At 63.2% G+C, this 101753-nt stretch carries 88 protein-coding genes, 2 pseudogenes and 1 riboswitch (1 of these 91 only partly in view); of the genes and pseudogenes, 33 read left to right on the top strand and 57 right to left on the bottom strand.

All coding sequences use genetic code 11. From position 1 onward, the window contains the following. From IB262_RS25240 to IB262_RS25215, 6 genes and pseudogenes are all read right to left on the bottom strand, one after another. Positions 1-159: pseudogene (locus IB262_RS25240) on the bottom strand (glycine C-acetyltransferase); the annotation flags it as partial. Continuing rightward, a complete protein-coding gene (locus IB262_RS25235) occupies positions 160-1269 on the bottom strand; it encodes an NAD/NADP octopine/nopaline dehydrogenase family protein (protein WP_176960305.1) in 1110 nt (369 codons plus the stop codon). A gap of 69 nt (positions 1270-1338) precedes the next feature. After that, positions 1339-2421 (bottom strand): ABC transporter ATP-binding protein, encoded by a 1083-nt coding sequence (locus IB262_RS25230; RefSeq protein WP_060580985.1) that lies wholly within the window; start codon positions 2419-2421, stop codon positions 1339-1341. After that, entirely contained in the window at positions 2421-3215 is a 795-nt protein-coding gene (locus IB262_RS25225) for an ABC transporter permease (protein WP_192493947.1), read from the bottom strand. The genes IB262_RS25230 and IB262_RS25225 overlap by 1 nt, the downstream gene beginning before the upstream one ends. Then, positions 3215-4201: an ABC transporter permease gene (locus IB262_RS25220; RefSeq protein ID WP_051659715.1), complete on the bottom strand. Its 987-nt coding sequence runs from the start codon at positions 4199-4201 to the stop codon at positions 3215-3217. Before IB262_RS25220 ends, IB262_RS25225 begins: the two co-directional genes overlap by 1 nt. Before the next feature lie 109 nt (positions 4202-4310). Next, positions 4311-5417: an extracellular solute-binding protein gene (locus IB262_RS25215; protein ID WP_060644721.1), complete on the bottom strand. Its 1107-nt coding sequence runs from the start codon at positions 5415-5417 to the stop codon at positions 4311-4313. A gap of 300 nt (positions 5418-5717) precedes the next feature. On the opposite strand from IB262_RS25215, the gene IB262_RS25210 reads away from it, so the two are divergent. Together IB262_RS25210 and IB262_RS25205 are read left to right on the top strand one after the other, a co-directional pair. Further along, a complete protein-coding gene (locus IB262_RS25210; RefSeq protein ID WP_034805874.1) occupies positions 5718-6632 on the top strand; it encodes a LysR substrate-binding domain-containing protein in 915 nt (304 codons plus the stop codon). A gap of 85 nt (positions 6633-6717) precedes the next feature. Continuing rightward, positions 6718-7260: a GNAT family protein gene (locus tag IB262_RS25205; protein WP_112771416.1), complete on the top strand. Its 543-nt coding sequence runs from the start codon at positions 6718-6720 to the stop codon at positions 7258-7260. On the opposite strand, the gene pobA is transcribed toward IB262_RS25205, so the two are convergent. Then, a complete protein-coding gene (gene pobA, locus IB262_RS25200; protein WP_060580988.1) occupies positions 7254-8426 on the bottom strand; it encodes a 4-hydroxybenzoate 3-monooxygenase in 1173 nt (390 codons plus the stop codon). The genes IB262_RS25205 and pobA overlap by 7 nt on opposite strands. Before the next feature lie 128 nt (positions 8427-8554). Between pobA and IB262_RS25195 the strand changes: the two genes are divergently transcribed. After that, positions 8555-9442 (top strand): helix-turn-helix domain-containing protein, encoded by an 888-nt coding sequence (locus IB262_RS25195; RefSeq protein ID WP_060580989.1) that lies wholly within the window; start codon positions 8555-8557, stop codon positions 9440-9442. Between the two features lie 10 nt (positions 9443-9452). On the opposite strand, the gene vapC is transcribed toward IB262_RS25195, so the two are convergent. Then, complete coding sequence (gene vapC / locus IB262_RS25190; RefSeq protein ID WP_060530470.1) at positions 9453-9860, bottom strand: tRNA(fMet)-specific endonuclease VapC; 408 nt, start codon at positions 9858-9860, stop codon at positions 9453-9455. Further along, a complete protein-coding gene (gene vapB / locus IB262_RS25185) occupies positions 9860-10093 on the bottom strand; it encodes a type II toxin-antitoxin system VapB family antitoxin (protein ID WP_034805861.1) in 234 nt (77 codons plus the stop codon). Before vapB ends, vapC begins: the two co-directional genes overlap by 1 nt. Before the next feature lie 237 nt (positions 10094-10330). On the opposite strand from vapB, the gene IB262_RS25180 reads away from it, so the two are divergent. Beyond that, entirely contained in the window at positions 10331-11779 is a 1449-nt protein-coding gene (locus IB262_RS25180) for an NCS1 family nucleobase:cation symporter-1 (RefSeq protein WP_060530469.1), read from the top strand. 47 nt (positions 11780-11826) lie between these two features. Here IB262_RS25180 and IB262_RS25175 read toward each other — a convergent pair whose 3' ends face one another. Together IB262_RS25175 and IB262_RS25170 are read right to left on the bottom strand one after the other, a co-directional pair. Then, entirely contained in the window at positions 11827-12765 is a 939-nt protein-coding gene (locus IB262_RS25175) for a sterol desaturase family protein (RefSeq protein WP_060530468.1), read from the bottom strand. After that, complete coding sequence (locus IB262_RS25170; protein ID WP_192493946.1) at positions 12765-13208, bottom strand: hypothetical protein; 444 nt, start codon at positions 13206-13208, stop codon at positions 12765-12767. The genes IB262_RS25175 and IB262_RS25170 overlap by 1 nt, the downstream gene beginning before the upstream one ends. 31 nt (positions 13209-13239) lie before the next feature. Between IB262_RS25170 and IB262_RS25165 the strand changes: the two genes are divergently transcribed. Continuing rightward, entirely contained in the window at positions 13240-14709 is a 1470-nt protein-coding gene (locus IB262_RS25165) for an amidase family protein (RefSeq protein ID WP_113079295.1), read from the top strand. Continuing rightward, entirely contained in the window at positions 14694-15359 is a 666-nt protein-coding gene (locus tag IB262_RS25160) for a TetR/AcrR family transcriptional regulator (protein WP_060530466.1), read from the top strand. The genes IB262_RS25165 and IB262_RS25160 overlap by 16 nt, the downstream gene beginning before the upstream one ends. On the opposite strand, the gene IB262_RS25155 is transcribed toward IB262_RS25160, so the two are convergent. Together IB262_RS25155 and IB262_RS25150 are read right to left on the bottom strand one after the other, a co-directional pair. Then, on the bottom strand, positions 15344-16006 hold the full coding sequence (locus IB262_RS25155) for a sulfite oxidase-like oxidoreductase (protein WP_192493945.1): 663 nt from the start codon (positions 16004-16006) through the stop codon (positions 15344-15346). The genes IB262_RS25160 and IB262_RS25155 overlap by 16 nt on opposite strands. Positions 16007-16095: 89 nt before the next feature. Beyond that, the gene (locus IB262_RS25150) at positions 16096-16851 is read right to left on the bottom strand and encodes an IclR family transcriptional regulator (RefSeq protein ID WP_060530464.1); all 756 of its coding nucleotides are present in this window, start codon (positions 16849-16851) and stop codon (positions 16096-16098) included. Positions 16852-17031: 180 nt separating this feature from the next. On the opposite strand from IB262_RS25150, the gene IB262_RS25145 reads away from it, so the two are divergent. The 3 genes from IB262_RS25145 to pcaF are packed head-to-tail and all read left to right on the top strand — an operon-like array spanning position 17032 to position 19891. Further along, complete coding sequence (locus IB262_RS25145) at positions 17032-17892, top strand: CoA transferase subunit A (RefSeq protein ID WP_112771411.1); 861 nt, start codon at positions 17032-17034, stop codon at positions 17890-17892. 11 nt (positions 17893-17903) lie between these two features. Beyond that, on the top strand, positions 17904-18686 hold the full coding sequence (locus IB262_RS25140) for a CoA-transferase subunit beta (RefSeq protein ID WP_060522042.1): 783 nt from the start codon (positions 17904-17906) through the stop codon (positions 18684-18686). Further along, positions 18686-19891, top strand: coding sequence for a 3-oxoadipyl-CoA thiolase (gene pcaF / locus IB262_RS25135; protein WP_060580998.1), 1206 nt, complete (start codon positions 18686-18688; stop codon positions 19889-19891). The genes IB262_RS25140 and pcaF overlap by 1 nt, the downstream gene beginning before the upstream one ends. A 105-nt stretch (positions 19892-19996) precedes the next feature. Here the strand turns inward: pcaF and IB262_RS25130 are convergent, their stop codons facing one another. From IB262_RS25130 to IB262_RS25070, 13 genes and pseudogenes are all read right to left on the bottom strand, one after another. Further along, positions 19997-22009 (bottom strand): beta-galactosidase, encoded by a 2013-nt coding sequence (locus IB262_RS25130; RefSeq protein WP_192493944.1) that lies wholly within the window; start codon positions 22007-22009, stop codon positions 19997-19999. Between the two features lie 127 nt (positions 22010-22136). Further along, a complete protein-coding gene (locus tag IB262_RS25125) occupies positions 22137-23171 on the bottom strand; it encodes a LacI family DNA-binding transcriptional regulator (RefSeq protein WP_034805837.1) in 1035 nt (344 codons plus the stop codon). 14 nt (positions 23172-23185) lie between these two features. After that, entirely contained in the window at positions 23186-24889 is a 1704-nt protein-coding gene (locus tag IB262_RS25120) for a glycoside hydrolase family 37 (RefSeq protein ID WP_192493943.1), read from the bottom strand. A gap of 4 nt (positions 24890-24893) precedes the next feature. Next, positions 24894-25706: a carbohydrate ABC transporter permease gene (locus IB262_RS25115; protein ID WP_034805833.1), complete on the bottom strand. Its 813-nt coding sequence runs from the start codon at positions 25704-25706 to the stop codon at positions 24894-24896. Then, a complete protein-coding gene (locus IB262_RS25110) occupies positions 25699-26652 on the bottom strand; it encodes a sugar ABC transporter permease (protein ID WP_234798784.1) in 954 nt (317 codons plus the stop codon). Before IB262_RS25110 ends, IB262_RS25115 begins: the two co-directional genes overlap by 8 nt. A 25-nt stretch (positions 26653-26677) precedes the next feature. Beyond that, a complete protein-coding gene (locus IB262_RS25105) occupies positions 26678-27907 on the bottom strand; it encodes a sugar ABC transporter substrate-binding protein (protein ID WP_112985487.1) in 1230 nt (409 codons plus the stop codon). Then, a pseudogene (gene ugpC / locus IB262_RS25100) lies at positions 27903-29076 on the bottom strand (sn-glycerol-3-phosphate ABC transporter ATP-binding protein UgpC); the annotation flags it as partial. The pseudogene ugpC and the gene IB262_RS25105, both read right to left, overlap by 5 nt. A 194-nt stretch (positions 29077-29270) precedes the next feature. After that, the gene (locus IB262_RS25095; RefSeq protein WP_192493942.1) at positions 29271-32303 is read right to left on the bottom strand and encodes an aminotransferase class III-fold pyridoxal phosphate-dependent enzyme; all 3033 of its coding nucleotides are present in this window, start codon (positions 32301-32303) and stop codon (positions 29271-29273) included. Between the two features lie 12 nt (positions 32304-32315). Then, the gene (locus IB262_RS25090; RefSeq protein ID WP_112985489.1) at positions 32316-33008 is read right to left on the bottom strand and encodes an SDR family oxidoreductase; all 693 of its coding nucleotides are present in this window, start codon (positions 33006-33008) and stop codon (positions 32316-32318) included. Then, positions 32989-34644, bottom strand: a complete 1656-nt coding sequence (locus IB262_RS25085) for an amino acid ABC transporter permease (RefSeq protein ID WP_060530453.1) — start codon at positions 34642-34644, stop codon at positions 32989-32991. The genes IB262_RS25090 and IB262_RS25085 overlap by 20 nt, the downstream gene beginning before the upstream one ends. Before the next feature lie 74 nt (positions 34645-34718). Beyond that, positions 34719-35465, bottom strand: a complete 747-nt coding sequence (locus tag IB262_RS25080) for a transporter substrate-binding domain-containing protein (protein ID WP_034805816.1) — start codon at positions 35463-35465, stop codon at positions 34719-34721. A 19-nt stretch (positions 35466-35484) separates the two neighbouring features. Next, positions 35485-36558, bottom strand: a complete 1074-nt coding sequence (locus tag IB262_RS25075; protein WP_234824450.1) for a LacI family DNA-binding transcriptional regulator — start codon at positions 36556-36558, stop codon at positions 35485-35487. Positions 36559-36738: 180 nt separating this feature from the next. Further along, complete coding sequence (locus tag IB262_RS25070; RefSeq protein ID WP_034805810.1) at positions 36739-37494, bottom strand: SDR family oxidoreductase; 756 nt, start codon at positions 37492-37494, stop codon at positions 36739-36741. A 330-nt stretch (positions 37495-37824) separates the two neighbouring features. On the opposite strand from IB262_RS25070, the gene IB262_RS25065 reads away from it, so the two are divergent. The 6 genes from IB262_RS25065 to IB262_RS25045 all read left to right on the top strand — a co-directional run bounded on the left by IB262_RS25065 (position 37825) and on the right by IB262_RS25045 (position 41926). Further along, on the top strand, positions 37825-38412 hold the full coding sequence (locus IB262_RS25065; RefSeq protein WP_060530487.1) for a L,D-transpeptidase: 588 nt from the start codon (positions 37825-37827) through the stop codon (positions 38410-38412). Positions 38413-38602: 190 nt separating this feature from the next. Then, a complete protein-coding gene (locus tag IB262_RS36035; protein ID WP_077963089.1) occupies positions 38603-38734 on the top strand; it encodes an ABC transporter in 132 nt (43 codons plus the stop codon). 145 nt (positions 38735-38879) lie between these two features. After that, positions 38880-39452, top strand: a complete 573-nt coding sequence (locus tag IB262_RS25060) for a hypothetical protein (protein WP_060581005.1) — start codon at positions 38880-38882, stop codon at positions 39450-39452. A 218-nt stretch (positions 39453-39670) separates the two neighbouring features. Continuing rightward, positions 39671-40258, top strand: coding sequence for a protein-S-isoprenylcysteine O-methyltransferase (locus tag IB262_RS25055; RefSeq protein ID WP_034805804.1), 588 nt, complete (start codon positions 39671-39673; stop codon positions 40256-40258). 10 nt (positions 40259-40268) lie between these two features. Next, positions 40269-41051: a hypothetical protein gene (locus IB262_RS25050; RefSeq protein WP_051659711.1), complete on the top strand. Its 783-nt coding sequence runs from the start codon at positions 40269-40271 to the stop codon at positions 41049-41051. After that, positions 41048-41926 carry an SDR family NAD(P)-dependent oxidoreductase gene (locus IB262_RS25045; protein ID WP_113136210.1) on the top strand — a complete coding sequence of 293 codons (879 nt, stop codon included), beginning with the start codon at positions 41048-41050 and terminating at the stop codon, positions 41924-41926. The genes IB262_RS25050 and IB262_RS25045 overlap by 4 nt, the downstream gene beginning before the upstream one ends. A 76-nt stretch (positions 41927-42002) precedes the next feature. Here the strand turns inward: IB262_RS25045 and IB262_RS36725 are convergent, their stop codons facing one another. From IB262_RS36725 to IB262_RS24975, 14 genes are all read right to left on the bottom strand, one after another. Further along, positions 42003-42686 carry a DUF930 domain-containing protein gene (locus IB262_RS36725; RefSeq protein ID WP_250806467.1) on the bottom strand — a complete coding sequence of 228 codons (684 nt, stop codon included), beginning with the start codon at positions 42684-42686 and terminating at the stop codon, positions 42003-42005. A 154-nt stretch (positions 42687-42840) separates the two neighbouring features. Beyond that, a complete protein-coding gene (locus IB262_RS25035; protein ID WP_112985491.1) occupies positions 42841-45708 on the bottom strand; it encodes a DNA translocase FtsK in 2868 nt (955 codons plus the stop codon). 341 nt (positions 45709-46049) lie between these two features. After that, positions 46050-47126: a plasmid partitioning protein RepB gene (repB, locus tag IB262_RS25030; RefSeq protein WP_112985492.1), complete on the bottom strand. Its 1077-nt coding sequence runs from the start codon at positions 47124-47126 to the stop codon at positions 46050-46052. Positions 47127-47131: 5 nt separating this feature from the next. Then, on the bottom strand, positions 47132-48391 hold the full coding sequence (gene repA / locus IB262_RS25025; RefSeq protein ID WP_034805794.1) for a plasmid partitioning protein RepA: 1260 nt from the start codon (positions 48389-48391) through the stop codon (positions 47132-47134). 250 nt (positions 48392-48641) lie between these two features. Beyond that, on the bottom strand, positions 48642-50081 hold the full coding sequence (locus IB262_RS25020) for a M20 family metallopeptidase (RefSeq protein WP_060581010.1): 1440 nt from the start codon (positions 50079-50081) through the stop codon (positions 48642-48644). A 113-nt stretch (positions 50082-50194) separates the two neighbouring features. After that, complete coding sequence (locus tag IB262_RS25015; RefSeq protein WP_060522021.1) at positions 50195-51739, bottom strand: ABC transporter substrate-binding protein; 1545 nt, start codon at positions 51737-51739, stop codon at positions 50195-50197. A gap of 37 nt (positions 51740-51776) precedes the next feature. Further along, the gene (locus IB262_RS25010) at positions 51777-52634 is read right to left on the bottom strand and encodes a serine hydrolase (RefSeq protein WP_034805783.1); all 858 of its coding nucleotides are present in this window, start codon (positions 52632-52634) and stop codon (positions 51777-51779) included. 1 nt (position 52635) lies between these two features. Then, positions 52636-54264: an ABC transporter ATP-binding protein gene (locus tag IB262_RS25005; RefSeq protein ID WP_034805780.1), complete on the bottom strand. Its 1629-nt coding sequence runs from the start codon at positions 54262-54264 to the stop codon at positions 52636-52638. Further along, the gene (locus tag IB262_RS25000; protein WP_034805777.1) at positions 54261-55079 is read right to left on the bottom strand and encodes an ABC transporter permease; all 819 of its coding nucleotides are present in this window, start codon (positions 55077-55079) and stop codon (positions 54261-54263) included. Before IB262_RS25000 ends, IB262_RS25005 begins: the two co-directional genes overlap by 4 nt. After that, positions 55076-56020 (bottom strand): ABC transporter permease, encoded by a 945-nt coding sequence (locus tag IB262_RS24995; RefSeq protein ID WP_034805773.1) that lies wholly within the window; start codon positions 56018-56020, stop codon positions 55076-55078. Before IB262_RS24995 ends, IB262_RS25000 begins: the two co-directional genes overlap by 4 nt. Before the next feature lie 216 nt (positions 56021-56236). Beyond that, on the bottom strand, positions 56237-57355 hold the full coding sequence (locus IB262_RS24990; protein ID WP_112985493.1) for an NAD(P)-binding domain-containing protein: 1119 nt from the start codon (positions 57353-57355) through the stop codon (positions 56237-56239). A gap of 57 nt (positions 57356-57412) precedes the next feature. Beyond that, a complete protein-coding gene (locus IB262_RS24985; protein WP_034805770.1) occupies positions 57413-57901 on the bottom strand; it encodes a GAF domain-containing protein in 489 nt (162 codons plus the stop codon). 89 nt (positions 57902-57990) lie between these two features. Continuing rightward, on the bottom strand, positions 57991-58893 hold the full coding sequence (locus IB262_RS24980) for a LysR family transcriptional regulator (RefSeq protein ID WP_034805970.1): 903 nt from the start codon (positions 58891-58893) through the stop codon (positions 57991-57993). 157 nt (positions 58894-59050) lie between these two features. Continuing rightward, positions 59051-59437 (bottom strand): hypothetical protein, encoded by a 387-nt coding sequence (locus IB262_RS24975; protein ID WP_034805768.1) that lies wholly within the window; start codon positions 59435-59437, stop codon positions 59051-59053. Between the two features lie 395 nt (positions 59438-59832). On the opposite strand from IB262_RS24975, the gene IB262_RS24970 reads away from it, so the two are divergent. Both IB262_RS24970 and IB262_RS24965 read left to right on the top strand, forming a co-directional pair. Then, a complete protein-coding gene (locus IB262_RS24970) occupies positions 59833-61050 on the top strand; it encodes an SfnB family sulfur acquisition oxidoreductase (RefSeq protein ID WP_060522015.1) in 1218 nt (405 codons plus the stop codon). 79 nt (positions 61051-61129) lie between these two features. Then, positions 61130-62527: an LLM class flavin-dependent oxidoreductase gene (locus IB262_RS24965; protein WP_192493941.1), complete on the top strand. Its 1398-nt coding sequence runs from the start codon at positions 61130-61132 to the stop codon at positions 62525-62527. 79 nt (positions 62528-62606) lie between these two features. Here the strand turns inward: IB262_RS24965 and IB262_RS24960 are convergent, their stop codons facing one another. From IB262_RS24960 to IB262_RS24950, 3 genes are all read right to left on the bottom strand, one after another. Beyond that, positions 62607-63833: an acyl-CoA dehydrogenase family protein gene (locus IB262_RS24960; RefSeq protein ID WP_051659709.1), complete on the bottom strand. Its 1227-nt coding sequence runs from the start codon at positions 63831-63833 to the stop codon at positions 62607-62609. Between the two features lie 145 nt (positions 63834-63978). Beyond that, positions 63979-64554, bottom strand: a complete 576-nt coding sequence (locus IB262_RS24955) for a methyltransferase domain-containing protein (RefSeq protein ID WP_113136205.1) — start codon at positions 64552-64554, stop codon at positions 63979-63981. A 57-nt stretch (positions 64555-64611) separates the two neighbouring features. Then, the gene (locus tag IB262_RS24950; RefSeq protein WP_112985495.1) at positions 64612-65238 is read right to left on the bottom strand and encodes a Crp/Fnr family transcriptional regulator; all 627 of its coding nucleotides are present in this window, start codon (positions 65236-65238) and stop codon (positions 64612-64614) included. A gap of 51 nt (positions 65239-65289) precedes the next feature. Here IB262_RS24950 and IB262_RS24945 point away from each other — a divergent pair, with 51 nt between their 5' ends. Together IB262_RS24945 and IB262_RS36030 are read left to right on the top strand one after the other, a co-directional pair. After that, positions 65290-65412, top strand: coding sequence for an SDR family NAD(P)-dependent oxidoreductase (locus tag IB262_RS24945; protein ID WP_210337677.1), 123 nt, complete (start codon positions 65290-65292; stop codon positions 65410-65412). After that, positions 65381-66001, top strand: a complete 621-nt coding sequence (locus IB262_RS36030) for an SDR family NAD(P)-dependent oxidoreductase (RefSeq protein ID WP_281435738.1) — start codon at positions 65381-65383, stop codon at positions 65999-66001. Before IB262_RS24945 ends, IB262_RS36030 begins: the two co-directional genes overlap by 32 nt. A gap of 72 nt (positions 66002-66073) precedes the next feature. Here IB262_RS36030 and IB262_RS24930 read toward each other — a convergent pair whose 3' ends face one another. From IB262_RS24930 to urtA, 6 genes are all read right to left on the bottom strand, one after another. Continuing rightward, on the bottom strand, positions 66074-66532 hold the full coding sequence (locus tag IB262_RS24930; protein WP_060522010.1) for an Rrf2 family transcriptional regulator: 459 nt from the start codon (positions 66530-66532) through the stop codon (positions 66074-66076). A gap of 307 nt (positions 66533-66839) precedes the next feature. After that, complete coding sequence (gene urtE, locus IB262_RS24925; RefSeq protein ID WP_029742910.1) at positions 66840-67535, bottom strand: urea ABC transporter ATP-binding subunit UrtE; 696 nt, start codon at positions 67533-67535, stop codon at positions 66840-66842. A gap of 35 nt (positions 67536-67570) precedes the next feature. Continuing rightward, a complete protein-coding gene (urtD, locus tag IB262_RS24920; protein WP_029742911.1) occupies positions 67571-68335 on the bottom strand; it encodes an urea ABC transporter ATP-binding protein UrtD in 765 nt (254 codons plus the stop codon). A gap of 4 nt (positions 68336-68339) precedes the next feature. Then, positions 68340-69500: an urea ABC transporter permease subunit UrtC gene (gene urtC / locus IB262_RS24915; RefSeq protein WP_034805744.1), complete on the bottom strand. Its 1161-nt coding sequence runs from the start codon at positions 69498-69500 to the stop codon at positions 68340-68342. Then, positions 69497-71113: an urea ABC transporter permease subunit UrtB gene (urtB, locus tag IB262_RS24910; protein WP_112985496.1), complete on the bottom strand. Its 1617-nt coding sequence runs from the start codon at positions 71111-71113 to the stop codon at positions 69497-69499. The genes urtC and urtB overlap by 4 nt, the downstream gene beginning before the upstream one ends. Before the next feature lie 171 nt (positions 71114-71284). After that, positions 71285-72577, bottom strand: coding sequence for an urea ABC transporter substrate-binding protein (gene urtA, locus IB262_RS24905; protein ID WP_029742795.1), 1293 nt, complete (start codon positions 72575-72577; stop codon positions 71285-71287). 326 nt (positions 72578-72903) lie between these two features. On the opposite strand from urtA, the gene IB262_RS24900 reads away from it, so the two are divergent. After that, positions 72904-74199, top strand: a complete 1296-nt coding sequence (locus tag IB262_RS24900) for an adenylate/guanylate cyclase domain-containing protein (RefSeq protein WP_112985528.1) — start codon at positions 72904-72906, stop codon at positions 74197-74199. Here the strand turns inward: IB262_RS24900 and IB262_RS24895 are convergent. Further along, positions 74186-76120 carry a DUF5054 domain-containing protein gene (locus IB262_RS24895; RefSeq protein ID WP_029742797.1) on the bottom strand — a complete coding sequence of 645 codons (1935 nt, stop codon included), beginning with the start codon at positions 76118-76120 and terminating at the stop codon, positions 74186-74188. The genes IB262_RS24900 and IB262_RS24895 overlap by 14 nt on opposite strands. Before the next feature lie 11 nt (positions 76121-76131). After that, entirely contained in the window at positions 76132-77172 is a 1041-nt protein-coding gene (locus IB262_RS24890) for a LacI family DNA-binding transcriptional regulator (protein ID WP_029742798.1), read from the bottom strand. Positions 77173-77404: 232 nt separating this feature from the next. On the opposite strand from IB262_RS24890, the gene IB262_RS24885 reads away from it, so the two are divergent. The 7 genes from IB262_RS24885 to IB262_RS24855 all read left to right on the top strand — a co-directional run bounded on the left by IB262_RS24885 (position 77405) and on the right by IB262_RS24855 (position 87624). After that, on the top strand, positions 77405-78766 hold the full coding sequence (locus IB262_RS24885; protein WP_029742799.1) for an extracellular solute-binding protein: 1362 nt from the start codon (positions 77405-77407) through the stop codon (positions 78764-78766). Between the two features lie 116 nt (positions 78767-78882). Continuing rightward, the gene (locus IB262_RS24880; RefSeq protein WP_029742800.1) at positions 78883-79791 is read left to right on the top strand and encodes a sugar ABC transporter permease; all 909 of its coding nucleotides are present in this window, start codon (positions 78883-78885) and stop codon (positions 79789-79791) included. Then, positions 79791-80621, top strand: a complete 831-nt coding sequence (locus tag IB262_RS24875) for a carbohydrate ABC transporter permease (protein ID WP_029742802.1) — start codon at positions 79791-79793, stop codon at positions 80619-80621. Before IB262_RS24880 ends, IB262_RS24875 begins: the two co-directional genes overlap by 1 nt. A 13-nt stretch (positions 80622-80634) precedes the next feature. Continuing rightward, positions 80635-81738, top strand: a complete 1104-nt coding sequence (locus IB262_RS24870; protein ID WP_029742803.1) for an ABC transporter ATP-binding protein — start codon at positions 80635-80637, stop codon at positions 81736-81738. Between the two features lie 7 nt (positions 81739-81745). Further along, positions 81746-83149, top strand: coding sequence for a CehA/McbA family metallohydrolase (locus tag IB262_RS24865; RefSeq protein ID WP_029742804.1), 1404 nt, complete (start codon positions 81746-81748; stop codon positions 83147-83149). Between the two features lie 172 nt (positions 83150-83321). Continuing rightward, positions 83322-86708 carry an ATP-binding protein gene (locus tag IB262_RS24860; RefSeq protein ID WP_192493939.1) on the top strand — a complete coding sequence of 1129 codons (3387 nt, stop codon included), beginning with the start codon at positions 83322-83324 and terminating at the stop codon, positions 86706-86708. Continuing rightward, complete coding sequence (locus IB262_RS24855; protein ID WP_112985497.1) at positions 86695-87624, top strand: response regulator transcription factor; 930 nt, start codon at positions 86695-86697, stop codon at positions 87622-87624. Before IB262_RS24860 ends, IB262_RS24855 begins: the two co-directional genes overlap by 14 nt. A gap of 141 nt (positions 87625-87765) precedes the next feature. On the opposite strand, the gene IB262_RS24850 is transcribed toward IB262_RS24855, so the two are convergent. Further along, positions 87766-88626 (bottom strand): hypothetical protein, encoded by an 861-nt coding sequence (locus IB262_RS24850; protein ID WP_112985498.1) that lies wholly within the window; start codon positions 88624-88626, stop codon positions 87766-87768. A 306-nt stretch (positions 88627-88932) separates the two neighbouring features. Continuing rightward, positions 88933-89103: a hypothetical protein gene (locus IB262_RS24845; protein WP_156623705.1), complete on the bottom strand. Its 171-nt coding sequence runs from the start codon at positions 89101-89103 to the stop codon at positions 88933-88935. Positions 89104-89171: 68 nt separating this feature from the next. Here IB262_RS24845 and IB262_RS24840 point away from each other — a divergent pair, with 68 nt between their 5' ends. Continuing rightward, the gene (locus IB262_RS24840) at positions 89172-89672 is read left to right on the top strand and encodes a hypothetical protein (RefSeq protein WP_034805724.1); all 501 of its coding nucleotides are present in this window, start codon (positions 89172-89174) and stop codon (positions 89670-89672) included. Between the two features lie 63 nt (positions 89673-89735). Here IB262_RS24840 and IB262_RS24835 read toward each other — a convergent pair whose 3' ends face one another. Then, on the bottom strand, positions 89736-90347 hold the full coding sequence (locus tag IB262_RS24835; protein WP_060644662.1) for a glutathione S-transferase family protein: 612 nt from the start codon (positions 90345-90347) through the stop codon (positions 89736-89738). Positions 90348-90439: 92 nt separating this feature from the next. On the opposite strand from IB262_RS24835, the gene IB262_RS24830 reads away from it, so the two are divergent. Further along, positions 90440-91159: a YafY family protein gene (locus IB262_RS24830; protein WP_060644660.1), complete on the top strand. Its 720-nt coding sequence runs from the start codon at positions 90440-90442 to the stop codon at positions 91157-91159. A gap of 79 nt (positions 91160-91238) precedes the next feature. Here the strand turns inward: IB262_RS24830 and IB262_RS24825 are convergent, their stop codons facing one another. Beyond that, a complete protein-coding gene (locus tag IB262_RS24825) occupies positions 91239-92564 on the bottom strand; it encodes a dicarboxylate/amino acid:cation symporter (protein ID WP_034805703.1) in 1326 nt (441 codons plus the stop codon). 243 nt (positions 92565-92807) lie between these two features. Here IB262_RS24825 and IB262_RS24820 point away from each other — a divergent pair, with 243 nt between their 5' ends. The 4 genes from IB262_RS24820 to IB262_RS36505 all read left to right on the top strand — a co-directional run bounded on the left by IB262_RS24820 (position 92808) and on the right by IB262_RS36505 (position 99158). Then, on the top strand, positions 92808-94661 hold the full coding sequence (locus IB262_RS24820) for an ATP-binding protein (protein ID WP_162727389.1): 1854 nt from the start codon (positions 92808-92810) through the stop codon (positions 94659-94661). 3 nt (positions 94662-94664) lie between these two features. After that, positions 94665-96029, top strand: a complete 1365-nt coding sequence (locus IB262_RS24815; RefSeq protein WP_060530426.1) for a sigma-54 dependent transcriptional regulator — start codon at positions 94665-94667, stop codon at positions 96027-96029. 97 nt (positions 96030-96126) lie between these two features. Then, positions 96127-96255: riboswitch (TPP riboswitch) on the top strand. Between the two features lie 90 nt (positions 96256-96345). After that, positions 96346-98169, top strand: a complete 1824-nt coding sequence (gene thiC, locus IB262_RS24810) for a phosphomethylpyrimidine synthase ThiC (RefSeq protein ID WP_034805694.1) — start codon at positions 96346-96348, stop codon at positions 98167-98169. A 455-nt stretch (positions 98170-98624) separates the two neighbouring features. Beyond that, positions 98625-99158, top strand: a complete 534-nt coding sequence (locus IB262_RS36505; RefSeq protein ID WP_162731772.1) for a hypothetical protein — start codon at positions 98625-98627, stop codon at positions 99156-99158. Positions 99159-99330: 172 nt separating this feature from the next. Here IB262_RS36505 and IB262_RS24800 read toward each other — a convergent pair whose 3' ends face one another. Next, on the bottom strand, positions 99331-100569 hold the full coding sequence (locus IB262_RS24800) for a Zn-dependent hydrolase (protein ID WP_034805688.1): 1239 nt from the start codon (positions 100567-100569) through the stop codon (positions 99331-99333). A 29-nt stretch (positions 100570-100598) separates the two neighbouring features. After that, positions 100599-101753: the 3' portion of a M20 aminoacylase family protein gene (locus IB262_RS24795; protein ID WP_113136201.1), read on the bottom strand. 21 nt of this gene lie beyond the right edge of the window; the window shows 1155 of its 1176 coding nt (coding positions 22-1176); the start codon falls outside the window, past its right edge — the gene reads right to left on this strand; it ends in the stop codon at positions 100599-100601.

The raw sequence follows: 101753 nt of genomic DNA, 5'->3' as shown, positions 1-101753 counted from the left end.
GAGATAGTTGTTGGCGCAGAAGTTGAGCACCCGCTCGCCCGAGGCGACTTCGATCTCACCCGCCTGCTTCGAGGTGATCACACGCTCCGACTTGTACAACCCGGCCGTCTTCAGGCCCTCGAGTTCTGAACGGAGATGGGTGAGGTAGCGGTCGCTCATTCAGGCACGTCCCTCGGCTCGATCGGCGGCAGCAACAGGCGGAAACCCGGTGCGGCACAGGGCATCGAGACCTTCGAGATCCAGTCGCTCGAGGCCCAGTTCCGGAAGGAGGTCGTTCTCGCCTTCGAAGTCCCGGCCGTACATGGCCGAGAAGATGCGGATACCGGCCTCGTGCAGGTCTGCCGGGCATCCGGCAAGGCGCGCGAGCTGCGCCGTCACGACCAGACCGAAGGGAACATCCTCCGTCACGTAGCGGCTGTCGGCCGTCGCAGGACCCGTGCCGTTATGTCCGGCCTCATGCATTTCCTGGTTCATCTGCGAGATCGTGCTGACCGGCACATGGAACGACAGGTGGAAATGCTGAAAAATGTCGCGCACCTTCAGCTGCAGCTTCTCGGCGACAGCCAGGCGTTCGAGGTCGAGTGTCTCCAGGAGACGACCGATATTGGGGGTGACGTTCTGGGCCTGAACCCAGGTCTCGCCGCGCTCCATGCGCGACATGTTGCCGAGCGCGATCCCGAGGTGGTTTTGCGGATTGAGGTTTGAAAGCGCGATCGCCAGAAGGCTGCCGCGATCGACAAAATGTTCGCCGAAGAGTGCCGTGCAGACCGCATGGCCGCGCGCACTTTCCGATGCCGGAACGGTCGCGAGATCGACCTGCTTGCGGATGGTGTTCACCTGCACCAGCGCAGGGCCGAGCTTCCGGCCGCTGACGATCGTCGTGCCCCAGGCAACGATCGGCAAGGTGATGCCGCGTGCTGCCAGAAGCGACGAGAGATAAAGCGCTCCGAACGAGGTATGCGAGCTGAAGATCACCACTTGACCGGCAGTCAGATGCGGCGCGATTGCGTCCAGCACGAAGCGGTGACCATAGGCCGGCAGCGCGATGAGGATCGCATCGGTATCGTGGACGAGATCTTCCGCACGCTTGGCAACGGCCGGAAGGAAGGTGCCTTCGATGGCGCCCTCGGCCGTGAGGCGCCCTCCCTCTGCGAGTGCCACAGTGCCGGTGCCGGACGGCGACCAGAGCGTTGCCTTGTGTCCCAGTTTTTCAAGAAGTGCAGCGGTGCCAAAGGCAATAGAGCCAGCACCTGCGATACCTACGCGCATGTCGTTTTCCACTTTCATTGATATCGGGTGACGGGCGCAGCCGGGGCGCCCGCTGTCGAGGTGTTGCGGCTAAGCCGCGTTTCGGGCGGGGATGAGCGTGGTCGCTTCGGACGACCAGCCGACCCAGATGTCGTCGCGGCTTAGGCCTTCCACCTCGCTCGGATGAACGAGCGCGTTGAGCAGATGCCCCTCGCCGATCTCGACCTTGAGCGATGTGTGGTTGCCCTTGAAAACCCGCTGGCGGATCCGTCCACGGATCCGGTTGGCGACACCCGGTTCCTGCGCCGAGCATTGGATCGCTTCCGGCCGCAGGACGACGTAGATCGCGTCGCCGGCCTTGGGCGAGAGCGCGCCGGCGGACGCCTTGATCGTCATGCCGTTCCACCGCACCGCCGCTTCGCCGGCGTCAGTACCGACGACGTCGGAATGCAACAGATTGGTTTCGCCGAGGAAGGTCGCCACGAAGGCGGAGCCGGGGCGCTTGTAGAGGGTCGCCGGATCGCCCATCTGCTCGATCCGGCCATTGTTCATGACCACGATCGTATCCGACATGGTGAGCGCCTCTTCCTGGTCGTGGGTCACGAACATGAAGGTCTTGCCGGTCTGTTCCTGGATCGCCTTGAGCTCGATCTGCATCGTCTGGCGAAGCTTGGCGTCGAGGGCGGAAAGCGGCTCGTCCAGAAGCAGAACGTCGGGATCGGGCGCCAAGGCGCGCATCAGCGCGACGCGCTGACGCTGGCCGCCCGACAGCTCGGACGGAAGACGTCCGGCAAAATCCTGCAGCTGCACGAGTTCCAGAAGCTCCGATACGCGCCGCTGGATCTGGCGGTTGTCGACACCCTTCAACTCCAGGCCGAAGGCGATGTTCTTCGCGACCGACATGTGCGGGAACAGCGCGTAATCCTGGAACACGATGTTGACGTTGCGCCGGTTCGGCGGAACCATTGTCACGTCGCGGCCGGAGAGCAGGATGCGGCCCTCCGTCGGCGTTTCGAACCCGCCCAGCATGCGTAGCGTTGTCGACTTGCCGCAGCCGGAGGGGCCGAGCAGGGTGACGAACTTGCCGCGCTCGATGTTGAGATTGAGATTATCGACGGCGACAAAGCTGCCGAAGCTCTTGCGGATATTTTCGAACTGAACAACCGGTTGCATCAGCGGATCCTCGAACGACGTGTGAGATATTCTGCGTAGAGCCCGACCACGGCGGTCACGACCAGGACGAGCGTCGCCATGACGTTGATCTCCGGAGACATGCCGGACTGCACCCGAGCGAAGATCAGCATCGGCAGCGTCGGGCGATAGCCGCCGAGGAAGAAGGTGCGGACGAAGTCGTCGCTCGACAGCAGCAGGCAGAAGATCATGCCGCCGAAGATGGCCGGTCCCAGATAGGGAAGCGTGACGCGGAAGAAGGTTACGATACTGTCGGCACCGAGATCGCGCGCGGCATCGACCAGATTGCCCGGCATCGAGCGCAGCCGCGTCAGCACCATGACCACCACGAAAGGCACGGCGTGGACGACGTGGCCGAGGATGATGGCGACCGTGCCCGTCGGCAGATCGATGGTGGTGATGAAGATGCGCAGCGAAATCGCCGAGATCATGCCCGGCACCACGGCCGGCAGGCAGGCCACCGCAAAGGCCACGTATTGAGCGGCCCCGCGCAGCGACCCGATCAGCATCGCGATCCAGACACCGATCACCGTTGCAATGGCCGTCGTCGCCGCGGCGATCATGATTGTATAGAGGCAGGCGTCCAGGAACTGCTTGTCCTTTATGACCTTGGCGTACCAGTCGATCGTCAGGTTTCCGAGCGGAAACGAAATGAAGCTCGCATCCTTGAAGCTGACCGCCACCATCAGCGACAACGGCAGAAACAGGTACAGGACAAACAGCCAGTAGAAGGACTTGAGGGCCAGCCCGGGCCAATCGTGAAACAGGGCGTGCATCAGAATGTCCTTTGCTTCGAGCCGCCGACGACCCGCATGAACAGACCGACGGTGACGAGGGATGCGGCAAGCATGATCATCGCGAAGGCGGCACCGGCCGGCCAACGGCTGCTGGCGCCGTGGAAGAAACTGCTGATCGTCTCGGAGAACATGCTGGTGGTCGGCCCGCCGAGCAGAATGGGAGCGGCAAACACGCCCATGCAGGTGAGGAAGACCAGCGAGCATCCGGACACGATGCCGTCGCGCGAAAGCGGCAGGATGATGCGGCGGAAGCGCGTGAACGGCCCTGCCCCGAGATCGGCTGAGGCATCGAGCAGCGACTTCGGGATCTTCTCGATCGCCGAATAGAGCGGCAGCAGCATGTAAAGGCAGACCATGTAGACGAGGCCGAAGCTGATCGAAAACGAGGTGTAGAGCATCTGGATCGGACGCTCGGTCAGCCCGATTTCCCTGAGCAGCACGTTAACGGCACCGCGATTGGCGAGAAGCATGATGACCGAGAAGATACGGATGATTTCACCGGCCCAGAACGGGGCCAAGAGCAGGAGCAGCGCCCGTGACCTGTTGCCGGTCGCAACCACCTTCGCCACGTAATAGGCAACCGGATAGACCACGACCAGGGTGACGGCGGTTGCGATGGAGGCATAGATGAAGCTGCGCAGCAGCGGCATCCAGTAGAGCTTTTCACTGAAGAAGAGCGCGTAGTTGTCGAACGTGAATTCGGCCTCGACGCCCGGCTGCGGCGGATAGCTGGACAGGAGGCTGATGCGCAGCATCTCGTAGATGGGGCCGATATGCATCATCAGCATCCAGACGACCGGCACGCCGGCCAAAAGCAGGATGCGTCCGTATCGCCACTCGGCAACGGCGCCCAAGGTGTAGCGATAGAGCAGTGAGTTGATCACCCTTGCGACACCGGTCGAGTATTTCATGTGCGCAGCACGGACGGGGAGACCGCCACCTGCCGTATGTGTTCCCACGGCCATTGAATTATCCCAAAGCTTGTCCGCGACCCGACGGGCGTTGGCAGAACATGCGTCACCGTTCTGACCCCGCCGCCACGGCGAGGTCAGTCAGTCATCGCAATGCGATTGATTAGGCCGCTTTCAGTTCGGCGACGGCGCGATCGATGATCTCGTTCTTCATCGAGCGGTTGAGCGAGCTGAAGAAGGTGACGCGCTCGAGCTCGTCCTGTGGCAGGGTCGATGCCAGCCGCTCCCTCTCGTCGAGCAGCTTGTCGACACCCGATATCGTCGAGCTGAAGCCGGAGGTGCGCGTCATCGCCGCCCCGACCTCGGGATTGGCGAGGATCGCGTCGAACAGCTTGTAGGCATTCTCGGCGTTCGGCGCATTGTTGACGATGTTCAGCGTGTAGCAGAAGCCGTAGGTGCCTTCCTTCGGCACGGAGAGCTTGACCGGCACGCCGTCCATGATCAGCTTGGCGGCCGGGCCCGACCAGGCCTGCGCCAGGTGGATGTCCTCGTTGATGAACATCTGCTGCACTTCGCTGGCCGCATCGTAGTATTTGCGAACCATGTGCTTGTGCTTGATCAGGTGGTCGCGCGCTTGGCTGGCGGCCTTCTGGGCCTCCTCGACCTTGTCGGTGTAGGTGACGAAGTCGCCGTCATGGCCCAGATACTTCATGGTGATCGACATGAAGTCGCCCGCCATATAGGCGGTCAGGCCTTCGTACTTCTCGTCGAACATGATGCCCCAGCTGTCGGCCTCCGACACGTAGTCGGTGTTGCGCACGAGGCCTTCGTAGCCGGCAAGGATCGGCAATCCCCACAGGTTGCCCTCGAAGCGCGCCCAGGCAGCGTCCTGATAGGCGGGGTTGAGGTTCGACCAGTTACGCAGCTTTGCCGTATCCAGCGCCTGCACCAGCTTGGAGCCGATGAACTGGCCGTAGCGGTGGCCGGCGACCGTCACGATGTCCGTGGTCGGGTTTGCGCCTTCCGCCGTCAAGAGATTGTACTGCTTGCCCTGGTCGTCGGTCAGGCGGATGCGAACCTCGATGCCTGTGTCCTTCTGGAACTGCTCGATGAAATCCTGCGGCAGGAACTTGTCATAGGTGGTGATGTTGAGAACCGAGCTCTCAGCACGCGCCGACCGGATGAGGTAAGGCGCGGTGAGCACCGTTGCACCGCCTGCCCCCAACAGCTTGAGCGCGTTCCTGCGATTGATCTTCTGCCCGATAATCATTTGTTCCTCCTCTCGCCTCCCAGCGTGACTTGATGGCGCCAGAGCGCGCATACGCGCTTCTGATCCCGTCGCCGATCGCGCAGCCGGATCGATCCAGTTGCAGCCTGCATAAAGATTGGCGCAGCAAATTTGGTCCGTCTAATTGTTTTTGAGCCTGCATCCATTCCAAAAGGTTATAGCCTAGAATTTAAGCCGGCACGGCAAACGGCGATATTTTGCGGGGGTCTTGGTCGGCCGGATTGTCAACCTCCGCGCGCAAAGCTAGGGTATGGGTAAGTTTGCCCCGAATGAAGTTATGAAATGAAGCGCGCACCGAACCTGCGACAAATCGAGGCTCTTAAAGCCGTGATCGAATGCGGCACGGTCAGCCGTGCCGCGGAAGTGCTGCATATCTCGCAACCTGCCGTGAGCAAGCTCCTGGCGCATCTGGAAGAAGATACGGAGCTTGAACTCTTCGACCGCATCAAGGGGCGGCTCATTCCTTCGGAGCATGGCATGCGGCTCTACAAGGAGATCGATCGTGTCTTCGCCGGCATCAAGCAGATCGAGCGCGCCGTCGACCTGATCCGGCGCGAGGAACTGGGGCAGATCTCGGTCGGTGTGATGCCGGCGCTTTCCGGCCTCTTCATCAGCGACACCAACAAGCGCTTTCTTGCCGGGCACGGCGACGCCTACATCTCGGTGGTGATCCGCAGTTCGCAGTTCATCGTCGAGTGGCTGCTTTCCAAGCAGGTCGATATCGGCCTCATCAACCGCAATACGGACAACCCCTACATCGAGTGCGTTCCCTTGCGCGGCGGAGACCTCGTCTGCATTGCGCCGCGCGACCATCGCTTCGCTGCGAAACAGGAGATCGTGCCCGCCGACATCCACGGCGAGCCCTATATCGGCTTTGCCGCGGACAACCGCATCCGGCAAAAGATCGAAAGCACGCTCGATGTCTATGGCACGCGGTTGAACTACATCATGGATGCGACCCTTGCGCCGGCGGTATGCGAAATGGTCGCCAACGGACTGGGGATCGCCATCGTCGATCCGGTGTTCGCCTTTGGCCAGCGCGACCGGCTGACAATCAAGCCGTTTCTCCCCAGCATTGCGTCGGATCTCAGCCTCTGCTGGCTCCGCGAAACGAGAAACCGCCATCTGGTCGACGCCTATGTCGAGGCGACCCGCGCCACGGTCCAGGATATGCGGCTGGCGATGGAGGCGAACTGAGGCCGTGTCGGCGGTGTGTCGGAATTCGCGGCTTTACAAGCCCCGCTCCACAGCCAAGACTGCGGCCCCGACAGAATGGTGAACCATGCCGACCGCTCCCCTCCTTGTTGACGCATTTTCCGAAGCGCACATCCCCGAGATGCTCGACTGGTTTTCGAGCCTGGAGGCGCTGGTGCAATGGGGCGGCCCCGGCCTCTCCTTTCCGCTGGAAGCGGCACAGCTCGAAGCGATGCTCGCCGGAACCAAAGGTGCCGAACCTGAGCGCTTGATGTTTGCAGGCGTCGTCGACGGCAAGCTCGCCGGCCATGCGCAGGTAGCGCTCGACTGGGCAAACGGCGTCGGGCGCCTCGCCCGGGTTGCCATCAATCCACGCATGCGCGGCCAGGGTCTCGCCCAGCCTTTCGTCAGCGAAGTGACCCGCCGCTTTTTCGCCGACCCCGCCTTCGAGCGGCTGGAGCTCAACGTCTACACGTTCAACGAGGCGGCGATCCGCACCTACCGAAGCCTCGGCTTTTACGAGGAAGGCGTCAGACGCTCCTCCGCCAAGGTCGGAGATGCCAGGTGGGACACAGCGATTTATGGCATGCTTAGAGGCGAATGGGCCGACCGCACCGCCGCCGCTCAGTAAGGCAAGCCGACATAGTTCTCCGCCAGCGCCGTTTCTGCCGCCACCGAATGGGTGAGGTAGTCGAGTTCGGCTTCCTGGATGCGCTGGTCGAAATCGCCGGTATCCGGAAAACGGTGCAGCATCGTCGTCATCCACCAGGAGAAGCGCACGGCCTTCCAGACACGCGCCAGCGCCCGCGCCGAATAGGCGTCGATGCCGGCATTCGAGCGATCCTGGTAGTGTTCGCGCAGCCCCTCGAAGAGATAATGCACGTCGCTGGCGGCAAGGTTCAGACCCTTCGCGCCGGTTGGCGGCACGATATGGGCGGCATCGCCGACCAGGAACAGCCGGCCGAAACGCATCGGCTCGGCAACGAAAGAGCGCAGCGGCGCGATTGATTTTTCAAAGGACGGTCCCGTTACCATTGCTTCGGCATGATGCGACGGCAGCCGCCGGCGAAGTTCGTCCCAGAAGCGCGTGTCGGACCAATCCTCGATCTTTTCGCTCACCGCGCACTGGATGTAGTAGCGGCTGCGCGTCGTCGAACGCATCGAGCAAAGCGCGAAACCGCGCGGATGGTTGGCATAGATCAGTTCGTGGTCGACCGGCGGCACGTCGGCGAGAATGCCGAGCCAACCGAAGGGATAGACCTTCTCGAAGGTCTTGAGCGCCTTTTCCGGTACCGACTTGCGGCTGATCCCGTGAAAGCCGTCGCAGCCGGCGATGAAGTCGCAGTCGATGCGCTGCGCCGTGCCATCCTTCTCGAAGGTCACATAGGGCAGATGACCGTCGAAATCATGCGGTTGGACATTGGCCGCCTCGTAGATCGTGACAGCCCCTGAGCGCTCGCGATGCTCCATCAAGTCGCGCGTCAGCTCCGTCTGGCCATAAACCATGACGCGCTTGCCCCCGGTCAGTTGCCTGAGATCGATGCGGTGATCGCGGCCATCGAAGGCGAGCGAGAAGCCGTCATGCGGCAGGCCCTCCTGATGCATGCGCGCCCCGGCTTGAGCGCGATCCATCAGGCCGACCGTGCCTTCCTCCAGCACGCCGGCGCGCACGCGCCCGAGGATGTAGTCCTTGCTGACACGGTCGACAATGACATTGTCGATGCCCGCTTCCGTCAGCAACTGCCCGAGCAAAAGCCCTGACGGGCCCGACCCGATGATGACGACCTTGGTGCGCATGCTCTCCTCCGGAATTGCTCTTTGTCAGAATTGTCTTTTGGCAAAATCTGCGCCGGGCCGGCTTCGCTCTCAATGGACAAATCCGCCATGAAATTGCACAAATCGAACATGGCTTCAGGATGTGCGGTATGAAGAAGACGGTTCCGACCTACGAACTCTACGGCGAAAAGACCGGAGAACGGCCGGATTTCTGGCTGCATTGCGAGACTATTCCGTCACGAAGCAGCCTCTACCACTGGGAGATCGGGCTGCACCGGCACGAGAGCTTCTTTCAGATCTTGTACATTGCCGGCGGCTCCGGCGATGCGGTCTTTGGCAATGCGGTCAACATGATCGAACCGCCGATGGTCATTACCGTTCCGCCGGCGCTCAGCCACGGCTTCCGCTTCTCGCGCGACACTGACGGCTTCGTCTTCACCATCCTTGCTTCGCACTTGAAGACAACGCCCGGCGAGCGCAGCCGCCTTGGCGCCTGGCTCGCCGTCCCGCACCTGATCCGGCTCGACGGCCGCGAAGATGCTGCCTACATCGCAGCAACCCTCACACGTCTTGCCAGGGAATGGGAAACCAGCCGCGGCAACCGCGCCGATCTTCTGGACGCCTACCTGACCGCCGCGCTGACGCTGACGGCCCGTCTCGACGAGACGAGCGACGACCGGGATGATAGCAGCCAGAGTGAAAACGAGCGGCGGGTCCAGCGCTTCCAGGCGCTTTTGCAGCAGCACCTCCGCTCGCATTGGCCGGCCGCCGCCTATGCCCGCGAACTCGGCCTGTCGCAAACCCATCTCAACCGGATCACGCGCGCCGTTGCCGGCCTCAGCGCGCACGAGATGATTTCGCGAAAGCTCGTCGGCGAAGCAAAGCGCGAGCTCGTTTTCACCCGCGCCAACGTCCAGGAAATCAGCTTCCGCCTCGGCTTCGCAGACCCCGCGTATTTCTCCCGCTTTTTCCTGCGCCAGACGGGCGTGACGCCCCGCGCCTGGCGGCTTGCGGAACGAGACAGGCTCGGTGCGTAGGAAGGCGGGGTCAGGGCGCCGCGGTCCAGTCCTCGACTCGCAAGCCGGGCACACGATCGAACTCCCGCCGGTTGTTGGTCACGAGGATCAAGCCTTGAGACCGTGCATGACCCGCGATCAACTGATCGTAAGGCCCTATCGGCGTGCCACTGCGGGCGAGTTCGGCGCGCAACTGTCCGGTATGGCTGGCTGCCGCCTGATCGTAGTTGAGAACCTCAAGACGCGCGGCAAACCCCTCTATGACCGATAGGTTACGCTCGGGCATTGCGGATCTTTCCGCGCCGTAGATCAACTCCATCAGGCTGACCGAGCTGATGCACAGTTGGCCGTGATGCCTGTTGAACGCCTCACGAACCTGCTGCGGCCGGTTCTTGACCGTGTAGATGCAGATATTGGTGTCGAGCATGTATTTCAACATCAGAGTGGCTCGCGTTCCTGGGCCTCCGGCTGCTCTCTCTGCACCATGAAATCGGCTGTGACGAGCTCGCCGTCGAACCAACTGTCCCAGGCCTCGCCTGCGGGTGTAATGATGCGCGTTCGCCCCACCGCGACGATATCGACGCGTTTGACGTCCTCCGGAAGCGCTACGGCCCTCGGCAGCCGGATCGCCTGACTACGATTGGTGAGAAAAACTGCGCCCTGTTCCGACATTGTCGCCTCCGGGATATACCTTGAATATATCCAAGATGGTTTCAGCCACAGGATATGTCAATGGGATATACGCGACCTTTCGCGGCTGCCGATCGCAGTTCTGCGAGGCCGCTTTGTCACGTTCGGTGCCACTGCATCCCCACCTCGACGATCCAAAAAGCTTTTTGCAACGACTCAAAACGGGAGCAGAATCAAGATCGGGTCCGAGGGGGATCCGGAGGAAATACGGAGGAAGACATGGCAGTACGCGATCCGTCGCCCTCGTTGTACAACGAGGATCTGGCACCGGCCGAGGAGCGCCGGTGGGGCGCTTTCAGCATCTTCAATGTGTGGACATCCGACGTGCATAGCCTGTGGGGATACTACCTCGCAGCAAGCCTGTTCCTGCTCTGCGGCAGCTTCATAAACTTCGTCATCGCGATCGGCATCGGCTCGCTGGTGATCTTCTTCCTGATGAGCCTTGTCGGCAATGCGGGCGTACGCACCGGCGTGCCCTTCCCCGTTCTCGCCCGCGCCTCCTTCGGTACCTTCGGCGCCAACGTTCCGGCGCTGGTGCGCGCCGTCGTCGCCTGTTTCTGGTACGGCGCCCAGACAGCGGCTGCCTCCGGCGCGATCGTGGCGCTTCTCATTCGCAACGAAAGCATGCTGGCCTTCCATCAAAACAGCCACATGCTCGGCCACTCGACGCTTGAGGTCATCTGCTACGTCGTCGTCTGGTCGCTGCAATTGCTTATCATCCAGCGCGGCATGGAGACCGTTCGCAAATTCCAGGATTGGGCAGGCCCGGCCGTCTGGATCATGATGCTGATCCTTGCCGTCTACCTGATCGTCAAATCAGGGACGTTCTCGTTCGGTTCGGAAATCCCGCGCGACGTGCTCGTCGAAAAGACCAAGGACGCAGGCGTTCCGTGGGAGCCCGGCAGCTTCCCGGCGCTGGCCGCGGTCGCCGCCACCTGGATCACCTACTTCGCAGCGCTCTATCTGAACTTCTGCGACTTCTCGCGCTATGCAACCGACGTGAAGACGCTACGCAAGGGCAATCTCTGGGGCCTGCCGATCAACCTGCTCGCCTTCTGCCTGGTCGCCGGCGTGACGACGACCGCCGCCTTTGCCGTCTATGGCGAAGTGCTGCTGCATCCGGACCAGATTTCGGCGAAATTCGACAGCTGGTTCCTGGCGCTGCTTGCAGCCCTTACCTTCGCCGTCGCGACGCTCGGCATCAACGTGGTGGCGAACTTCGTGTCGCCGGCCTTCGACTTTGCCAACGTCTTTCCGCGGCAGATCAACTTCAAGCGCGGCGGCTACATTGCGGCGCTGATTGCGCTCATCCTCTATCCGTTCGCCCCTTGGGAAACGGGGGCTGCGCATTTCGTCAACTTCATCGGCTCGACGATGGGGCCGATCTTCGGGGTGATGATGGTGGATTATTATTTGATCCGCCGCGGCCAGCTGAATGTCGAAGCACTCTATCACGAGGAGGGCGAGTTCCGCTTCCAGGGCGGCTGGCACGGCAGCGCCTTTATCGCCTTTGCCATCGGCGCGCTGTTCTCCTCGATCCTGCCGACCTTCACCAACATCCTGCCCGCCTGGTGGGGAATCTATGGCTGGTTCTTCGGCGTCGCCATCGGCGGGGCGATCTACTACGTCTTAAGGATCGGCGCACGCAAGCCGGCCTTTGCGGCCTAGTTATTGCGCAGCATGCCCGGTTCAACACCGGGCATGCTGTCGCATTTTCAGTTTTTCTTCGGGAGGCCGAGGATTTCGCGAACGCCGTTCTTGGTGAAGGGCTGCGCCAGTTGTGCCAGGAAGCCTTGGGCGATCTGGCCTTTGATGCCGATGTTAGTGGAGGACGGACGGTCAGGGTTGTAGTACGTGCCGAACAAAAGGTCCCAGACCACGACGTTCTCGCCGTAGTTCATGTTGCCTTCGCGAAGGTCCTTCGAGTGATGCCAGCGGTGCAGCCGCGGCGTGCTGAAGAGATAGTCGAAGGGGCCGGTGCGCATGTCGACGTTGCAATGGGTAAGAATGCCCATGAAGGCCGTGACCGCGCCGAGCCACCAGAAAACGTGCAACGGAGCGCCCAGGCAATAGAGCGGGATCTGGCTCATGGCGATCTTGAACAGCGAATCGGCCACGTGGAAGCGGCCGGTATTGATGACCCAGAGCCGAACGACGCTGTGATGCAGCGCGTGAAACCGCCAGAAGAACAGCTTTTCGTGGGCGATCCGATGCGACCAATAGAGGCCGAATTCGGCAACGACCACGGCGATAGCCACCTGAAACACCATCGGCCAATCCGATGGCCAGAGACCAAACTTGAGCGCTGCGAGCGGCTGCAGGATGTTGGCGGCATACATGGGAAAGACGGCGGCGATCAGGCCAGCCGCCTGCAGCAGGCCCTTCGTCGCCAGCGTGTGGCCGATATCGTTCACCGTTTCGCCATCCGATTGCAGCCAGCCCCGCTCGTAGGGAATGTAGCGTTCGAGAAGAAACAAGATGAAGACGGCAGCCGCATAGACCGCCACGAATCCGACCATAGGCTCTGCGCTCGCGAACGCGTAGTAGGCGCCGAGCAGTCCACCGAAAAGCACCAGCGGCCAGGACAGATACCCAAGCACTAATCTGAAAACCTGTCCGAGCCTCGACACGGTGGCTCTGCGCTCTGCCTTCATCAACGATGCTCCATCCATTCAAGCAGTTCCCGGCATGTGCGCGGCCGACCGTCGCTGACGCGTCCGTTGCTGCATGCATCCAGGCGATGGTCCTGCTCGGACCAGCCGCCTCGTCCATGCCGGTACATGCGTCTGATCTCGGCGCAGGTTCGCGGCGTTCCATCACTTAGCCGACCATCACGACAGGGATCGTACAAAGGCTGCACGGTCCGATACGGATTGTCCGCAATCCACATTCCCTTTTCTTCGGCATGGCTCGGGCTCGCGCTGAAGAGGATCATCCACATGGGTAAAATGGCCAGGCGCATCGACAACGTCCTTTGTTGAAACGTTGCACGAGCTTTGCGGGGGGTGGGTTGCACCAGCATTGCAGGAGACGGGAAGATGCAATCAGTCGCTTGCGGATGCAACCGCCCATTGACGATGAAAAGAGAATCTATCATTCTCTTTTCATCGTCAATGGAATCTGGACAGATGCGCGCGCCGAATCCCGAATTTTCGCAACAGGAAACGGACGACTTTTCCGCGCTGGACGCAACGGAACAGGCGCGTCTCGTCTCGACGGGCCAAGCCTCGCCGCTCGAACTCGTCGATGCCGCCATCCGGCGCATCGAGCGGGTCGAGCCGCACGTCAACGCCCTTGCATCCGCGAATTTCGACCACGCGCGCAAGTGCGCCGGAGCTCTTCGGCCGCACGCGGACATGCCGTTCCCGGGCGTACCGACCCTGCTCAAGGATCTGCTTGCCTATCCCGGCCATCAGGCCGGCTTCGGCTCTCGCCTCTTCAAGGGACAGCCCGCCCCAGCCGGATCGGATTACACGGACGCGATCGACAAGGCCGGTCTGATCGTTCTTGGAAAGACGACCACATCGGAGTTCGGCCTGCTCGGCACCACCGAAACCCTCGCCCATGGCGCGACGCGCAACCCCTGGAATTTTGCCCTTTCGACCGGCGGCTCGTCCGGCGGCGCGGTGGCGGCCGTTGCCTCCAGCATGGTGCCGATCGCCCACGCGTCCGACGGCGGCGGCTCGATCCGTGGCCCCTCCTCGTTCTGCGGGCTATTCGGTTTCAAGCCGAGCCGGGACCGCACGGTGAATGCCGGCCTGCCGCCGGCGATGCCGACGGCGCGGCTGATCAGCGACCATTGCGTCAGCCGTTCCGTGCGCGACAGCGCCGCGTGGCTGGCGGCGACCGAGCGGCAGGACCTGGCGCGGCCAATGCCTGCGATCGACGATATGCGCCGCGGCCCGCAGAAGCGGCTGCGCATTGGCGTCTATCGCCATGATGTTTTCGGGCGCGGCGTGTCTGAAGCGGTCGAGGACGCGCTCAACGCGGCGATCACGTTGTGCACGGTTTTGGGGCACGAGGTGGTCGAATGCGCGGGGCCTGACGTCAACGCGCAGGAAACCAGCCGTGCCTTTTTCAATCTGACCGGGATCGTTCTGTCCGGCCTGTTCGACCAGGTCGCGGCCGCAATGGGCGGCGCCTTCGACGAGACCTTGTTCGAGCCCTACACGGTCGAGCTCGTCCGCCGCGCGAGGCGGCTGCCGGAGGCGGCAATCATGGAGGCGATCGGCGCGACGAAGAGGGCCGAGGCGAGCGCAAATCAGACGATCTCCGGCTATGACGTGCTGCTTTCGCCCACCGTCCCCTTCACGGCCTTTCCGCTGGGGACGCAAGGACCGACCGAGGATGCAGACCAACTCATCGCGTTTACGGAACGCCTCGCCGGCTTCACCAATGTGGCGTCCTTTGCCGGATGGCCCGCCATGTCGGTGCCGCTTTGCTGGTCGCGCGAGGGGCTGCCGGTCGGCTGCCATTTCGCTGCAGCAACGGGCGAGGACGCGCTGCTCTTCTCACTCGCCTTCCAGCTGGAAGAAGCTGCCCCCTGGCAACCAAGGCTCACCGAGCTTGCAGAAAGGCTCGCATGCCCCAGCGCCTGAAGCAGGAAGTGCGCGAGCGTCTGCTTGCGGCAGCGGCAGCGGTGTTTGCCGAGCAAGGGTTCGAAAAGGCCCGGCTGGCCGATGTGGCGGAACGGGCGGGTACGAGTTCGAGCAACATCTACAAGTACGTCGCCGACAAGGAAGCGCTGTTTTATGAGATCGTGACACCGGCGCTCGCCGGGCGATTGTTGCGCTTGCTGCGCGCCCGTGTACGAGAACTGCGATCGATCGGCGATTGGCTGCAGGCCGATGCTTCCGGATCCGAACGTGCCCGGGCGCTGCTGTCCTTCTGGATCGACCAGCGGCTCGTGGTGCTGATCCTGCTTCGCGGGGCCGATGGGACGCGCTACGCCCATGTCCGCAAGCTGATGATCCGGGAGATGGTGCGGCTGGCTTCCGGCTACCTGACCGACAAGGGCGGCGAGCAAGCCCTGACGCCTTTGATGGGTTTCATGCTCGAGCGAACCTTCACTCGAACGCTGGACACCATTGCCGATACGCTCAGCGAATACAGCGACGCCCCGTCTATCCAGTCGGCCATTTCGCTCTTCTGGCGCTACCAGCTTGCGGGGCTGCAATCGCTTCTGGACCCGGACGCGTTGGGCGGTGATCGTCAAGCCTTCACAGGCCCCGATCAGTCGTCCGAATAGCGCTCTTCGCGCCACGGGTCGCCGCGCATGTGGTAGCCGTTCCGCTCCCAGAAGCCGGGCATGTCGCCTTCGCGAAAATCGATACGCGTCAGCCACTTGGCACTCTTCCACAGATAAAGATGTGGAACGACGAGCCGCATCGGTCCGCCATGGGTGCGGCCGATCGGTTGGCCCTCCCAGTCGGTCGCAAGGATCGCGTCTTCGGAGGCGAAATCCGCAAGCGGCATGTTCGTGGTGTAGCCGTCATAACTCGTCAGCATGACATGGCTCGCCTCGGTCTTCGGCATCACCTGGTCGAGCAGATCACGTGTGGTCACGCCTTGCCAGCGGTTGTCGTAGCGCGACCACGTCGTCACGCAATGCATGTCGGAGAGACGGTCGCTCTGCGGCAAAGCCTTGAAGGCGGCCCAGTCGAGCGACAGGGGATGCTCGACGTGACCGGTGATATCGAGCCGCCAGCTTTCCGTCCGGATGATCGGCTGCTGGCCGAGGTCGAGCACCGGCCAGTCCTTGACCAGATGTTGCCCGGGCGGAAGGCGCTCGTCCTCGGGGCGCACGATCCGCCCCGTCAGGAACTTGCCATCGGCGGCCCAGCGCCGCTTCGTCGTCGTGAGCTTGGTTTCCGGCGGATGCGCGTCGTCGGTCATGATGCTCTCCTCCCCAACCCCGAATTCACTCGCCAAGCGAAAGTAAGAAGGGCGCGACGGCGGAAGGTCAAGCGCAGCTTCAAAAGTTGTTATCTCAGCACCAGCCGGAGCGCCGCTTGCGTTTCCTTGAGCAGCGGCAGGTAACGCTCGACCATCTCCGCTGCGGCCACGTGGGCTGCCGGCGCGCCGATGTTCAGCGCCGCAACGATCCGGCCGCGGTCGTTTTCGAGCGGCACTGCGATCGAACAGAGACCGAGTTCCAGTTCCTGATCAATCAGCGCATAGCCCTGGTCGCGCACACGGCGAAACTCGGCGATCAGGTCCTCCGGATCGGTCTTCGTATAGGGCGTGTTTGTCTTGAGGTTCGATCGGGAAAGAATCTCTCGTGCCTCATGCTCCGGCAGTGCCGCGAGCCATACCCGCCCCATGGAGGCGCAATAGGCCGGCAGGCGCGACCCCGTCGTCAGGTTGATCGACATCACCCGCTTTTGCGAGGCGCGGGCGATGTAGACGATCTCGGTTCCATCCAAGACCGAGGCCGAGGCGCTCTGCCCGGCGCGGTCGGACAATTGGTCGAGATAAGGTTGGATGATCGTCGGCAGCGGCGTTGCCGAGAGATAGGCATGGCCAACGCGCAGGATCTTCGGCGTCAGCGCGAAGAACTTGCCGTCATAGTCTGCATAGCCGAGCTCGGAGAGGGTCAGCAGCGACCGGCGCACCGTCGCCCGGTCAAGCCCGGTAATCTTTGACGCCTCGGCGATCGACAGTTTGGGCCGGGTTTCATCGAAGGCTTCGATCACTGCCAACCCGCGCGCAAAGCCGCTGACGAAGTCCGTTTCACGCATCCTTGCCTCCCAAATCATCGCCAACGATTTTGTGCGATATACGAACAAAAGTCAAATATCGCACAAAATATTTGACCGAGCGTTTCGATCGGCGCTTATTGGCATCCGGAAGAGGAAGGCGCCGGCTGCCCGTGGGGCGACGAAGGCCACGAACAGATCACTGAGACCAAGAGAGGAAACATGGCGAAGATCGTTTCGCTCGCCGAGGCTGTCGGCGACAATGTCAGGGATGGCGACACCGTCGCCATGGAAGGCTTCACCCATCTGATCCCCTATGCCGCGGGGCATGAGGTGATCCGCCAGGGTCGCAAGGACCTCTATCTGGTGCGCATGACGCCGGACATTCTCTATGACCAGCTGATCGGCGTGGGTGCGGCGCGTGGCATGAAGTTTTCCTGGGGCGGCAATCCCGGCGTCGGCTCGCTACATCGCTTCCGCGACGCCGTCGAAAACCAGTGGCCGCGGCCGCTGGAGATCGAAGAGCATTCCCACGCGGCGATGGCCAACGCCTATGAGGCGGGTGCCGCCAACCTGCCGTTTGCGACGCTGCGTGGTTACATCGGCGCCGACCTGCCGAAGGTAAACCCCAACATCAAGTCGGTCACCTGCCCGTTTACCGGCGAAGTGCTTGCGGCCGTACCGGCGATCCGCCCTGACGTCACGATCATCCACGCCCAGCGCGCCGACAGGAAGGGCAACGTGCTGATCGAAGGCATCGTCGGCGTGCAGAAGGAGGCGGTTCTTGCCGCCAAGCGCTCGATCGTCACGGTCGAGGAGATCGTCGACGAACTCGACCCTCCGTCGCCCAATTCCCTCGTACTGCCGAGCTGGGCCGTCACATCGGTTGCCCACGTTCCGGGTGGCGCCTTCCCGTCCTATGCGCACGGTTACTATCCGCGCTCCAACGCTTTCTACATCGGCTGGGACGAGATCGCCCGCGACCGCGATAGCTTCACCGCCTGGATCAAGGAAAACGTGCTCGACGCCGGGCCGGAAGATTTCGCCAAGCATGCCGGCAACAAACCGGCAAAAGCGGCCTGAGGGAGGATAGGATGAGCGATTTTACCCCCACCGAAATGATGACCATCGCCGCTTCCCGGGCGCTCTCCAACGACGACGTCTGCTTCGTTGGCATCGGCGCGCCCTCGGCCGCCTGCAACGTCGCGCGGCTGACGCATGCACCCGATATCACGCTGATCTACGAGAGCGGCACGGTCGGCACCAAGCCGGATGTGCTGCCGCTTTCGATCGGCGATGGCGAACTCTGCGACACGGCCCTTTTCACCGTGTCGGTGCCGGAGATGTTCCGCTACTGGCTGCAGGGCGGGCGTATCACGACAGGCTTCCTCGGTGGCGCCCAGATCGACAAGTTCGCCAACCTCAACACCACGGTCGTCGGCCCCTATGACCACCCGAAGGTGCGTCTGCCCGGTGGTGGCGGCGCTCCGGAGATTGCCTCCAATTGCGGCCGCATCTTCATCACCATGGCGCTCTCCAGGCGCGGCTTCGTCGAGAAGCTGCCCTTCATTACCTCCATGGGCCACGGCGACGGCGGCGACCACCGCGAACGGTTGGGCATGAAGACCAAGGGACCGACGCGCGTCATCACCGACCTCTGCATCCTGGAGCCGCATCCGCAAACCAAGGAACTGACCGTCGTTTCGATCCATCCCGGCGTCACGCGCGAGCAGATCGTCGAGAATTGCGGCTGGGCGATCAGGTTCGCCGAGGAAGTGATCGAGACGCCGGCCCCGTCCGAACTCGAACTCAAGACCCTTCGTGACATCAACGCTCGCACCAAGAAGGCGCATCAGGGCGACAAGGAGGCTGCGTGATGGCCGAGGCTTTCATCTGCGACTACATCCGCACCCCGATCGGCCGGTTCGGCGGCTCACTCTCATCGGTGCGGGCCGACGATCTCGGCGCAATTCCGCTGAAGGCACTGATGGAGCGTAATGCCGATGTCGACTGGGACGCCGTCGACGACGTGATCTTCGGCTGCGCCAACCAGGCGGGCGAGGACAACCGCAACGTCGCGCGCATGTCGCTGCTCCTGGCCGGCCTGCCGGTCGGCGTCACCGGGACGACGATCAACCGGCTTTGCGGCTCCGGCATGGATGCGGTCATCACGGCAGCCCGCGCCATCAAATCGGGCGAAGCCGAGCTGATGATCGCCGGTGGCGTCGAGAGCATGTCACGCGCGCCCTTCGTGATGCCGAAGGCCGATGCCGCCTTCTCCCGCAACGCCGAAATCTACGACACGACCATCGGCTGGCGCTTCATCAATCCCCTGATGAAGAAGCAATATGGCGTCGATTCGATGCCAGAGACGGGCGAGAACGTCGCGGCTGACTTTCACGTCAGCCGCGAAGACCAGGATGCGTTTGCTGTGCGCAGCCAGGCAAAGGCAGCGGCCGCGCAGGCCAATGGCCGGCTGGCGAAAGAGATCGTTTCGGTGACGATCCCGCAGCGCAAGGGCGAGCCCGTTATCGTCGATCGCGACGAGCACCCGCGCGCGACGACGATGGAGGCGCTTGCCAAGCTCGGCACGCCCTTCAGACAAGAAGGCGGCACGGTGACCGCCGGCAACGCCTCCGGCGTCAACGATGGCGCAACGGCCCTGATCATCGCCTCGGAAGCGGCAGCGAAGAAATACGGCCTCAGGCCGATCGCCCGCATCCTCGGTGGGGCTACCGCCGGCGTACCGCCGCGCATCATGGGCTTCGGCCCGGCTCCGGCATCGAAGAAGCTGATGGCCCGCCTCGGTCTCACGCAGGCGCAATTCGACGTGATCGAACTCAACGAGGCCTTCGCCTCGCAGGGGCTCGCCACGCTTCGCGACCTCGGCATTGCCGACGACGACCCGCGCGTTAACCGCAACGGCGGCGCGATCGCGCTCGGCCACCCCCTCGGCATGTCCGGCGCCCGCATCACCGGCACGGCGGCACTCGAACTGCACGAGACCGGCGGGCGCTATTCGCTGTCGACCATGTGCATTGGCGTCGGCCAGGGCATCGCCGTGGCGCTGGAACGCGCCTGACCACGGAAAAAGTACGAAACGCAAAGAGCCCGGCCTGTTTCCAAAGCCGGGCTCTTTGCTTTTAGGTGCTACCGGTCGGTCGGCGGGCGATAACCCGCCTTCCGATCACTCCGTCCAGATCGCGACGTCGACCGGGCCGAGCTTGCGGCCGCCGACATGGAAGGTTGCGCCCGCAGACGCCGGCACGTCCACCGCCGTCTTGCCGTAGTTGAAGGCGAAAGTGAGCTTGCCGCGGCGGGTGATGCGCAGATCGCCAAGATCGGCGAGCGCCTCAACCGAAGCCCAGCCGAGCGCATCGCCAATCACCTTGTCCAGGAGCTCGCCGCGTGCACCCGTTGCCATGTAGCGTGCCTTGTCGTTGCCGACGAGCGCCGGAGCGCCATTGCGATAGTCGCCCTCGAAGGTCGCAAGCACGGTTTCGTTGGTGCGAACCGTCTCGCGCCAGACGCCGGCCGGATAGGTCTCGTTGCCGTAAAGCACACTCTCGCCGTGGAATTCCGGCAGCGACTCGACACGCGCGACGCTGACGTCGATCAGCGCGGCGAGCGGACCCGGCGGCAGGCCCTCCGGAATATGCATGTCCTCGGTCTTGCTGCCACTGCGCGGTCCGAAAAGCACCTTGGCACCCGACGCCGCAAGCTTTTCGACAAAGGCCTGTTCGGGGATCACGAGGTCGGGTGCCAGCACCAGCTGGTAGCCTTCGAGGTCCGAGTGCTGGCCGATGATGTCGACATCGACGCCGAGGCGGGCGACGGTCGAATACCAGTCGAGCGCGATCTGCGAAGCCAGATAGGTGCGGCCCTGCGGCAGCGCCCGGGTCGCCCAGCGCGAATTGTAGTCGAGCAGGATCGCGACTTTCGCCTTCTCGCGGCGCTCACCCTTCGGCAAACGCTTCATTTCCTCGGCAACCTGCGCGACTTCGAGATAGCCCTGGTCAGCCTCGCTGTTCGGAAGCAGCAGACCCGCATGGAACTGTTCCTGCGCAAACGGCACCTGGCGCCAGCGGAAATAGGAGACCATGTCGACGCCGTGGGCATAGGCGAGCCAGGTCCAGAGCCGCACCATGCCGTCGGCCGGCGACTGATTGTGCGAGGCCCAGTTTACCGGGCCCGGCTGCTGCTCCATCACCCAGACGCGGCCGTTGCCGACGGCGCGGTAGAGATCGTGGTTGAAGGCCGGTTGGTCGGGATCGCCGACGCGCAGATACCGGCCCTTGTCTTCCGACGAGAGACGACCATTGAGCAGGCCACCCATCGGATAGACGTCCCACGACGCGATATCGATGTCCTCGCCGACCTTGTAATGGTCGAAGTCGGTGTTCTGCGACATGAAGTTGTGCGTCACCGGACGGCCCGGCGAGTGCTTGCGGATGATGTCGACCTGCGCCTTGTTGAAGCTCTTCACCTGGTCTGAGGAGAAGCGGATGTAGTCGACGATATGGGTCGGGCTCGGCTCTTCGACGAGGTTGTTCGGAAGCTCGACCTCGTCGAAGCTCAGATAGTTCATCGCCCAGAAGGCCGTACCCCAGGCGCGGTTCAGCTCGTCGACCGTGCCATAGCGGGCCTCAAGCCATTCGCGGAAGGCGCGCAGCGCCTCGTCGGAATAGCTGTAGATCGTGTCGTGGTCGCCGTACTCGTTATCGGTTTGCCAGGCATGGACGAAGGCGTTTTTGCCGTAGCGCTCGGCCATGGCTTCGGAAATCCGCGCCGCCTCGATGCGGTAGCGGCGGCTGGAGAAGCAGTAGTGACGGCGGGCGCCGAACTTGCGCACCACACCCTTGACGTCGACGGGCAGGATGTCCGGGTAGCGGTCGATCAGCCACTTCGGAGGTGCGGCGGTCGGTGTTCCCAGAATGACCTTAAGACCGGCCTTGCCGAGCACCTCGATCGCGTCGTCCAGCCACTCCCAGTGGAATTCGCCCGAGCGGGGCTCGATCTTCGCCCAGGCGAATTCGCCGATGCGCACCCAGGCAAGGCCGAGCTCGACCATGCGGCGGGCATCCTCTTCCCATTTTTCGCTCGGCCACTGCTCCGGATAGTAGCAGACGCCGAGTTCCAGCATGTCTGTCTGCTGTTCCTTGGCGTTGAAGCGGTTCGATCTCGTCAGGGGCATGTGCACGGGTTCCGGTCCTTCGTCATGTCTTACGGCCGGTTGGGTCCGACCTCGGGTTTTGTCTGTGCGCCCTCGAATATAAACGTTTATATTCAAGGGCATGAATGAGCGCCCTGAGCGGGCGTGAAATTCGTCAACGGTTCGGGTTCAAGCGGTCGTCGCAACGCTCGATCAGGTTCGGCATGAGCAGCGTCTGCAGCGCTTCCGGCGGCTCACCCTCCATGCGCCTGAGGATATAGGCGCCGAGCAGGCTGCTCGGTTCACTGATCGGCAGGTAATAGGTGGTGATCGGCGGCGCGAAATACTGGCTGACGTTGAGATCGTCGGTGGCGTTGATCACCGCATCGCGGCCATGCACCAGCCCGCGCTCGTGGAAGCCCGAGAAGGCGCCGAGCGCGGAGGCTTCATTGGCGCAGATATAGGCGGTCGGCGGGTTGCCGAGCTCCGACATGGTCAGCACGTTCTCGCGGCCGAAAGCCGGCGTCAGACGGCCATGGGCGACGAGCGCCGGATCATAGGGAAGCCCCGCGACATCAAGCGCATGCCTGTAGGCTTCGTGCCGGGTGATGCCGTAGCTTAAGTCCGAGAGCGGGTTGAGCAGCGCGATGCGGCGATGACCGCGCTCGGTGAGCCGCGCCATCGACACCCGGATCATCTGCTCGTTGTCGGCATCGACATAGGCATGCGGCGCATTGTGAATGCTGGTGCCATAGGTGACGAAGGGGAAATCGGCCGCCTGCATCGTGCGGATGCGGGGATCGTCGGCGCGGGTGCCCGAGATGATGATGCCATCGGCCTTCTTCAGCGAAACGATCTGCTTGATGACCGCCTGGCTCTCCTCGAAATTGCGGACCGCATAGAGCGAGACGCGATAGGGACTGTCTTCCAGCGCCCAGGAAATGCCGCTCAGGAGCTGGGCGTATTCGACGCCTTCCCATTCGTTCTGCTTCGGACCCGGCGCGGTCATGATGGCTGCGACCTGATAGGTCTTGCCGGTGCGTAACTGCACGCCATGCATGTTCAGTTCGTAGCCGACGCGTTCCGCCGCTTCGATCACGATCGCGCGCGTCTCCGGACGAACCTGAGGCGAATGCTTCAGGGCCTTGGAAACGGTGGCGATGGAAAGCCCCGTCTCCTGCGCGATGGTCTTGATCGTCGGTCTCTGCATGGCGGTTCTGCTCGTCACGGGTTGTCAGCGCTGAGCGATGCTGCCAGCACAAGATAGACTGCGGATGTCCAGGCGAATGCGCGATCGCGAAGGCCCCTCCCCGAGCGCGCGTCGAAGTTTTCGGCCATACCGCTTTTGCTCGCAAGTGAACAGAACTTTTCCGCGACTTCGCGCGCGAGCTCAATCTTCCCTTGCCGGCGCAGTCCATCCCAGAGAAGCAGTGTGGTCGGCGCCCAAATCGGCCCGCGCCAGTAACCGTCGTCCTCGTAGAAGGAACTCTTCGGACTTTCGGTCGCCGGGCCCCATTCGGTGATGAAGCCGCCAGCGACGAGCCGCGCGACAAGCTTCTCGCGCATGTCGGGCGTCAGCCGCGAACCGAGCAGCAGCGGCATGAACTGGATGAGGTTTTCGCCCGGCAAGATCCGCTCCGGATCCGCAGCGAGCCGGGCGCCAAAGGTGCCGCCGGTCCAGAGGCGCTCGAACAGCAGCACCTGCAGGTCGTCTGCCTTCTGCCGCCACACCGCCCGGCGTTCTCGATCGTCTTCAAGAAGCTCGGCCAATGCCTCGCAGGCAAGGATCAGGAAAACCGGCAGATCCGGCGAGATCACCGGGCCGCCTTCGGCAAAGAAGGTGGCGTTGTCCCAGCCGCTGTCGTTGCCGTGGAAATAGGACGGCAGGCTCGTCCCATCTTTGCGTCCATGGGTCAGCCAGTAATCCACCTGCCGGCCGATGGCATCGCGCAGGTAGGACTTGCGCTCTGCCGTCAGGAAGCCGGGATTGGCAGCTGCGATCAGCGACACCGCCCAACCGTGCACCGGCGGCTTGGTGAAGGCAAAGAGCACGTCGCGATCGTTGACATAGTCCGGCAGAAGGCCGGAGGCGTCCTGGTGGTCGAAGATTGCTGCGAACTGATCGAAGGCGAGATCCTGATCGAAGGCGGCGACACCGAGGGCCGAAAAGGCGTTGTCCCAACTCCAGATGTTGATCATGTGGTTCTTCGACATGTAGATCGCCGGCCGCGTCAACGCGCCACCGGCCGGCACGCCGTTCGCCCAGAGCAGATAGCTTGCCAGCCGATGCGCCTCGTCCTGGCCGTCAACACCTCCAGGAACGCGCGCGTGCCACGCAGAGAATTCTGCCGTCGCATCCGAAAGCGCCTCGGCGAACCGACCGGGCCGATCAGCCGGCGGCACGGTGCGGAAGAAATCGACATTGCCCTCGAAGGCACCGGTCCCCGAAAGGGCGAAGGACACGTCTTCGGAATGGTCGCGCTGCCAGGCGCCAGTGACCTTCAGGTCGCCGGTGATCGCCCGCGGGATGAATTTGACGTTTTCGACCGCGGCCACCAGGCAATCCTCTCCGTTCGGCGTGCGGTAGACATAATCGTAACGCGAGCCTTCGAGATGGAAGCGTACGCCGGCTTGTCTGCCGGATATGTGCAGCCGCTCCCCTTCGCCGATGACGAAGGTGACTTCGCCGTCACCGACGCGAGCGTCGAGTCGTTCGGGTGAAAGCACGAGCACCGGGGTCACGGCCCTGCCTTCCGCATCGAGAAATTCCACGCGGCAGAGGCGACCGAGCGATGGCCGCTCGTCGCCACCGGCGACGTGCCGAAGATAAAGCGCACGTTCGCCGTCGCGGCCAGGCACGCGCATCATCGAGAGCGTCAGGAACCGGCCCCTGCGGCTGAAGGGCACGGTATCGATGTCGAACAGCATGCCGTTATCCCTTCACCGACGAGCCGACCGCGCCATCCATGATGTAGCGCTGGGCGACGAAGAAGAGGGCGAGCGGCGGCAGGCAGAGGATGACCGTGATCGCCGCGATCGAGGTCACGTCCACCTCGTGCAGGCCCTTGAACATGGAGAGGCCGAGCGTGAGGGTGTATTTCGACTGGTCGTTGAGGAAGATCAACGGGCCGAGATAGTCGTTCCAGGCATTCATGAAGTGGAAGGTGCCGACCAGCACCAGCGCCGGCATCATCAGCGGCAGATGGATGCGCCAATAGATGTCGAAAGCGTTGGCGCCATCCATGCGGGCCGCCTCGTCGATCTCCATGGGCACAGTCATGATGTACTGGCGCAAAAGGAAGACGAAGAAAGCATCGGCGAAATAGGCGGGCACGATCAAGGGCTTCAGCGTGTTGATCCAGCCGAGCAGGTTGAACTCCATGTAGAGCGGGATCATCTTCACGTCCCACGGGATCATCATGGTGGCGAGCAGCAGGATGAACAGCGGGTCGCGGCCGGGGAAGCGGAAGCGGGCAAAGCCATAGGCAACCAGCGACGACGAGATCAGCTGGCCGATCGTCGACAGCACCACGACGATCACCGAATTGGTGAGGTAGGTGCCGAAGGGCTGCTTGTTCCAGGCGGCGGCAAAGTTCTCCCAGTGCCATTCCGACGGCCAGAAGACTGGCGGGAACTGGTAGAGCTCGGCGGAGCTTTTGATCGCCGTCATGAAGGTCCAGTAGAACGGCGCGATGAACAGCGCCGAGAGCAGGATGAGCGCGGAATAGAGCAGCGTCTTACGCATTGTGCTCTCCATCGTTCTGGCGGACTTCGCCTTCGTAATAGACCCAGGCAGCCGACCAGCGCATGACGCCGAGGCTGAGCAGGAGCACGATGATGAACATCACCCAGGAGCCGGCGGCGGCATAGCCCATGTCGAAATACTTGAAGGCGTTGTCGTAGATGTACATGGCGAAGAAATAGGTGGAGCCGAGCGGTCCGCCCTTGGTCAGAAGCAGCGCGATCGTCAGCTGCTGGAAGGCCGAGATGATCGAGGTGATGAAGGTGAAGAGCAGCATCGGCCCGAGCATCGGCAGGGTGATGAAGACCATCTGCGCCCAGCCGGGAACGCCCGAAACGGTTGCGGCCTCGTAGAGCTCCTTCGGGATGGCTTTCAGGCCCGTCAAGAGGATCAGCATCGTGCCGCCGAGCCCCCAGAGGCTGGCGATGATGATGGCGACGATCGCCAGGTTCGGATCGCCGAGCCAGTTCGGCCCGTCGATGCCGACGAAGGAGAGCATGAAGTTCAAAAGCCCGTATTCCCGGCTGTAGATCCAGCTCCAGATCGTCACCAGCGCGACGCCGGAAATGACGCTCGGCAGGTAGAAGGCGGTGCGGAAGAAGCCGCTGGCGAAGGTAATGTTATGCAACATCAGCGCCAGCAGGAACGACATGACGATGTTGAACGGCACATAGATTGCCGCAAACTTGACCGTAATCCAGAGGCTTTCCCAGAACTGCGGATCCTCGAACAGCATGGAACGATAGTTTTCGAGCCCGACGAACGTGCGTTCACCGACGACGGGCCAGTCGTAGAAGCTCATTGTCAACGAGAAGACGAGCGGGCCAAGCGTGAAGAACAGAAACCCGAGGATCCACGGGGAAATGAACAGATAGGCCGCGATGTGGCGGGCGAAGGCCGAGCGCTTGCGCTTGGCCGCGGCCGGCACTGCGGCTGTTGCATAGGTCATGTCCATCTCCCCGGGCTCCCTTGTCTTACTTGATCAGCCGCTTCGAGCGGGCAACCGCCTCGTCGAGATGCTGCTTGGCATTGCCCTGGTCGATCATCGTCGCCTCGATGGCGCGAGCGAGATTGTCCTGGACCTTGCCCCAGTTGGCGTTCTTCAGGAACGCATGGGTTTCGGTGTTGGAGGTCGCGAGAATGTCGAAGAACGGCTTGTAGATCGGGTCCTTGGTCATGCCCTTTTCTTCCGCAACGCTGGTGCGCACCGGCAGGTCGTTGATGCGCATGGCAACCGCTTCCGGCGAGGAGAAGAACTTGACGAATTCCCAGGCGAGGTCCGGATGGGCCGCATCCTTGGCGATCGAGATCGCCGAAACGCCGAGCGCCGAGTGGGCGGTCTTGTCGCCGAACTTCGGCAGTGGTGCTACGCCATACTTGATGCCGGATGCATCGATGCCGGACTTCGACCACATGGCGCTCTGGAACATCGCGATCTTGCCGCCCTTGAACAGCGTGCTGCCCGACGTGTCGTCGCCGAGGTTCAGCGTGATCGCTTCCTGCTTCTTGGCCATGTCGCCGAACATGTCGAGGACTTGGGCGGCGGCGTCGCTGTTCATGTAGCCGTCGATCTTTTTGCCATCGTCGGAAATGTACTTGGTGCCGTTCGACCAGAGGAACTGCTCGAAATCATAAGGGTCGGGCTTGGCGTCGACGGCAAAGCCATAGACCTTGTTTGGCTCGTCGCGGAACTTGGCAGCCTTGGCGCGCAGGTCGTCCCAGGTCCAGCCGTCCTTCGGTTCCTCGACGCCGGCCTTGGCGAACATGTCCTTGTTGTAGAACACCACCTGGGTGGTGAAGCCCGACGGCATGCCGTAGGTCTTGCCTTCGACACGAACCGTGTTCATCAGGCCCTTCGGGAAATCGTCCGGCTTGATCTCGGCCGCGTCCTTGGCGATCAGATCGTCGAGCGGCTTCAGCGACGTGTAATATTGCGGAAAGTTCCACATATACATGACGTCAGGCGGGTTGCCGGCGCCGAAGGCGGCGATCAGCTTCTGATCGTAACCGTCGGCATAGGGCTCGACCTGAACCTTCACGCCCGGGTGCTTTTCCTCGAACTTCTTGGCGATTTCCTGCTGGATCGCCAGGCTTTCGTCCGTGTCCCAGGTCGCAAAACGCAAGGTCTCTTCTGCGCGAGCCGTGGCGGCTCCAGCTATTGCCAGAACCATCAGCGAGCCGATGATCGACTTCCTGTTGAGCATGTTTCTCCTCCTCCTTCGGGTTACGCGACCCGCTTTGCCTTTTCCTGATTGATGAGCGCCTGCGTCTCGCCATCGAGACGTCGGGCAACCGCCTGGCCATCGCCGTCGAACAGATGGCAATGCTCGGCCGGCAGACGCAGATGCACGCGCTCGCGGGCGGAAACCGGATGCGTGCCGCGCACGACCGCGGTCATGTCGCCACCATTCTGAAGGCTGATATGGACGTGGCTTTCCGTGCCGAGCCGCTCGACGAGGCGCACGTCGCCGACGAGGTGACCCTCCTCGGCCGAAACCAGCTCGATCTTGTCCGGGCGAATGCCGAGCGTCACCGACTTGGGCTTGGCGACCGGTGCGGCCGAGAGCATTTCGAGCGTGAGCGGATGGGCGAGACCACCGCCGTTGAGCGTCACCGCCGTATCGACCTGCGACGTCACTTCGGTGGTCACGAAGTTCATGCGCGGCGAGCCGATGAAGCCGGCGACGAACAAGTTGGCCGGCTGATAGAAGAGTTCGAGCGGCGTACCGAACTGGCTGACCTTGCCCTTGTCGAGCACAACGACACGATCGGACAGCGTCATCGCTTCCACCTGGTCGTGGGTCACATAGATCATCGTCACGCCGAGACGTTCATGCAGCGCCGCAAGTTCGACGCGCATGGTGACGCGCAGGCCCGCGTCGAGGTTCGACAGCGGCTCGTCGAGCAGGAAGAGCTTTGGCTCACGCACGATCGCGCGGCCGATCGCCACCCGCTGGCGCTGGCCGCCGGAAAGCTGGCGCGGCTTGCGGGCCAGCAGTTCCTTGATGCGCAGGATGTCGGCAGCGCTCTCGACGCGGCGGTCGATCTCGTCGCGTTTCATGCCGTTCAGCGCCAGACCGAAGGACAGGTTCTTGCGCACGTTCATGTGCGGATAAAGCGCGTAGTTCTGGAAGACCATGGCGATGTCGCGCTTGGCCGAAGCGACGTCGGTGATATCGCGATCGCCGAGATGGATCGAGCCGCCGTCGAGATCCTCGAGGCCGGCGATCGAGCGCAGCAGCGTGCTCTTGCCGCAGCCGGACGGACCGAGGAAGCAGACGAACTCGCCGTCGGCGATATCGAGGTTGATACCCTTCAAGACTTCGAGCGAACCAAAGCCTTTGCGCAAATTGTCGATGCGGATCGCTGCCAACGGGCCCTCCCTGCCGGCGGAGCACTGCTGCGGCCAACGGCCGAGTTGCAGTGCCAAGTTAAACGTTTATATGCACGATAAAAACGTTTAACTCTCTTGTAAAGCGGAAAATCGCATCGATCCGATTTTGCTGTTGAGAGCAGAGAGCAATGACAAAACGGCCGCCCGGAGGCGGCCGTTTTTGGTCTTTTGTCTCAGACGCTTAGACGCTGAAGCGTATCGTCCAGCGCATCGAGGAAGCGGTCGCAATCCTCGGCGCTGAAGGGCGCCGGCGGCTTCACCTTCAGCACATTGTGGTGCGGTCCCTCGCTGCTCAAGAGAATGCGGTGCTTGCGCTTCATCTCGGCAATGACGAAATCAAGCTCGGGCGCTGCCGGCTCCAGCGTCTCGCGGTCGCGCACCAGTTCGATGCCGTTGAAGAGGCCGCGGCCTCTGACATCACCGATGATCGCGTGTTTGCCGGCGAGCGTCCGCGCCCCGTCCATCAGCCTGTCACCGACGACGCGGCAATGGTTCATTAGCCGCTCGTCGCGGATGACATCGAGCACGGCAAGGCCGATCTCGGCCGAGACCGGATTGCCTCCGAAGGTGTTGAAATACTCCATGCCGTTGGCAAAGGAGGCCGCGATCGCTTCGGTCGTGACGACGGCCGCCATCGGGTGGCCGTTGCCTATCGGCTTGCCCATGGTGACGATGTCAGGCACGACGCCCTGGAGTTCATGCGCCCACATGTGGCTGCCCACGCGGCCGAAGCCCACCTGTACCTCGTCGGCGAGGCAGAGGCCGCCGGCGGCGCGCACATGCGCATAGGCTTCGCGCAGATACCTTTCCGGAAGCGACAATTGCCCACCGGTCCCAAGAATGCCTTCGCTGAAGAAAAGCGCCGGGCGGCGACCATCGGCAGCAAGAACCGCAACCTGGCTGCGCACATCCTCGGCATATTTCCGGCCCGCATCCGCGTCACCATAGCGATAGCGCCCGCGATAGAGGTCCGGCATCTCGGCGACCCTCACATGCAACGCCTGCCCCTCCCCGCCCTTGCCGGCGAACTTGTAGGGGCTGACGTCGATCAGGCTCGACAGGTGGCCGTGATAGGCGTGGTCGACGGTGATGATGTCGCGATTGCCGGTATAGGCACGCGCCAGCCGGATCGCGAGGTCGTTCGCCTCGCTGCCGGAATTGACGAAGAAGCAGACGTTGAGCGGATCCGGAAACTGCGCGGCGAGCCTGCGGGAATATTCGACCAGCGAATCGTGCAGGTAGCGCGAATTGGTGTTCAGCCGCTGCATCTGCGCCTGTGCGGCCTTGACGACGCGCGGGTGGCAATGGCCGACGTGGCAGACATTGTTGACCATGTCGAGCCAGCGCGTGCCGTCCTCGTCGATCAGATGCGCGCCCTCGCCACCGACGATCTTCAAGGGTGTCGCGCTATAGGCGATGCTCAGCGACCGACCAATGCGACGATGGCGTTCACGCACAAGAAAGGCCTTGTCGCGCGGGACGATCACAGAGACCGGCACCGAAAGGCCAAGCACGACGCTCGGGTCCGGGCTCACTTCGCGCCAGACCTGCCATTGATCGCGCACGCCGACGCCATGCATCTGTCCGGCGAGACCGAGATGATCGGTGACGATCTGGAAATGCAGATGCGGCGCCCAGTTGCCGTTTTCGTCAGCGGAACCGAAGGCGGCAAAAACCTCGCCCTTGGCGATCGCCTGCCCCTTGGCGAGCTTGGCAACGCTGTTGCGCGAAAGATGAGCGTAGAGCGTCCAGAAGCGCAGACCGCCTTCGACCTCGTGCTCGAGAAGTACGGTCGGACCGAAACCAAAGGCAACCGCGTCGTCGTGTATATAGGCGACCTTGCCGGCGAAGGGTGCCGAGACCGGCTCGCCCGCCGGCGCGAAGATGTCGACGCCGAGATGCACCGAGCGCCGCGCGCCTTCGATCGCTGTCTCATAGGCGTCGCCCTGGTAGATCCCGCGATCCTCGCCGTAGAGGCCGATGCCGAAGGCGGCGCCTTCGCTGCCGATCTGGGCCATGATGCGGGCTTCAGCTTCCGCCGCATCGAGGCTTGACCATCGCGCGGCCTCCGGGCCGGCGGCGGAGAAATCGAACACCGTCACCTTCGGCTTTTTGACCGAGGGCCGAACGATCGGCGCGAAGTCATGCGCGTTCTTTTCGAGCCAGCGAACCACGGCAGCGGCATGCGGGATCGGCGCAAAGCCGCAGGCATCGCGGATGCGCGCGATGGCGATTGCGCGGTTTTCGCCCTGCAGGCGATTGAGCTCGCGCCAGACATCCTCCTGGCTGACGAGCAGATAGGTATTCTCAGGATTGTCCCGGATCTGCTTTGCCGCCATGCACATGCTGACTGCATAGCGGGTCTTGACCAGATCGAAGACCAGGTCGACTTCCGCCTCGCTTAACGGATTGACCTGATGGTAGGCGCCGGCAAGGGCTGCAACCATGCCGACCGGATCGGGAGACCCGATCAGCGCATAGGCAGAGGCGACGGCGATCTCGATCACGCGCCAGGTCTCGACCATATCACCGAAGTCGAGCAAGCCGCTGACAACGCCATCCTTGTCGAGCAGCACGTTGTAGTCGTTGGCGTCGTTGTGAATGACCTGCTTCGGGCAGGAGGCAAGACGCGGAAGGACCGTCGAAGAAAAGTGCTCGAGGATCGCCTGAACCGCTTCCCGCTTGTCGGCGCCGTCGATCAGTTCAACATGGCAAGCGTGCATGTCGGCGCGGCCGATGTCCCAGGCATAGAGCCGCTGGGCGCCCGCATGGGAGAAATCTTCGAGGCCGCGGTCAAGACCGGCGAGCAGGCGCCCGAGGCTTTCGGCGCTCGCCATGTCGCGAAGCGGCGCCTTCGCCCAGATATCGCCGGGCAGCCAGGCGAGCAGCCGTGCGGTGCGCGAGCCTCGAAGTTCGATCTTGCTGGTGACGCCACCCGAGCGATCGCGAAACGTCCGTGAGATCGGCAGCCCCGAATCCTTGGCGGCGATGTGTTCGAGCACCGCAATCTGCATCTCGAGTTCGTCCGCATCGCCGGCAGCGTGCAGCTTCAACAGATACTCCTGGCCATCGGCAGCCGAGACACGATAGTTGAGATCGTGCTCGCCCTGCAGCGGCGAGAGGCTTGCCTCGATGCCGTAGGTCTCAATGAGCCAGATCCGGATCGTTGCCAATTCCTGCTCGGTTCTCAAATCTCTGTCTGCCATTTCACTGTCCTGTCACCACGAAACCCGGCGCCCGTCATAGGCGCGGAAACTGCCGCTATCGGCCAAACCTGTGCCGTCGATGATCGCCTTCAGCCCGGCAGCACTTGTCGCCACCGAAACGACGGCTTCGCTGCCGCCCATATCCGTCTGCACCCAACCAGGATGCAGCGAGACGACGGAAATCCCGTCGCCCTTCAGATCCTGCGCCAGCTTGACCGTCGCCATGTTCAGGGCCGCCTTGGAGCAGCGATAGGCATAGTCGCCGTCATCATCGTCGAGCGTGCCTTCGGCAAGGGAGCCGGCGCGGCTGCTGATATTGGCGACGACGCGATGTTCGCCGGCGCGCAGGTTCGCAAGGAGCGCCCGCGTCACCAGCAGCGGCGCCAGCGCATTGACGCGCATAACATCGAGAAACTCGCCCGGTTCAAGCGTCGCGAGGCCGCCGGTATCGCCGCGCACGGCCGCATTGTTGATCAGCAGATCGATCGCGACGCCTTGCAGCGACTGACCGAGAGCCTCGATCGATGCGGGATCGGCAACGTCCAGCACCAACCGATCCGCCGAACCTTCGCTCGCGACCGGTCCCCGCTGGCAGGCGATCACCCGCCAGCCGTCTTCGGCGTAAAGCCGCGCGAGTTCTGCGCCGAGCCCGCGGGAGGCGCCCGTGATCAGAACCGTGCGGGGCCTAGCGGTGCTTGATGTCATATTTCCGCTCGATCATGTTGACGAGGCTGGCCGCCGCCAACGTCAGAAAGATGTAGAAGATCGCCGCCGAGTTATAGGGCGCGAACGGCAGGAAGCTTGCCGACTGGAACTCCCGCATGCGCTGGGTGATGTCGCGGATCGACAGGATCGAAAGCAGCGACGTGTCCTTGAGGATCGCGATCAGTTCGTTGCCAAGCGGCGGGATGATGATGCGGAAAGCCTGCGGCAGCACGACGAGACGCGCCGTCTGCCAACGGTTGAGGCCGATGCTGCGCGCCGCTTCGACCTGGCCGACCGGGATCGCATTGATGCCCGAGCGGAAGATTTCGGCGAGATAGGCCGAATAGGCGAGTGCCATCGCGACGATGCCGCGCATCAGGTTTGGCGGGTCGAGCACCCCTTGCGTCGCGTCCTTCAGCGCCCCGCTCAAGGGCAGGCCGACATAAAGCACGATCACCAGCATCGGAATGCCGCGGATCGTATCGACGATGAACTCCGAGCCGATCGCCAGAGGATGGCGCTGGTGCAGATAGCCGCCGAAAGTGAGAAGGCCAAGGATGATCGCAAGCACGGCGACGGTGACACCGGCGGCACGGTCGCGGTCGTTGAGCGCCTCGGTCTTCCACAGGACCGGCATGTCTGCCGGAGCGGAGGCAGCCGGCAGCAAGGCCCCGGAAACGCCCTCGCCCTTGGCGATCGACGCCAGCGCCTCGGTCGGGCCGACGAAGGTGCGGACCGGCGTTTCCGTCTGCGGCGCGCCGTCATACTGACCGAAACGCACGGCGCTGATGAGCCCCGCCGGCGTATTGGTGATGATGCCGACCTTGCCGTCCAGCGTGCCGGCGAGCACGTAGGTGTCGCGCGGCTGCATGAGGAACCAGCCGGCCGCAACCGCCAGCACCAGGGTGGCGATCGCAAAATAGAGGCTGGTCCTCACCGTCGAGTGCAGTTGCAACAGCCCAACCCAGACAAGGCCCATGAGCGCCGCCAGGATATAAGCTGCGATCGCCGCGCGGATGGTGGTCGCCACACCGGCCGCAAAGGCGATATGGGCGAAGAAGAAGATGAAGACGAGACCCGCACCGTTGACGAGGCCGATGATCCAGCGCGCGATGCGGCGCGACCTTCCGTCAGGAGGAGCATCGGGACGTCTGCTCCAGAAATGAAGACCAAGACCAATCAGCGTGACCCCCAGATAGGCGGGAAACAGCCAGGCCTCGACGCCCTGCACCATGAGATCCGCAGCCTCGGTCAATTGCCGCGGCGTCACGCCCTTTGCGATCAATGTCGACTTGAACGGATCGACGCCATTGGCGACGACGGACGCGATGAAGGGATGGATACTGTGGCCGATAACGAGAACGGCGGCGGCAGCGAGATTGAGCAGCGCCGCCACATTGGCGAGGCGCGGACGCGGCGCCTTGGCGCGCGAGAATACGAGCACCGCGATGCCCGAAGTAAATGCGATCGCCAGCGCCAGAAAGCCAGGCACGAAGGCCGACGAACCGTTTTCGACACCGAGGATCGCCCGCAGCGAGCGCTGATAGTCGCCGGAGGAAATAAACAGATAGATGATGAAGGGCAGCGCGGTCAGGATGATCAGATTGCTCGGACGCACGCTTCTCAGGAACGACATTCATTCCTCCGGGGGCATAGATTAGACAGACGGAGGACCCGGAGCATGCTCCGGGCCCGATCGGCACTCTGGGCTTACTTAAGGCCCCAGTATTTGCTGATCAGCTGGTCGAGCGTGCCGTCGTCCTTGATCATCTTCAGGCCTTCGTTGAAAGCCGCAACATTCTCGTCGCCCTTGCGGAAGACGAGGCCGAGCGGATCGGATTCGAGGTCCTTGATTGCAACGACGAGCTCGCCGGCGAACTCGCGCTCGTAGGCAGCCGCATTGGCGCCGTTGATGACGACGCCGTCGACATCCTTGTTTTTCAACGCGATGATCGCGGCGCTGAACGTGTCGTAAGCAGCGACGTTCTCCTTGCCGACGACGCTTTCAGCGACTTGGGCGTCCGTCGTGTTTGCCTGGGCGGAAAGCTTTCTGCCGGCATTCTTGAACGCGTCGAGCGTGATGCCCTGGTCGTCAGCGCGCATGAGCACAGCCTGGCTGTTGACGATGTAGGGATCGGAAAAATCCATCGCCTTCTTGCGTTCCTCAGTGATCGAGACGCCGGAGGCGACGAGGTCGAAGCTGCCCTGGTCGAGGGCTGCGAAGATGCCGTCCCAGCCGGTCGTGATGAATTCGGCCTGGCAGTTGATCTTGGCGCAGACGGCATTGACCACGTCGACATCGAAACCGACCACCTGTCCGGTTGCCGGATCGATGCTCTCCATCGGCGGCGAGGTCGTGTCGGATCCGACCTTCAGCAGTTTGCCGCCGAGATCGGCGGCGTGGGACACGCTCGAAGCAAGGGCTGCTACAGCCAGGGCAATCATCAGTTTCTTCATGGTTCTCCTCCTTGGATGATTAACTTTGGATCAGGCGGCCACCGAGATTATCGGGCTGGCGCGCGATCAGTGTCGGCCTGAAGACCTGCCGCAACACCCCAGGGTCCTCCCCCTCCATACGGCGCAGCAGGAATTGCCCGAGCGTGCGACCGAGCACCTCGATCGGCTGATAGAAAGTCGTGATCGGCGGCGTGAAGTAGGCGCTGACGTTGATGTCGTCATAGGCGATGACGTCAACATCGACGCCGACCTGGCGTCCGAGGCTGCCGAGCCCCGAGAGCACGCCGAGCGTGGTGGATTCGTTGATGCAGACGAAGGCGGTCGGAGCGTCGTCGAGCTGCAGGAAATCGATCACCGTCTGCCGGCCGAAATGGGTCGAGAGGTCGCCTTCGGCAATCAGATCCATCGGGGCTTCCAGGCCGGCCTCGCGAAACGCCCGGACGAAACCGTCGATCCTGTCGAGCGCGTAGGAAAGCCGCCGCTCCGGATTGACGAGCGCGATCCGCCGGTGGCCGCCGGCGATCAGCCGCGCGGTCGCCGCATGCGCTGCCCATTCGTTGTCGATGTCGACATGGGCATAGTTGAGATCCCCGCGGCAGCGCCCCATCGAGACGAACGGGAAATCCTCAGCGACGAGCAGATCGATGCGCGGGTCATCGGCGAGAATACCGGAGAAGATCAGGCCATCGGCAAGCCCCTGATCGACGATGCGGCGCGCCGCGTCCGCGCCATCGGCCGCGTCGCGGATCACGTGCACCGACATGCGGTAGTCGGTGCCATCGAGTGCCTGGCTGATGCCGCTGAGGGTCTGGGTGTATTCGACGCCGTCCCATTCATAGTCGCGTGCCGCAGTCACCGGCATCAGCACTGCGGCCTGAAAGCTCTTGCCGGTGCGAAGCGCCATGCCGCGGGCGTTGGCCTGATAGCCGACCTCACGGGCTGCCTTGTAAATGATGTCTCTTGTCGCCGGCGCGACCACCGGGGATTCGCGCAAGGCCTTCGAGATCGTTGCGATGGAATAGCCCGTCATCTCGGCCAGGGTCTTGATCGTCGGCGTCGGCGTGCGCCGCGCCCTGTGCATCTCAGTCGCCATGCACCCTCCCAGGCCTCGACCTCTCCTGAACATAGAGGTAACAGCCAATAAAAACGTTTTCAAGAAAAATAAAAACGTTTTTATTTCCGCGTCGCAACAAGCCGCAGCGCGATGCCGGACGCGCGCATCTACGTGCCTAGAACCATAGGGAGGTGATCTAAAGAGTGAATACGCCGCCCGTTAGTGAGCGGTGTAGGCGCCGTCAACGAGATGAACGCTCCCGGTGATGAAACTCGCCTGCTCGGACAACAGGAAACAGATCAGGGCAGCAACCTCATCCGGCGTACCGAGACGACCCATCGGCTGCAGAGACATCATGCGCCTGTTTTTTGCCACGTCAGCATTTTCCGCCGAGAGCGGCGTGTCGATCCAACCAGGCGCCACGGCATTGATACGAATTCCCGTTCGGGCATATTCGATTGCAGCAGCCTTCGTCAGCCCAACCACTGCATGCTTGGCGGCCGTGTAGGCGGCTGCGGCCGGCAGAGCGACAGCGCCCAGAATGGAAGAGGTATTGACGATGGCACCCCCGCCCTGAGCGACCATGGCCGCGATCTCGTACTTCATACAATAGAAGACGCCGTGCAGGTTCACATTCATCAATGCGTGCCAGCCATCAACTGGATAGTCGGCGGTCGCCTTGCGGACCCCATCGACGCCGGCATTGTTGACCGCCAGATGCAGACCGCCGCAGGTCTTAACAGCGAAGGCAACCAGCTTTTCCACGGCGGCAGCGTCAGCAACATCGACGGCAACGTCGTGGGCTGCGCCCCCCTTCGCGCGAAGCTCCGCAACGATGTTGCGCGCGCCCTCAGCGTCGACGTCGGCAGCCACCACTTCTGCCCCCTCGGCAGCGAGTTGCCGACACACGGCTGCGCCAATTCCCGAACCCGCGCCAGTCACGAGCGCTACCTTGCCAGCGAAGCCTAAATTCATGCTGCCATTCCTAATTTACATGTTTCGACCCGTCGAGCGTGCACGACATCGCAAGTCATTTCATGGGCGCACATCGGGCCCCGATCTTCCAACCTGGCTGATGCAACTACACACAAGAATCGCAGCAAATTTTAATCCAATCCATGCATCACACCCATCCTCTCGTTCCAGATATACAATCCTTTTCGTTCATCCCCTGGGACGCAGAAAAAATATTAAGCGTCATCTGATTATCTGCTTGCAAGCCTCACTTGATTCATTGGAACTTGGCCAGGCAATATTGTAATGCTAGAAAGATTCGGGGCGTACCATTTTTCTCAGCAGGTAAAGATGGACAATCACCGCATTACACGGAGACTCCTGTTAATCGGCAGCCTTGGCTTGTTGGCGGGATGCAGTTCAACTTGGCAAGGCGTCTCCTTTCCGTCCCTATACGGCGGCACCCCGGGCGTTGATCGTCGCTACCGAAAACGGCACGTCCGATATGACGGCAACGAGCCGGCCGGAACGATCCTTGTCGACACATCGCAACGCTACCTCTACTCGATCGAAAGTGGTGGATGGGCGATGCGCTACGGAATCGGCGTCGGAGAAGAAGGCCTAACCCTCAAGGGGCGGGCAGTTGTCGGTCGAAAGGCGGAATGGCCGACATGGACACCGACGGCAAGCATGATCCGACGCAAGCCGGAATTGGCGCAATACGCCGGTGGCGTTACAGGCGGCCCTCACAACCCGCTAGGGGCGTCGGCTCTATACCTTTATCGCAATGGACAGGACACCAAGTTCCGGCTCCACGGTACAAATGCGCCCTGGACAATAGGGCAAGCCGTTTCCAACGGCTGCATCCGCCTCACCAACGAGGACATCGTCGACCTATACGCACGGACACCGATTGGAACTTCGGTATTGATCATTTGAAGCCGTACTCTATCTGAGTTTGACATTGGAGTAGGGCCCAGCACGCTTTGATGGATTATTTAAACTTCGGTAACGATAAACCGACCAACGAGCGTGTTATTTCTGCACTAGGACGAATCTCGAATTGCCGGTAATACTATGAATGTAGCCTTCGAATAACCATTCCGACAACAGAGGAAAGGAAATATTGATGAGCCGAATTCTAATCGTGACAGTTGCGTTGCTTTCCGTGGCCAGCCTCGCCGCTTGCGGGACAATCGGTAAAGGCAAAGGCAAGGCGCCACCACCGGTGGCTGAAGAACCAGCGCCCGTTTACAAATAGTCACTGACCTTAGTTCGGGGAGGACCTCACAGTCCTTCCCGCCCTGTCTGACCGTGGCCGGCTTGGCCACATTTCGCGGCGCGAATCGAAATCCACCAGTCGCACCTTCGCAGCCTGATCAGAATTTGGGAGACATCGCGCAGAAATGACTCGTTCACGAGGTCGTATTTCGTTCGCCGTCCTGGCCGCAATCGCGGTTACGGCGTGTCAATCGCAGGACAAGGGCCCTCAGCCGCGATTCGTCTCAAGCTACGCGGGCACAACGTCACAACAGCGCGATCAGGGCTATTTCATTGAGTTCCGCTCTCGTTATGCCCTCAGTTACGGTCACTCCTACGTAATTTTTGGCCGGCTCAGCAAGTCTGGAGCAATGGTCAATCCAGAAGTTGCGGGGCTTGCCCCAGCGACAAACGATACCGCTCCCTATGTAATTGGTCACGTTTTGCCGGTGCCGGCCGAAACTGGCGCCAGTGACGGTGATCTGGAGGAACAGTACAGGTCCGCGAGCTGGCGCGTCATGTTGACGGAAGCGGAGTATCGCGACGTCGTTGCCAAGATCCGAAAGCTCAAGTCCGAAGCCCGCTTCTGGCAGGCGTCAATCTACAACTGCAACGCTTTCGTCGCCGACATCGCCCGCTCCATGGGCTACAAGACACCAGGCATCTGGCTCAGGCCCCAGCAGTTCATCACGAGACTACGCGAGATGAACGGCGGATAGGCTGAAAGAACACGCGCACCCCTCCGAACGGTCAACAAGGACCGCTTGCGCCATCATCGGCTGCCATCACCACCCTTGGCTGCTGATTATGGGTATCGGCTGGCCGTCGACGTTTCGGTACCTTGTCAGGTCGAGGCGGCGCGTGGCAGTCTCACCTACGCTTGCCGCTTCGGTGATCGAACCCTGCAGCAAAAGAGCTTGAGTGAAACAACGTGAACATGTCTGTCGCTTCCATTGGCGAAATCGTCTGGGTCATAGGCATCATTGCCTGGTACGTTATCCGTTATCCCTTTGAGCGCCGGGCAAAGCGCGTGCGGGTGATGAGCAGTCGTCGCTCGGCGAGCGATACGATCGGTCTGGCCGCTGCGTTGGCGGGCCTTGCGATTTTGCCCGGATTGTATGTTGCAACGGGAATCCCCGCTTTCGCCGACTATACGGGGCGCCCATGGTCGGTGGGTCTTGGCGGCGTCATCTTCGCCTTGGCTCTATGGACGTTCCGCCGCACCCACAAGGAACTCGGCCGAAACTGGTCGATCTCGCTGGAAATTCGCGAAAAACATCAGTTGATCTGCGGGGGCCCTTACGCCCTCGTGCGCCATCCGATGTACACCAGTTTCCTGCTCATGGGCGTTGGCCAGCTGTTTCTGCTGTCGAACTGGGTGGCTGGCCTCGTGGGTGTCCTTGGCTTCGCTGTGCTTTTCTTCCTGCGTGTAAGCAAGGAGGAGCGCCTGATGCTGGAATTCTTCGGGCCCGAATATCGCGCTTACATGGACAGGACGAAGCGAATTATACCCTATATCTATTAGAGGTGGCACTATGCGCGGCCGACCGATCAAGCTTTCCGCCGCACGACGCCTCGTCGGCGATCTGATGCGATTTTCCATCGGCGTGCCGCGGGTCACGGTGCAACGGCAGATGGACATCAGCGCGTTGCACAAAGCCCGGGCAGGCCGACCTGACCGGCCTTCGTGGATGGTGTTGTTTCTCAAGGGTTACGGGTTACTCTCGATGGAGACACCCGAGTTTCGCCGGGCTTATGTCAAGCTTCCGAGACCGCAACTCTATGAGTATCCCGGAAGCATCGCGTCCGTGGCGCACGAGCGCGAGCACGAAGGCGAACGGGTCGTCCTTCTCAGCACGATCAAGCAACCCGAGAGGCGGTCCCTTGCCGAATTGAGCGCCCTGCTCCAGGAGGCCCGGTCCCGCCCCGTGCTCGAGATCAGGGAATTCCGGCGGGCGTTGAAGATTGCACGCCTGCCCGCGCCGTTGCGGCGGCTGCTGATGTGGCTCAGCCTGAACATGGGGCGCCAGCGCGGCCACCGCTTCGGCACCTTCCAATTGTCGGTCTATTCCGGCCTGGGTGCGGAGTCGCTTAATCCGCTGACGCCTTTGACGACCATCTTCAACTATGGGCCGATCGGTGACGACGGATCGGTCACGGTCAGGATCCACTATGACCACCGTGTCATGGACGGCGCCAATGTCGCGCGAGCCCTGGCTCGTTTCGAGGAAATATTGAACGGCGAAATCGCCGACGAGGTGGCAGAGCTTTCCGAACTCGACCAGCCGCCAATCGCTACGCCGGAGCCATCGGCATGACATCGCAGCAGTCACCACGACCCGCCATTGTCGTTGTCGGAGCGTCCCGGGGCATAGGCAGGGCAATTGCAGAGCTTGCCGCACGAGACGGCGCGCCGGTCGTTCTGGTCGCGCGATCCATCGAAAGCTTGCACGTCGTGCAAGCCGCGATCGAACAGGCGGGCGGCGAGGCATTCTCCCTGCCGGTCGATCTTGCCGCGCCCGATGCCACGCGCATTCTCGACGAATTTCTTTCGCGCGAAGGCCTCGTCTGCGACGTTCTTGTCAACAGTGCCGGCTATGGCCTGCGGGGCGCGGCGACCGCTTTGCCGATTGCCGACCAGATTGGTATGATCGACGTCAATGTGCGTGCGCTTGCGGCCCTGACTTTGCACCTGTTGCCGGGCATGGTCGCGCGCGGCCGCGGCGGCGTCATCAATCTAGCCTCGGTCGCGAGTTTTACGCCCGGCCCGTACATGGCAATGTATTATGGGAGCAAAGCCTTCGTTCGTTCGTTCTCCGAGGCGCTATACCAGGAGACGCGAAGGACGGGCGTAACCGTGACCTGCGTTGCGCCGGGACCGGTATCGACCGAGTTCCTCGAAAAATCCGGCGCCAACAGGGCTGCCTTGTTCAAGGCGCTCCCGAAAGCCACTCCGGAATACGTGGCAAAATGCGCCTGGCGCGGCTTCAAGGCGCGTCGGCGGCTGGTCATTCCCGGCATTTCCGCCAGGCTGGCAATCCTGATGGCGGGCCTCCTTCCCTCCGCAGCGCTCTTGCCGCTTGTTGGTCGTCTGCAACTGCGCGGCAACGACCCCTGCCCCTGCGGATCTGGCAAGCAACTGAAGCACTGCTGCCGCGCAGGCCACGCCAAAGGCGGAACGGCCCCGGCGTGATCCGGCTCCGCAGCCTGCTTCTCGTCACGTCCTTCGCCAAAGGGCGCAGGGAACGGACTTCGATCGATGGCCACGATCAGTGGGCTGCGGCGCCAGCGGAGAGGAAATTTGCCTCCCACTCACTTTCCGGAATTTCGTCACCAACCTGAAACTCAAATGCGGCGACGCTTTTGATATCCGGCGCCACGGCGCAGCCAAACTTGATATTGAACCAGCGACCCTTGCTGCGAAAGGCGGCGCCATCCGCACGGAGGTTCCGCCCAGCCAAAACGATATCCGACGTGGCGTAGGCGACGAGCAGGTCGGGGGTAAAGTCAACGCGCCAGCGATGAACCTGCTCCATCGCCTCGAGATTGCAGAGCTGGACAATCTGTTCATCGGCGGCGAGCTGTGACAGCCCTTCCAGCGCCTGTCTGCTGCGTGGATCAGCCAGTATCGCCGCCGAGAAGAACCGCTTCGCTTGCACCATCGGCTGGGCAGCCGGCGGCAGCGTGGCTGTTTCCGCGGCAGGCGCCGTCTCCGGGACGGAATGCGCGACGGGCGGCGCATTTTGCGGTCCGAGCACGGGCTGCACCACCTCAGGGCGTGGGAGCGGCAATTCCAGTATCTGAACGGCGATCCCCTCGTCCGGGCTCGGAACAGGTGGCCGCGGTGACGGGAGGAGGAAAAGCACCGACACGGCGAACGCATGGAGGATGAGAGCAAGCGTTAGGCTTGGCCAGATCGGTGTCTCATTGCGACGATGCTTTACTGCTTGCACCGATCAGATCATCCCATGCGCGACATTAGGGCCGGAAGCATCACGACGACGGCTCCTGACGCAGGCGACACTAACAGCAACTCGAAGATAGAAAAGCCGCCGCCAACAACCTGTCAGCGACGGCTCGAAATACTGGCCTGGGCTACGCCCGGTATCAATCCATGTCGTCGTTGTCGGGCGCGCTCATATGGTCGCGGTTGCCGTAGATGATCTCGCGCTTGCCGACGTGGTTCGCCGACCCGACGAGGCCTTCCTTTTCCATGCGCTCGACCAGCGAGGCAGCACGGTTGTAGCCGACGCCAAGGCGGCGCTGGATGTAGGAGGTCGAGCACTTCTTGTCGCGCAGGACCACCTTGACGGCCTGGTCGTAGAGTTCGTTGCCGTCTTCCGACGCAAGCGCGCTCTTGTCGAAGACCGGGGTCTCTTCCTGCGGCTCTTCTTCCTCTTCTTCCGCCGTGACGGTGTCGAGATATTCCGGGCGTCCCTGCGTCTTCAGATGTGCGACGACGTGTTCAACCTCAAGATCCGAAACGAACGGGCCATGGACACGGGCTATACGTCCGCCGCCCTGCATGTGCAGCATGTCGCCCTGGCCGAGCAGCTGCTCGGCACCCTGCTCGCCAAGGATCGTGCGGCTGTCGATCTTCGAGGTCACCTGGAACGAGATGCGGGTCGGGAAGTTCGCCTTGATCGTGCCGGTGATGACATCGACCGAAGGACGCTGCGTCGCCATGATCAGGTGGATACCGGCAGCACGCGCCATCTGCGCCAGCCTCTGGATCGCGCCTTCGATTTCCTTGCCAGCGACCATCATCAGGTCGGCCATTTCGTCGACGATGACGACGATGTAGGGCATCGGCGCCAGGTCCATTTCCTGCTGTTCGAACAGCGGCTCGCCGGTGCCCTTTTCGAAACCGGTCTGCACCGTGCACATCACCGGTTCGCCCTTTTCACGGGCAGCGGCGGCGCGCTGGTTGTAGCCGTCGATATTGCGCACACCGAGCCGCGACATCTTGCGGTAGCGGTCTTCCATCTCGCGGACGGCCCACTTCAGCGCCATGACCGCCTTCTTGGGGTCGGTAACGACGGGGGTGAGCAGATGCGGGATGCCGTCATAGACGGAGAGTTCGAGCATCTTCGGATCGACCATGATCAGGCGGCACTGATCCGGGCTCAACCGATAGAGCAGCGACAGGATCATGGTGTTGATCGCGACCGACTTGCCCGAGCCGGTGGTGCCGGCGACGAGCAGATGCGGCATCTTCGCAAGCTCTGCGATGACAGGCTCGCCGCCGATCGTCTTGCCCAGGCAAAGCGCCAGCTTGTAGCCGGTCTTGCGGAAATCGACAGATTCGATCAGCTCGCGGAAATAGACGGTCTCGCGGGTGGCATTCGGCAGTTCGATACCGATGACGTTGCGGCCGGGCACGACCGCGACGCGGGCCGAAAGCGCCGACATGGAGCGGGCGATATCGTCGGCAAGGTTGATGACGCGCGACGATTTCACACCGGGCGCCGGCTCGAATTCATAGAGCGTGACGACCGGGCCGGGGCGAACATGGATGATTTCACCCTTGACGCCGAAATCTTCGAGCACGCTTTCAAGCAGGCCGGCATTCTGTTCCAGCTGCTCCTGCGTCATGAAGAAGCCCTGACCGACGGGCGCTTCCTGCAGCAGTTCCTCGGATGGGAACTCGTAGCCGTCGGCGCTCGGCGCGCGGTCGGTCGAGCCGATCGCCGGCATGTTGCTGGGCGCGCGGGTGACCTGCGCCGGCATGGTGATGGCCGCCTTCGTGGCAACCGGCGCCGGCTGTTCGATTTCGACCGGTTCGGCGTCAATGATTTCAGCGGCGGCTACAGTCACCGGTTCTTCAGCCGCGGCAACGGGTGCCGGCGCAGCGTCGGCAACGGCCTCAGCGGCGGCGGGCGGTTGCTGGGCTGGCACATCCTCCGGCTTTGCGCCGCGGACATCGACAACACGGAACAGCGAAGTGATCGCCGTCGGCGGCATACGGCGTATTTCAACCGGGCGCACGGGCGCTGGCGGCGTGACCGCAATAGGCGCAACGGCGACGGGAGCGATGGCGGGCGTCATCGCAACCGGGGCTGGCGTCTCGACAAAAGGCTTCGGATGGGTGGCGTCCGTGCCGGCAACCTCAGCATCGTCGGCCGGGCCGAATTCGAAGAAGGCGAAATCCGACAGGAAAACAGAATGCGCAGCGCCCTGATCGACGGAAGCGTCGCCTGCCTGAGCGGGCGCGGGTTGGACTTCGGCGACCGGCGCGGAAACGGCGATCTGCGTCGTCAGAACGGGCGCAAGGGCTACGCCCTCGTCGGCCGGAGCTTCGACACGCGCGAGCATGGCCGGCTCGATCGTGTTTTGCGCGGCGGTCCAAGTGGGCAACTGGTTGGTCAGCATGCGCAACAGTTCGGACGGGCTGTAGGACGGCAGCGCGACCTCGGCCAGCGGCGCCTCGTCAGCAGCAACGGCCGAAGCTTCCGTCTGTACCGGCTCGACCGTGGCCGTCGCGACGGGCTCAACGGTTTCCACCAAGACCGCAGCAGGCTCCGCCGCCACCGCGACGATCGCCTCTTCGACTTCGGTTGCCGTTTCGCCTTCTTCGACCTGCGGCGCGCGTCGCTTCATGAATTCGCGCTCGGGCGTGCGGGTGAAGCGCACGTTCGGCGCCAGGAAGAAATGGCTCTCCCAGGTGGAATCGCCGTAGTGGCCGGCAATCTCCGAAAGGGTCGGCAAGGGTTCGCTCATCGTCGACGTCACCTGTGCAGGAGCGTAGGCGGAACCCTGCCCATAGAGGCGGGTCGCACGGCTCGTGGTTTCAGCCTGCTGGTTCGCCGGCCGGCGAGGCGCCGCCGGCGCCTCGTACAACTGATAGGGATCGGCGGGTTGCGCCTCATGGGTGGGCATACCGCTCAACGCATCATCCTGCGGACCATCGAAATAATCCGCCTGGTTTGCATCATGCAAAGCAGCCTGTGAGAAGTTTGTCCTGGGAATACGCATGGGTCCTGGAAGAGCTAGAGACATCGCCGCGGGGCCTTCTAAGCGATAGGAAATGAAGGTTAACAAGTCCCTTCCAACGCCCCGTTTCGAACCGGGATCCGTGGTCGATTGCTGCCTTTCTGTGGGCTCCATGCAACGGCAATGCCCGACGCCCCAAGGCCGCCGCGACATCCCGTCGCCGGCCTCACACGGCCGAAAATATTTCTTGGATGGGGGCGACAGCGGCGATCGCACGGGGATGCTCGCGGCGGCCTACCATCGGCTCCGCCGGGAAAACGAATCGGGCCTGCGTGAGAGCGTCACGCAGGCCCGATTGGAACTTTCAGAAGGGCAGACTTCGTTCAGCCTTCGCGGCCCGCCGCGAACACCGCATGCTGCTTGGCAAGCAGTTCGACGACCTCGTCGATGAAGGCTGGATCGACATCGACTGAGAACTCGATGCGGGCATTCTTGCCGTCGCGCTTGAGCTTGGCAAAGGCGCGTCCGGCGGCGTCGACCAGCGTCTCCGGCTTGGCCGCTGCGTCCGGCTTCGGTTTGCGCGACAGGCGCGCGAAGACGATCTGGAACCGCTGGTCGCTTTCGGCTTCGAGGAAGCGGCGCGAGCGGCACTCCTCCTGCGCCAGTTCGACGGTCACCATGTCCTCAAGCAGCGCGCCGAAGGCCATCCAGCGTTCGCGGCCGACCTTCGGTGCCGGGCCGATCGCGCGGGCAATCGCCGGCGGCACGCCTTCGGCCACCTGCAGGAGGCGCGACAGCTCGCTCTTCTGCACGGCGAGCGCCTCGCCGATCACCTTCCGGTCGAAGCCGCGGTCGGCGAGCGCCGACGCAAACATGGCACGCTCGATGAAGGACAGGTTGCGCCGCTCGGCGTTTTCCTTGCCCTGCGCCAGCACCAGCTCGTCGTCAGTCAGCGGCCGGACGATGGCCTTGACCTTGGTGCCGAGGCTGCGCACGGCATTGAGACGACGATGGCCGTAGGCGGTCTGGTAGCGGCCTTGCTTCTGCGGGTGCGGGCGCACGAGGATCGGCGACTGCTGGCCGCTGTCGCGGATACTGTCGGCGAGCGCCAGGAATTCCGGATCGTCGGTCTCGCCGTCGGTCAGGCGGTCGCCGACGAAAGACGCATCGATCAGCTCCGGATCAAGCTCGACGACGCGCTCGCCCTGATGCAGGGCCTCGCGCAGCGCGCGGGCCTCTTCCGCCTCGCGGGTGATACTCCCAAGCGAAAGCCCCATGGCCTTGATCGCGCCGGAGGCGGCCCGCGGCACGTCGGCCTGGGCGGCGGGGACCACGACTGGCTTTGCCGGCTGCACGCTTGGTGCGGCGGGCGCCTTGTCATCCGCTTCCGCGGCAGGCGCCGCCGGGGCGACATTGCCGGAAAAGAGTGCGCGCAGTTCGTTCTTGCGGTTGCCAGCCATGTCGGTCAGCGCCCCCAGGCCGCGTGAATGAGCGTTTCGATCTCGCCGTTGACGGCGTTCAGCGATTCGATCGCGCGGTCATAGGTGGCGCGGGTAAAATTCTCGCGTCCGACCTCGTAGAGCGTCTGCTTCGTCAGGCCGGCATCGGAAACCGCGGTGGACTTCACCATGGCCGAGGTCAACACCCGGTCGCCGAAGAGCGAACGCATGAAGCCGACAATCTGGGCCTGCGGCCCGTCGTTCGGCTCGAAGCGGGTGACGAGGTAGCGCAGGAAGTCGAAGTTGAGTTCGCCACCGGCCTCGCGCACGACGCTCAGGAGGTCCGACGTCATGTAGAGAAACTGGTTCATCGAGGCGACGTCGAGCATCTGCGGATGCACGGTGACGACGACGGACGTCGAGGCGCAGAGCGCTGACAGCGTCAGATAGCCGAGCTGCGGCGGGCAGTCGATGATGACGACGTCATAGTCGTCGGCGACGCTCGCAAGGGCGGCCTGCACGCGGGCGAAGAACAGCGGGCCAGCGTCCGTGCCATTGTGACGGGCGCTCAGTGCCTGCGGCGTCGTGTGCTCGAACTCCTGCAGTTCGAGATTTCCCGGCACGAGATCGAGGCCGTCGAAATAGGTCTTGCGGATGATGTCCTTCAACGGCCGCGCCTCGGCGTCGTAGCGGATCGCGCCATAGAGCGTGTCGTTGCCGGTAAGGTCGAGTTCCGGCTGGTAACCGAAGAGTGCGGACAGCGAGGCCTGCGGGTCGAGGTCGACGGCGAGCACGCGGTGGCCGGTCAACGCCAGATATTGCGCGATATGCACCGACGATGTGGTCTTGCCGGAGCCGCCCTTGAAGTTGGTGACCGAGATCACCTGCAGGTGTTCGCCCGCTTCCGCATCGCGCCACTTGAGATAGCTGCGCGCCTTGGCGGCATTGCCCTTGGCAAGCGCCTGTTCGGCCAAGTGCCGGCGAAGCGCATTGATGTCGGAGAGTGAATAGGAGCGGCGGCCGCCAAGCCCGGTATCGGGCTGCGGGCCTTCACCGGCAAGCGAGAGCTGGCGCAGATAGCCGTCAGAAACGCCGATCAGCTTGGCCGCCTCGCCCGAGGTGAAGCTGCGCAATGTCTTCATCGCCGTCGGCGCGAACAGGCGCTCGCGCATCGCCTTCAACTGTTCGGAAAGCGCGCGGGCATCGGCCGCGATCGCTTCGTCGGCCGGACGGCGTGCCTGGGAGTGACCCGCGTCCTGTCTTGCCTGGGTTGCCGTCATATTCATTCTGCCATACTCCTTGCGCGCGTCAGCGGCCCAACGGCGCCACATCACGCTAACAGAGATTCAATTCAAATACGGCCAATCGGCACTTATTCGGAAAACTCCGTAACAGAGATGCCGGAGCCTGCGATTCGCGTCAAGAGTCTGGCGCCATTCAAAGGCGCGTGCACTCGCCGGGCAGACGTTCCGGACGCCGACAAAACGAAACGCCCGCGGGGTGGCGCGGGCGTTTGCAGGCATCGAAAAAATGATTTCAGAGTTTCGGACCGATATGATCCGGGATCGGGCATTGGTAGGGCTTGCCCTCGGTCTTTTCACGCCACTCGGCCTTTGCCCGTGCCAAAAGATCGGCATCGAGGATCAGGTCGAGGCCGGTCGTGGCCAGTGATTTTGCCGCGTGGGCGAAAGCCTTGTGGGCGGCCGGGCTCTTGCCCTGCGCCACCACCTGCCAGGTGTGCGGCGCCGTGCCGATCGCCCAGGCGGGCGCCCAGCATTGCGCGGTCGGCGTGATCCAGCTGACGTCGCCGACATCGGTCGAGCCGGCGCGGAAATGCGACTGGCCCTCGAAATCGCGAAGGCCGAGATGCAGACCGGTCGAACCGTCCATGCGGCTGTTCGCAAAAACATCGCCCTTGATCTGGTAAAGCCGGATGCTGCTCGAAATTGCTTCCTGCGTCAGCGTCTTCTGGATGTCCTTGGCAAAGGCGATATCGGCCTCGTCGAAGGGAACCGGCCCGAGCGCCGCCATGTTGTCGTGGATCGCCGTTTCCAGCGCGATGTTGGGCAGCAGATTGGTCGCCGCCCGGTCAAAGACGATCTCGACCTCGGTCTCCGTCATCATCGCCGCCCCCTTGGCGATCTTGTCGATGCGGGCAGCGAGCGCCAAGGCCTCCGGCATCTGCGGCGCCCGCACGAGATAGAGCGCCTCGGCGCGGGCCTGGACGACGTTTGCCGCCTTGCCGCCGGCATCGGTGATCGCATAGTGCACGCGGCAATCCTGCGGCATGTGCTCCCTCAGGAAGTTGACGCCGACATTCATCAGTTCCAGCGCGTCGAGCGCGCTGCGGCCGAGATGGGCACCGTTCGATGCGTGCGCGGCGACGCCCTTGAAGCGGTAATAGATTTCAAGAACGGCGAGATTGTTGGTCGAGCGTACGCCGTTGAAGGGTGCCGGGTGCCAGGTCAGCGCCGTATCGACATCAGCGAAGATGCCGGCGCGTGCCATGAAGGTCTTGCCGGAACCGCCCTCCTCGCCGGGGCAGCCGTAATAGCGCACCGTGCCCGGCAAGTCGTTTTCCTTGAGGTAGCGGGCAAGCGCGACGGCAGCGAGCAGCGAACCCGTGCCGAGCAGATTGTGGCCGCAGCCATGGCCCGTACCGCCCTCAGTGAGCGCTTTCGCCTCGGCGACGCCGGCCACCTGGCTCAGACCCGCAAGCGCGTCGAACTCACCAAGAAAGGCGATCACCGGCAGGCCCTGCCCGCTCTCGCCGACGAAGGCGGTATCGATGTCCGCCAGTCCGCGCGACACGCGAAACCCATGCTTCTCCAGCATGGCGATCTGCGTCGCTACCGACTTTTCCTCATGAAAACTCAGTTCCGCATGGTCCCAGATCGCGTCGCTCATTTCGGCGAATTCGGGCTTCAGCGCTTCGATCGTGTCGACAAGGGCGGTCCGGGCGGCTGGATTTGGCATCAATCATCCTTTTGCGACGGCGCGGGGCGCGGTCGCATCAGCAGTTTTGTCTAAGGAGGTGCGGAGGGCGACAAACGGCCGCCATCCGCTGGAGAGAAAGGACTACGCCCGCATCAGTCGTCGAGCGTCACTTCCCAGAGGCGGGTGTTGGACTGCCAGACCGGCTGGCCGTGCAGCTTCTTGGTGGCGCCCCAGATGTCGACCATGTCGTACATGAAGATGCCGGGGACCTCGTCGAGCATCAGCTGGTGGAACTCGTCGAAGATCGCCTGGCGCTTGGCCTGGTCGGCCTCGACATAGGCTGCCTTCATCAGTTCAACCGCCTTCGGGTTGTCCCACATCAGCGAGGCGTTCTTGTCCTTGTTGCCGACATAGAAGCTGTACATCAGCGCCGGATCGAGACGCGGCGACACCGACTGCGAGATCACCTGATAGTTGCCGGAGCGGCGGCGATCGACCTGGGTCGCATAGTCGAGCACTTCGATCTGCACGTTGAGGCCCACCTGCTGCATCATCGCCTGGGCGACGACGGCAGCGGGGAAGCTCGGCACGTTGCCGCGCTTGTTGGCGATGATGGTGATCGGCTCGCCGTTGTAGCCGGCATCAGCCAGGTTCTTCTTCGCTTTTTCGAGATCCATCGGGATCTTCTTCTTCTGGACGTCGGAGTAGAAGATCGAGTCGGCCGAGACCATCGATGCGTTGGCTTCGCCGGTGCCGTTGGAAACAGCGGCGACGAGCTGGTCGAGGTCGAGCGCTTCGGCCATCGCGCGGCGAACCGCAACGTTGCTCAAGATCTTGTCGCGGGTCTGGAAGTAAAGCAGGTTCTTGCCGTTGTTGCGCTTGACGATGAGTTGCATCGTGTCGCTGTCCTTGAACTCGGCAATGAGATCGGCCGAGACTTCGGCGGTGTCGAGCGCGCCCGAAAGCAGGCCGGTCTTCACGGTCGAGGCGTCCGGGATCACCATGAACTTGATGCCGTCGACGAGCGGCCGCTTCGAGCCGACCATGCCATCGGGCTTGCCGTCATTGGCGGGTGAGACGTAGTCGGCGTTCTTTTCGAGCCGGACATATTCGCCCTTCTTCCATTCCGCCCACTTGAACGGGCCGGTGCCGATGGGCGCAGTGTAAGCGCCGTCTGCGCCGACGGAATCTTGGGAGACGATGCCGGTGTAGCCGCATTCCGGCCGGGCCATCAGGCCGAGAAAGACGGCCGAAGGCTTCTCGATACTCATGGTGACGGTGGAGGCGTCGGCTGCGGCGACGCTCGTCACCTTGATCGACTTGCTGCCGTCGAAGTCGCCGGCGCAGGTCCACTTGGTCTCCGGCTTCATGTAGCGGTTCCAGTTCCAGACCACGTCTTCCGCGGTCAGCGCCTTACCATTGTGGAACTTCACGTCGTCTCGCAGCTTGAACGTATAGGTCAGGCCATCGGGCGAAACCTCGAAGCTTTTCGCGAGCAGCGGCTTCACTTCGCCGTTCTCGGCGTAGCCGACCAGACCTTCGACGATGTGGAAGATCACCGAGTCGGTGTTGCCGTCGCGGTTGACGCCGGGCTCGTTGCTGCGGATGTCCGAGCTCTGGGCGACCGTCAGGTCACGCGCATGGCCGAGCGCGATCGCGCTCATCAGCATGGTTCCGGCAAGAAGTATGGTTTTCATGGTTCCTCTCTCTTTTCTGATTGTTGGTGTTGTCGGTTCAAAAGGCGCGCCAGCAGACCTGTGACAGCTTGCCGATGGTTTCGAGCGCGATGGTGTAGCCGGGCGTGCCGTCGGGCATCAGCGCGGGTACGCCGTCGGTGAAGGCGGCGATCGCATAGAGCGGCTTGCCGTCGCGATAGACGACGCCGGCATCCATGCGGCCGCGTTTGCCGCGACCCCCCTTGCAGGCGACGACCGTATCGAAGGGCAGCCGCGAGCGGATGCCATAGCGCAAAACCTGGTTCTTCAGCGTCTGCACAGCGAAGGCGGCGAGCTCGACCGTGATGCCAAGCCTGGCGGCAGCAGCGGCATCGTGCTCGGCGGCGAGGATCAGTTCCAGCAGCATCACCTGGTCGGCAGCCGTCGTCGTCGTGACGTCGGCCAGCGAATGATCGGGTTTGAGCGCCAGCGGCGGAATGAGGAAGCGATGGTGCGTGCCCACCATGCCGAGCGCCTTGCAATAGCCGTCGACCTCTTCAAGCGTCAGCCGCTCGAACACCATCTTGGTGCAGACATTGTCGCTCAGAACCATCATGCCGACGATCGCGTCGCGCAGCGAAATGACGATTCCAGGCGTCAGGTAGCGGAACATGCCGCTCGCCACTTCCTGGGCGAGCCGTGCTTCGTAGGTGATGCGCTCGTCAAGATGAAGCCGGCCTTCTGCCACCGCCTTCAGCGCCGCCATCATGATCGAGGTTTTGCGGGTGCTGGCAGATGGTGTTTCCTCACCCTCGCCACGGCCGATGGTTTCACCGGTCTGGAGATTGCGCACGAGGAAGCGGGTGACGAAGGGCTCCGCGTCGGCGATCGCGTGGAGTTCGGCCGCGATCGCACCGGTCTTGATTTCCGTGCTCATCTCAGGCCTCCAGCCGCCATTTGAGGGTGACGCCACCGGTCTGGTTGAGATCGAGCGCCGGGATCGCCGAAAGCAGCTTGCGGGTATAGGCATCCTTCGGCGCATCGAAGATCCGGTCGCGGTCGCCTTCTTCGATGATGCGCCCGTCCTGCATGACGATGACGCGGTCGGCGACCTGCTCGACGACGCCGAGGTCGTGGCTGATGAACAGGCACGAGAAGCCGTAGCGCTTCTGCAGGTTCGAGAAGAGTTCCAGCACCTGAGAGCGAACGGTTACGTCGAGCGCCGACACCGGCTCGTCGGCGATCAGGAATTTTGGCCGCCGTGCGATGGCGCGGGCGATAGCCACACGCTGGCGCTGGCCGCCCGAGAGCTCATGCGGATAGCGATTGGCGAAATCGGCGCTGAGCCCGACTTCCTCAAGCGTTTCGAGCGCACGGCGACGCTTGGCCGGCGTATCGAGGTCCGGCACCAGCCGCAGCGCTTCCTCGACGAGCGCCTGAATGGTCATGCGCGGATCGAGCGACGAATAGGGATCCTGGAAGACCATCTGGCAGTTCAGCCTATAATCGCGCCAGTCGGCGCTGCGCTCGCGGCCCTGGAACAGGATGTCGCCTTCGGCCTGCTGGACGAGGCCTGCGATGGTGCGGCCGAGCGTCGTCTTGCCAGAGCCGGAACCGCCGACCAGTGCCACGACCTCGCCGACATGGATATCGACGCTGACGCCGTGCAGCGCGCGCTTCGGCTCGTGCCTGCGGAAGAGACCCTTGCGGCCGGGATACTCGACGACAATATTGCGCGCCGAAACCATCGGCGTGCGGGTCATGTCGAGCTCACGCGCAGCACCACGGAACGGCAGCGACGAAAGCAGCTTGCGGGTATAGGGATGCTGCGGTGCTTGCAGGATCTCCTCGGTCAGCCCCTGCTCGACGACGACGCCCTTTTCCATCACCACGAAACGGTTGGTGTAGCGGGCGACCATCGGCAGGTCGTGGCTGATGAGCAGCACTGCAGTGCCCTCGGCCTGGGTCAACTCGACCATCAGCTCCATGACGTCGCGCTGGACGACGGCATCGAGCGCGGTCGTCGGCTCGTCTGCGATCAGCAAGGCTGGCTTCAACAGCATCACCGAGGCGAGCATGATGCGCTGGCGCATGCCGCCGGAGAACTCGTGCGGATAGGCGGTCAACGCCCGCTCCGGCTCGCGTATGCCGACGCGACCAAGCATCGAGAGGATCGCCGTGCGGCGCTCCTCGACCGACATCTTTGTGTGCAGGATCAGCCCTTCCTCGAGCTGCCGGCCGATGGTCATCGACGGGTTGAGCGAGGTCATCGGCTCCTGGAAGACGACGCCGACCTCCCCGCCGCGAAGCTGGCGGAGATCCCGGTCCTTCATGCCGAGCACATCCTTACCCCGGTAGAGGATCGTGCCGCCGATACGGCGGACGGCCGGCGGAATGAGCCCGATGATCGCGCGTGTCGCCAGTGTCTTGCCGGAGCCGCTTTCGCCGACGATGCCGACGATTTCGCCGGGCGCGACGTCAAAGCTGACGTTCTTCACTACCTGGTTGCCGGAGTGAGTGACGGCAAGCGAAAGGCGCTGGACACTGAGAAGAGGATTGCCGGTCATTTCAGGCCTCGCATGCGGGGGTCGAGACGGTCGCGTAGCGCGTCGCCCAGAAGGTTGATGCCGAGCAAAGTGAGAGCGATGCAGAGACCGGGGAAGAAACCGAGCCAGACGGCCTGTTCTATGAAGGGGCGGCCGGCGGCGAGCATGTTTCCCCAGGTGGGTGCCGGTGGCGGCACGCCGAGACCGAGGAAGGAAAGCGCGCTTTCCGAGAGGATCGCCCAGCCGAACATCGAGGTGGCAAGCACCGTGATCGGCGCGACGCAGTTCGGCAGGATATGGCGCAGCATCGTATATATCTCGCCATTGCCCATCACCCGCGACGCCTCGATGAACTCGCGTTCGCGCAGCGACAGCACCGCTCCGCGCACCACGCGGGCCATTGACGGCGTATAGGCGATGCCGAGCGCGAAGATGATGCCGTACTGGTTGGCGCCGAAGACGGCGAGCAGGCCGAGCGCCAGCAGGATGCCGGGGAAGGCCAGGAGCGCGTTGTTGATCGCCATGATCACGCCATCGACCCAGCCGCGCGCATAGCCGCTGACGATGCCGATGAAGGTGCCGAAGACGACGGCGAAGGTGACGGTCAGGAAGCCGATCCAGACGCTGGCACGGGCGCCGACCATCAGGCGGCTGGCGACATCGCGGCCGAACTCGTCGGTGCCGAGCCAGTGCGCTGCACCGGGTGCGGCAAGCCGCGCGGTGAAGCCGAGCGCCATCGGATCATAAGGCGTCCAGAAAAGGCCGATGAGGGCGGTGATGACCAGCAGGCCGATCAGGCCGCCGCCGATGGCGCCGTTGAAAGTGAGCTTTCTCATTCTGCCACCACCCGCGGATCGAAGAGAGGATAGAGGAGGTCGACCACCAGATTGACGACGACATAGGAGAAGGCGACGAGCAGCAGGCAGCCCTGGATCACCGGATAGTCGCGCTGGAAGATCGCATCGACCATTAGACGGCCAAGACCCGGAATGGTGAACACCGTCTCGATGACGGCGATGCCGCCGAGCAGGTTGCCGAGGATCAGGCCAATCATCGTCCAGGTCGGGCCGAAGGCGTTCTTGAAGGCGTGGCGCCAGAGAACGGCACTTTCCGAAAGCCCCTTGGCACGGGCATGGGTGATGTAATCGAGCCGCAGCACTTCGAGCGTAGAGGCGCGGGCCATGCGGATGATCACGCCCATCTCGTGGATGACAAGCGTCATGACCGGCAGTACCAGATAGAGAAGGCCGGCCTTCCAGTTCTCCGAGATCGGCACGTAGCCAAGCACCGGCAGCCAGCCGAGCTTCAGGCCGAAGGCGAGCAGCAAGAGAAGACCGAGCCAGAAGGTTGGGATCGACAGAAGCACGGTCGCCGAACCGACAAGCGCCAGGTCGGTCAGGCTGTTCTGCCGCCAGGCGGCGATGACGCCGGCCGGAACCGCGATCAGGCTCGCGAGAAGCACGGCGATGACGACGATTTCGGCGCTGACGAAGAAGCGGCTGACGACCAGATGCAGCACCGGCTCGCCGGTGACGATCGAGGTGCCGAAATCGCCGGAGAGGATGTTGCCGGCCCAGATGACGAATTGCTCCGGGATGCTGCGGTCGAGACCGAGCTCCGCGCGCAACGCGGCAATCTGCTGCGGTTCGGCCATATCGCCGAGCATCAGCGCTGCCGGATCACCGGGAATGAGGCGGATAAGCGTGAAGACGGCAACCGAGACGATCACGATCGTCGGTATCGCCATCACGAGACGATTGAGAATGAATTTGATCATGGGTTCCCCGTACTGAGGCAGGCCGCACGCGTTACCGCGATTCTCCTGCCCGTCGGCTCTCTTGTTGCAGGGACTATGATCGATTGGAAAAAATCGTGCAATATTATGAGTAAATGTCATACCTCTATGAAAAGGGCATGCAACTTCATCGCGACCGGGTGGGCGCTGCCCGGCTGCTCGCTGGCGAGGAAGCCGGCGCGATCGCGCCGGCTTCCGTCAGGTCAGATGAAGAAAATCGGCCAGTTCGCGGGCGGCAGCGCCTCCTGCCCGGTTCGCACCGATGGTGGAAGCCGACGGCCCGTAGCCGACGAGATGGATGCGCGGGTCTTTTGCCACCTGAGTCGCCAGCCGACCGGTCATCAGGATACCGCCGTCAGCATTGCGCAGTTGCAGCGGCGCCAGGTGATCGAGCGCGCTTCTGAAGCCGGTGCTCCAGAGGATGACGTCGACGGCCAGTTCGCGCCCGTCGGACCAGCGCACGCCGTTTTCGGTCATTTCGGCAAACATCGGCTGGCGCTCGAGCGCGCCGCGTGCACGTGCGGCCATGATCGCAGGTGTCACCGGAATGCCCGTCACCGAGACGACCGAGCCCGGCGGCAGGCCGCGGCGAACCCGGTCCTCGACCATGGCTACGGCGGCGCGTCCAACCTCTGGCGTAAACGGTTCGTCGCGGAAGGCCGGCTCCTCCCGCGTTACCCACGTGGTCGATGTCACCTGCGATATTTCATCGAGCAGCTGGATGGCGGAGATGCCGCCGCCGACGACCAGCACATGCTGCCCCGCGAATTGCGCTGCCGACTGATAATCCTTCGTGTGCAGCTGGTGCCCCTTGAAGCGCTCCGCTCCCGGATAGGGCGGGATATAGGGGGCCTCCCAGGTGCCGGTCGCGTTGATGATGCCGCGGGCAGCATAAGCCCCGTCGTCCGTCTCGACCCTGAAGCGCTCGCCCCGGTCACACACGACCTTGACGGCCACCGGCCGGCGGACCGGCAGACCGAATGCCTTCTCATAGGCGCCGTAATACTGCGGCACGGCGACGGCCGCGTGAACCTCGCCCTTGCTGGTATCGACCGCTTCGGAAAATCTCATGCCGGGAAGATCGTGAATACCGTTGACCGTATTCAAGGTCAGCGACGGCCAGCGAAACTGCCAGGCCCCGCCCGGCTGCGGCGACCGGTCGATGACGACATATTGCCTGTGAGGCGCCAGCCCGAGCCGGCCCAGGTGATAGGCCGAAGACAATCCCGCCTGCCCGGCGCCGATGACGACGATGTCGATCTTGCGGGCCGCGCGCGCATGCGTTTCGACATCGACAGGCTGAGCCGCATCCGTCATGGTGCGGCCCGAAGCAAAAGCCTGTCAGTCCTTGCCAGATCATCCACGGCGGCGGCCCTATGCAATTGCCGCTGCGAAGATCGCCGCAAGTTTTTCGATGCCGATCTGGTCGTCGCGGTCGAAGCGTGCAGGCTCCGGGCTGTCGAGATCGATGACGCCGATCACCCGGCCGTCACGCCGCACCGGAACCACGAGTTCCGAGCGCGAGGCCGCATCGCAGGCGATGTGCCCCGGAAAGGCATGGACGTCTTCCACAAGGATCGAGCGGTCTTCCTTGACGGCCGTTCCGCAGACCCCGCGGCCGACGGCGATGCGCACACAGGCAGGCTTGCCCTGGAACGGTCCCAGCACGAGTTCGTCGTCGGTTTCGAGGAAATAAAACCCCGCCCAATTGAGGCTCGGCATGGTCTGGAACATCAGCGCCGACGTATTGGCCGCGTTGGCGATCAGGTTCGGCTCGCCATGAAGCAGCGATTCGAGCTGCTGGGCCAACTCCGCATAGAAAGCGCGCTTGTCGCCTGTGTCGATGGTGGCTGCCTGAAACATGATCTTATCCGCTCTAATGTTCGTATCGGCCGGCAATGTAGTGTCGCGCCCGTCCCATTGCCAATGGCCGCAACCTTGAGGCCATTGTCTCACGGCTGCTGCGAAGCGGCGACCTGCCTTTTGAGGCAGTCAATCATGGCTTGGGCTGCAAGCGACAGCGGTACGCCAGCCGCCGTCGCGACGCCGAAATCCTGGGTGAGGTGCGGCGAAAACGGACGGATCTCGATCGGTAGGTGCCGGTGCAGATTGGCAAAGAAGCTGCTGATGATCGCGACCCCAAGGCCGTAGGCCGCGTAGGCGCAGGCCGAGCTGTTGCTGTGGGTCTCGATCTTGACCTTTTGCGGCACGCCGGCCTTGCGGAAGATCTCGTCGAGCATGACCCGCGTCGGCCGGCGGCGGCCGATCAGGATCAAGGGCACGCCGCGCAGTTCCTTCGGCGTCACGGTTTCGTGCTGCGAAAGCGTGTGCCCCTTTTCCATGACGCAGACGCTGAGGCCGGTTGCGACCGGCTGCATTTCGAGACCGGCGCTCAGCTGCCCCTCATAACGCAGGAAGCCGAAATCGATGATGCGCTGCTCGACGAGGCGGGCGATCGCAACGGTCGTGTCGAAGAAGGTTTCGACGCGCACGCCGGGAAAATCCTTGGCATAGTCGGCGAGCATCGCCGGGGCGAAGGTCTCGGACATGCTGTTCGGCAGGCCGATGCGCACGACCTCTGGGCCGACTGCGCCGCTGCGCAGGTCCTGCGCCAGATTGGTGAACCGGTCGATGCCGAGCAAGATATGCTCCGCATCCTCGGCGAGCTTCATCGCCTCGGGCGTCGCAATCAGCCGGCCCTTGTCACGGGCAAAAAGCGTCAGCGACAGCTCTTCCTCGAGCTGCTGCAACAGCCGGCTGACGCCGGACTGGCTGAGCCCCATCGTCTTGGCGGCCGCAATCGTCGATCCGGTCGCCAACAGCGTGCGCAGCACTTCCAATTGTCGAAAATTCACGCCGCCCCCGGTCCGCTCGAACATCCGCTTGCTCTCCCCTCGTGTTTACGGGAAGGCGATGCTTCAAGGAAGGGGTCGGCAAGGTGCGGGGAAATCCGTGACGGATACCCGCAGGGAACGAGGAGCGCGCACGCGCGCTCCTCTGAGGTCACCGGTCTCACGCGCTGGCGTGGACCGGATGGTTGAAGCGGTCGGCGAAGATCTCGATCGAGCCGCGACCGAAGCTGCGCAGCTGCCGCCGCGTCAGCACCGACATGACACGCGCGGCCGTCGAGACGGTCATGGCGTCGAGCGGCCCTTCACCGCTCCACGGCTTGTTCAGTCGGTCGGTTACGATGCCGATGAGGTTTGCCGGCATGATGTCGCTGCAAGGTTTCATCCAGTCGAAGACCTCGCTGATGGGAATGCGCTTGCCTTCGAACGCAACGATGGGCTCGGGCATGTTGGCGCCCCAGTCATCATAGGCCTCCAGAGCATCACGAAACAGGTTCTGCAGCGTGATGGAGGCGTGCCCTTCATGGAGAGCAGGCAGGAAATTCGTCATTTGTGTCTCCTTCAGTGGTTAAGGCCGGGAAACGCGAATGGCCAATTCTGTCAGCATATGTTTGTGTTCGTGCCGGGTGGCCGATACTCTGGGCCACACGACGGGTCAAACTGCAGGCGATGAGGCAAATGCACAAATCGGGCGATGGTTCCCTGAGCCGCAGTCAATTTTGGCGGGAAATCGGTGAGCATACACGCCGCCGAGCATCACCAGGGTCCTCTTCCCTGGCCTTCCCCCGAATCGATCTTACCCATCCCGACCCGAAGGTAAACACCAAGTCGCCATCAAGGCCGAAACGAAATACTCAAATCGATAATTTCTATAGAATATACTATCTTACCCGATCAGGCCAGATAATTCACTGATATGCACCTCAATCGACAGGGAGCAGTCACATGGGAACGATCTCGCGGCTTTCCGAGAAAACTAGAGCCCCGGCGCACCGGATCGAAAGCGAAGAGGAAGCGCTGTCGATCGCGCGTGAGCTGGCGGCGGAATTTGCAGGGAGTGCCAACGAGCGGGACACGGATCGCATTCTGCCCTTCGACGAGCTCGATGCGCTCGCCCAATCCGGCCTGCTGGCGATCACCGTGCCGCCGGAGTATGACGGCATAGACGTCTCCAATGCCGTTCTTGCCGAAGTCACCGCCATCCTTTCGGAAGCGGATTCCTCGATCGGCCAGATCCCGCAGAACCATTTCTACATTCTCGAGGCGCTGCGCACCGATGGCACCGAGGAGCAAAAGGCCTTTTTCTTCGGCCGGGCGCTTGCCGGCGACCGTTTCGGCAACGCCCTTTCGGAGCGTGGCACGAAAACCGTCGGCGACTATGAGACCCGGCTTTCCTCCGACGGCCCCGGCTTCCGTCTGAACGGGCGCAAATATTATTCGACCGGCGTGTTGTTTGCCGAATGGATCGTCATCTTCGCCCTTGATCCGAACGACAAGCTGACCATGGCCTTCGTGCCGCGCGGCGCGGAGGGCTTGCAGATCATCGACGACTGGGACGGCTTCGGCCAGCGCACGACCGGCAGCGGCACGACCGTGCTGCAGAACGTCTATGTGGCCGCCGATGCGGTGGTGCGCCATCACCGCGGCTTCGAAAGGCCGACGACGATCGGTAGCGTCGGCCAGATCATCCATGCCGGCATCGATCTCGGCATTGCCCGGGCAGCCTTTGCCGAAACCCTCGACTTTGTCCGCAATCATGCGCGCCCCTGGATGGACAGTGGCGCCGAACGGGCGGCCGACGATCCGTTGACGATCGCCCGCATCGGCCAGCTTGCCATCCGCCTGGAGGCGGCAACGGCCACGGTGGAGCGTGCCGGCAAAAAGGTCGACGTCGCCCAGATCAATGGTACCGAGGAAAGCGTGATCGAAGCGACGCTTGCCGTTGCCGCGGCAAAGGTCCTGACGACCGAAATCGCCTTGGAAGCGAGCAACACGCTCTTCGAACTCGCCGGCACCGCATCGACGAAGATCGGCCTCAACCTCGACCGCCATTGGCGAAACGCCCGCACCCACACGCTGCACGACCCGGTGCGCTGGAAGCATCACGTTGTCGGCAACTACCACCTGAACGGCATCAAGCCGCCGAAGAACGGCGCACTCTGAGCCCATCGACCGCGCGCGATCGTCCCGAGGCGTGACCGGCGCTTTGGGCAACGCCCAACCTTGCCCGAAGGAGAGCCCCATGAGCCGCGAAATCCGGCTGAATGCCTTTGACATGAACTGCGTCGGCCACCAGTCGCCAGGGCTCTGGACCCATCCGCGCGACCAGTCCTGGCGCTACAAGGATCTCGATTACTGGGTGCATCTGGCAAAAACGCTCGAGCGCGGCAAGTTCGACGGCCTGTTCATCGCCGACGTGCTGGGCGTCTATGACGTGCTGAACGGCAATGCGGATGCAGCCCTTCGGCATTCGGCCCAGGTCCCGGTCAACGACCCGCTGCAACTGGTGCCGACCATGGCCTACGAGACCGAGCATCTCGGCTTCGGGCTGACGGCGTCGCTCTCCTTCGAGCATCCCTATACCTTCGCCCGCCGCATCTCGACGCTCGACCATCTGACCCGGGGGCGTGTCGGCTGGAACATCGTCACCTCCTACCTCAACAGCGGCGCGCTCAACATCGGCCAGGCGCAGCAGGCGCGCCACGACGACCGCTATGATCTCGCCGAGGAATATCTGGAGGTCTGCTACAAGCTCTGGGAAGGAAGCTGGGAGGACGGCGCCGTCGTGCGCGATCGGGCAAGCGGTATCTTCACCCATCCGGAAAAGGTGCATCCGATCAACCATCACGGCCGCCACTTCACGGTTCCCGGCATTCACCTGAGCGAACCGTCGCCGCAACGCACGCCCGTGCTCTACCAGGCCGGCTCTTCGAGCCGCGGCAAGGACTTTGCCGGGGCGCACGCCGAATGCATCTTCGTCGCCGCGCCATCCAAAACCGTATTGAAGCGCTATGTCGCCAATGTCCGCGAGGCAGCCGCGCGCGCCGGCCGCAACCCACGCGAAATCCTCGCCTTCAATCTGCAGACGGTGATCCTCGGCGAAACCGACGCGGAGGCGAAGAAGAAGTTCGACGAATACCGCAGCCACGTGTCCTACGAGGGTGCCCTGGCGCTGATCTCCGGCTGGACAGGCATCGATTTCGGCCAGTTCGCCCCGGACGAGCCGCTTCGCCACCGTTACACCAACGCGGTGCAATCGGCCGTCGAGACCTTTACGACCATCGACCCGGACCGGGTGTGGACCGTGCGCGAAATGGCCGACTGGGTGGGTATCGGCGGCTTCGGCCCCGTCTTCGTCGGCTCGCCCTCGACGGTCGCCGATCTCCTGCAGGAATGGGTCGAGGACACCGATGTCTACGGCTTCAACCTTGCCTATGCCGTCACGCCCGGGACCTTCGAAGACGCCGTCGACTTGCTGGTGCCGGAACTGCAAAGGCGCGGCGTCTACAAGACCGGCTACCGCGAAGGCACGCTCCGCGAAAAGCTCTTCGGCGCCGGTCCGAGGCTTGCAGCGCCGCATCCGGGCGCCGGCTATCGCGACCTCGCCGGCCAGCGGCAGACGATCGCGGCCTCCGCTTAAGCGAAGACATCAAAGAAACGCCGCCGGAACCTTTGTTCAGGCGGCGTTTTTCCACGCACAGTCACCCTGTGCGTCAGGTTCAGCTGTAAAGGCTTATCGGCGGGATCCGACCGTTGAGCGCAAAGTCGCCGACCTCGCGCGCCTTGTAGGCGACCGGGTCATGCAGCGTGTGGGTGCGGACATTGCGCCAGTAGCGGTCGAAGCGATAGTGCCCAGCCGTGGCGCGCGCGCCCATCAATTCGAACACCCTTGCCGTCACGTCGAGCGCCACGTGGGTGGAATGCACCTTGGCCGCATAGGCCTCGATCGCCGCCGCGCCCCGCGCCTCGGCCGTTACCGAGCTGCCCTCGGACAAGGCCGCTTCGACCGCTGCCGCAGCCGCATCAGCCAGCGCGACCGACGCCTTCAGGTTCGTCTGGAGCTCGCCGATCGCCTCAAGGATATAGGGGTCGTCGCCGGCACGCTCGACGCCGGACGTCACCCAGGGACGCGTTGTGCTGCGGACGTAGTCGAGCGCTGCTGCCAGCGCCCCCTGCGCCGTGCCGAGATAGAAATTGACGAAGACGAGCTGGATCAGCGGCGTGTTGAAGGTCGCTTGCACCGGTGGCGGATCTAAGGGTTCGGCAAGCGCCTGGATGAAGTCTCGCCCATAAACCGGAAAGTCGCGGAACTCGACGCTGCCGCTGTCCGACAGGCGCTGGCCGATATTGTCCCAGTCGTCGTTCGCGATATAGCCGGGACGGTCGGTGGGCACGACGAAATTGGCGATCTTGCCGTCGAGCGTGGCATTGACGTTGATGCGGTCGGAGACATGCGCGCCGGTCGAAAACGTCTTGCGGCCGTTCAAGACGTAGTGCGCGCCGCGCCGCTCGAGCGTCAGGCCGGGGTCGCGCGGGTTGACGGCTGCACCCCAGTAGAGCTGCCGCTCGACCGTTTCGGCGCCCAGCACCCAGGCTTGCCGGGGATCGGCGGCGGCCCAATAGACGTATTGGCTGTTGACGTAGTGGTAGCCCAGCAATTGCCCGATCGAGCTTTCGCCGCGCGCGACGATGCGCACCAGCCGCAGCCCGTCGATCCAGCTCAAGCCGGCCCCACCGATCTCCGGCGAATGCAACGCCGTCAACAGACCAGCCTGGCGGAGCGCCTCGATCTCCTCGCGCGGCGGCGCGCCCACCCGGTCGAGTTCGGCGCCCCGACGGGCAAGATCGGTTGACAGCGCCTCGGCACGGGCAAAAAGCTCCCGTCGCCTTTCGTCATGTTCGGCGTTCACCGGCGCCGGTTCTCTGAGGAAGTGTACGTTGCTCATCCGCCTCTCCTTGGTTGAGGCGTAATAATGAACTTATTCTATAGACAATGACAGCAAATGGATTTTGACTTGGGCGGAAGCCCGAGAAAGTCTTACCTGTCACCCGGTGCCGCCCACGCGCCGGCGGGAAACGGGGCCATCGCGCTCAGGCACTATTCCGGGAAATGCGATAGACGCTGGCAGGCGGCAGGTTGAGCGGCACCCAGCGCCGAAAGGAGGCCTTGAGCCCAAGCTCGCGCAGAACCTGGAGCGAGATCGGGCATCGCGGTCCATAGGTGAACTGGAACAGGCTTCCATCCTCGGCAAGGTGATGAAAGACCGAGGCGAGGATCGCCCGCACGGTCTGCGCCGGCATGGACACAAGTGGCAGGCCGCTGATCGCCGCCCCGACGGACTTCACCGCCGGCAGGGCCAGGTGCTGGGCGTCGCCCTCGATCAGCGTCGCGCTCGGGAACCGCTCCCGCAACAGCATGGCGAAAGCCGGATTGCGCTCCACCAGGATGAGATTGTCCTCGTAAACGCCGTTGCGAAGCAGTGCCCGCGTGAAGGCTCCGGTGCCAGGCCCAAGTTCGAGCACATTGCCGGAGAGCGGTCCGATCTCGGTGGTCATGGCGACCGCCAGCCGTCTGCTCGAAGGCGCGATCGCCGCGACCTCCAGCGGTCTAGCCGCCCAGGATCTGAGGAAGAGCAGGAAATCCGATGCCGTTTTCTGTTTGGTCAAGTCGCGCCTCCGTTGTTGCAACGGTGCCTGGTATCGCTCCTTGTCCGATGCCGCGCATTAACCCGGGTTAAGCCTGGTGTCGGCCTCCGCCCGCACTCGCTTGGCGATGCGGCTGAGGCCGACCGGGGTGATGCCGAGATAGCCGGCGAGGTCCTTCTGCGGCACCCGTGCGACCACCTCCGGTTCCTCGACGAGCAGTGCGCGATAGCGCTCCTCGGGATCATGCGTCAGGAACTGGCGTTCACGGCGCTCCTTGCGCTCGGCAAGCATCATCAGCGCACTTCGGATCATCCGCGACCAGCCAAGGTCGGTGTCGGCCAGCGCCTGCAGCGTCACGAACGGAATTCTCTCGAGGCGGCTCTCCTCGACCGCAATTGCCGAAAAGCTCGCCCGCCCGGCGGGCACCAGCGCCGAGAGGCTCGCAAAGAACCGCCCTTCGATGGCGAAGGACTTGATCCACTCCTCGCCATTGGCACGCAGATAGGTGAGCTTCACCAGGCCGCGCTCGATCACATAGACATAGGGATGCGGCTCATCCTGATGGAAGACCGTTTCGCCAGCCCTCACGCTGCGCACCTGCATCGCCTCGGCCAGGCGCTCCGCCTGCGCCAGCGGATGCCGGGCGATGCGCTCGAACAGCGAAATCGCAGCGCCCTCTGCGCGCTTAACTTCGGTTAATGCCATCCCCGTCCTCCCGTTGCAGATTCGACTGCGCAACAACGGGAAATAGATCACATGGCACGCTACGTCGTCACCGGGGCAAGCTCGGGAATCGGCAGGGAGATCGCACTGCAACTGGCCGCGAGGGGGCACGATGTCTTAGCACTTGGCCGCGACCGGAGCGACTGGAGGACTTGACGCTGCGAAACCGGAGGATCGAAACGCGGGTGCTCGATCTCTGCGATCGGGCCGCAACCATCGCCTGCAGAGCCAAGATGGCGGGCGATCCGATCGACGGTCTCATCAACAACGCGGCCATCCAGCACAATGTCCGGTTCGACGACCCGCATTACGACGCCGGACAAATCGCGGACGAAGTCGATACCAATCTCGTCGCGCCGATGCTGTTGTCGCGGCTGCTTCTGCCGAAGACGCCCGGGCGCCCCTTCGTCATCGTCAATGTCGGCTCAGCACTCGCCCGTTATCCGAAAACACGGCGGCGGTCTACAGCGCCACCAAGGCGGGGCTGCGCATGTTTTCGGATGCACTTTCCGTCCAGCACCAGGCAGGCGCAGTCAAAGTGGTTGATGTGGTGCTGCCGCTCGTCGATACCCCGATGACATCAGGGCGGGGAAAGGACAAGGTCAGCGCGGCCTATGCGGCGAAGGAAATCCTGCGTGCGCTCGAGCCGGGCGGGCCCCGCATCCATGTCGGCAAGGCGCGATTGCTGCGCCTGCTCGAAATCATAGCGCCGCCTGCAGCCGCCGCGATCATCAGAAAGCTGTGACGCTGCAGTTCCGCGATTGTCCCGCCGCGTCTCGCGATCTCAGGCACCCAGTAAAGAACGGATGCGCGGAGGTCAGCCGGCCTCAGCGTCCCTCAAGGCGACGATCTCGGTCGCGTTGTCGTTGGCGGCGAACTGCTCCAGCGTCATGTTGTCGAGGATCGAGGCGATCGCGTCGCGAACGTTGCTCATCGACTTGCGCACATGACAGTTGACCGGATCGGCACAGTCGTCGCAGGCCTCGAACGCGGTGCGGCTGGCGCAGCGGATCGGTGCCAGGGGACCGTCGAGCGTGCGGATGACCTGGCCGATGCGGATGTCGGAGGCTGGCCGGGAGAGCGAATAGCCGCCGCCCGGGCCCTTCTTCGAGCGCAGGATGCCGGCATTGCGCAGTTCGAGCAGGATCGCGTCCAGGAACTTTTTCGGAATATTGTTCCGCGTGGCGATCTCGGTGATGAAGGCGGTCTCTCCGGGCTCCAGTTGAGCCAGGTCGACAAGGGCCTTGAGCCCGTATTTTCCTTTTTTGGTCAACATGTCACTTCACTTTCCTGAACAAGGAAAGCCGCCACAACGCCCCTTCCCGCGGCATTTACCGGGGGTAACGGGTTGTGACGGCCGCACTCTTTCGCTTAGGATGTCCTACACCCAAACTGCACCATTCTCAATAAAATACGTCAGTTACTGCATAGATTTAGTGATTTTAGAAGGCGCTTTTATGGCAGGGGGGAGAATTTCCGCTCCCTTGAGAAGGTGGTTTTGCCTCAAGAGCCAGCAGTCGCTTGCCTCGGACGCCGCGAAACCCGACGCCGGAGCACCGCAGGTGTAACTGTTCAGGATGCGATCACACCGTCAGATGGCGGCGCGCCTCTGATGTGTCCAGCGTTTCGGCTGCGCCCTCGTGGACCACAGCGCCCCGATCGAGGATGTAGACGTGGTCGGCGAGTTCGCGACAGAAATCGAGATACTGCTCGACCAAGAGGATCGCCATGCCGGTCGAATCCCTGAGATAGCGGATAGCCCGGCCGATATCCTTGATGATCGAGGGCTGGATGCCTTCGGTCGGCTCGTCGAGCACAAGGATCTTCGGTCGCGTCACCAGCGCTCGGCCGATCGCCAGTTGCTGCTGCTGACCGCCGGAGAGGTCGCCGCCACGGCGACCAAGCATCGAGCGCAACACCGGAAAGAGGTTGAAGACGTCCTCGGGTATCGAGCGGTCGCCGCGCTTCAGGGGCGCATAGCCGGTCTCCAGGTTCTCCTTGACCGTCAGCAGCGGGAAGATTTCACGCCCCTGGGGGACGTAGCCGATGCCTTCTTTTGCCCGCCGATAGGGCGCCATGCCGGCGAGTGCTGCGCCGTTGAAGTCGATCGCGCCGGCGCTGACCGGATGCTGACCGGTGATCGCCCGAAGCAGGCTCGACTTGCCGACGCCATTGCGCCCGAGCACGCAGGTGATCTTGCCCATCTCGGCCGTGATCGACACGTTTCGCAGCGCCTGCGCGGCGCCGTAGTGAAGATTGACGTTTTCGACGCTGAGCATGGCGCGCCCTCCTTTTGGATTTTCGGTGTGGGTCATCACCGGCCAAGGTAGTTCTCGATCACCTTCGGATCGCTGCTGACAAAGTCGATCGAGCCTTCCGCCAGCACCGCCCCTTCAGCAAGGCAGGTGACCTTGACGCCGAGTTCACGGATGAAGCCCATGTCGTGCTCGACAACCACGACCGATCGGGTCTTGGCGATCTCCTTCAGCAGGATGGCTGTCTCGGCAGTTTCCGCGTCGGTCATGCCGGCGACCGGTTCGTCGACCAGCAGCAGTTCCGGCTCCTGGGCAAGCAGCATGCCGATCTCCAGCCATTGCTTCTGCCCGTGCGAAAGGTTGGCGGCGAGATCGCTGCTGCGCGACGACATGCGGATGGTCGCAAGGATCTCCTCGATCCGAGCCTTGTCCTCTGCCGTCAGTCGGTAAAAGAGTGTCGGAAACACGCCGCGCTTGCGGTTGAGCGCCAGCTCGAGATTGTCCCAGACCGTGTGGCTTTCAAACACCGTCGGCTTCTGGAATTTGCGGCCGATGCCGAGCGAAGCGATCTCCGCCTCGTCCTTCTTCGTGAGATCGATCTCGCCCTTGAAGAACACCTGCCCCTCGTCCGGCCGCGTCTTGCCGGTGATGATGTCCATCATCGTCGTCTTGCCGGCGCCGTTCGGGCCGATGATCGCTCGTAGCTCGCCGGGTTCGATGACGAAGGAGAGCGCATTCAACGCCTTGAAGCCGTCGAAGGAGACGGAGACGCCGTCGAGATAGAGAAGGCTGGTCGGCTTGGTCTGCCCGATTGTCTGGTTCATGTCGTTACTCCGCCGCCATGGGTTCAACGGCCAGATTGTCCGGTGTTTCAGCCGCCCGCGTCTGACGCTCCGCACGCCGGCGGGCGAAGTACGCGCCAGCCGTTCCGACGACGCCCTTCGGCAGGAACAGGGTGACGAGCACGAAGAGGCCGCCAAGCGCAAAGAGCCAGAATTCCGGGAACGCTGCCGTGAAGATGCTCTTGCCGCCATTGACGAGAATGGCGCCGACGATCGGGCCAATCAGCGTGCCGCGCCCGCCGACCGCCGTCCAGATCACCACTTCGATCGAATTGCCGGGCTCGAACTCGCCGGGATTGATGATGCCGACCTGGGGCACATAGAGCGCGCCGGCAATGCCGGCCATCATCGCCGATAGGGTGAAGGCGAAGAGCTTGATGTGCTCGACCCGGTAGCCGAGGAAGCGCGTCCGGCTTTCCGCGTCGCGGACTGCCACGAGCACCTTGCCGTACTTGGAACGCACGATCGCCGACGTCAGGATCAGGCAGAGCGCCAGCATCAGCGCCGAGGCAGCGAACAAGGCGGCGCGCGTGCCGTTAGCCTGGATGTTGAAGCCGAGGATGTCCTTGAAGTCGGTGAGGCCGTTGTTGCCGCCGAAGCCCATGTCGTTGCGGAAGAACGCAAGCAGCAGCGCGTAGGTCATCGCCTGAGTGATGATCGAGAGATAGACGCCGTTGACCCGCGAGCGGAAGGCGAACCAGCCGAAGACGAAGGCGAGCAGCCCCGGGACAAGGACCACCATGAGCGCGGCAAACCAGAACATGTCGAAGCCATGCCAGAACCACGGCAGCTCCTTCCAGTTGAGGAACACCATGAAATCCGGCAGCAGCGGGTTACCATAGGAGCCGCGCGCCCCGATCTGGCGCATCAGGTACATGCCCATGGCGTAACCGCCGAGCGCGAAGAAAGCCGCATGCCCGAGAGAAAGGATGCCGCAGAAACCCCAGACGAGATCGAGCGCCAGCGCCAGCAGCGCATAGGTCAGGTACTTGCCGAACAGCGACACAAGATAGGTCGGCACGTGCAGTGGATGATCGGGCGCGGTCAAAAGGTTGAGCGCCGGGACAAGCATGGCGAGGCCGACAAGGATCGCAACGGCGATCAGAATGCTGCGGTCGAACGACCGCATCAGAAATGACGTGATCATGCTTCCACCGCCCTTCCCTTGAGCGCGAAGAGGCCGCGCGGTTTCTTCTGGATGAAGAGGATGATCAGCACCAGCACGAGGATTTTGCCGAGCACCGCGCCGGCATAGGGTTCCAGGAACTTGTTGAGGATGCCGAGCGAGAAGGCGCCGACGAGCGTGCCCCAGAGATTGCCGACGCCGCCGAAGACGACGACCATGAAGCTGTCGATGATGTAGCCCTGGCCGAGATTGGGCGAGACGTTGTCGATCTGCGAGAGCGCCACGCCCGCCATGCCGGCGATGCCGGAGCCGAGCGCGAAGGTGAGCGCGTCCACCCAGGGGGTGCGGATGCCCATCGACGACGCCATGCGCCGGTTCTGGGTTACGGCCCGCATCTTAAGGCCCATCGACGTCCTCTTGAGCAGGAACAGCAGCGCCGCAAATACCGCCAGCGCGAAAACGATGATCCACAGGCGGTTCCAGGTGATGGTCAGCCCGCCAAACTCGAAGGCGCCGGACATCCACGAGGGATTGCCGACCTCTCGATTGGTCGGCCCGAAGATCGAGCGCACCGCCTGCTGCAGGATCAGCGAGATGCCCCAGGTGGCAAGCAGCGTTTCGAGCGGTCGCCCGTAGAGAAAGCGGATGACGCCGCGCTCGATTGCAAGGCCAACCGCGCCGGTCACGAGAAAGGCGAGCGGCAGCGCGATCGCCAGCGACCAGTCGAAGAGGTCAGGATAGGAATTGCGCACCACCTCCTGCACCAGGAAGGTCGTGTAGGCGCCGAGCATGACCATCTCGCCATGGGCCATGTTGATGATGCCCATGACGCCGAAGGTGATGGCAAGGCCGATCGCCGCCAGCAAGAGGACCGAGCCGAGCGACAGGCCGTACCAAATGTTCTGGCCGGCGCTCCAGAAGGCCTGGGTCTGCTCGATCCGGGCGATCGCCGCCTCGATATCGGGTTTAAGGGAAGCATCGGCTGTGGCCAGAGCGGAGGTCAGAACGGCAAGGCCGTTTCGCCCGTTACCTTCGGCAAGCAGCGCGATCGCCTGACGCTTCTGATCGTCCGGGCGATCCGAGACGAGCAGCGTCACCGCGCGGGCCTCATCGAGAACCTTGCGCACGGTCCCGTCTTTCTCGGCCGCGATCGCCGTTTCGATCGCCTCGAGCGCATCGGCATTCGGCGTCTGCAGCATGGATTGCGCCGCCTTTATGCGCGCACTGGTATCGTCGCTGAAGAGCGTGAGACCTCCGAGCGCGCTGCGAACCGCGCGACGCACCGCATTGTTGACCTTGACCTTCTGCATCGCCGCCTTCGGTGCCGCTCCGGCGTCAGCCCCGGTCACGGGATCGACGAGCAGCAGGTCTGCGCCCTGCGCCTTGACCAGAAAGACCCTGCCGTCGGACTTGCGCTGATAAAGTTCCCCCTCGCCCAGCGCCTCAAGCACCGGAACGACCTTCGCGTCGCCGGTCTCGGCCAGCGCCGTTATGTGGTCGTCCATGTCGGAAAGCTTAGCGCTGCCCAGCTGATCGATCAGCGGGCCGAGGTCTTCGGCTGCGCGAGAACCGACCACATGGGCCGATATCACCAGACACAGCGCAACGAACAGGATCTGCAGAATTCGGTACATGGCCCCCTCATGCGGGTCCTGTCATGCGGCGCATGCACAAACCCGTCATAGCCCAAGCAAGCTCCCTTCGCTCGTGCGCGCCGCCGAACGAAGGGCATGCTTGCCTCAAGTTTTCGTCATGCAATCACTGTCCGGGTGGCAAGCCGCCCGGTCTATGACTAGGTGATGAAATCAGGAGCCCTTGCCGCCGCACTTGCCGGTGGCGACGTTGAAGTTGCCGCAGGACATCGGCGCGCGCCAATCGGAGATCAGGTCTTTGGAGTCCGGCAGATAATCGGACCATTCGTCGCCGACGACGAGGCCGGGTGTTTCCCAGACGGTCTCGAACTGGCCGTCGCCCTGGATCTCGCCGATCAGCACCGGCTTGGTAATGTGGTGGTTCGGCATCATCGTCGAGTAGCCGCCCGAAAGATTGGGGACGGAGACGCCGATCATCGCGTCGAGAACGGCGTCCGTATCGGTCGTGCCAGCCTTTTCGACCGCCTTCAGCCACATGTTGAAGCCGATGTAATGCGCTTCCATCGGATCGTTTGTCACGCGCTTGTCGTTCTTGGTATAGGCCTTCCAGGTCTTGATGAACTCGGCATTGGCGGGTGTGTCGACCGACTGGAAATAGTTCCAGGCTGCCAGATGCCCCACGAGCGGCGTGGTATCGAGCCCGGCGAGTTCCTCTTCGCCGACCGAGAAGGCGACGACCGGAATATCCTCCGCCTTGACGCCCTGGTTCGCCAGTTCCTTGTAGAACGGCACGTTGGCGTCGCCATTGATGGTCGAGACCACGGCGGTCTTCTTGCCGGCCGAGCCGAACTTCTTGATGTCAGAAACGATGGTCTGCCAATCGGAATGACCGAAGGGCGTGTAGTTGATCATGATGTCCTCGGGCTTCACGCCCTTGGAGATCAGATAAGCTTCGAGGATCTTGTTGGTCGTGCGCGGATAGACATAGTCGGTGCCCGCGAGCACCCAACGCTCGACGCTCTCGTTTTCCATCAGATAGTCGACGGCCGGGATCGCCTGCTGGTTCGGCGCCGCCCCGGTGTAGAAGACGTTGCGCTGGCTTTCCTCGCCCTCATACTGGACGGGATAGAAAAGGATCGAGTTCAACTCCTCGAACACCGGCAGAACCGACTTGCGCGATACCGAGGTCCAGCAGCCGAAGACCGCCGAGACCTTGTCGACCGAGACCAGTTCGCGCGCCTTTTCAGCAAAGAGCGGCCAGTCGGACGCGGGATCGACGACGACGGCCTCGAGCTTCTTGCCGAGCAGGCCGCCCTTCTTGTTCTGCTCGTCGATCAGCATCAGCATGGCGTCCTTCAGCGTCGTCTCGGAGATCGCCATGGTGCCGGAAAGCGAATGCAGGATGCCGACCTTGATCGTGTCGTCAGCGGCGAAAGCGCTGCTGAAAGCCGTCGTCGACAGGATGGCGGCCAGGAATGCGCCGGTCACGCTTGTCTTGATAGTCATCTGATGGAACCCCTCTCGTTCTGGAGCAACTGGCCCTTCGGTGCTTCTAGCCGCTGCTTAAGGGGATCATCGGACAGCCACGCTGCACTGCACATACGTCATTCTACGTAGGCGCCGGGGGCAAAGAGGAACGCGATTGATAACCTGGTCGCGGGCGGCTGCAGCGCAGCGATGGTATCTTTCTTGACCTTCCCATCGTTGGAAGCCCTAGAACCTAATCTGGCCGCAGGTCAGCGGGCTTGCGGCCACGCCACATATTCGACGCGAATCGACTGGTAGCAGAGCGGCTATCGCCGGCCGTCGATGCAGGGGGAATGCCGAAAGACATGACGTCCTCACTTCATCCGCATTGGGATACGGCCCGGGAGAAGCGTTCGCTCACCCTGCGCTTCGTTGCTTTCGCAATCCTGCTGGCAAGTCTGCTGCTCGGCGGCAACGCGGGCGCGGAACGCATGCACGCGGTCGTCGTCGTCAGCTATCTCGCCATCAGCGTGGCGTCGGTGGCAACGGCGCGCTCCTGGCTGACGACCCTCTTCGTCGTTCTCGATGCGCTCTTGGTCGCGCTGCTGCTCTACGCCCATATTCTGGCCGGCCCGGTGACAGCGAACCACAATCTGACGACGACCAGCCTCGTCGTCGCCTTCATCCTGCTCGTCCATGTCGGACTCAAGCTGGAGCGACGCCTGGTCCTCCTCTTTTCCGCCATCGTGCTCATAGCCTGGGTGACGATGCTGGCGATGACGGCTGCAAGGCACGATGCCTCCGGACCGCTTTCGCTGCTCGGGGCATTCTTCAACCAGGATCTCGGCCTGACCGTGAGCTTCGGCTTCACCGCCTTTGCCATCTATCTTCTTGCGCGCGACCACGACCGGACGCGCAAGGAAGCCTTGAAGGCCGACCAGCGGCGACAAAATCTCTCGCGCTTCTTCTCGCCGCTAGTCGTTTCCGCCCTGCAGGAGAAAGGCGATGTGCTCGGGCTGGAGCGACGCAGCGCCGCGATCATGTTCGTGGACCTGCGTGATTTCACCCGTTTTGCCGAGGCGGCACCGGCGCCTGAGCTCGCCTTCGTGCTCGCCGAATATCGCCAACTCGTCTCGCAGACGATCTTCGAACACGGCGGCACCGTCGACAAATTCATCGGCGATGGGGTGATGGCGGTCTTCGGCCAGCCGAGACCGAAGGAAGACGACGCCGACAGGGCACTTGCCTGCGCGCTCGATCTCGTCGACATCCTCACGGATTGGAAGAACCACAACGCGTGCAACAACCACCCGGCCCTCGATGCCGGCATCGGCCTGCACTATGGCACGGTCGTCGGCGGCGTTCTCGACAGCGGCTGCCACAGCGAGTTCACCGTCATCGGCGACGCCGTCAACGTGGCCCAGCGCCTGGAATCCATGACCAAGACGCTGCAGGTGCCGCTCGTCGTCTCCGCTTCGTTGATGTGCCGGCTCCAAGCACCAGCACCGGAAGCCGCATGGGTATCGCACGAGGCGGTCGTGCTGCCAGGTCGTCGCCTTCCGGTCGACATCTGGTGTCTTCACCGGGAGACCGGCTCAGCCCACCCGAACGAGGATGAGCCTTCCGTCGCTCCGCAGTCGCTGACGATCACCGACCGCTGAAGCTAAGCTTGAAGCGCGTGGTGAAATCACCGCCCCACCACATGGGGAAGTTGGTGCCCCATTTGTTGTTGTGGATGTTGAAGCGGACACCGGCGGAATAGTCAGGCAGGTCCTTGCAGAAGGCCATGAACGGCCAGGACTGCGGCGCCACCAGCGGCGTGTCGAGGTTTTCGACCATCAGCTCGACGCCCGGTTCCGAGCGCCCCCTCACCGCCGTGACCGCCTGCAGCTGTGCACCGCCCGCGCGGGCGAAATTGTCGGTGGCGTGCCAGTGCCCCATCTTGCACACATCCCAGGCGGAACGTCCCTCGGGCGTGAACGACAGAAAGCTCGCTTCCGGCATACGGTTGGCGTTCTTGCCATAGAGGGACAGCCGGACATCGAGCCCGTCCTTGCCGGCGGAAAATTCGATGGCGATTTCGGCAGGCGCGCCCAATTGCTCCACCGCTTCTGCCGGCATGACTGCAAGGACGGATGTTGCGGTCGTGCCGCAACGCTTGGGCGCGTAGGCCTGCGAGCGCGCTTCCGCAACCTTCGCAAGCCCGGGCTTGTCGTGGTCGAGCACCGCCCAGTCCATCCAATGGGTAAGGTACGTATCCATGTGGCGGCGAACGTCGCCGGCGTCATAGCTTTCGTAGCGATAGGCGATCAGCGAACCGTTGGCGCCACGGACCGTCCGGCCGTCGGGCGCAGTCAGCGCGGAAACGTCGCCGGTTACCGGATCAAGCTCGATGATCCAGCCGCCGACATCGAGCCGCGTAGCAGCCTCGGTCGCCTCGGGCCGTGATGGAACGGCAATCTCGGCAAGGGCCGCCTCGGCGCGGACCGCATCCTCGCCGTCCAGCTCTGCAACCGCCTGGTCGAGATAGGCCCGCTGCTCCGCCCAGGACGCTTCGGTATAGTGGAAGCGAGGATCAGTCTTTCGCGCCGCCTCGAAGGCGGGGCGTGCCCAGGCCTTCTCGTCGCGCAGGAAGGATTTGATGTCGACGCCGCAGGTGTGTTCGGCGACCAGCGCCAGCTTGCGGCCGAAGGCCTGGCGGCTTGTGGTCATCCGCTCGCCGGCAAATTGGTCGTAAAGCCGCTGCAGCGCCAGATAGCGGGCGATCTTTTCCGGATCGGTGCCGCTGCCGTGGATCCAGCTGTCGCCGAGTTCCTTTTCCACCACCGGGAAACGCTCGCGCGCCTCCCAAATAAGCTTGCCGTAGTCCTCCAGTGTCGCCGCGCGCACGGCGGCACCTGGCTCGTGTTTCAGGATCTCGCGATAGGCTTCGGCCGTCTGCGACACGCTCTGCGGGCCGATGTTGTCGCTGGTATGGGCGAAGCTCAAGCCGTCGGAGAGACCCTCGGGGAAATAGGTCTCGCCATAGGAGCGCTGGTACATGACGACGATTTCCTCGCCGCCCGCCGCTCGCCAGCGAAAAATATCCGGGATTTCCGGCGGCGGCGAAGCGGAGTTCACGCCGATATGCAGGAAGCGCACGCCGGCTTCGGCCAGCAGCGGCACCATGCCGAGCGTATGGCCGGGCACATCGGTCATCTTGGCGGCGATCGTCTTCAGACCGAAGCGATGGTCCAGCTCCTGCGCATAGGAAAGCCCCGCCTTGAAAAGATCCGGCGACATCAGCTCCGTATGGGTGGTGAAGGGCAGCGCGTGCCAGCGGATCAGGCCGCGCTCGATCGCCTGCTCAAGGCGGGCGACCTCTTCCTTCGAGCGAGAATTCAGGTGATCCCAGATCAGCCAGGCGCCCGTCGTCCAGACGAACAGCGGCTCGTGCGGGTTCTCGTTGTAGAAGTGCGCGCCGGTCTCGATCGCCTGCGGGATGAAGCGCTCGTGATACTGCTTTCGGATCTTCTCGGCGTGATCGGTAAAGCCGATGTCGAGATGGGTCTTGAAGACGACGTGGATGCGTTTTTCGGTCATGTTCGCTACCTTCAGCCGACGGTGCCCCGCACGATCAGGCGGGTGTTGAGTGTCTCGGTAAACGGCTCGGCATCGGGCGCACGAAGCCGCATCAGGATGAGGCGGACGAGCGCACGCACGCGCTCTTCGAGGTCGATGCGCACGGTGGTGAGGTTGTAGCTCTTCCAGTGCGCCTGCGGGATGTCGTCGAAACCGACGACCTTGACGTCCTCAGGCACGGAAAGCCCGAGCTCGTGGCGCAGCGCGTCGATCGCGCCGAAGGCGCCGACGTCATTGGCCGCAAAGATCGCATCGGCACCTTCGCCGATGCGGAACAGATCGAGCGTCGCCTGGTAGGCGGTGTCGTAGGTGTAATCGCCGGCAAGCACGATCGGCGCATCCATGCCGCGCTCCGCGAGCGTCTCCTTCAGTGTGCGCTCGCGCTCGGCATTGGCGAGCGACTGCGCCTTGCCGCCGAGATAGGCGATGCGGCGCGCGCCATAGCCCTGAAGCAGGGCCACCGCCTGCTCGATGCCGTTTTTCTGCCGGACGAGCAGGCGGTCATAGAGCGTACCGGATGCGGCGCCTGCAAACTGCTTCACGTCGTCGTAGATCACGTAGATCGGCACCGCGCGGTCGAGAAAGCCGCAGAGCACATCGGGCAGGATGTTCTCGGTAAACGCGATCACGGAATCCGGATTGAAGCCGCGCATGTAGGTGAGCAGGCGCGGATCCATGCTGAAATCAGCCTTGGCCTTGAAGAGCAGCGTCGCGAAGCCCTCCGCCTGCAGCGCCGTCGTCAACGCGTCGATCTCCTGGCTCTCCCAGGGGCTGCAGACGTCGGGCACGATCATGCCGACGAGATGCGAGCGACCGGTCACCAGCGAGCGTGCCGCCATGTCGGGCGTGTAGTTCAGCTCCCGCGCCACCTGCAGGATGCGGTCGCGCTTTTCCGGCTTCAGCGACGCATTCGGATTGAAGGCCCGCGAGACCGCCACACGGGAAACATTGGCCTCGCGCGCCACCTGGTCTGCGGTGGCTCGGGCAGCTTTCTTGTCGGCGCGCTCGTTCATCTATCCGTCACAAAATGAAAACGTGTTCATTCACAAAAGAGAGCAACGCGACGATTTCGTCAAGCGGAATAGGTATTCCGCCGATTTTTACCAACGGAACACATGATCCATGTTGACAAAGATGAAAGCGTGTTCATTCTTGACCGTCGTCGGGACGCCGGACCTGGAGGAGGGACGGACTGTCGCAGCCAGACACATAGGTCCTTGAGTGGATCGACCGGGAGGAGAAAACATGCGTACCAGGTTTCATTCCCTATTGCTCGGCGCAGCCGCGGCCATCGCCTTTGCAGCACCAGTGAGCGCCACCGAACTCAACATCACCTGCCGCTGCATCATCGGCGGCGTAAACAGCGGCATGGCCGAGTGGATCGAAAAGAAGGTCATTCCGGCCTTTACCGAGAAGATGAAGGCCGAAGGCAAGGACGTCACCGTCAAGCTCACCCAGTTTGGCGGCGAGGACGAGCAGCTGACGCAGCAGCTCGCGCTCGATTTCTCCACCGGCGCCGGCCCTGATGTCTCCGGCTTCGACGGCTTCCTGATCCCGAGCTTCGTCCAGGGCAATCTCCTGAAGTCGCTCGAGGAAGTGGCCGGCCCAGACGTTCCGAAGTGGGAGGGCTGGCAGCATATCTCCGACGGCACCAAGGCGCTGATGAGCTACCAGGGCAAGCCCTATGGCATCGCGCTCGGCACCGACGCCCGCATGATCTTCGTGCGCAAGGACCTCTTCAAATCGGCTGGGCTCGATGCCGACAGCTGGCAGCCGAAGTCCTGGGATGAGTTGCTCGACGCCGCCCGCAAGATCAAGGCGGCCGCCCCCGACAGCTTCCCGTTGCAGCTCAACGCCGGCGTCTCCATGGGCGAGGCGACCACGATGCAGGGCTACTGGATGGCGCTGCTCGGCACCGGCGAACAGGTCACCGACGACAGCGGCAAATATATCGTTTCGAGCCAGGGCATCCTCGACACGCTGAAGCTCTACAAGACCATCTATGTCGACGACAAGCTCGGCGACCAGCGCGCGCAGCTGCTTGCCGACGGCCGCAACCGCACCTTCGCCAATTTCCGCGATGGCAAGACGGCGATGCTCGTCGAGGGCGACTGGTTCTATCGCTCGGTCACAGCGCCCGGCGCCGAATTCGCCGTCGCCGATCGCGACAACACCATGACCTGGAAGAAGATGCCCGCCGCAGCACCCGGAAAGGGCTTACGCGGCCAGGATTTCGTCACGATGTCCGGCGGCACCGGCTTCGTCATCAATCCGCATACGGACGCGCCTGCCGAATCCTGGGCGCTGCTCTCGTTCATGAACAGCAAGGAGCAGCTCGACGCGTTCCAGGAAATCCAGCCCGCCATCCGCATCCGCGACGACGTGGCGATCCCGAACTCGCCGTTCCTGACGGAAACGGCAACGACGCTGCTGCCGATCACCACGGCCCGTCCGAACGACGCCAATTACAACAAGGTCTCGACCGAGATCCAGCGCATGACCGAAAGCGTCGTTTCCGGCGAGCTCTCGCCTGAGGACGCGATGGCCCAGTACAAGGCGGCCGTCATCGCCATCGTCGGCGAAGAAAACACCGTCAGCACGCTCTAAAGCCAATGCGGGATGTGGCCGCAACGGTGCCCTCATCCCGCTTCGATCCAACGACAGAGCGCCCGGCTGCCATCCGTGGCCGGGCTCCCGATCCAGGATATGGGCATGAAACGCGCATGAAGAAATTCTCCCTGCTTTCGACGCGCGCCGGCGCGCTTTTTCTGGCACCGGCCACGGCCCTCGTCGGGGTCTTCGTCATCGTTCCCTTCTTCTGGGTGATTTTCGTTTCCTTCACCAACCGCACACTGCTCGGCCGCACGGCCGTCGACCCCGATTTCGTCGGCCTGCAGAACTATTTCGCGCTCTTCAATCCGGCGACCTTCTTTACCCGCGGCCAGTTCGGGTTTTCGCTGATCCTGACGATCCAGTTCGTGCTGCTCTCGGCGCTGATCGGCCAGGCGCTGCTCGGGCTGCTGCTCGCCTGGCTCAGCCAGACGGTCACGCCGACGCTCAAATCCTTCCTGCAGACCGCGGTCATCGCCGCCTGGATCCTGCCGGAGGTGGTGATCGGCTTTGCCTGGTTCGCCTTCCTCGACTATGACAACGGCACGCTCAACATGATCCTGCGCGGCCTCGGTCTGCCGCCGGGCGACTGGCTGCTGCAACAACCGTTCTGGGTGATCGTGTCTTTCAACACCTGGCGGGGCGCCGCCTTCTCGATGATGCTGTTCAACTCGGCCTTCCAGTCGATCCCGCCGAGTTACTTCCAGGCAGCCGATGTCGCCGGCGCCACCTCGTGGCAGAAGCTGCGCGACATCGCGCTGCCGCTGATCCGCGGCCATGTCGTCACCGACCTCATCCTCATCACCATGTGGACCTTCAACGTCTTCACGCCGTTCCTGCTCACCCATGGCGGGCCGTCCTATCGCACCGAGATCCTGTCGATTTACACCTACCGCATCGCGTTCAAGGATTTCGAGTTCGGCAAGGGCGCTGCCGTCGGCGTGGTCATCATGCTGATCAATCTCGCCTTCGCGCTCGTCTATCTTCGCCTTGCCCACAAGAAGCCGGTGGAGGCGGAATGATGCAGAAGACTCAGAACATCTTCGTGCGGCGCGCGATCTTTGCCGCCGCCGCCACCTTCCTCGGCACGATCTTCGCACTGCCGCTCGTCTGGTTCATCTTTGCGCCCTTCAATGCCCGTGCCGAACTCGGCCTTGCCATCCCCTCACCCTTCACGCTTTCTAATTTTGCCACCGTCTTCCAGAACACCTTCGCGATGCAGGCGCTGCTGAACAGCCTCATCCAGGCGGCGGGCGGCGTGGTGCTGGTCGGCGCGGCGGCGACGCTTGCGGCCTATGCCCTCTCGCGCTCGCCGATCCCGGGCAAAGGCGCCGTCACCTATATCCTGCTGCTCTTCTCGTCGGTCGTTTCAGGCTCGGCGGCGATGGTGCCGATTTTCCTCATCATCTCCGCGGCAGGCCTGATCGACACCCATCTTGCCGTCATTCTCGTCTTTGCCGGCGGGCTGTTGCCGACGGCGATGTTCATTCTTCGTGATTTCATCGACGCCATCCCGCGCTCCTATGAGGAGAGCGCGATGGTCGCCGGCGCCTCTCCGCTCCAGGCGTTCTTCGATGTGGCGCTGCCGGTCATCCGGCCGGGCATCGTCGTGGTTGTCGTCTGGGCCTTCGTCAACATCTGGGGCAGCTTCCTCATCCCCTTCATCCTGTTGCGCAGCGACAAGCTGATGCCGGCATCCGTCGCCATCTACTCCTTCTACTCGGAAGCCGGCACGCCGATCGTCACGCTGCTGGCCGCCTATTCGCTGATCTATTCGCTGCCGGTCATCGCCCTCTATCTCTTCGTGAATTGGAAATTCGGTTTCCGGTTCTTTGGTGGCATCAAGTCGTAATCGGAAACCCGTCATGGCCTCTGTCGAATTCCAGAACATCTCCAAGACCTTCGGCGCCTTCGTCGCCGTGCCCGACATCAGCTTCCAGATCGCCGACGGCGAGTTCATCTGCCTGCTCGGCCCGTCGGGCTGCGGCAAGACGACGAGCCTGCGCATGATCGCAGGTCTCGAAACGCCAACCTCTGGCCGGGTGATGATCGGCGGCCGCGACGTCACCTACCTGCATCCGAAGGACCGCGGCATCTCCATGGTCTTTCAGGACTATGCGCTCTACCCGCACATGAACATCGCCGACAACATCGCCTATCCCTTGAAGGTGCGCGGCGAGCAGGAGACCAAGCGCCACGCCCGCGCCAAGGAAGTGGCCGACGTCCTCAAGATCGGCGACCTGATGAAGCGGCTGCCGAGCCAGATCTCCGGCGGCCAGCAGCAGCGCACGTCGCTGGCACGTGCGCTCGTCTATCCGAGCGAGGTCTATCTTTTCGACGAACCGCTTTCGAACCTCGATGCCAAGCTGCGGCTCGAAGCGCGCGGCTTCCTCAACCACCTGCAGCGCGACATGGGCATGACCGCCGTCTATGTCACGCACGACCAGGCCGAAGCCATGGCGCTCGCAACCCGCATCGCCGTCATGGACAAGGGCCGGATCGTGCAGTTCGCGCCGCCGATCGAGATTTACCGCCGGCCCGCAACGACCTTCGTCGCCAACTTCGTCGGCAATCCGCCGATGAACCTCGTCCCCGTCGAAGCATCCATCGGCGATGGCGCCCTGCACCTGCGCGCCGATGGCCTGAAGCTCGCACCGATCGCGCTCACCGACGCCATCGCCAAGGCGGCGAAATCAGCCAGGATGACACTCGGTGTCCGCCCCGAACATTTGCGTATCGCGGCCGCAGGCGACCTGAACGTGGTTTCCGGCGAACTCTTCGCCAACGAGAACATGGGGCCGGAGAGCCTCGTCACGTTGGAGCGCGGCGACAACGGTCGCGTCACCGCGCGCATCTTCACCGACGACGAGATCAAGGTCGGAACCTCAGTCCATCTCGCCTTCGACGCCAGGCACATCACCCTCTTCGATGACAGCAGCGCCCGCATTCCCGCGGCAGACGAACGCTGAGGCCGCCATGCAGGAATTTGCCGTGCGCATCACCCGTAAGCATCAGGCGGCCGATCCCTATTTCTATCTGCCCTTCGAGGTGCCCGAAGGTGTAACGCGCATCGACGCGACGCTCAGCTATCCGAAGTCAGAGGCATGCATCATCGATCTCGGCGCGCTTGATCCGCGGGCGACCGAGTATCCGACCGCCCAGGGTTTTCGCGGCTGGAGCGGTGGCGCGCGTGACCGTTTCTTCATCGCTACCGACGACGCCACGCCCGGCTACATTCACGGCGAGATGCCGCCCGGCCAGTGGAAGGTGATGCTCGGCCTCTACAAGATCCCCGAAGAAGGCGCCGAGGTCAGCGTGACGGTCGATTTCGACAGAAGCCCGCGCTCCATCGTGCCGCAGCCGGAAAGAACGTTCCCCGTGCGCAAACAGTCCGGATGGTATCGCGGCGATCTGCACTGCCACACCTTCCACTCGGATGCGGCTGGCTCGCCCGAACTGCTGCACGCCGCCGCCAAACAGGCGGGTCTCGATTTTCTTGCGGTCGCCGACCACAACACCATCACCCAGCGGCGCTACTTCCATCCGCATTCCTCCGCCGACCTCATCTTCATCCGCGCCATGGAAATCACCACCGCCGTCGGCCACGCCAATGTCTTCGGCGTCGACGATTGGGTCGATTTTCGCATGACGAAGCCGGAGCATGCCCGCACGCTCGCGAGCATGGTGCATGAGCGCGGCGGCCTGCTCTCGGTCAACCACGACAAGCCGACCATCCCCTGGGACTACGAACTGCCTGAGATCGACTGCATGGAGGTCTGGCAATCCCATTGGCTCGCCTGGAACTGGGTGTCGCTCGAGCGCTACCAGCAGCGCCTCGCCTCGGGCCTGAAGATCTCCGCCATCGGCGGCAGCGACTTCCACCAACCGGCGCGGCTATTGCCGGAGGGACCGCTGGTGCTCGCCCGCCCGACGACGGTGCTCTGGCTCAATGAACTCTCCGAAGACGCCGTGCTCGCCACGATGAGATCGGGCCACGGCTACGTGACGGAAAGCCCCACCGGCCCGCATCTCGAACTGATCGCCAACGGCCAACCGATGGGATCGACCGTGGTTGGCCCAGTGACCGCAGAGGCCTTGGCTCGCGGCGCCCAGGGCGACCGGCTGCTGTGGCTAGACGCTTCCGGCATCGTCGGTGAAGAGACCATCGAAGCTGACGACTGGACCGCCCACTATGCCGGTTCGCCCGATCGGTTCCTGCGGACCGAAATCGCCGCGGCCGCCAACCGGAGCGCGATCGTCGAGACATTCCGGGAGGCCCTCCACGGCAAAAATTTGCCCTGGGCGCTCTCGGAGGACGATCTCTCGAAACAGACGATCCGCCGGGCCATCAGCAATCCGATCTATTGCCGGCCCAACTGACGGCCGCTGCACTCCGCAACTGATCTCATTCTCAAAGTATGGGGCATCCGATTTTGGCACGCTCATATTTTCCGCTTTACCGACACATTTTACGATTGCAGCAATTTTAAGCAGAAAATTTCCGTGCTAAGAAAAAAGGCAGAGACTACCGCGACAGCACGTTAGGACCCCCATGGCGGCACGCCAGCGCATCATTCCCGTCCGGCGGGAATACAATCGTTGGGTCGCCAACCAGACGCTTGAAGACTATGCGCTGCGCTTCACCGCCAAGAGCGCCCGGCGCTTCTCTTCCGAACGCATTTCCCAGACCGCCATCGGCGCGATCTCCTTTCTGGCGCTGGAAGCGATCGGTGGCGCCATCACCATGTCCTATGGCACCACCAATGCGATCGTTGCGATCGTCGTCGCCAGCCTGATGATCCTGACCGTGGGCCTGCCGATCAGCCGCTATGCGATCCGCCACGGTGTCGACATCGATCTGCTCACCCGCGGCGCCAGCTTCGGCTATATCGGCTCGACGGTGACCTCGCTGATTTATGCCAGCTTCACCTTCATCCTCTTTGCGATCGAGGCCTCGATCATGTCGGGCGCACTCGAACTGGCGCTCGGCATACCGCTCTGGATCGGCTACATCCTGAGCGCCGTCGTCGTGATCCCGCTCGTCACCCATGGCGTGCGGCTGATCAGCAAGTTCCAGTTGATCACGCAGCCGTTCTGGATCGTGCTCAACGTCCTGCCCTTCGTCTTCATCGCCTTTGCCGATTGGGAGAAGGTCGGCGCCTGGCTCGCCTATGCGGGCATGCATCACGCCTCGGGTCCTCCGGGTACCTTCGCGCCTTTTGACCTCGTCGAATTCGGTGCGGCCTCTGCCGTCATCTTCGCGCTGATGGCGCAGATCGGCGAACAGGTCGACTTCCTGCGCTTCCTGCCGCCGGACGGACAGCGCAAGCTGCACCACCGCATCGCCGTCTTTCTCGCCGGTTCCGGCTGGGTGATCGTCGGCGCGCCCAAACTGCTCGCCGGCTCGTTCCTGGTGGTGCTGGCGCTTTCTGCCGGTGTGCCTTCGACCAAAGCCGCCGATCCGGCGCAGATGTACTACACCGCCTTCGGCTACATGATCCCCTCCGATACGGCAGCACTTCTCCTGATGGTCGCCTTCGTCGTCGTGTCGCAGTTGAAGATCAACGTCATGAACGCCTATGCCGGGTCGCTCGCCTGGTCGAACTTCTTTTCACGATTGACCCACAGCCACCCGGGCCGCGTCGTCTGGCTGGTCTTCAACGTAGCGATCGCGCTCCTTTTGATGGAGCTCGGCATCTATCGGCTGCTTGAAGAAACGCTTGGCGTCTTCTCCATTATCGCCATGGCCTGGCTTTGCACGATTTCGGCCGATCTTTTCGTCAACAAGCCGCTCGGCCTGTCGCCTCCCGGCATCGAGTTCAAGCGCGCCCATCTCTACGACATCAACCCTGTGGGTCTCGGCGCGATGGCGATCTCGGCGACCGTGGCGCTGACAGCGCATTTCGGTGCCTTCGGCGAGATTGCCGCCTCGCTCGCGCCATACATCGCGCTGGTCGTCGCCTTCATCGCCTCGCCGCTGATTGCCTGGGGCACCGACGGCAAGTTCTATCTCGCGCGCAAGCCGCGCAGGAGCTGGGCCAACCGGATGGACATCACCTGCTCGATCTGCGAGCATCCGTTCGAGCCGGAGGACATGGCCTGGTGCCCCGCCTATGCAGCGCCGATCTGCTCGCTCTGCTGCTCGCTCGACAGCCGCTGCCACGACATGTGCAAGCCGAAGGCCCGCTTCAACGCCCAGGTCGCGACCGTCGCGACCACGTTGCTTCCACGCACCGTCACGGAAAAGCTCGCGACGCGGCTCGGCCGCTACGCGATCTCTGCGGTGCTGTCGATCGCCGGCATCGGCCTCATCCTCGCGATGATCGCCCACCAGACCGCCGGCACATCTCCCGAGATCGCTGCGGTCGTCGAGCGCACGGTCGCCGTCGTCTTCTTCGTCTTTGCCGTGCTCGCTGGTATCGTCTCCTGGTTCTACGTGCTCGCCCATGACAGCCGCGTCGTCGCCGAAGAAGAATCCTCGCGCCAGAACACCCTGCTTCTGAAGGAAATCGCCGCCCACAAGAAGACCGACGCCGCACTCCAGCAGGCAAAGGAAACAGCGGAAGCAGCCAACCGCGCCAAGAGCCGCTATGTCGTCGGCCTCAGCCATGAGCTTCGCACGCCTCTCAACGCCGTGCTCGGCTACGCCCAGGTTCTGGAGCGCGACGAGACGATCCCCCCGGCGCGTCAGGGCGCGATCAAGGTGATCAAGCGCAGCGCCGACCATCTTTCCGGCCTGATTGACGGCCTCTTGGATATCTCGAAGATCGAGGCCGGCAAGCTGCAGGTCTATTCCAATGAGATCAACATTCACGATTTCCTCGACCAGATCGTCGAAATGTTTCGGCCGCAGGCATTGGCCAAGGGCATCAGCTTCGAGCACGAGCGCGCTAGCGGCCTGCCACGCCATGTGAAGACCGACGAAAAGCGCCTGCGGCAGATCCTCGTCAATCTCCTATCCAACGCATTGAAGTTCACCGAGCGTGGCGGCATCCGCCTGGATGTCGCCTATCGCAGCCAGGTGGCGACCTTCACGATTGCCGACAGCGGCCGCGGCATTGCCGACAAGGATTTGCCGCGCATCTTCGATCCGTTCCAGCGCGGCGAGGCCGAACATCTCGGTAGTATGCCGGGCCTCGGCCTCGGCCTGACGATCACGCGGCTCCTGACGCAGACGCTCGGCGGCGAAATCGCAGTCACCAGCACGCCTGGGCAAGGCACCACCTTCCGCGTCCGGCTGATGCTGTCGGCGGTAGATCGTCCGCTACCTCCCGCAGCCCCGCGCCGTATCACCTCCTATCTCGGCCCGCGCCGCACCATCGTCATCGTCGACGACAATGCCGACCATCGCGACCTCATGCGCGAGATCCTCGTGCCGATGGACTTCACGGTGCTGACGGCCGCGTCCGGAGCCGATTGTCTGGCGCTGCTTCAAGACCTCGGCGCCGACCTCTTCCTGATCGATATCTCGATGCCGGGCATGAGCGGCTGGGAGCTTGTCGAGCGGCTGCGCCAGGGCGGGCAGATCGCGCCGATCATCATGCTTTCGGCCAATATCGGCGATGGCTCGGCGACCGGAGCATTCCGCGGCCACAACGACACGCTCGCCAAGCCCTTCCCCGTCGGGCAACTCGCCGACAAGCTCGCCGTGCACCTTGGCCTCACTTGGGTTCACGAGGGAGAGGAGAAGCAAGCACACCCGTCGCCGGCGGCCGAACCGTTGACGCGCCCCGACGCCTATCACGTGGAAGAGCTGATCCGCCTTGGAGAGATCGGCTATGTCAGGGGCATCGAAGCCAAACTGACGGAGATTGCCCTGCAGCCCGAACACCAGCCCTTCGCTGAGGCCGCCCGCGCCTATGTGCAGGCCTTCGACCTCTCGGGCTACGACGCCTTCCTCAAGAACAACGCAGCCGACGGAGACGATGCCCATGGCTGAGACCAACGACCGCCGCGACATCGTGCTTCTCGTCGACGATTCCCCGGAGGCGCTCGGTTTCTTGACGGAAGCGCTGGAGCAATCCGGCTTTTCCGTGCTGATCGCGACCTCCGGCAGCGCCGCCCTTTCGATCGCCGAGCGCATCACGCCCGACGTCATTCTGCTCGATGCCGTCATGCCCGGGATCGATGGCTTCGAGACCTGCCGACGCCTCAAGGGCAACGCCGCCGTCGGCCAGACGCCGGTGCTGTTCATGACCGGGCTGACCGAGACCGAACATGTGGTGCGTGCGCTCGAGGCCGGCGGCGTCGACTATCTGACCAAGCCGATCAACATCGATGAGCTGAGGGCGCGCATTCGCGTCCATCTCTCGAACGCGCGTTCGGCCCAGAGCGCACGGGTCGCACTTGACGCGGCCGGCCGCCATCTGCTCGCGGTGCGCAGCGACGGAAGCGTCTGCTGGTCGACGCCGCAGGCGACGCGTCTCGTCAACGCCGCAACCGGCCGCGACGATGGCATGGCGATCGTCACCCGGCGCATCGCGGGCTGGATGGCAAACCGCCTGCGCACCGGAGCGCCCGACGACGGCACCTTCACGCTCGACCAGCCCGAGCAGTCGTCCCTGCAGATATCCTTCCTCGGCTCGATCGGCCCGAATGAACATCTCTTCCGCCTCACCGCCGAAAACCGCCGCTCCGACGATGCGGTGTTGCGCCAGCACTTCGCATTGACCCCAAGGGAATCGGAGGTGCTGCTGTGGATCGCCAAGGGCAAGGCGAACCGCGACATCGGCGAGATCCTCGGCTTGAGCGCGCGCACGGTCACCAAGCATCTGGAGCAGATCTATGTGAAGCTCGGCGTCGAGAACCGGGCGTCTGCCGCGGTGAAGGCGACGCAGGTTCTGCACAGTCTGTAGGCAGGCTGCGGTCCGATTTCCGTCCCGCTTCTTGCTGCCGCACGTCCAGCGTCATGGGCGGGTCAGCACCTGCTGAAAGCGACAGCCGACCGGCACGCGTCGCAAGCAGCAATCTGCACGCGCTCAGGCCGCGCCCGCCGTTCACCTTGCCTGCAACGCTGCCCAGGCGAAGGCTTCATCGAGTGCGGCAAACTTGACCGCTTGCCAATGGCGGTAATCGTCGACCAGGTCACGCGAAATCCAGAGCGGACCGCGGCTGCCGGAACTCTCCCAGCCGAGAACGCCGAGATCACCGGCACGCGCGAAAACCCTCTGCGCATGGGTGCGCGAGATGATGTAGCGGCTGGAGATCTCACCTGGCTTCAGGGGCCCGATCCAAATCCGCTGATCGGGCAGGACGCCCGTCGGCAGCCGCGCCACCAGGTCGTGCAGGATGTTGCTGCCTGACTCCGTCGAGACGAAAGCGGCGATGCTTTCGGGTGGCTCGCACCAGGCGCGATCCGCGATGAGCCGCCGCATCGCACGCGGGAGCGCATGATGCATCAAGGTCGGCTCGGTTTGCGACTGCGCCAGCCTTGTCCCCTCGTCGAGCCTGTCGAGCGACGAAAGGTGCCCCTCGAACCACTGCCGGATCAGGCCCTCGGCGACATCGGAAAGGATCAGGGGCCTGATCCGCTTGTCACCGCCCTGTTCCGCATCGAGAAGCAGTCGATAGTTGCGCATCTCGGCCAGGTGCGCCGCTGCCGTGTTCTTGCTGGCTACGTTGTTGCCGGCGATAAAGTCGATCAGCCTTGCCGCCGTCAGTTCGGGGCGGGATGGGTCGGTCAGACGCTCGAAATGCAGCGTCAGGATGGCCTGGGTGAGCAGCCATTTTCTCAGGCTGGCGGTGTAGCGCACGATGCGCGGAGCGGCGTCATGGATCGCAACCATATGAAGGGCCGCCTGACGCAACGCCTCCCCAAAGAGCGGATCGCCGACGAGCCGCGCAGGCGTGAACGGCATTTCGCCGTCCGGGGATCGGACACATTCGGATCGCGCCGTCACGGGCAGTCTCCAGACAGCGTAACCGCTGTTCGTTGCTTGCGACCGCGTGAAATGAACCGGTGGCTGGCGGGTGCCTTTAGGCGGACCCGGGCACCCGGATCGGTTGAAAAAGGCAAAAAGCGCGTAGCACCGAACATAAACCAGTCCCCCTCCCGCCCCGGTGGCCAATAACTAAATCGGACAGACAGCGCAGATCGAGGTCTATACTTACAAGGTAACGAAGTCTTTACCCGTTTTTACGGATGGGGACGACGAGACGCTGTTTCAGAGATCAACGTTAATACGGGAAATTGAAAACAGCAGCGCACGTGCAGGCAAATCTGATAAAACAGCGCCAGCGATCACATTTTGATGGCTACCCGGATGCGTGCCCGATTGTTGATCGATCGTAAGATCCGGCCAGATAATGAAGCCAATGAGGAACTTCGCCGCCACATGTTGCGTTGACGCTCATGTGCGGCAACGGGGTGTTGCAGCATCCACGCAAATGGGAGGTGCAAGGCATGTGGCGATGGCTCCTGATGGCCGCACTCATCTTGCCGTCCACGAGTGCCTCACGGGCAGACGAGGGCGCGTTCTTGAAGACCCTCGGCGGCAACTGGGCAGGCACCGGAACGGTGCGCATCCGTGCCCACATGTCTCCGATGAACATTTCCTGCAACTTCAGTTCCAAGGCGAGCGACGCCGCTCTATCGATGGAGGGCGTCTGCCGCGGCATGCTGCTGATCTCGCGATCCATCGACGCGAAGCTGCGCTTTACCGGGTCCACCTATAGCGGCTCCTATCTCGGCCCCCGCGGCGGCCGCGCCGGGCTCAACGGCACACGACGCGGCGATGCGATCAACCTCACCATTCGATGGGCGAAGGAAGTCAATGGCGACCGCAGTGCCGACCTGACCTTACGCAAGGTCGGCACCAACGGGATGCAGTTGAAGACGATCGACGTCGATCCCGCTTCCGGCAAGCGGATCGTCACGAGCGAGATCAATCTCAAGCGAAAATAGCCTTGGGCCACCATGCCCCCTTCGGACCGGAACCGGGGCGGAGTTGGCGCGTTGCCGGCGCCGTCAGGCTACCGCTGCCACCCGGGCATCGAAATCCGCGGTCCATTGTAGCGACGGCCGCGCGCCACAGCGCTCGACCCAGTCCTTGATGACGGCGCTATCCGGCGTTGCCGCGGGATACCAGGCGAAGGGCGAATGCAAGAGCAGGTCGGCCGCCGAGTAGTGCTCGCCCATCAGATACGGACTGTCCTTCAACGCGTCTTCCAGGCGTGCCGCCATCTCTGTCGGGCCGCGGAAGGTGGCGTCGAAATAGGGATGCGAAACCCCCGCGGCTTGCGCGATCAGCACCGGCTCGACCACACCGGCATACCAGGCAAGCCAGCTGAGATAACGGCCACGCTGCGGATCGCCAGCATGCGGCGCCATCCCCTTTTCCGGGAAGAGGTCGGTCAGGTATTGGATGATCGCAATGGTTTCCCAGAGCACCACACCGTCATGAACGAGCAGCGGCACCTTACCCTCCGGGTGCGGGTTCGCCGGATCCTTTCGACCGCTGCCGTCACCGCGAGTGATGTCGACGATCTCGACTTCCACCTTGTCGAGAGCATCGAGTTCGCGAAGCAGGGTGATGATGCGCGACGAGCGCGAGCGCGGGGCGTGAAAGAGTGTCAGCATAGTCTGGATCCTCGGTTGCGTTTGGCGATGCGGATCTTATACAGTCGGCCAACTGCCAGTTTTCGTCAGTAGGGTTCGTCTATCTTTCAGCCATGGCCCGTAGTGATCGTCTGTTCCGCCTGCTCCAGGCGCTGCGCACACTCCCCTCCCCGGTAACGGCGGCCCGCCTTGCCGAGGAAACCGGCGTGTCGTTGCGCTCGCTCTATCGGGACATCGACAGCCTGCGCGCCGCCGGCGCCGTCATCGATGGCGAGCGCGGCTTCGGCTACCGGCTGACGGAGGATATCGCCTTGCCGCCGCAAACCTTTACCCGCCTGGAGATCGAGGCGCTGGTGCTCGGCCTTGCCGAGGTGCAGCACATGGGCGAGCCGGATCTTGCCGCGGCGGCACGCGCCGTCCTTTCCAAGATAACGGCGACACTGCCCGATCGGTTGCAACGCCAGGCGCTTCATGCAGTCTCGCAGGTCTATCGCTTCGACAGGAGAGGGCCGCCAACCGTCGATGTCTCCCTGCTGCGCGAAGCCTCCTGGCAGGAACGCGCCGTCATCATCGGCTATGTGGATGCCTTGGGGCAGCGGACCGACCGGCAGGTTTTGCCGCTTGCCATCGTCTATCTGGAACGGGTTCTGGTGCTTCTCGCCTGGTGCTGCCTTCGAGAAGGTTACCGCAAGTTCCGCGTCGACCGCATCGTCGATATCAGCACGACGGAGGAGAGCTTCCGTCCGCGTCGGGTGCCGATGCTCCGGGAGTTCATCGGCTTCTTGAACGCTGGCGCGCCGGACACATCGAAGATGACGCTGAGCGGCCAATAGCCGCAAACGACGACGCGGCCCGTGTTGCCACGGACCGCGTTCGGACTGCTTTTTTGCAGTCATGCCTTGGGAGGCAAACTCATTCCGCCGGCTGCAAGGCCGGCTGCGGCAGCGCCTCCGGCGCACGGCCGCCAAGGACCGCGGCCATCTGCGCTTCATCCAGTTCGCCTTCCCACTTCGCAACGACGATCGTGGCGACCGCATTGCCGACGAAGTTGGTGAGCGCGCGGCATTCCGACATGAAGCGGTCGATGCCGAGGATCAGCGCCATGCCGGCGACCGGCACCGCCGGGACGACCGAAAGCGTCGCAGCCAGCGTGATGAAACCGGCGCCGGTGATGCCGGCAGCACCCTTGGAGCTCAACATCGCGACGAGAAGCAGCAGCACCTGATCGCCGAGCGACAGCGGGATATCCATCGCCTGGGCGATGAAGAGCGCGGCCAGCGTCATGTAGATGTTGGTGCCGTCGAGGTTGAAGGAATAGCCGGTCGGGATGACCAGACCAACGACCGAGCGCTTGCAGCCGGCCTTTTCCATCTTGCTCATCAGACCCGGAAGAGCGGCTTCCGACGAGGACGTGCCGAGCACCAGGAGCAGTTCTTCCTTGATGTAACGGATCAGCGCAACGATCGAGAAGCCATTGTAGCGGGCGACCGCGCCAAGAACGACGAACACGAAGAGGAAGGACGTGATGTAGAAGGTGCCGATCAGCATCGCCAGGTTGGCGATCGAGCCGACGCCGTATTTGCCGATGGTAAACGCCATCGCGCCAAAGGCGCCGATCGGGGCGGCCTTCATCAGGATGCCGACGAGCTTGAAGACCGGCAGCGTCAGCGCGTGCAGGAAGTCGACGACGGGCTCTGCCTTCTTGCCGACCATGGCAAGCGACAGACCGAAGAGCACGGAGATGAACAACACCTGCAGGATGTCGCCATCGGCAAAGGCGCCGACGAGCGTCGTCGGGATGATGCCCATCAGGAAGCCGGTGATCGTCTGCTCATGCGCCTTTTCGGCATAGGTGGTCACCGCCTTGACGTCGAGCGAGGCCGGATCGATGTGCATGCCGGCGCCCGGCTGGACGACATTGGCGACGATCAGGCCGATGATCAGCGCGAGCGTCGAGAAGGTCAGGAAATAGATCATCGCCTTGCCGGCGACGCGGCCGACCTTGGCAAGATCGGTCATGCCGGCGATGCCGGTCGCGACTGTCAGGAAGATGACCGGCGCGATGATCATCTTGACGAGACGGATGAAGGCGTCGCCGAGCGGCTTCAGCTCGGTGCCGAGCGACGGATAGAAATGGCCGAGCAGGATGCCTGCGGCGATCGCCACCAGAACCTGGACATAGAGATGGCGATAGAAAGGTGTCTTGCCGCGCGGTTCCGCGGATTGTTCGATAATCATGAGATCCTCCACTGGACCCAGTCCGGCGTCATGCCGGGCCTCCCGGGTCAATTTTCGATGCGCGACAGCGCGGGCTGTCATGAGGATGTCATTTGCAACGGTCGTGCCAGTTGGCCGCGGCAGGAACCAAGCCTTTGAATTGATGAGGATGTTTTGTGCAGGCGGCTCGGTGCGCACAAAGAGTTGAGCGGATTTCCGCACAAGCCATCTGGAAGACTGAGCGAAAAAATGCACAATTGGGCCATGTTCAACGCCCTGTCCGCCCCCCTCAATCTGGCAGATCTCGACCAGTCGATGCGCCGCACCTGGCTGGTCTTTGCCGGCCTTGCCGTCGCGCTGCTTGTCGCCGCGCTCCTGCTTGCCGGCGAGTACGGCCGAAGCCAGGCGCTCGAAACTGTCGATGCCCAAAGCCGGATCGATGCCAATCTGAAGGCCTCGCTGCTGCGCGCCGTACTCGAACGCCAACGCTCGACGCCGCTGGTGCTGGCCGACGATGTCGAGGTGATGGCAGCCCTTTCGACCCGCGGCACAGAGGCGCTGCAACGGCTGAACGAGAAGCTGCAGGCGCTGGCGACCAACACGGACGCCGCTGTCATCTACGTGATCGGCCCCGATGGCGTCGCCGTCGCTGCCAGCAACTGGCGCGAGCCGACGAGTTTCGTTGGCAACGACTATGCCTTCCGCGAATATTTCCGCATGGCGATGCGCGACGGCAAGGCCGAGCATTTCGCCATGGGCAACGTCAGCAAGCGGCCGGGCCTCTACATTTCGCGTCGGGTCCAGGGTCCTGACGGCCCGATCGGCGTCGTCGTCGCCAAGCTCGAATTCGACGATGTGGAAGCCGAATGGCTCGCCTCCGGCAAGCCGGTCTACGTCACCGACCGGCGCGGCATCGTGCTGATCACCAGCTTCCCCTCCTGGCGCTTCATGACGACCAGAACAATTCCACGCGACCGCGTCGCCGCCATCCGCGACAGCCTGCAATTTGGCGATGCCTCGCTGCTGCCGCTGCCCTTCCGCGACATCGAGCCGACCAGCGATGGCTCCAGCGAGTTGCGCGCACTGTTGCCGGGCGAAAGCGAACGTCGGTTCCTCCGGGTCGAAACCATGGTTCCGACCACCAGCTGGCGGCTGGAGCAGCTAGCACCGCTCGATGGCGCGATCTCGGCGGCAACCCGCGAGGCCCGGCTGATTGCCCTGGCCCTCCTCGCACCGCTGCTCGCTTTTACCGCGGTCCTCCTGCGCCGCCGCCAGACGCTGGCACTGGTGTCTGCGCGCGATCGCGCCGCGCGCGACGAGCTGGAGACCCGCGTGGCGGAGCGCACACATGACCTCAGCCTTGCCCGCGATCATCTCGAAACGGAGATCGCCGACCACCGGCGTACCGGCGAGAAGCTGCAGGCGGTGCAGCAGGAACTGGTTCAGGCGAACCGGCTGGCGATCCTTGGCCAGGTGGCGGCCGGCGTCGCCCACGAGATCAACCAGCCGGTCGCGACCATCCGCGCCTATGCCGACAACGCCCGCACCTTCCTCGAACGCGGCCAGCAGCAGACCGCGGTCGAGAACCTTGTCAGCATCGCCGAACTGACCGATCGGGTCGGCACCATCACCGACGAACTCAGAAGCTTCGCTCGCAAGGGCCGCTTCGTCGCCGAGCCGACGCCCATGCGCGACGTGATCGAGGGGGCGATGATGCTGCTGCGCAGCCGCTTTGCCGGCCGCATGGATGCGATCGTCATCGACCTGCCGGAAAATGGCCTCAGCGTCCTCGGCAGCCACATCCGGCTCGAGCAGGTGCTGATCAACCTTTTGCAAAATGCCCTGGAAGCGCTCGGCACGCGCAGCGACGCCGAGATCCGCGTGCGCTGCAAGGACAGCCCCTCCGGGACGGTTTTGCTCGTCGTTGCCGATAACGGCCCAGGCATTCCCCTGCACATCCACGAGGATCTGTTCACGCCGTTCAACACCTCGAAGGATGAAGGGCTCGGCCTCGGCCTTGCCATCTCCAAGGAGATCGTCGCCGACTATGGCGGCGATATCACCGTCGAAACCAGCGACAGGGGCACCGTCTTCACGGTTCGCCTGAAGAGGGCCTGAGCGATGCAGCCGACCGTCTATCTCGTCGACGACGACAACCATCTGCGCAAGGCGATGACGCAGACGCTGGAACTCGCCGGCCTCGCCGTTACCCCTTTTGCCAGCGCTGCCGAAGCGTTGAAGACGCTGGATGCGAATTTCGACGGAGTCGTCGTCAGCGATATCCGCATGCCGGGCATCGACGGCCTCGCCTTCTTCCGCCGCATCGAAGCTTTCGACGCGGATCTGCCGGTGATCCTGGTGACCGGCCATGGCGACATCCCGATGGCAGTGCAGGCGCTGCAGGATGGCGTCTACGACTTCATCCCCAAACCCTTTGCCGCCGACCGGCTGGTGCAGAGCGTGCATCGCGCGCTGGAAAAACGCCGGCTCGTGATGGAAAACCGCGCGCTGAAACGGGCCGCCGAGACGGCCGGCGACAGCCTGCCGCTGATCGGCCAGACGCCGGTCATGGAACGTTTGCGCCAGACGATCCGGCACATTGCCGATACCGATGTCGACGTGCTCGTCGCCGGCGAGACGGGCAGCGGCAAGGAGGTGGTGGCGACGCTGCTCCACAATTGGAGCCGACGCCGCAACGGCAACTTCGTGGCGCTGAATTGCGGGGCGCTGCCCGAAACGGTGATCGAAAGCGAACTCTTCGGCCACGAACAGGGCGCCTTCACCGGCGCCTTGAAGAAGCGCATCGGCCGGATCGAGCATGCGAGCGGCGGCACGCTGTTCCTCGACGAGATCGAGGCGATGCCACCGGCGACTCAAGTGAAGATGCTGCGCGTTCTGGAAGCGCGCGAAATCACGCCGCTTGGCACCAACCAGGTTCGTCCGGTCGATATCCGCGTCATCGCGGCTGCCAAAATCGATCTTGGCGACCCGGCGCAGCGCGGCGATTTCCGGGAAGACCTCTACTTTAGATTGAATGTCGTAACGCTGTCGATCCCACCGCTGCGCGAACGCCGAGACGATATCCCGCTGCTCTTCTCGCACTTCCTGACCCGGGCGGCCGAGCGCTTCAAGCGCGACGCGCCTGTGGTCACATCGGCCGTGCAGAGACATCTGATGACGCATGCCTGGCCAGGCAATGTGCGCGAGCTCTCGCACTTTGCAGAACGCGTGGCGCTTGGTGTCGAAGGTCCGCTGGGACAGCCGATTGCGCCCGCCGAACAGCCTGGATTTGCGCTCCCGGAACGGCTCGAACGCTACGAGGCGGAGATCCTGAAAGAGGTGTTGCGGGCTCAGCGCGGCGACGTCAAGGCGACGATCGAGGCGCTCGGCATTCCGCGCAAGACATTCTACGACAAGCTCCAGCGCCACGGCATCAACCGTGCCGATTACGCCGAGCGGGCCGCACCGGAAAAGGCCGGCCGCTAGCGTCAAACCCGAATCCGTCACCACACGCAATAGGTGCATCTTTGTCGGCAGGCGAATTCACGCTTGACGACCCGGGCCGATCGATGGCTATGATCTAGGCATTCACCAGGGGGGTCCCGCAAGGGGCTGAGATTCTGCTGGATGGCCGGCTTGCCGGCTGTGGCGCAGTGACCCGTTGAACCTGATCCAGTTCATACTGGCGTAGGGACGGTGCAGATATCGAAGCCAGGATTCCGTGCGTCCAGCATCTGGCGGAGCGTCTTTCATCTTTCCGGCATCAGAACTGGGTCTCCAATTGCAAACTTGGAGCCTCGTCATGAATATTGCCACCAAACCCGCAGCCCTCACGGTCACGCAAGGACCGCTTCCCGCCTCCCGCAAGATCCACAAGCCGGGCGTGCTTCATCCGGATATCCGCGTGCCGATGCGCGAGATTGCGCTCCACCCGACGTCGGGCGAGCAACCGGTTACGGTCTATGATTCCTCCGGCGCCTACACCGCCGACGACGCCGAGATCCGCATCGAGGACGGCCTGCCGCGGCTGCGCCGCAACTGGATCGTCGACCGCGGCGATGTGGAAACCTATGAGGGACGCGTGGTCCGCCCCGAGGACAACGGCTTTGTGAGCGGCGACAGGCTGACACCGACCTTCCCGTTCCAGCATGCGCCGCTGAAGGCCACGGGCGGCCGCGCAGTGACCCAGCTTGCCTATGCCCGCGCCGGCATCATCACGCCGGAAATGGAGTTCGTGGCGATCCGCGAAAATCTCGGCCGCGACGCGGCGCGTGCGAAAGTCCGCGACGGCGAAAGCTTCGGCGCCCACATCCCCGATCACGTGACACCCGAATTCGTGCGCCAGGAAATTGCCAGCGGCCGCGCGATCCTGCCTGCCAACATCAACCATCCGGAATCCGAGCCGATGATCATCGGCCGTAATTTTCTGGTGAAGATCAATGCCAATATCGGCAACTCCGCCGTCACCTCGTCGATGGCGGAAGAGGTCGAAAAGATGGTCTGGGCGACGCGCTGGGGCGCCGACACCGTCATGGACCTTTCGACCGGCCGCAACATCCACAACATCCGCGAATGGATCATCCGCAACTCACCGGTTCCGATCGGCACCGTGCCGCTTTACCAGGCGCTGGAAAAGGTCAACGGCATTGCCGAGGACCTCACCTGGGAAGTCTATCGCGACACGCTGATCGAGCAGGCTGAACAGGGCGTCGACTATTTCACCATCCATGCCGGCGTCCGGCTGCACTACATCCCGCTCACCGTCGATCGCGTCACCGGCATCGTTTCGCGCGGCGGCTCGATCATGGCCAAGTGGTGTCTGCATCACCATCGCGAGAGCTTCCTTTACGAGCATTTCGAGGAAATCTGCGACATCTGCCGCGCCTATGACGTCTCCTTCTCGCTCGGCGACGGCCTGCGCCCCGGCTCGATCGCCGATGCCAACGACGCGGCACAATTCGCCGAACTCGAAACGCTCGGCGAGCTCACCAAGATCGCCTGGGCCAAGGATTGTCAGGTGATGATCGAAGGCCCCGGCCACGTGCCGATGCACAAGATCAAGGAGAACATGGACAAGCAACTCGCCGTCTGCGGCGAGGCGCCGTTCTACACACTCGGACCGCTGACGACGGACATTGCGCCCGGCTACGACCACATCACGTCGGGCATCGGCGCGGCGATGATCGGCTGGTTCGGCACCGCCATGCTCTGCTACGTCACGCCGAAGGAGCATCTCGGTCTTCCCGATCGCAACGACGTCAAGGTCGGCGTCATCACCTACAAGATCGCCGCCCATGCCGCCGATCTCGCCAAGGGCCATCCGGCCGCCCAGGTGCGCGACGACGCGCTATCGCGCGCGCGCTTCGAATTCCGCTGGGAGGACCAGTTCAACCTCTCGCTCGACCCGGAGACGGCCCGTAACTTCCACGACGAGACACTGCCGAAGGAAGCGCACAAGGTCGCGCATTTCTGCTCCATGTGCGGCCCGAAATTCTGCTCGATGCGGATCTCGCACGACATCCGCGCAGAAGCGCAGAAGGAAGGCCTGGAGGCAATGGCCGCGAAATACCGCGAGGGCGGCGACCTCTATATGCCGGTGGAAGGGGCGGCTGGCGCGGCCGAGTAGACGACAGAGACTCGTTGAAGGGGCCAGTCACGGCCCCTTCAGTTCACTCAGGGCTGCGCCTCCCGCCTCGGAAGCGGAAGCGGCGATCGCCAAGGCTCTCCTCCTCCGTCATGCTTGGGCTTGAGCCGAGCATGACGGAGGGTGGGAGGCGCGCCAACGACCCCGTTCAATCAACAAACATGCAACGTCCTCTGTCCCTCTCGCGACGCCTCAGCGATGAGGGCGATCATCTGTATGTCGTGGCCGCCGCCAGAGGCCCGCACCTTGCGCTCCGTGTCGCCCGTCCCCCCAATAGCTTGTCCCCACATCGATTGAACGATATGCAAGGCGCACGCAAAAGTCGCTGTCGGCGAAATTCATTCGCGGCGGGCAGCCGAACTGTACCCGCGCAAAAGTCCTGCAGGACGACGCAAGAACGCCGTTTGCACAAGGAGAATGACTTGAGGACATGCCTGTTGAGACTGACGGCCTTGTCCATAGGAGCCCTTGCAGCATTCGGCGGAGATCTGCCGCGCCTCAACGGTGACCGGGGCTTTGCCGGGGGCCTTTCCTGGATTTCCGCTGCCCATGCGGACGACGCCGATGCCGGCGGCACGAATGGTGAAGGTGCCGCGGGCGGCAGCGACCAAGGTAGCGAAAACGTCGGGAGCGGCGGAAGCAACGGCACAGAGGGTGGCGGCGATTGGGGCTCCGGCGATGGTAGCGGCGTGGGCGGCGAGCCCGGCGGGACCGGGGCTGGCGGTGGAGGCGGCGTCATCGACGGAAGCGGCCTGAGCGGCGGAGACAGCGAGCGCCACTCATCCTCTTCGCGCGACGGGCGGGATTACGGACCAACCGGCAGCGTATGGTACGGCGGCAGCAGTTTCCTCAATCTTTTTCGCCGGACACCGGAAGAGCCTCCCGAGGGGAGCGGGCCAGAGTCTTCCACCCGGCAGAAGAGCGATGCGGGATCCCGCAAAAGCGCGGGTCACACCAGAACAGAGCCCTGAAGAGATGTCTGCTTCGTCGCGCCGAAGGATGCCGTGTGCTGTTTATCGCGGACATAGAAGCGTCTGCGCCTGGATGCTTGGGCCAAGCCCTGGCATGACGGAGCAGCGGGAGGCGCGCTATCGATCCCGTTCGATCAACGAACGCGCAACGTCCCTATAGCCCTATAGCCCTCTAGCGACCACTCACCATCCGCTCGACCACATCGAGCAGCACGTTGGCGCCGGCGACCAGATCATCCGGCTCCGTGTGTTCGCGCGGATTATGGCTGATGCCGTCGCGGCTCGGAACGAAGATCATCGCCGTCGGCGCGATGCGGGCGATCATCTGGGCGTCATGACCGGCGCCCGAAGTCATGCGCCGGCTCTTGAGGCCTCGCGCCTTCGCCGAAGCCTCGACCGCTGCGACGATGCCCTGATCGAAGGCGACGGGCTGGAAGCGTGCCAGCCGCTCGACCGAGATCGTTACCCCCTCTTCCGCGCCGATGCGCACCAGAAAGTCCGCAAGCGCCGCTTCGAGCGCCTGCAGCCGATCCTCGTCCGGATCGCGCAGATCGACGGTGAAGGCGGCACGCGATGGGATGACGTTGATCGCGTCGGGCTCGAAACGCATGGTGCCAATGGTCGCGACACTCGGCGCGTTCGACCGGGCAATATGCTCGCGCAGGAAGAGGCCGACACGCGCGGCCGCGAGACCGGCGTCGGAACGCATTGCCATCGGCGTGGTGCCGGCATGGTTGGCGACGCCATCGATCGTCACGCGCTGCCAGGAAATGCCCTGCAGGTTCTCGACGGCACCGATCGAAAAGCCCTCGCGCTGCAGCACCGGCCCCTGCTCGATATGAAGCTCGACATAGGCGTGGGGCTTGAGGAACCCCGGCTCGATGTTGCCGGCATAGCCAATCCGCTCGAGTTCCTCGCCCAGCGACGAGCCATCCGTGCCGATGGTCGCGAGCGCTGCGTCCAGCGGCAGGCCGCCGGCATAGACGAGCGAGCCGAGCATGTCGGGCGCAAAACGCACGCCCTCCTCATTGGTAAAGGCGGCAACGACGATCGGTCGGGCCGGCGTCACGCCACGGTCCTTCAGCGTCTCGATTACTTCGAGCGCGGCGAGTACGCCGTAACATCCGTCATAGATGCCGGCATTGATGACCGTATCGATGTGCGAGCCGAGCATGATCGGCGCTTCGCCGCTGTTCTCCTCGCTGCGCCAGATGCCGAAGATGTTACCAATCTGATCCACGGCCACATCGAGGCCCGCCGCCTCGATCCAGGCGACGAGGCGGTTGCGGCCGGCCTTGTCGTTGTCGGAGCCGGCCAGCCGGGTCAGTCGCCCTTCTGCATCGCGACCGATTTCGCCAAGCTCGCGGATGCGCCCGATGAGGCGCGCGGCGTCGATGGAAGGAAATGACATGTTATTCCTGCTTTCATGCGGATTTTGGTTCATGGCCGGCTATCAGCCAACGCCAGTCTCTGCCGGATAATCTCGGCGTGATAACGCGCGCCGAAGATCAGGGCGTCGTCGTTGAAGTCGTAACGCGGATTGTGCAGCGGCGCCGATGTCTCGCCATTGCCGATGAAGACGAAGCAGCCCGGAACGTGCTCAAGGAAGCGTGCGAAATCCTCCGAGCCGGTCATCGGCTCGGCGGCCGTTGCGACATTCCCGGTCCCGAACACCGTTTCTGCTGCGGCAAAGGCGTGGCCGGTCAAGGCCGGGTCATTGATCAGTGGCACGAACTCGCGCGAGTAGTTGACCTCGACCTCGCAGCCATAGGCATCCGCCGTACCCTTGGCGATCACCCGCATCTCCGCTTCGATCCTGGTGCTGACCTCCGGGCGGAAGCTGCGGGCATCGCCGAGGATGCGGGCGAGACCGGGCAGCGCGTTGCGCGTGCCGTCGGTCAAAAGCTCGGTGACCGAAACGACACCGATATCCGTCGGCGAGAGGCGGCGCGACACGATCGTCTGCAGATTGACGACGGTGGCGCAGGCGGCGACCAGCGTCTCGTTACCCCAGTGCGGCCGCGCCGCGTGCCCGCCGACGCCTTTGAGCACGATCTCGAAATTGTCCTCCGCCGACATGATGGCGCCGACGCGGGTTTCGAAACGGCCGACCGGCAGCCCCGGCATGTTGTGCAGGCCGTAGATTTCGTCGAAGGGAAAACGTTCCATCAGTCCGTCGTCGAGCATCGCCAGCGCGCCCTTGCCCCACTCCTCGGCCGGCTGGAAGATAAAGCATGCGGTACCATCGAAGCCGCCGTCTTCGGCGAGCATCTTGGCGGCGCCAAGCAGCATGGCCGTGTGACCGTCATGGCCGCAGGCATGCATGGTGCCGGGCTTCGTCGAGCGATAGGGAAGCTCTCCCTGTTCCGGTATCCGCAGCGCATCCATGTCGGCCCGAAGCGCTATGGCGCGGTTGCCGCTGCCGCGTTTCAGCCGACCGACGACGCCGGTACCACCGACACCTTCCACCACCTCGTCGAGCCCGAATTCCCTGAGCTTTGCCGCAACGAAGGATGAGGTGCGTTGTTCCTCGAAACCGAATTCCGGGTGCGCGTGCAGGTCGCGGCGCCAGGCGGTCATGTCCTTCACAAGCCG

It is taken from the genome of Ensifer sp. ENS02 (assembly GCF_014851885.1).
In the GTDB taxonomy this organism is placed as follows: Bacteria; Pseudomonadota; Alphaproteobacteria; order Rhizobiales; family Rhizobiaceae; genus Ensifer; species Ensifer adhaerens.
Note: the sequence above shows the minus strand (reverse complement) of the source record. Positions and strands in the feature narration are given on the sequence as shown.

What these genes read in the sequence shown, in the direction of transcription:
- IB262_RS36035 (WP_077963089.1), top strand. Translation starts at nt 38,603, where the DNA reads ATGAGCCGAATTCTAATCGTGACAGTTGCGTTGCTTTCCGTGGCCAGC.
- IB262_RS24800 (WP_034805688.1), bottom strand. Translation starts at nt 100,569, where the DNA reads ATGTCATTTCCTTCCATCGACGCCGCGCGCCTCATCGGGCGCATCCGC.
- IB262_RS25125 (WP_034805837.1), bottom strand. Translation starts at nt 23,171, where the DNA reads ATGCAGAGACCGACGATCAAGACCATCGCGCAGGAGACGGGGCTTTCC.
- IB262_RS25120 (WP_192493943.1), bottom strand. Translation starts at nt 24,889, where the DNA reads ATGCTGTTCGACATCGATACCGTGCCCTTCAGCCGCAGGGGCCGGTTC.
- IB262_RS25140 (WP_060522042.1), top strand. Translation starts at nt 17,904, where the DNA reads ATGAGCGATTTTACCCCCACCGAAATGATGACCATCGCCGCTTCCCGG.
- vapB (WP_034805861.1), bottom strand. Translation starts at nt 10,093, where the DNA reads ATGTCGGAACAGGGCGCAGTTTTTCTCACCAATCGTAGTCAGGCGATC.
- IB262_RS24875 (WP_029742802.1), top strand. Translation starts at nt 79,791, where the DNA reads ATGCAGAAGACTCAGAACATCTTCGTGCGGCGCGCGATCTTTGCCGCC.
- IB262_RS25005 (WP_034805780.1), bottom strand. Translation starts at nt 54,264, where the DNA reads ATGACCGGCAATCCTCTTCTCAGTGTCCAGCGCCTTTCGCTTGCCGTC.
- IB262_RS25080 (WP_034805816.1), bottom strand. Translation starts at nt 35,465, where the DNA reads ATGAAGAAACTGATGATTGCCCTGGCTGTAGCAGCCCTTGCTTCGAGC.
- urtA (WP_029742795.1), bottom strand. Translation starts at nt 72,577, where the DNA reads ATGACTATCAAGACAAGCGTGACCGGCGCATTCCTGGCCGCCATCCTG.
- urtD (WP_029742911.1), bottom strand. Translation starts at nt 68,335, where the DNA reads ATGAACCAGACAATCGGGCAGACCAAGCCGACCAGCCTTCTCTATCTC.
- IB262_RS24895 (WP_029742797.1), bottom strand. Translation starts at nt 76,120, where the DNA reads ATGACCGAAAAACGCATCCACGTCGTCTTCAAGACCCATCTCGACATC.
- IB262_RS25145 (WP_112771411.1), top strand. Translation starts at nt 17,032, where the DNA reads ATGGCGAAGATCGTTTCGCTCGCCGAGGCTGTCGGCGACAATGTCAGG.
- IB262_RS25115 (WP_034805833.1), bottom strand. Translation starts at nt 25,706, where the DNA reads ATGCGTAAGACGCTGCTCTATTCCGCGCTCATCCTGCTCTCGGCGCTG.
- IB262_RS24820 (WP_162727389.1), top strand. Translation starts at nt 92,808, where the DNA reads ATGTTCAACGCCCTGTCCGCCCCCCTCAATCTGGCAGATCTCGACCAG.
- IB262_RS25055 (WP_034805804.1), top strand. Translation starts at nt 39,671, where the DNA reads ATGTCTGTCGCTTCCATTGGCGAAATCGTCTGGGTCATAGGCATCATT.
- IB262_RS24970 (WP_060522015.1), top strand. Translation starts at nt 59,833, where the DNA reads ATGGGAACGATCTCGCGGCTTTCCGAGAAAACTAGAGCCCCGGCGCAC.
- IB262_RS25020 (WP_060581010.1), bottom strand. Translation starts at nt 50,081, where the DNA reads ATGCCAAATCCAGCCGCCCGGACCGCCCTTGTCGACACGATCGAAGCG.
- IB262_RS25165 (WP_113079295.1), top strand. Translation starts at nt 13,240, where the DNA reads ATGCGCGCGCCGAATCCCGAATTTTCGCAACAGGAAACGGACGACTTT.
- IB262_RS25000 (WP_034805777.1), bottom strand. Translation starts at nt 55,079, where the DNA reads ATGAGAAAGCTCACTTTCAACGGCGCCATCGGCGGCGGCCTGATCGGC.
- IB262_RS24930 (WP_060522010.1), bottom strand. Translation starts at nt 66,532, where the DNA reads ATGTTGACCAAAAAAGGAAAATACGGGCTCAAGGCCCTTGTCGACCTG.
- IB262_RS25205 (WP_112771416.1), top strand. Translation starts at nt 6,718, where the DNA reads ATGCCGACCGCTCCCCTCCTTGTTGACGCATTTTCCGAAGCGCACATC.
- IB262_RS24815 (WP_060530426.1), top strand. Translation starts at nt 94,665, where the DNA reads ATGCAGCCGACCGTCTATCTCGTCGACGACGACAACCATCTGCGCAAG.
- IB262_RS24990 (WP_112985493.1), bottom strand. Translation starts at nt 57,355, where the DNA reads ATGACGGATGCGGCTCAGCCTGTCGATGTCGAAACGCATGCGCGCGCG.
- IB262_RS25085 (WP_060530453.1), bottom strand. Translation starts at nt 34,644, where the DNA reads ATGTCGTTCCTGAGAAGCGTGCGTCCGAGCAATCTGATCATCCTGACC.
- IB262_RS25045 (WP_113136210.1), top strand. Translation starts at nt 41,048, where the DNA reads ATGACATCGCAGCAGTCACCACGACCCGCCATTGTCGTTGTCGGAGCG.
- IB262_RS25035 (WP_112985491.1), bottom strand. Translation starts at nt 45,708, where the DNA reads ATGCGTATTCCCAGGACAAACTTCTCACAGGCTGCTTTGCATGATGCA.
- pobA (WP_060580988.1), bottom strand. Translation starts at nt 8,426, where the DNA reads ATGCGCACCAAGGTCGTCATCATCGGGTCGGGCCCGTCAGGGCTTTTG.
- IB262_RS25075 (WP_234824450.1), bottom strand. Translation starts at nt 36,558, where the DNA reads ATGGCGACTGAGATGCACAGGGCGCGGCGCACGCCGACGCCGACGATC.
- IB262_RS24840 (WP_034805724.1), top strand. Translation starts at nt 89,172, where the DNA reads ATGTGGCGATGGCTCCTGATGGCCGCACTCATCTTGCCGTCCACGAGT.
- IB262_RS24885 (WP_029742799.1), top strand. Translation starts at nt 77,405, where the DNA reads ATGCGTACCAGGTTTCATTCCCTATTGCTCGGCGCAGCCGCGGCCATC.
- IB262_RS24950 (WP_112985495.1), bottom strand. Translation starts at nt 65,238, where the DNA reads ATGGCATTAACCGAAGTTAAGCGCGCAGAGGGCGCTGCGATTTCGCTG.
- repA (WP_034805794.1), bottom strand. Translation starts at nt 48,391, where the DNA reads ATGAATATGACGGCAACCCAGGCAAGACAGGACGCGGGTCACTCCCAG.
- repB (WP_112985492.1), bottom strand. Translation starts at nt 47,126, where the DNA reads ATGGCTGGCAACCGCAAGAACGAACTGCGCGCACTCTTTTCCGGCAAT.
- IB262_RS24825 (WP_034805703.1), bottom strand. Translation starts at nt 92,564, where the DNA reads ATGATTATCGAACAATCCGCGGAACCGCGCGGCAAGACACCTTTCTAT.
- IB262_RS25235 (WP_176960305.1), bottom strand. Translation starts at nt 1,269, where the DNA reads ATGCGCGTAGGTATCGCAGGTGCTGGCTCTATTGCCTTTGGCACCGCT.
- IB262_RS25170 (WP_192493946.1), bottom strand. Translation starts at nt 13,208, where the DNA reads ATGATAGATTCTCTTTTCATCGTCAATGGGCGGTTGCATCCGCAAGCG.
- IB262_RS24860 (WP_192493939.1), top strand. Translation starts at nt 83,322, where the DNA reads ATGGCGGCACGCCAGCGCATCATTCCCGTCCGGCGGGAATACAATCGT.
- IB262_RS25095 (WP_192493942.1), bottom strand. Translation starts at nt 32,303, where the DNA reads ATGGCAGACAGAGATTTGAGAACCGAGCAGGAATTGGCAACGATCCGG.
- IB262_RS25195 (WP_060580989.1), top strand. Translation starts at nt 8,555, where the DNA reads ATGAAGAAGACGGTTCCGACCTACGAACTCTACGGCGAAAAGACCGGA.
- IB262_RS25065 (WP_060530487.1), top strand. Translation starts at nt 37,825, where the DNA reads ATGGACAATCACCGCATTACACGGAGACTCCTGTTAATCGGCAGCCTT.
- IB262_RS24890 (WP_029742798.1), bottom strand. Translation starts at nt 77,172, where the DNA reads ATGAACGAGCGCGCCGACAAGAAAGCTGCCCGAGCCACCGCAGACCAG.
- urtC (WP_034805744.1), bottom strand. Translation starts at nt 69,500, where the DNA reads ATGATCACGTCATTTCTGATGCGGTCGTTCGACCGCAGCATTCTGATC.
- IB262_RS24900 (WP_112985528.1), top strand. Translation starts at nt 72,904, where the DNA reads ATGACGTCCTCACTTCATCCGCATTGGGATACGGCCCGGGAGAAGCGT.
- IB262_RS25060 (WP_060581005.1), top strand. Translation starts at nt 38,880, where the DNA reads ATGACTCGTTCACGAGGTCGTATTTCGTTCGCCGTCCTGGCCGCAATC.
- vapC (WP_060530470.1), bottom strand. Translation starts at nt 9,860, where the DNA reads ATGTTGAAATACATGCTCGACACCAATATCTGCATCTACACGGTCAAG.
- IB262_RS24975 (WP_034805768.1), bottom strand. Translation starts at nt 59,437, where the DNA reads ATGACGAATTTCCTGCCTGCTCTCCATGAAGGGCACGCCTCCATCACG.
- IB262_RS24865 (WP_029742804.1), top strand. Translation starts at nt 81,746, where the DNA reads ATGCAGGAATTTGCCGTGCGCATCACCCGTAAGCATCAGGCGGCCGAT.
- IB262_RS25215 (WP_060644721.1), bottom strand. Translation starts at nt 5,417, where the DNA reads ATGATTATCGGGCAGAAGATCAATCGCAGGAACGCGCTCAAGCTGTTG.
- IB262_RS25105 (WP_112985487.1), bottom strand. Translation starts at nt 27,907, where the DNA reads ATGCTCAACAGGAAGTCGATCATCGGCTCGCTGATGGTTCTGGCAATA.
- IB262_RS24855 (WP_112985497.1), top strand. Translation starts at nt 86,695, where the DNA reads ATGCCCATGGCTGAGACCAACGACCGCCGCGACATCGTGCTTCTCGTC.
- IB262_RS25090 (WP_112985489.1), bottom strand. Translation starts at nt 33,008, where the DNA reads ATGACATCAAGCACCGCTAGGCCCCGCACGGTTCTGATCACGGGCGCC.
- IB262_RS25180 (WP_060530469.1), top strand. Translation starts at nt 10,331, where the DNA reads ATGGCAGTACGCGATCCGTCGCCCTCGTTGTACAACGAGGATCTGGCA.
- IB262_RS25210 (WP_034805874.1), top strand. Translation starts at nt 5,718, where the DNA reads ATGAAGCGCGCACCGAACCTGCGACAAATCGAGGCTCTTAAAGCCGTG.
- IB262_RS25175 (WP_060530468.1), bottom strand. Translation starts at nt 12,765, where the DNA reads ATGAAGGCAGAGCGCAGAGCCACCGTGTCGAGGCTCGGACAGGTTTTC.
- thiC (WP_034805694.1), top strand. Translation starts at nt 96,346, where the DNA reads ATGAATATTGCCACCAAACCCGCAGCCCTCACGGTCACGCAAGGACCG.
- IB262_RS24870 (WP_029742803.1), top strand. Translation starts at nt 80,635, where the DNA reads ATGGCCTCTGTCGAATTCCAGAACATCTCCAAGACCTTCGGCGCCTTC.
- IB262_RS25150 (WP_060530464.1), bottom strand. Translation starts at nt 16,851, where the DNA reads ATGCGTGAAACGGACTTCGTCAGCGGCTTTGCGCGCGGGTTGGCAGTG.
- urtE (WP_029742910.1), bottom strand. Translation starts at nt 67,535, where the DNA reads ATGCTCAGCGTCGAAAACGTCAATCTTCACTACGGCGCCGCGCAGGCG.
- IB262_RS24850 (WP_112985498.1), bottom strand. Translation starts at nt 88,626, where the DNA reads ATGCCGTTCACGCCTGCGCGGCTCGTCGGCGATCCGCTCTTTGGGGAG.
- IB262_RS24985 (WP_034805770.1), bottom strand. Translation starts at nt 57,901, where the DNA reads ATGTTTCAGGCAGCCACCATCGACACAGGCGACAAGCGCGCTTTCTAT.
- IB262_RS25225 (WP_192493947.1), bottom strand. Translation starts at nt 3,215, where the DNA reads ATGCACGCCCTGTTTCACGATTGGCCCGGGCTGGCCCTCAAGTCCTTC.
- IB262_RS25110 (WP_234798784.1), bottom strand. Translation starts at nt 26,652, where the DNA reads ATGACCTATGCAACAGCCGCAGTGCCGGCCGCGGCCAAGCGCAAGCGC.
- IB262_RS25010 (WP_034805783.1), bottom strand. Translation starts at nt 52,634, where the DNA reads ATGAGCACGGAAATCAAGACCGGTGCGATCGCGGCCGAACTCCACGCG.
- IB262_RS24835 (WP_060644662.1), bottom strand. Translation starts at nt 90,347, where the DNA reads ATGCTGACACTCTTTCACGCCCCGCGCTCGCGCTCGTCGCGCATCATC.
- IB262_RS25160 (WP_060530466.1), top strand. Translation starts at nt 14,694, where the DNA reads ATGCCCCAGCGCCTGAAGCAGGAAGTGCGCGAGCGTCTGCTTGCGGCA.
- IB262_RS25220 (WP_051659715.1), bottom strand. Translation starts at nt 4,201, where the DNA reads ATGGCCGTGGGAACACATACGGCAGGTGGCGGTCTCCCCGTCCGTGCT.
- IB262_RS25050 (WP_051659711.1), top strand. Translation starts at nt 40,269, where the DNA reads ATGCGCGGCCGACCGATCAAGCTTTCCGCCGCACGACGCCTCGTCGGC.
- IB262_RS25015 (WP_060522021.1), bottom strand. Translation starts at nt 51,739, where the DNA reads ATGAAAACCATACTTCTTGCCGGAACCATGCTGATGAGCGCGATCGCG.
- IB262_RS24995 (WP_034805773.1), bottom strand. Translation starts at nt 56,020, where the DNA reads ATGATCAAATTCATTCTCAATCGTCTCGTGATGGCGATACCGACGATC.
- IB262_RS25155 (WP_192493945.1), bottom strand. Translation starts at nt 16,006, where the DNA reads ATGACCGACGACGCGCATCCGCCGGAAACCAAGCTCACGACGACGAAG.
- pcaF (WP_060580998.1), top strand. Translation starts at nt 18,686, where the DNA reads ATGGCCGAGGCTTTCATCTGCGACTACATCCGCACCCCGATCGGCCGG.
- IB262_RS24960 (WP_051659709.1), bottom strand. Translation starts at nt 63,833, where the DNA reads ATGAGCAACGTACACTTCCTCAGAGAACCGGCGCCGGTGAACGCCGAA.
- IB262_RS25230 (WP_060580985.1), bottom strand. Translation starts at nt 2,421, where the DNA reads ATGCAACCGGTTGTTCAGTTCGAAAATATCCGCAAGAGCTTCGGCAGC.
- urtB (WP_112985496.1), bottom strand. Translation starts at nt 71,113, where the DNA reads ATGTACCGAATTCTGCAGATCCTGTTCGTTGCGCTGTGTCTGGTGATA.
- IB262_RS24945 (WP_210337677.1), top strand. Translation starts at nt 65,290, where the DNA reads ATGGCACGCTACGTCGTCACCGGGGCAAGCTCGGGAATCGGCAGGGAG.
- IB262_RS25070 (WP_034805810.1), bottom strand. Translation starts at nt 37,494, where the DNA reads ATGAATTTAGGCTTCGCTGGCAAGGTAGCGCTCGTGACTGGCGCGGGT.
- IB262_RS24880 (WP_029742800.1), top strand. Translation starts at nt 78,883, where the DNA reads ATGAAGAAATTCTCCCTGCTTTCGACGCGCGCCGGCGCGCTTTTTCTG.
- IB262_RS24965 (WP_192493941.1), top strand. Translation starts at nt 61,130, where the DNA reads ATGAGCCGCGAAATCCGGCTGAATGCCTTTGACATGAACTGCGTCGGC.
- IB262_RS24830 (WP_060644660.1), top strand. Translation starts at nt 90,440, where the DNA reads ATGGCCCGTAGTGATCGTCTGTTCCGCCTGCTCCAGGCGCTGCGCACA.